General features: G+C 59.2%; 94 protein-coding genes, 1 tRNA gene, 2 pseudogenes and 1 riboswitch (1 of these 98 running past the window's edge). Of the genes and pseudogenes, 58 read left to right on the top strand and 39 right to left on the bottom strand.

All coding sequences use genetic code 11. The features are described 5' to 3' along the window. Positions 1-768: the 5' portion of a D-xylose ABC transporter substrate-binding protein gene (xylF, locus tag N438_RS18185; RefSeq protein WP_004210164.1), read on the bottom strand. Its footprint begins 228 nt before the window's first position; only the first 768 of its 996 coding nucleotides appear in the window; it begins with the start codon at positions 766-768; its stop codon lies beyond the left edge, outside the window. A gap of 506 nt (positions 769-1,274) precedes the next feature. On the opposite strand from xylF, the gene xylA reads away from it, so the two are divergent. From xylA to yiaA, 4 genes are all read left to right on the top strand, one after another. Continuing rightward, complete coding sequence (gene xylA, locus N438_RS18175) at positions 1,275-2,597, top strand: xylose isomerase (RefSeq protein WP_023298333.1); 1,323 nt, start codon at positions 1,275-1,277, stop codon at positions 2,595-2,597. Between the two features lie 92 nt (positions 2,598-2,689). After that, positions 2,690-4,144: a xylulokinase gene (xylB, locus tag N438_RS18170; RefSeq protein ID WP_048963939.1), complete on the top strand. Its 1,455-nt coding sequence runs from the start codon at positions 2,690-2,692 to the stop codon at positions 4,142-4,144. 168 nt (positions 4,145-4,312) lie between these two features. After that, entirely contained in the window at positions 4,313-4,684 is a 372-nt protein-coding gene (yiaB, locus tag N438_RS18165; RefSeq protein WP_008806878.1) for an inner membrane protein YiaB, read from the top strand. 31 nt (positions 4,685-4,715) lie between these two features. Continuing rightward, on the top strand, positions 4,716-5,162 hold the full coding sequence (gene yiaA / locus N438_RS18160; RefSeq protein WP_008806879.1) for an inner membrane protein YiaA: 447 nt from the start codon (positions 4,716-4,718) through the stop codon (positions 5,160-5,162). 26 nt (positions 5,163-5,188) lie between these two features. Here the strand turns inward: yiaA and N438_RS18155 are convergent, their stop codons facing one another. Beyond that, the gene (locus N438_RS18155; RefSeq protein ID WP_040969158.1) at positions 5,189-6,184 is read right to left on the bottom strand and encodes an acyltransferase; all 996 of its coding nucleotides are present in this window, start codon (positions 6,182-6,184) and stop codon (positions 5,189-5,191) included. 179 nt (positions 6,185-6,363) lie between these two features. Between N438_RS18155 and N438_RS18150 the strand changes: the two genes are divergently transcribed. From N438_RS18150 to N438_RS18125, 5 genes are all read left to right on the top strand, one after another. Continuing rightward, complete coding sequence (locus N438_RS18150) at positions 6,364-6,663, top strand: YsaB family lipoprotein (protein WP_077598891.1); 300 nt, start codon at positions 6,364-6,366, stop codon at positions 6,661-6,663. 127 nt (positions 6,664-6,790) lie between these two features. Next, positions 6,791-7,702: a glycine--tRNA ligase subunit alpha gene (gene glyQ / locus N438_RS18140; protein WP_064323952.1), complete on the top strand. Its 912-nt coding sequence runs from the start codon at positions 6,791-6,793 to the stop codon at positions 7,700-7,702. A gap of 9 nt (positions 7,703-7,711) precedes the next feature. Beyond that, the gene (glyS, locus tag N438_RS18135) at positions 7,712-9,781 is read left to right on the top strand and encodes a glycine--tRNA ligase subunit beta (protein ID WP_012967074.1); all 2,070 of its coding nucleotides are present in this window, start codon (positions 7,712-7,714) and stop codon (positions 9,779-9,781) included. A gap of 326 nt (positions 9,782-10,107) precedes the next feature. Next, positions 10,108-10,260 (top strand): type I toxin-antitoxin system toxin HokA, encoded by a 153-nt coding sequence (gene hokA, locus N438_RS18130; RefSeq protein WP_012967075.1) that lies wholly within the window; start codon positions 10,108-10,110, stop codon positions 10,258-10,260. Positions 10,261-10,561: 301 nt separating this feature from the next. Next, positions 10,562-12,181: an ATP-binding cassette domain-containing protein gene (locus N438_RS18125; protein ID WP_116696403.1), complete on the top strand. Its 1,620-nt coding sequence runs from the start codon at positions 10,562-10,564 to the stop codon at positions 12,179-12,181. A 98-nt stretch (positions 12,182-12,279) separates the two neighbouring features. Here the strand turns inward: N438_RS18125 and cspA are convergent, their stop codons facing one another. The 3 genes from cspA to N438_RS18110 form a co-directional block, all read right to left on the bottom strand. Next, the gene (gene cspA / locus N438_RS18120) at positions 12,280-12,492 is read right to left on the bottom strand and encodes an RNA chaperone/antiterminator CspA (protein WP_000014594.1); all 213 of its coding nucleotides are present in this window, start codon (positions 12,490-12,492) and stop codon (positions 12,280-12,282) included. A gap of 252 nt (positions 12,493-12,744) precedes the next feature. Then, positions 12,745-13,035, bottom strand: coding sequence for an HTH-type transcriptional regulator (locus N438_RS18115; RefSeq protein WP_002921931.1), 291 nt, complete (start codon positions 13,033-13,035; stop codon positions 12,745-12,747). Positions 13,036-13,280: 245 nt separating this feature from the next. Further along, complete coding sequence (locus N438_RS18110) at positions 13,281-14,636, bottom strand: aromatic acid/H+ symport family MFS transporter (RefSeq protein ID WP_008806885.1); 1,356 nt, start codon at positions 14,634-14,636, stop codon at positions 13,281-13,283. Between the two features lie 441 nt (positions 14,637-15,077). On the opposite strand from N438_RS18110, the gene N438_RS18100 reads away from it, so the two are divergent. Beyond that, positions 15,078-15,788: a DUF3053 domain-containing protein gene (locus tag N438_RS18100; protein ID WP_012540337.1), complete on the top strand. Its 711-nt coding sequence runs from the start codon at positions 15,078-15,080 to the stop codon at positions 15,786-15,788. Between the two features lie 108 nt (positions 15,789-15,896). On the opposite strand, the gene ghrB is transcribed toward N438_RS18100, so the two are convergent. From ghrB to N438_RS18070, 6 genes are all read right to left on the bottom strand, one after another. Continuing rightward, a complete protein-coding gene (ghrB, locus tag N438_RS18095) occupies positions 15,897-16,868 on the bottom strand; it encodes a glyoxylate/hydroxypyruvate reductase GhrB (protein WP_116696402.1) in 972 nt (323 codons plus the stop codon). 24 nt (positions 16,869-16,892) lie between these two features. After that, positions 16,893-18,173 (bottom strand): MFS transporter, encoded by a 1,281-nt coding sequence (locus N438_RS18090; protein WP_008806888.1) that lies wholly within the window; start codon positions 18,171-18,173, stop codon positions 16,893-16,895. 104 nt (positions 18,174-18,277) lie between these two features. Beyond that, positions 18,278-19,213 carry a sugar kinase gene (locus tag N438_RS18085; protein WP_008806889.1) on the bottom strand — a complete coding sequence of 312 codons (936 nt, stop codon included), beginning with the start codon at positions 19,211-19,213 and terminating at the stop codon, positions 18,278-18,280. Between the two features lie 3 nt (positions 19,214-19,216). After that, positions 19,217-19,966 (bottom strand): hypothetical protein, encoded by a 750-nt coding sequence (locus N438_RS18080; RefSeq protein ID WP_002921919.1) that lies wholly within the window; start codon positions 19,964-19,966, stop codon positions 19,217-19,219. Positions 19,967-20,077: 111 nt separating this feature from the next. Beyond that, complete coding sequence (locus tag N438_RS18075) at positions 20,078-21,094, bottom strand: LacI family DNA-binding transcriptional regulator (RefSeq protein WP_008806891.1); 1,017 nt, start codon at positions 21,092-21,094, stop codon at positions 20,078-20,080. 103 nt (positions 21,095-21,197) lie between these two features. Next, positions 21,198-21,860, bottom strand: coding sequence for an OmpA family lipoprotein (locus N438_RS18070; protein ID WP_002921917.1), 663 nt, complete (start codon positions 21,858-21,860; stop codon positions 21,198-21,200). 167 nt (positions 21,861-22,027) lie between these two features. On the opposite strand from N438_RS18070, the gene N438_RS18065 reads away from it, so the two are divergent. Continuing rightward, positions 22,028-24,358, top strand: a complete 2,331-nt coding sequence (locus N438_RS18065; RefSeq protein ID WP_008806892.1) for a molybdopterin guanine dinucleotide-containing S/N-oxide reductase — start codon at positions 22,028-22,030, stop codon at positions 24,356-24,358. On the opposite strand, the gene N438_RS18060 is transcribed toward N438_RS18065, so the two are convergent. Further along, positions 24,327-24,767 carry an N-acetyltransferase gene (locus N438_RS18060; protein ID WP_116696401.1) on the bottom strand — a complete coding sequence of 147 codons (441 nt, stop codon included), beginning with the start codon at positions 24,765-24,767 and terminating at the stop codon, positions 24,327-24,329. The genes N438_RS18065 and N438_RS18060 overlap by 32 nt on opposite strands. Beyond that, the gene (gene tag / locus N438_RS18055; RefSeq protein ID WP_008806894.1) at positions 24,745-25,326 is read right to left on the bottom strand and encodes a DNA-3-methyladenine glycosylase I; all 582 of its coding nucleotides are present in this window, start codon (positions 25,324-25,326) and stop codon (positions 24,745-24,747) included. The genes N438_RS18060 and tag overlap by 23 nt, the downstream gene beginning before the upstream one ends. Before the next feature lie 206 nt (positions 25,327-25,532). On the opposite strand from tag, the gene N438_RS18050 reads away from it, so the two are divergent. From N438_RS18050 to N438_RS17960, 18 genes and pseudogenes are all read left to right on the top strand, one after another. Continuing rightward, complete coding sequence (locus tag N438_RS18050; RefSeq protein WP_162493230.1) at positions 25,533-26,114, top strand: autotransporter outer membrane beta-barrel domain-containing protein; 582 nt, start codon at positions 25,533-25,535, stop codon at positions 26,112-26,114. A 239-nt stretch (positions 26,115-26,353) separates the two neighbouring features. Then, complete coding sequence (locus N438_RS18040; RefSeq protein ID WP_116696400.1) at positions 26,354-27,559, top strand: MFS transporter; 1,206 nt, start codon at positions 26,354-26,356, stop codon at positions 27,557-27,559. Between the two features lie 242 nt (positions 27,560-27,801). Then, positions 27,802-29,475: a kdo(2)-lipid A phosphoethanolamine 7''-transferase gene (eptB, locus tag N438_RS18035; protein WP_016161940.1), complete on the top strand. Its 1,674-nt coding sequence runs from the start codon at positions 27,802-27,804 to the stop codon at positions 29,473-29,475. A gap of 196 nt (positions 29,476-29,671) precedes the next feature. Continuing rightward, on the top strand, positions 29,672-31,066 hold the full coding sequence (locus N438_RS18030; protein WP_023340814.1) for an ankyrin repeat domain-containing protein: 1,395 nt from the start codon (positions 29,672-29,674) through the stop codon (positions 31,064-31,066). A 119-nt stretch (positions 31,067-31,185) separates the two neighbouring features. Continuing rightward, positions 31,186-31,262: transfer RNA gene (locus N438_RS18025), tRNA-Pro, on the top strand. A gap of 836 nt (positions 31,263-32,098) precedes the next feature. Then, positions 32,099-33,706, top strand: coding sequence for a dipeptide ABC transporter periplasmic-binding protein DppA (dppA, locus tag N438_RS18015; RefSeq protein WP_012540345.1), 1,608 nt, complete (start codon positions 32,099-32,101; stop codon positions 33,704-33,706). Positions 33,707-33,840: 134 nt separating this feature from the next. Beyond that, positions 33,841-34,860: a dipeptide ABC transporter permease DppB gene (dppB, locus tag N438_RS18010; RefSeq protein WP_008806900.1), complete on the top strand. Its 1,020-nt coding sequence runs from the start codon at positions 33,841-33,843 to the stop codon at positions 34,858-34,860. A 9-nt stretch (positions 34,861-34,869) separates the two neighbouring features. Next, positions 34,870-35,772 (top strand): dipeptide ABC transporter permease DppC, encoded by a 903-nt coding sequence (gene dppC, locus N438_RS18005; RefSeq protein ID WP_116696399.1) that lies wholly within the window; start codon positions 34,870-34,872, stop codon positions 35,770-35,772. Positions 35,773-35,782: 10 nt separating this feature from the next. After that, a complete protein-coding gene (dppD, locus tag N438_RS18000; protein ID WP_012540347.1) occupies positions 35,783-36,766 on the top strand; it encodes a dipeptide ABC transporter ATP-binding protein in 984 nt (327 codons plus the stop codon). Then, positions 36,763-37,776 (top strand): dipeptide ABC transporter ATP-binding subunit DppF, encoded by a 1,014-nt coding sequence (gene dppF, locus N438_RS17995; RefSeq protein ID WP_012540348.1) that lies wholly within the window; start codon positions 36,763-36,765, stop codon positions 37,774-37,776. Before dppD ends, dppF begins: the two co-directional genes overlap by 4 nt. Positions 37,777-37,800: 24 nt before the next feature. Then, positions 37,801-37,974: pseudogene (locus N438_RS28280) on the top strand (hypothetical protein); the annotation flags it as partial. A 316-nt stretch (positions 37,975-38,290) separates the two neighbouring features. Beyond that, a complete protein-coding gene (bcsO, locus tag N438_RS17990; RefSeq protein WP_016161937.1) occupies positions 38,291-38,827 on the top strand; it encodes a cellulose biosynthesis protein BcsO in 537 nt (178 codons plus the stop codon). 1 nt (position 38,828) lies between these two features. Next, positions 38,829-39,621 (top strand): annotated as a pseudogene (locus tag N438_RS17985) (cellulose synthase operon protein YhjQ/BcsQ). A gap of 19 nt (positions 39,622-39,640) precedes the next feature. Next, complete coding sequence (gene bcsA, locus N438_RS17980; protein WP_008806906.1) at positions 39,641-41,752, top strand: UDP-forming cellulose synthase catalytic subunit; 2,112 nt, start codon at positions 39,641-39,643, stop codon at positions 41,750-41,752. Continuing rightward, on the top strand, positions 41,749-44,181 hold the full coding sequence (bcsB, locus tag N438_RS17975) for a cellulose biosynthesis cyclic di-GMP-binding regulatory protein BcsB (protein ID WP_116696398.1): 2,433 nt from the start codon (positions 41,749-41,751) through the stop codon (positions 44,179-44,181). The genes bcsA (N438_RS17980) and bcsB (N438_RS17975) overlap by 4 nt, the downstream gene beginning before the upstream one ends. Beyond that, positions 44,181-48,233 carry a cellulose biosynthesis protein BcsC gene (locus N438_RS17970; RefSeq protein ID WP_077139466.1) on the top strand — a complete coding sequence of 1,351 codons (4,053 nt, stop codon included), beginning with the start codon at positions 44,181-44,183 and terminating at the stop codon, positions 48,231-48,233. The genes bcsB (N438_RS17975) and N438_RS17970 overlap by 1 nt, the downstream gene beginning before the upstream one ends. Further along, on the top strand, positions 48,233-48,709 hold the full coding sequence (gene bcsD / locus N438_RS17965) for a cellulose biosynthesis protein BcsD (protein WP_008806909.1): 477 nt from the start codon (positions 48,233-48,235) through the stop codon (positions 48,707-48,709). The genes N438_RS17970 and bcsD overlap by 1 nt, the downstream gene beginning before the upstream one ends. Positions 48,710-48,720: 11 nt before the next feature. Then, positions 48,721-49,722, top strand: a complete 1,002-nt coding sequence (locus N438_RS17960; protein ID WP_012967086.1) for a glycosyl hydrolase family 8 — start codon at positions 48,721-48,723, stop codon at positions 49,720-49,722. Positions 49,723-49,829: 107 nt separating this feature from the next. Here N438_RS17960 and bcsG read toward each other — a convergent pair whose 3' ends face one another. The 3 genes from bcsG to bcsE are packed head-to-tail and all read right to left on the bottom strand — an operon-like array spanning position 49,830 to position 53,256. Then, positions 49,830-51,509, bottom strand: coding sequence for a cellulose biosynthesis protein BcsG (gene bcsG / locus N438_RS17955; protein ID WP_012967087.1), 1,680 nt, complete (start codon positions 51,507-51,509; stop codon positions 49,830-49,832). Beyond that, positions 51,506-51,703, bottom strand: a complete 198-nt coding sequence (bcsF, locus tag N438_RS17950; protein ID WP_008806912.1) for a cellulose biosynthesis protein BcsF — start codon at positions 51,701-51,703, stop codon at positions 51,506-51,508. The genes bcsG and bcsF overlap by 4 nt, the downstream gene beginning before the upstream one ends. After that, complete coding sequence (bcsE, locus tag N438_RS17945; RefSeq protein WP_080782747.1) at positions 51,703-53,256, bottom strand: cellulose biosynthesis protein BcsE; 1,554 nt, start codon at positions 53,254-53,256, stop codon at positions 51,703-51,705. The genes bcsF and bcsE overlap by 1 nt, the downstream gene beginning before the upstream one ends. A 168-nt stretch (positions 53,257-53,424) precedes the next feature. Here bcsE and bcsR point away from each other — a divergent pair, with 168 nt between their 5' ends. From bcsR to N438_RS17895, 9 genes are all read left to right on the top strand, one after another. Then, positions 53,425-53,613 (top strand): cellulose biosynthesis protein BcsR, encoded by a 189-nt coding sequence (gene bcsR, locus N438_RS17940; RefSeq protein ID WP_002921513.1) that lies wholly within the window; start codon positions 53,425-53,427, stop codon positions 53,611-53,613. Positions 53,614-53,624: 11 nt separating this feature from the next. Next, entirely contained in the window at positions 53,625-54,356 is a 732-nt protein-coding gene (bcsQ, locus tag N438_RS17935; RefSeq protein WP_023323370.1) for a cellulose biosynthesis protein BcsQ, read from the top strand. Further along, positions 54,353-56,971 (top strand): UDP-forming cellulose synthase catalytic subunit, encoded by a 2,619-nt coding sequence (gene bcsA, locus N438_RS17930; protein WP_116696397.1) that lies wholly within the window; start codon positions 54,353-54,355, stop codon positions 56,969-56,971. Before bcsQ ends, bcsA (N438_RS17930) begins: the two co-directional genes overlap by 4 nt. Positions 56,972-56,981: 10 nt before the next feature. Next, complete coding sequence (gene bcsB, locus N438_RS17925) at positions 56,982-59,327, top strand: cellulose biosynthesis cyclic di-GMP-binding regulatory protein BcsB (protein WP_008806916.1); 2,346 nt, start codon at positions 56,982-56,984, stop codon at positions 59,325-59,327. 3 nt (positions 59,328-59,330) lie between these two features. Further along, the gene (gene bcsZ / locus N438_RS17920) at positions 59,331-60,440 is read left to right on the top strand and encodes a cellulose synthase complex periplasmic endoglucanase BcsZ (RefSeq protein WP_023298318.1); all 1,110 of its coding nucleotides are present in this window, start codon (positions 59,331-59,333) and stop codon (positions 60,438-60,440) included. Next, positions 60,422-63,901: a cellulose synthase complex outer membrane protein BcsC gene (gene bcsC / locus N438_RS17915; RefSeq protein WP_044650134.1), complete on the top strand. Its 3,480-nt coding sequence runs from the start codon at positions 60,422-60,424 to the stop codon at positions 63,899-63,901. The genes bcsZ and bcsC overlap by 19 nt, the downstream gene beginning before the upstream one ends. 243 nt (positions 63,902-64,144) lie before the next feature. Next, entirely contained in the window at positions 64,145-66,151 is a 2,007-nt protein-coding gene (gene hmsP, locus N438_RS17910) for a biofilm formation regulator HmsP (RefSeq protein ID WP_008806919.1), read from the top strand. Positions 66,152-66,307: 156 nt separating this feature from the next. Beyond that, positions 66,308-67,594: a dicarboxylate/amino acid:cation symporter gene (locus N438_RS17900; protein WP_008806920.1), complete on the top strand. Its 1,287-nt coding sequence runs from the start codon at positions 66,308-66,310 to the stop codon at positions 67,592-67,594. A 220-nt stretch (positions 67,595-67,814) separates the two neighbouring features. Next, positions 67,815-69,317 carry a pitrilysin family protein gene (locus N438_RS17895; protein ID WP_008806921.1) on the top strand — a complete coding sequence of 501 codons (1,503 nt, stop codon included), beginning with the start codon at positions 67,815-67,817 and terminating at the stop codon, positions 69,315-69,317. Positions 69,318-69,370: 53 nt separating this feature from the next. Here N438_RS17895 and N438_RS17890 read toward each other — a convergent pair whose 3' ends face one another. Beyond that, positions 69,371-70,300 (bottom strand): sugar kinase, encoded by a 930-nt coding sequence (locus N438_RS17890; protein ID WP_012967094.1) that lies wholly within the window; start codon positions 70,298-70,300, stop codon positions 69,371-69,373. Positions 70,301-70,494: 194 nt separating this feature from the next. Here N438_RS17890 and N438_RS17880 point away from each other — a divergent pair, with 194 nt between their 5' ends. Beyond that, positions 70,495-72,546, top strand: coding sequence for an AsmA family protein (locus tag N438_RS17880; protein ID WP_023340806.1), 2,052 nt, complete (start codon positions 70,495-70,497; stop codon positions 72,544-72,546). 37 nt (positions 72,547-72,583) lie between these two features. On the opposite strand, the gene N438_RS17875 is transcribed toward N438_RS17880, so the two are convergent. The 3 genes from N438_RS17875 to N438_RS17865 all read right to left on the bottom strand — a co-directional run bounded on the left by N438_RS17875 (position 72,584) and on the right by N438_RS17865 (position 76,215). After that, positions 72,584-73,906 carry an MFS transporter gene (locus N438_RS17875; RefSeq protein ID WP_116696396.1) on the bottom strand — a complete coding sequence of 441 codons (1,323 nt, stop codon included), beginning with the start codon at positions 73,904-73,906 and terminating at the stop codon, positions 72,584-72,586. Between the two features lie 271 nt (positions 73,907-74,177). Continuing rightward, a complete protein-coding gene (gene yhjD, locus N438_RS17870) occupies positions 74,178-75,209 on the bottom strand; it encodes an inner membrane protein YhjD (protein ID WP_008806925.1) in 1,032 nt (343 codons plus the stop codon). A gap of 106 nt (positions 75,210-75,315) precedes the next feature. Beyond that, positions 75,316-76,215 carry a LysR family transcriptional regulator gene (locus N438_RS17865; protein WP_022065187.1) on the bottom strand — a complete coding sequence of 300 codons (900 nt, stop codon included), beginning with the start codon at positions 76,213-76,215 and terminating at the stop codon, positions 75,316-75,318. Positions 76,216-76,334: 119 nt separating this feature from the next. Between N438_RS17865 and N438_RS17860 the strand changes: the two genes are divergently transcribed. Continuing rightward, positions 76,335-77,093 (top strand): SDR family oxidoreductase, encoded by a 759-nt coding sequence (locus tag N438_RS17860; protein ID WP_012967099.1) that lies wholly within the window; start codon positions 76,335-76,337, stop codon positions 77,091-77,093. Between the two features lie 24 nt (positions 77,094-77,117). Here the strand turns inward: N438_RS17860 and N438_RS17855 are convergent, their stop codons facing one another. The 3 genes from N438_RS17855 to N438_RS17845 all read right to left on the bottom strand — a co-directional run bounded on the left by N438_RS17855 (position 77,118) and on the right by N438_RS17845 (position 80,758). Then, entirely contained in the window at positions 77,118-77,651 is a 534-nt protein-coding gene (locus N438_RS17855; RefSeq protein ID WP_012967100.1) for a GNAT family protein, read from the bottom strand. A gap of 66 nt (positions 77,652-77,717) precedes the next feature. After that, on the bottom strand, positions 77,718-79,370 hold the full coding sequence (locus tag N438_RS17850; protein WP_008806929.1) for an alpha,alpha-trehalase: 1,653 nt from the start codon (positions 79,368-79,370) through the stop codon (positions 77,718-77,720). Positions 79,371-79,609: 239 nt separating this feature from the next. Then, on the bottom strand, positions 79,610-80,758 hold the full coding sequence (locus tag N438_RS17845) for an iron-containing alcohol dehydrogenase (RefSeq protein WP_116696395.1): 1,149 nt from the start codon (positions 80,756-80,758) through the stop codon (positions 79,610-79,612). 135 nt (positions 80,759-80,893) lie between these two features. On the opposite strand from N438_RS17845, the gene N438_RS17840 reads away from it, so the two are divergent. Beyond that, a complete protein-coding gene (locus N438_RS17840; protein WP_012540364.1) occupies positions 80,894-81,517 on the top strand; it encodes a glutathione S-transferase in 624 nt (207 codons plus the stop codon). Between the two features lie 52 nt (positions 81,518-81,569). On the opposite strand, the gene gorA is transcribed toward N438_RS17840, so the two are convergent. After that, on the bottom strand, positions 81,570-82,922 hold the full coding sequence (gene gorA, locus N438_RS17835) for a glutathione-disulfide reductase (RefSeq protein ID WP_012967102.1): 1,353 nt from the start codon (positions 82,920-82,922) through the stop codon (positions 81,570-81,572). Positions 82,923-82,994: 72 nt separating this feature from the next. Beyond that, a complete protein-coding gene (locus tag N438_RS17830; protein WP_012967103.1) occupies positions 82,995-83,837 on the bottom strand; it encodes a 23S rRNA (adenine(2030)-N(6))-methyltransferase RlmJ in 843 nt (280 codons plus the stop codon). Between the two features lie 193 nt (positions 83,838-84,030). On the opposite strand from N438_RS17830, the gene N438_RS17825 reads away from it, so the two are divergent. The 3 genes from N438_RS17825 (at position 84,031) to rsmJ (ending at position 88,287) form a co-directional block, all read left to right on the top strand. Beyond that, positions 84,031-85,302, top strand: coding sequence for a phosphatase PAP2 family protein (locus tag N438_RS17825; protein WP_072045376.1), 1,272 nt, complete (start codon positions 84,031-84,033; stop codon positions 85,300-85,302). A 182-nt stretch (positions 85,303-85,484) separates the two neighbouring features. After that, entirely contained in the window at positions 85,485-87,527 is a 2,043-nt protein-coding gene (gene prlC, locus N438_RS17820) for an oligopeptidase A (RefSeq protein WP_008806935.1), read from the top strand. Between the two features lie 7 nt (positions 87,528-87,534). Beyond that, positions 87,535-88,287 (top strand): 16S rRNA (guanine(1516)-N(2))-methyltransferase RsmJ, encoded by a 753-nt coding sequence (gene rsmJ / locus N438_RS17815; RefSeq protein WP_116696394.1) that lies wholly within the window; start codon positions 87,535-87,537, stop codon positions 88,285-88,287. 145 nt (positions 88,288-88,432) lie between these two features. Here the strand turns inward: rsmJ and dtpB are convergent, their stop codons facing one another. Both dtpB and uspA read right to left on the bottom strand, forming a co-directional pair. Then, a complete protein-coding gene (dtpB, locus tag N438_RS17810; RefSeq protein WP_008806937.1) occupies positions 88,433-89,905 on the bottom strand; it encodes a dipeptide/tripeptide permease DtpB in 1,473 nt (490 codons plus the stop codon). Between the two features lie 256 nt (positions 89,906-90,161). Continuing rightward, entirely contained in the window at positions 90,162-90,599 is a 438-nt protein-coding gene (uspA, locus tag N438_RS17805) for a universal stress protein UspA (protein WP_004145166.1), read from the bottom strand. Between the two features lie 382 nt (positions 90,600-90,981). Here uspA and uspB point away from each other — a divergent pair, with 382 nt between their 5' ends. Next, entirely contained in the window at positions 90,982-91,317 is a 336-nt protein-coding gene (gene uspB / locus N438_RS17800; protein ID WP_002921203.1) for a universal stress protein UspB, read from the top strand. Positions 91,318-91,376: 59 nt separating this feature from the next. Here the strand turns inward: uspB and pitA are convergent, their stop codons facing one another. After that, on the bottom strand, positions 91,377-92,873 hold the full coding sequence (gene pitA, locus N438_RS17795) for an inorganic phosphate transporter PitA (protein ID WP_008806938.1): 1,497 nt from the start codon (positions 92,871-92,873) through the stop codon (positions 91,377-91,379). Positions 92,874-93,102: 229 nt separating this feature from the next. Here pitA and N438_RS17790 point away from each other — a divergent pair, with 229 nt between their 5' ends. Continuing rightward, entirely contained in the window at positions 93,103-94,296 is a 1,194-nt protein-coding gene (locus tag N438_RS17790) for an NAD(P)/FAD-dependent oxidoreductase (protein WP_012967106.1), read from the top strand. 39 nt (positions 94,297-94,335) lie between these two features. Here N438_RS17790 and N438_RS17785 read toward each other — a convergent pair whose 3' ends face one another. Beyond that, complete coding sequence (locus N438_RS17785; protein ID WP_012540371.1) at positions 94,336-95,349, bottom strand: magnesium transporter; 1,014 nt, start codon at positions 95,347-95,349, stop codon at positions 94,336-94,338. A 56-nt stretch (positions 95,350-95,405) separates the two neighbouring features. Beyond that, positions 95,406-95,587: riboswitch (M-box (ykoK) riboswitch) on the bottom strand. Between the two features lie 158 nt (positions 95,588-95,745). Between N438_RS17785 and N438_RS17780 the strand changes: the two genes are divergently transcribed. After that, positions 95,746-96,021 carry a type II toxin-antitoxin system HicA family toxin gene (locus N438_RS17780; RefSeq protein ID WP_023323362.1) on the top strand — a complete coding sequence of 92 codons (276 nt, stop codon included), beginning with the start codon at positions 95,746-95,748 and terminating at the stop codon, positions 96,019-96,021. Then, positions 96,018-96,377: a type II toxin-antitoxin system HicB family antitoxin gene (locus N438_RS17775; protein WP_022066422.1), complete on the top strand. Its 360-nt coding sequence runs from the start codon at positions 96,018-96,020 to the stop codon at positions 96,375-96,377. The genes N438_RS17780 and N438_RS17775 overlap by 4 nt, the downstream gene beginning before the upstream one ends. A gap of 27 nt (positions 96,378-96,404) precedes the next feature. Here N438_RS17775 and nikR read toward each other — a convergent pair whose 3' ends face one another. The 7 genes from nikR to N438_RS17740 form a co-directional block, all read right to left on the bottom strand. Further along, positions 96,405-96,806: a nickel-responsive transcriptional regulator NikR gene (gene nikR, locus N438_RS17770; RefSeq protein ID WP_022066421.1), complete on the bottom strand. Its 402-nt coding sequence runs from the start codon at positions 96,804-96,806 to the stop codon at positions 96,405-96,407. Continuing rightward, positions 96,794-97,585 (bottom strand): nickel import ATP-binding protein NikE, encoded by a 792-nt coding sequence (nikE, locus tag N438_RS17765; RefSeq protein ID WP_012540373.1) that lies wholly within the window; start codon positions 97,583-97,585, stop codon positions 96,794-96,796. The genes nikR and nikE overlap by 13 nt, the downstream gene beginning before the upstream one ends. Continuing rightward, on the bottom strand, positions 97,582-98,346 hold the full coding sequence (locus N438_RS17760; RefSeq protein WP_008806946.1) for a nickel import ATP-binding protein NikD: 765 nt from the start codon (positions 98,344-98,346) through the stop codon (positions 97,582-97,584). Before N438_RS17760 ends, nikE begins: the two co-directional genes overlap by 4 nt. Further along, the gene (gene nikC, locus N438_RS17755) at positions 98,346-99,179 is read right to left on the bottom strand and encodes a nickel ABC transporter permease subunit NikC (RefSeq protein WP_012967107.1); all 834 of its coding nucleotides are present in this window, start codon (positions 99,177-99,179) and stop codon (positions 98,346-98,348) included. The genes N438_RS17760 and nikC overlap by 1 nt, the downstream gene beginning before the upstream one ends. Next, on the bottom strand, positions 99,176-100,120 hold the full coding sequence (gene nikB / locus N438_RS17750) for a nickel ABC transporter permease subunit NikB (RefSeq protein WP_008806948.1): 945 nt from the start codon (positions 100,118-100,120) through the stop codon (positions 99,176-99,178). Before nikB ends, nikC begins: the two co-directional genes overlap by 4 nt. Continuing rightward, positions 100,120-101,688 (bottom strand): nickel ABC transporter substrate-binding protein, encoded by a 1,569-nt coding sequence (gene nikA / locus N438_RS17745; RefSeq protein ID WP_110234104.1) that lies wholly within the window; start codon positions 101,686-101,688, stop codon positions 100,120-100,122. The genes nikB and nikA overlap by 1 nt, the downstream gene beginning before the upstream one ends. A 139-nt stretch (positions 101,689-101,827) precedes the next feature. Beyond that, entirely contained in the window at positions 101,828-102,688 is an 861-nt protein-coding gene (locus N438_RS17740; protein ID WP_008806950.1) for a LysR family transcriptional regulator, read from the bottom strand. Positions 102,689-102,785: 97 nt separating this feature from the next. Here N438_RS17740 and N438_RS17735 point away from each other — a divergent pair, with 97 nt between their 5' ends. The 8 genes from N438_RS17735 to arnF all read left to right on the top strand — a co-directional run bounded on the left by N438_RS17735 (position 102,786) and on the right by arnF (position 111,064). Then, positions 102,786-103,292, top strand: a complete 507-nt coding sequence (locus N438_RS17735; RefSeq protein ID WP_165818806.1) for a phenolic acid decarboxylase — start codon at positions 102,786-102,788, stop codon at positions 103,290-103,292. A gap of 396 nt (positions 103,293-103,688) precedes the next feature. Beyond that, positions 103,689-104,828, top strand: a complete 1,140-nt coding sequence (gene arnB / locus N438_RS17730) for a UDP-4-amino-4-deoxy-L-arabinose aminotransferase (protein ID WP_012540377.1) — start codon at positions 103,689-103,691, stop codon at positions 104,826-104,828. Between the two features lies 1 nt (position 104,829). Further along, positions 104,830-105,813: an undecaprenyl-phosphate 4-deoxy-4-formamido-L-arabinose transferase gene (gene arnC, locus N438_RS17725; RefSeq protein ID WP_008806952.1), complete on the top strand. Its 984-nt coding sequence runs from the start codon at positions 104,830-104,832 to the stop codon at positions 105,811-105,813. After that, positions 105,810-107,795, top strand: coding sequence for a bifunctional UDP-4-amino-4-deoxy-L-arabinose formyltransferase/UDP-glucuronic acid oxidase ArnA (gene arnA / locus N438_RS17720; RefSeq protein ID WP_008806953.1), 1,986 nt, complete (start codon positions 105,810-105,812; stop codon positions 107,793-107,795). The genes arnC and arnA overlap by 4 nt, the downstream gene beginning before the upstream one ends. Next, positions 107,792-108,694 (top strand): 4-deoxy-4-formamido-L-arabinose-phosphoundecaprenol deformylase, encoded by a 903-nt coding sequence (gene arnD, locus N438_RS17715; protein ID WP_008806954.1) that lies wholly within the window; start codon positions 107,792-107,794, stop codon positions 108,692-108,694. Before arnA ends, arnD begins: the two co-directional genes overlap by 4 nt. Beyond that, complete coding sequence (arnT, locus tag N438_RS17710; protein ID WP_008806955.1) at positions 108,694-110,349, top strand: lipid IV(A) 4-amino-4-deoxy-L-arabinosyltransferase; 1,656 nt, start codon at positions 108,694-108,696, stop codon at positions 110,347-110,349. The genes arnD and arnT overlap by 1 nt, the downstream gene beginning before the upstream one ends. Then, positions 110,346-110,684: a 4-amino-4-deoxy-L-arabinose-phosphoundecaprenol flippase subunit ArnE gene (gene arnE, locus N438_RS17705; protein WP_008806956.1), complete on the top strand. Its 339-nt coding sequence runs from the start codon at positions 110,346-110,348 to the stop codon at positions 110,682-110,684. The genes arnT and arnE overlap by 4 nt, the downstream gene beginning before the upstream one ends. Continuing rightward, positions 110,684-111,064 carry a 4-amino-4-deoxy-L-arabinose-phosphoundecaprenol flippase subunit ArnF gene (arnF, locus tag N438_RS17700; RefSeq protein WP_008806957.1) on the top strand — a complete coding sequence of 127 codons (381 nt, stop codon included), beginning with the start codon at positions 110,684-110,686 and terminating at the stop codon, positions 111,062-111,064. Before arnE ends, arnF begins: the two co-directional genes overlap by 1 nt. Here the strand turns inward: arnF and N438_RS17695 are convergent. Beyond that, positions 111,061-112,110: an AI-2E family transporter gene (locus N438_RS17695; RefSeq protein ID WP_008806958.1), complete on the bottom strand. Its 1,050-nt coding sequence runs from the start codon at positions 112,108-112,110 to the stop codon at positions 111,061-111,063. The genes arnF and N438_RS17695 overlap by 4 nt on opposite strands. Positions 112,111-112,244: 134 nt before the next feature. Between N438_RS17695 and N438_RS17690 the strand changes: the two genes are divergently transcribed. After that, positions 112,245-113,465 carry an MFS transporter gene (locus N438_RS17690; RefSeq protein ID WP_008806959.1) on the top strand — a complete coding sequence of 407 codons (1,221 nt, stop codon included), beginning with the start codon at positions 112,245-112,247 and terminating at the stop codon, positions 113,463-113,465. Here N438_RS17690 and N438_RS17685 read toward each other — a convergent pair whose 3' ends face one another. Together N438_RS17685 and N438_RS17680 are read right to left on the bottom strand one after the other, a co-directional pair. Next, a complete protein-coding gene (locus N438_RS17685; protein ID WP_012540380.1) occupies positions 113,466-114,023 on the bottom strand; it encodes a DcrB family lipoprotein in 558 nt (185 codons plus the stop codon). It lies immediately after the preceding gene. 73 nt (positions 114,024-114,096) lie between these two features. Then, positions 114,097-114,762, bottom strand: coding sequence for a 7-cyano-7-deazaguanine/7-aminomethyl-7-deazaguanine transporter (locus tag N438_RS17680; protein WP_116696393.1), 666 nt, complete (start codon positions 114,760-114,762; stop codon positions 114,097-114,099). 206 nt (positions 114,763-114,968) lie between these two features. Between N438_RS17680 and tusA the strand changes: the two genes are divergently transcribed. Then, the gene (gene tusA / locus N438_RS17675; RefSeq protein ID WP_002920858.1) at positions 114,969-115,214 is read left to right on the top strand and encodes a sulfurtransferase TusA; all 246 of its coding nucleotides are present in this window, start codon (positions 114,969-114,971) and stop codon (positions 115,212-115,214) included. Positions 115,215-115,343: the final 129 nt, after the last annotated feature.

The raw sequence follows: 115,343 nt of genomic DNA, 5'->3' as shown, positions 1-115,343 counted from the left end.
AATAATGCGCTTCACACCCGCCAGGTCAGCATCCTGACCGGAGATCGCCACTTTACCGGCCAGCCCCTGGGCGGTTAAGGCCTGGATGGCGCCGCCGGCGGTGGCGTCATTGGAGGCGACCACGGCATCGATCTTGTTATTATTCGCCGTCAGCGCGTTTTCCATTATTTTCAGCGCGTTCTCCGGCAGCCAGCCGTCAACCCACTGATCGCCGACAATCTTAATTTTGCCTTCATCCACATACGGTTTGAGGACCTTCATCTGCCCGGCGCGGAACAGTTTGGCGTTATTATCCACCGGCGAGCCGCCCATCAGGAAATAATTACCCTGCGGCACTTTGTCGACCAGACTTTGCGCCTGCATTTCACCAACTTTTTCATTGTCGAAAGAAATATAGAAATCAATATCAGCATTATTAATCATACGGTCATAGGCCAGGACTTTAATACCTTCCTGCTTGGCTTCTTTAATCACGTTGCTGAGTACCTGACCGTTATAAGGAATAATGACTAACACATCGACGCCGCGGTTGATCATATTTTCAATTTGCGACATCTGCGTTTCTTCATTGCCGTTGGCGGATTGGACAAAAACTTTGGCGCCTAAGGATTCCGCTTTATTGACGAAAATATCACGGTCTTTCTGCCAGCGCTCCAGACGCAGATCGTCGATGGCCATGCCAATCTTCACTTCTTTCGCCATCCCCGCCATGCTGGCGAGCAGGAGGGAGCTGGCGCAAAGTGTAAGGCAAAGGTTCTTTATCTTCATAATAATGATACCTTTTTTGTAAGGGTAGATAAGACGAACGGAAAAATAATGTTTGATACATGAGGTTGCGGATACGTTACAGATTCTTAACGCGGAAAGCAGGGCTGGCAATTACCGGTTCTTATTTTGCCGTTATGAAATTTCGTTTAATGTGCAAATTATGACGGCGATCGTATTTTATTCATGCACACTCTTATTATTGCACTGGACTTGTCCGACAAGGCACGGAGAAGGCGGAAGTATATTATTTTTTGCGAGCTGGCGCACGTTTGTGGATTCTCTCAATGGCGGTGTGAAATAACGTAATTGAGGAGATGGAAAGTGAAATTCTATATTGGCTTAAACCCGTCATACTTCAAGTTGTAGGTGGGTTGGTGACATTCGTTGCTCCGACCTCTTGCTGGTACCAGCGCCTGGAGGTTCACGCTCTTGCCGCCTTCCTGCAACTCGAATTATTTAGGGTATCTGATTGGTTATTCGCCGCATCTCTGAATATGGAGTTCTCTATGCAGACCTATTTCGATCAACTCGATCGCGTTCGTTACGAAGGCCCGAAATCCACTAACCCGCTGGCTTTCCGTCACTACAACCCGGATGAACTGGTGCTGGGCAAACGGATGGAAGATCATCTGCGTTTTGCGGCCTGTTACTGGCATACCTTCTGCTGGAATGGCGCCGATATGTTTGGCGTGGGCTCCTTCGACCGTCCATGGCAGCAGCCTGGCGACGCCCTGGAGATGGCCAAACGTAAAGCCGATGTGGCGTTTGAATTCTTCCACAAACTCAACGTGCCTTACTACTGCTTCCACGACGTTGACGTCTCGCCGGAAGGCGCTTCGCTCAAGGAGTACAGCAATAACTTCGCCCGCATGGTCGAGGTGCTGGCAGAGAAACAGCAGCAGAGCGGCGTGAAGCTTTTGTGGGGGACCGCAAACTGTTTTACCAACCCGCGCTACGGCGCTGGCGCGGCCACCAACCCGGATCCGGAAGTGTTTAGCTGGGCGGCCACCCAGGTGGTCACCGCCATGAATGCCACTCATCAGCTGGGAGGCGAAAACTATGTGCTGTGGGGCGGTCGCGAGGGCTATGAAACCCTGCTGAATACCGACCTGCGCCAGGAGCGTGAACAGATTGGCCGCTTCATGCAACTGGTGGTGGAGCATAAGCATAAAATTGGCTTTAAAGGCACGCTGCTGATTGAGCCCAAACCGCAGGAACCGACCAAGCATCAGTATGACTATGATGCCTCTACCGTTTACGGCTTCCTCAAACAGTTTGGTCTGGAAAAAGAGATTAAACTGAATATTGAAGCTAACCATGCCACGCTCGCCGGCCATTCGTTCCATCATGAAATCGCGACGGCCATCGCGCTGGGGCTGTTCGGCTCCGTCGACGCCAACCGCGGCGATCCGCAGCTGGGCTGGGATACCGACCAGTTCCCGAACAGCGTCGAAGAGAATGCGCTGGTGATGTATGAAATTCTTAAAGCGGGCGGCTTCACCACCGGTGGCCTCAACTTTGATGCGAAAGTGCGCCGGCAGAGTACCGACAAATACGACCTGTTCTATGGTCATATTGGCGCGATGGATACCATGGCGCTGTCGCTGAAAGTTGCGGCGCGGATGATTGAGGACGGTGAGCTGGATAAACGCGTGGCCAGACGCTACGCCGGCTGGAACGGTGAGCTGGGGCAGCAGATCCTTAACGGGCAGATGACCCTCAGCGACATAGCCCAGTATGCCACTCAGCATCAGCTGGCGCCGCAGCATCGCAGCGGCCAGCAGGAACAACTGGAAAACCTGGTCAACCATTATCTGTTTGATAAGTAATCATGCGGCGGCGCCCGGCGTGACCGGCGTCGCAACCAGGATGCTCTGTTCGCGCCACGCTTAGCCGTGGCGCGCGTTTAAGGAGAGGTAGTATGTATATCGGCATCGATCTGGGAACATCGGGCGTCAAAGCCATTCTGCTGAATGAGCAGGGTGAGGTAGTGGCATCGCATACCGAAAAACTCACCGTCTCGCGTCCTCATCCGCTGTGGTCGGAACAAGATCCCGAACAGTGGTGGCTGGCGACAGACACGGCGATGAAAGCCCTGGGCGCGCAGTATAGCCTGCGCGACGTGAAGGCGCTGGGCATCGCTGGTCAGATGCACGGCGCCACGTTGCTGGATAAATCGTTACAGGTGCTGCGTCCGGCCATTTTATGGAATGACGGCCGCTGCGCCGAAGAGTGCCAGCTGCTGGAGGAAAAAGTCAGCGCTTCCCGGCAGATCACCGGCAACCTGATGATGCCGGGCTTTACGGCGCCGAAGTTACTCTGGGTGCAGCGCCACGAGGCGGCGGTGTTCAACCAGGTCGATAAAGTGCTGCTGCCGAAGGACTATCTGCGCCTGCGCATGACCGGCGAGCTTGCCAGCGACATGTCTGACGCCGCCGGTACGATGTGGCTGGACGTCGCCCGGCGTGACTGGAGCGATGAGATGCTCGCCGCCTGCGATCTCAGTCGGGATGCGATGCCGGCGCTGTTTGAAGGCAGCGACGTCACCGGGCAACTGCGACCTGAGGTGGCGCAGGCGTGGAATATGCCGCAGGCGCTGGTGGTGGGCGGCGGCGGCGACAACGCCGCAGGCGCGGTCGGGGTCGGAATGGCCGACGCCGGCCAGGCAATGCTGTCGCTGGGCACCTCAGGCGTCTACTTCGCCGTCAGCGAAGGGTTCCTCAGCAAACCCGAAAGCGCGGTGCACAGCTTCTGCCATGCGCTGCCGGGCCGCTGGCATCTGATGTCGGTGATGCTCAGCGCGGCCTCCTGCCTGGACTGGGCGGCGAAATTAACCGGCCTGGCCAGCGTGCCGGCGCTGATCGCGGCGGCGCAGACGGCGGATGAAAGCGCCGGTCCGGTGTGGTTCCTGCCCTATCTGTCGGGCGAACGCACGCCGCACAACAACCCGCAGGCCAAGGGCGTCTTTTTTGGCCTGACGCATCAGCATGGGCCGGCAGAGCTGGCGCGGGCGGTGCTGGAGGGCGTGGGCTATGCGCTGGCGGATGGCATGGACGTGGTACACGCCTGCGGCATCAAGCCGCAGAGCATCACGCTTATCGGCGGCGGGGCGCGCAGCGCTTACTGGCGGCAAATGCTGGCGGATATTAGCGGCCTGCAGCTCGATTACCGTACCGGGGGCGATGTCGGCCCGGCGCTGGGGGCGGCCCGGCTGGCGCAGCTGGCGGTGCACGACGAGGCAGACCGCGCCGGGCTGCTGAAGCCGCTGCCGCTTGAACAAGCGCATCGCCCGGACGATCGCCGTGTGGCCCACTATGCGCCACAGCGGGAAACCTTCCGCCAGATTTATCAGCAGCTGAAACCGCTGATGTCTTAGCCTCAGTCCGTCCGGCAGCGCCGGGCGGATTCCCTCCCTGAATGTCCCGGCTACATCCATCCAAAAAAGCGTATTTGTTTATTCCGAAATCTCCGCTTTCCGGTGCGTAACCTGCGGCATCGCCGGGGGAGTCGGTCATAATCAGCCCCTGTCGACCAGGGAGGTGAGATGAACACAAAACGCAACATTGCCAGGGTGATGATGGCAGCAGGATCGCTGGTTTATCTGCTCGGTATCTGGCGAACCTGCCCGTTGTTTAGCGGTAAAGGTTATTTTCTCGGCGTACTGGTGATGGGGATGTTTGCCGTCCTCGCCCATCAGCGCGCCAGCCAGTGGCAGGAACAGGACGACGGCTTTATTGCCTTATGTCGGCTGGTGCTGCTGCTATCGGTCGGCCTGCTGCTGGTTGGCGCCTGGTATGTGCCGGCAGACTGGCATGAAAAAGCCGTCTATATCGCGGCGTGGTTTGTCTGCTTATATGGCGCATCGGCAACCCCCGAACGGACCCGCGTCGCCCGGGCGATGCAAAAAACGGAATAAGCGCCGCTCCGAGGCGCGTAAAAGGTAAAAAGTGATGGAAAACAAGCACGCGACGTATTCTCCGGCGTTTCATTTGATCTCCTGGATTGCCCTGATCGGCGGCATCGTCACCTATCTGGTGGGGCTGTGGAATGCCGATATGCAGTTGAATGAGAAAGGCTATTATTTTGCTGTCCTGGTACTGGGGCTGTTTGCCGCGGCATCTTATCAAAAGACGGTGCGCGATAAGTATGAAGCCATTCCGACCACCGCGCTGTACTACACCACCTGCCTGGTGGTCTTCGTTATCGCTGTAGGTCTGCTGGTTATCGGACTGTGGAATGCCACTCTGCTGCTCAGCGAGAAAGGGTTCTATGGGCTGGCGTACTTTTTGAGCCTGTTTGGCGCTGTTGCGGTGCAGAAAAACGTGCGTGATGCCTGGGACCCGACGCGCTTACGGGAACCTCTCAGCGTGACGGAAGAGGGGCCTGAGTCGTAAGTCGGGCCCCTCCGGGTGGCGGACCGTTAGCTGACCAGCCGGCGGCTATCAATCCGCTGCACCAGGCCTGACAGCAGCAGGCTGCCGAGCAGGGCGGCGCTAAATATCCACACAATGTCCAGCAGCGGCCAGCGGGACAGCTCCAGATGGCTGGCGCGCAGCGCATGCACTATCAGGGCATGGAAACCGTAGATCCCCAGTGAATGTCGCGCAATGCAGGCGATACCGGGCAGGGGACGTGCGTTAAGCCAGTTTTTGGCCAGCGTCAGCAGGGCGACCGCGCAAACGAACACCGCCGGCCCGCAGTAGAGATACCAGGTGTCGCCAAAGTCTCCGCGCCAGCGCAGCTCATGCAACGTGCCGCGGGAGATAACCCACACGGCGGCGATGAACAGCGCGGCGCAGAGCGGGGTCAGCCATTTTTTATCGGTGTCCAGGGTGCCAATGGCTCTGCCCAGCACGCCGTAGAGCACGTAGTAGAAGGTATCGCCGTTGATATAGAGGTTGACTGGCAGCCACTCAATCCCGGCGGCTTTGACGCTGACCATATTGGGGTTGGCCAGAATACCGAGGATCGCCATCAGCGCCAGCAGCATTTTGCCACTGACGGACTTAACCTGAATCAGCGGCGAGAGCAGGTAGATGACGGCGATAGCAAAGAAAAACCACAGGTGGTAGAAGACGGGCTTCTGCAGCAAATTCTTTAACGATAGCTCGACGTTGATATGGGTAAACAGCGCGATATACAGCAGAGACAGCGCGCTATAGAACGCAATGCACAAACCAATTCGCCAGAAATGGCGCGGCTGGGCGCTGCGCTCGCCAAAAAACAGGTATCCCGAGATCATAAAAAACAGCGGCACGCTGACGCGGGAGGCGGAATTGAGCAGATTGGCGATGTCCCATTCCATAAGGGTGATGGCATGCGGATGAGTGATATACCAACTGGTACTGTGGATCATCACCACCATCATGCAGGCGATACCGCGCAGGTTGGTGATCCAGTGTATCTTTTCTTGCATCAGTCCCTCAAAGTCTGCTGGCGAAATAAGGTCTGACCCGCCTTATGTCCCGGTGTCGCAATAGATTAGTCTGAGTTTTCGGTCACAGACTTGTCGCGGTTTTATGATATTCGCAAAATACCTGTAATACTGAATCTTTACGATAACAACTTGCTAACAAGGCGGTGGAGGAGTACGTGGTGAAAGGTGTTGTTTCCGTTATGCTGGTGCTGCTCCTCGCGGGCTGCAGCGAGACCATTTCTCCCCCGGCGCAAAAAGCGCAGCGCGCACGCATTACTCCGCAAACGACGCTCAATATGGCCCAGCTTTGCAAGGATCAGGCCGCTATTCGCTACAACACGCAAACGCAGCTCGTTGACGTGAACCATTTTGAACAATTCCAGGCGAGCTATGAGCTTTCGGGGCGGACCGGCAAGAATGAGCGTTTCATCTGTTCCTTTGACCCGGACGGCCAGTTTATGCATCTTTCGATGCGCTGAATCGACCCCGGCTGGCGTAAATTTCGTCCGTTTTCCTGAAACAACGCCGTTTCGTACTGTATATCTCGCAGCCAGCGGGTATACTGACTCCTTCCTTTAAATCCACACGTATCCAGCACGAAATCATATGCAAAAGTTTGATACCAGGACCTTCCAGGGCCTGATCCTGACCTTACAGGATTACTGGGCTCGTCAGGGCTGCACCATTGTTCAACCACTGGACATGGAAGTCGGCGCCGGCACCTCTCACCCGATGACCTGCCTGCGCGCGTTAGGGCCGGAGCCAATGGCGACCGCCTACGTGCAGCCTTCCCGTCGTCCAACCGATGGCCGCTATGGCGAAAACCCGAACCGTTTACAGCACTACTATCAGTTCCAGGTGGTGATTAAGCCCTCGCCGGACAACATTCAGGAGCTGTACCTCGGATCGCTGAAAGAGCTGGGTATGGACCCGACCATTCACGATATTCGTTTTGTCGAAGACAACTGGGAAAACCCGACGCTGGGCGCCTGGGGTCTGGGTTGGGAAGTGTGGCTCAACGGCATGGAAGTGACGCAGTTCACCTACTTCCAGCAGGTGGGCGGCCTCGAGTGTAAGCCGGTGACCGGCGAGATCACCTACGGTCTGGAGCGTCTGGCGATGTACATCCAGGGCGTGGACAGCGTTTATGACCTGGTCTGGAGCGATGGCCCGCTGGGTAAAACCACTTACGGCGACGTGTTCCACCAGAATGAAGTGGAGCAGTCCACCTATAACTTCGAACACGCCGACGTCGACTTCCTGTTCTCCTGCTTTGAGCAGTATGAGAAAGAGGCCCAGCAGCTGCTGGCGCTGGAGACTCCGCTGCCGCTGCCGGCCTATGAACGTATCCTGAAAGCGGCTCACAGCTTTAACCTGCTGGATGCGCGTAAAGCCATCTCCGTCACCGAGCGTCAGCGCTATATTCTGCGCATTCGCACCCTGACTAAAGCAGTGGCGGAAGCGTACTACGCTTCCCGTGAAGCGCTCGGCTTCCCGATGTGCAACAAGAATAAATAAGAGGCGGCCATGTCTGAGAATACTTTTCTGGTGGAAATCGGCACTGAAGAGCTGCCACCAAAAGCGCTGCGCAGCCTGGCGGAATCTTTTGCTGCGAACGTGACCGCGGAGCTGGATAATGCCGGCCTCGCACACGGTAAAGTGGAATGGTTTGCCGCCCCGCGTCGTCTGGCGCTGAAGGTAGCCAACCTGGCGGCGGCGCAAGCCGATCGCGAAGTGGAAAAACGCGGCCCGGCTATTGCCCAGGCGTTCGATGCCGAAGGCAAGCCAAGCAAAGCGGCCGAAGGCTGGGCGCGCGGCTGCGGTATCACCGTCGATCAGGCCGAACGTCTGACCACCGACAAAGGCGAGTGGCTGCTGTATCGCGCCCATGTAAAGGGCGAAAGCACTGAAGCGCTGCTGCCGAACATGATTGCCAGCTCGCTGGCGAAGCTGCCGATCCCGAAACTGATGCGCTGGGGCGCGTCTGACGTCCACTTCGTGCGTCCGGTTCACACGGTGACTTTGCTGCTGGGTGACAAAGTGATCCCGGCCACTATCCTCGGTATTCCGTCCGATCGCGTGATTCGCGGGCATCGCTTTATGGGTGAGCCGGAGTTCACTATCGATCATGCCGACCAGTACCCGCAGATCCTGCTGGAGCGCGGTAAAGTCATCGCCGATTACGAACAGCGTAAAGCCAAAATCAAAGCCGATGCGGAAGAAGCGGCGCGTAAGATTGGCGGTCAAGCCGATCTGAGCGAAAGCCTGCTGGAAGAAGTCACCTCGCTGGTGGAATGGCCGGTGGTGCTGACGGCGAAGTTCGAAGAAAAATTCCTCGCGGTGCCGTCCGAAGCGCTGGTTTACACCATGAAGGGCGACCAGAAGTACTTCCCGGTCTACGACAATGCCGGCAAACTGCTGCCGAACTTTATCTTCGTGGCGAACATCGAGTCCAAAGATCCGCAGCAGATTATCTCCGGTAACGAGAAGGTGGTTCGTCCGCGTCTGGCCGATGCTGAATTCTTCTTCAACACCGACCGTAAAAAACGTTTGGAAGATAACCTGCCGCGTCTGGAAACCGTGCTGTTCCAACAGCAACTTGGGACCCTGCGCGATAAGACCGATCGCATCCAGGCGCTGGCTGGCTGGATTGCCGGGCAGATTGGCGCTGATGTGAACCATGCGACCCGCGCGGGCCTGCTGTCCAAGTGCGACCTGATGACCAACATGGTCTTCGAGTTCACCGACACCCAGGGCGTGATGGGGATGCACTACGCGCGCCATGACGGCGAAGCGGAAGACGTGGCCGTAGCGCTGAACGAGCAGTATCAACCACGCTTTGCCGGCGACGCGCTGCCGTCTAACCCGGTTGCCTGCGCGGTGGCGATTGCCGATAAGATGGACACCCTGGCGGGTATCTTTGGTATCGGGCAGCATCCGAAAGGCGATAAAGACCCGTTTGCGCTGCGCCGCGCCGCGCTGGGCGTGCTGCGTATCATCGTTGAGAAGAACCTGAATCTCGATCTGCAAACGCTGACCGAAGAAGCGGTGCGTCTGTACGGTGAGAAGCTGACCAACGCCAACGTGGTTGATGATGTGATCGACTTTATGCTGGGCCGCTTCCGCGCCTGGTATCAGGACGAAGGTTATGGCGTCGACACGATCCAGGCGGTACTGGCGCGTCGTCCAACCCGCCCGGCGGATTTTGATGCGCGCATGAAAGCCGTATCGCACTTCCGTACCCTGGAAGAGTCCTCCGCGCTGGCGGCGGCAAACAAACGTGTCTCCAACATCCTCGCGAAATCCGACGAGACGCTGAACGACATCGTTCACGCTTCAGTGCTGAAAGAAGCGGCGGAAATCAAGCTGGCGGGCAATCTGGTGGTGCTGCGCGACAAACTGCAGCCGTATTTCGCCGCAGGCCGTTATCAGGATGCGCTGATTGAGCTGGCTGCGCTGCGCGAGCCGGTGGATGAATTCTTCGAGAACGTGATGGTTAACGCTGAAGACAAAGATGTTCGCATCAACCGTCTGACGCTGCTGTCCAAACTGCGTGAACTGTTCCTGCAGGTCGCGGATATTTCTCTGCTGCAGTAAGCGTATCGGTAATAATAAAAGACCTGCCTCAGGGCAGGTTTTTTTATACGGGAAATATAAATAGATGAACCGTTAATAATTCTGTCATTGATATCTCCATTATTTACATTCATCGATAAGAAATGTTTTAGGAATATATAAACATAATTCCGTGAGGTATTTACGCTAGAATGGCGGCGGGTGCTTGAGACTGTGTGTCTCAGGTATTCAGCGGGAGATAGACAGAGAAAAGCCCCACCTGATAGTAATCAAAGTGAGGCTCCCCTATGCATGAACACCATAAGAGTAGCCTCTTACTTGTTGAAAATCAACACTGGAGGCGAGGAATGCCGCAAAAGTATCTGTTGTTTGGCTTAGTAGTGATTTGCTTCACTATTTTATTATTGACCTGGATGGTTCGTGATTCGCTATGTGAATTACAGCTCAGACAGGGAAATATTGAGCTGGTGGCATTCTTAGCCTGTGATATTAAACAGTAAGAGCATCTGGTGGGGATCTATCCCCACCATGCTTGCAGTGTCAGGCATTCTCAATGCACCCTTTCATTGTTCACCAAATAAATCATTTGCCTCCTGATATCAGGAGGCCTTTTTATTTTTACACGATCGTTGAATAAAACAGGCTTGCAACGCATACCGGAGTGTGGCTATCCTATGTCCCGACGAATTCCTCGTCTCACCGGAGCGCGCCCCACAAATGAACAAACACGACTGATGAATTTCACGCCTTACCTCGCAGATGTTGCGGGTAGGGGAGTATTGATTTCATTCAGGAGTGCTTATGGCTCATTGCGCCCATATCCCCGCTTTTGTTTTACATCAGGTCACCTGTCAGTTTGCGACGGGAGATACGCTTTTTGGTCCGCTGAATTTATCGCTGGAATCGTCGCTTTGCGGCCTGGTCGGCCGTAACGGCGTCGGTAAGACGCGTCTGCTACGTCTGCTGGCCGGTCTGGATTCCCCCGCCGAAGGCTATATCGAGCGCGGGGCTTCTATTGCCTGGGTGGCGCAGCAGCCGACGCTTACGCCGGAGACCACCCTCGCTACGCTGCTGGGCTATGCGCCGATATTTGATGCCTTGTCTCGCCTTGAACAGGGTCAAGTGCTGGCTGCCGATTTCGATCTATTGGATGGCCACTGGGATCTCCCCGATCGCCTGAGTTTAGCTTTCCGTGAAGCCGATCTCCCGCCGTTCTCTGCCGATCGTCCCGCTTTTTCACTCAGCGGCGGCGAGCGGATGAAGGCTCTGCTGTGCGGCGCCTTTGTCTCCGGCGCCGATTATCTGCTGCTGGATGAGCCCACCAACCATCTGGACCGCCAGGGGCGGGAGTGGCTCTATCACCAACTGGAAAGCTGGCAGGGTGGGGCTCTGATCGCCAGCCACGACCGCGAGTTACTGACGCGGATGCCGAGGATTATTGAGCTGACGCCGACGGCGCTGCACAGCTACGGCGGCAACTATGATGAATATCAGCGCCAGCGTATGGCGGAGCAGCAGGCTGCGCGCGCGGCGCTGGAGCATGCTGTGACCGAGCGACGGCGCACCCGCGCGCGAATGCAAAAGGAGCATGACGCCGCGCAGCGGCGCTCGGCTCAGACGCTGCGGACCGTTGATACGCTAAATATTGCCTCGTTTGAACGTGTGAAGTACAAAGGTGCGGCAAAAGAGCGCCCGGGAACGCTGCGCCGTCAGCATCGTGAACAGAACAGCAGTCTGAATGCCGCCGTGCAGCAGGCACGGGAGCGGGTAGAAGACGACAATCCGGTGATGTTCACCCTGCCGGGTAGCGAAGTGGCCGCCGGCAAGCAGGTTCTGGTGGTGGAAGCATTGCAGCTCGCCCATTCACCCGCTGCGCCGCTGGACTGGCGTATAGATGGTCCGATGCGTATTGCGCTAAAGGGACCGAACGGCTGTGGCAAAACCACTTTGCTGAAAACGCTGCTGGGGCTGGAGCAGGCCGTCTCAGGCGATGTCCGGCTGTCGGTGAGCGCGGCTTATCTGGATCAACATCTGACGCAGCTGGATCTGTCGTTATCGGTCATGGCGCACCTGAGCCTGGACGATACCCCGCTGGATGAGGGCCTTCTGCGCACCCGACTGGCGCAGCTCCAGCTTGGCGCGGATAAGGTCACTCTGCCGCTGGCGACGCTCAGCGGCGGCGAGCGTCTGAAAGCGGCCCTGGCGTGCGTGCTCTGGCGACGCGATCCCGCTCAGCTGCTTTTGCTGGATGAGCCGACCAACCATCTCGATTTAGCATCGACACAGGCTATTGAAAGCGCGCTGGCGGCGTTTCCCGGCGCGATGCTGGTGGTGTCACATGACGAGGCATTTTTACACGGTCTGAAGCTGACCCATAGCCTGGCGTGGCGGGAGACGGGCTGGCACTTTTCCCTGCTCTGAATGCCCAACAGCCGCCATCGTATGCTGGCGGCTGTTGGCGACAGATAAAAAAAATCCCCGCCATCAGGCAGGGATTCTCGATTCTTAGCGGCTTGAACTTACAGAGAAGTTACGTTGCCAGCTGCCGGGCCTTTAGCGCCGCTTTCGATGGTGAAGGAAACTTTCTGACCTTCGTCCAGGGATTTGTAGCCATCGTTCTGGATAGCAGAGAAGTGTACGAACACGTCTTTAGAGCCATCGTCAGGAGTGATGAAGCCGAAGCCTTTGTCAGCGTTGAACCATTTTACGATACCAGTCATTTTACCGGACATAGTGAATTACCTTTAAAAAAATAAGTGAGCCTTGCGGCGTAGCGGTCTGGACTACAGATTTAAAGCGATAAAGGGAAAGTTCACTACGGGGGTATCTTTGGATAACCTTAGAAGGACTGCTCTATTCGACTGCTCTGTGGTCTGTACATCAAACCTGCGAGCATTAACGCACGTTCAGCACCTGATAGCAAACTTTTTTTTACGGTGCAGCGGCAAAAGCCCCCTTACTGACCCATGCCGCTGCGCGCTGGATTAATCGAGTAACTGTCGTGAAAGCTGTGGATTGGCCTGAATCAGGCGCATCAATTTCAGCTCGGTGGGAGACGGTCTAACCCGTCTCGACTCCCACTCTCTTACCATGGCGACGCTCACGCCCATGACGTTGGCAAAGTCGTCAATCTTAAGTCCAGTGCCTTTACGCAGTTGCTCAAATTCACTAAACACAGTGGACTTACGGTTTGAGGTAAGTTTCTGATTATCATCCTTAAATACGATGTGTTCCAGGCTGCTCAGCAGTTCAAACACGGGATCTTTATATTCCATTGAGAACTCCTTTTATCACACAGCGGAAGAGATTTTTTATAAAGCTCTTTAAGAATAGTCAGAAAATCGTGCAGCGGATGGTAACGTCCGTGATTATTTGCCAACAGGCTATCGAATCGGCCCCGGCAGCCAAACGGCAGTGGAGCCTAAGAGAATGATTACTAACGCGATGAGATGGCTTCGAAAATTTTTGTAAACGGATAAGAAAAAAGCGGCAAAGCCGGCGCGGGCCGCCGGCTTAACAATCAGGCTTTCTGCAGACCTCTCGCGTCGTCTTTCGTCGCCGGCGCGGATTTACTGACCCGGTATTTGATCAGCAGCGCGAGGGCTGACAGGAACGCCGGGATGGCCAGCAGAGTGAAGATGGTTTCAAAGGAGAGCTGCGCCTGCATCAGGAAGGCGCCGCTGAATGCGCCGAGGATCCCGCCGAAGCGGCCGATACCCAGCATCCAGGCGACGCCGGTGGCGCGCCCCTGCGTCGGGTAGAAGCCTGCCGCCAGCGCGGGCATCGACGACTGCGCGCCATTCATAATACTACCGGCGATAAACACCATCACCCCCATCAGCACCAGGCTGCTGGTGGAGAAACCCACCAGGCAGACGCAAACGCCGGTCAGCAACCAGCCGACGGCCACCACCTTGTTGGGATTGATCTTGTCCATCAGGGCGCCAAGGATCAGTACGCCAATCCCGCCGCCCAGCGGGAACAGGGCGGTGATGATGGAGGCCTGACTCATCGAGGCGCCGGTTTCGCGGATCAGCAGCGGCAGCCAGCTGGTCAGGAGGTAGAAAATCAGCAGGCCCATAAAGTAGGTCAGGCACAACATCACGGTACCCACCGCGTAGCGTGGGGAGAAAATGACGCCGATGGCCGATTTCTCTTTCACCTGGCCTGCTTCGCGCAGCTCAAATTCCACCGCCTCCGGCAGCGGCGCGATGCGTTTCAGGATGGCGGCAATGCGCTGCGCCGGCTGCTGCTTCACCACCAGATAGCGGGCAGACTCCGGCAGCAGAAAAATTAACGCTACGGCCAGCAGGAGGGGCATCACGCCGCCCAGCACCAGCACACTCTGCCAGCCATAGTGCGGGATCATCCAGGCGGATAAAAAGCCACCCAGCGATGATCCCATCGGAAAGCCGACGAACATCAGGTTCACCAGCAGCGCCCGACGGCGCTCCGGCGCATATTCGCTCATCAGGGTGGCCGCATTCGGCATCGCCGCGCCGAGCCCGAGACCGGTCAGGAAACGCAGCAGCGTCAGCTGATTAAGGCTGGTGGCGAAGGCGGTAAGCAGGCTGAATCCGCCGAACACCACGATCGACATAATCAGCACTTTTTTGCGGCCGATGCGGTCAGCCAGCGGCCCCGCGGTTAAGGCGCCGACCGCCAGGCCCACCAGCGCGGCGCTCATCACCGGGCCGAGCGCCGATTTTTCCACGCCCCATTCCTGTACCAGGTCGGAGGCGATAAATCCGATGATCGCGGTGTCGAATCCGTCCATCGCGACGGTGATAAAGCAGAGCGCAAGGATCATCCACTGGTAGCGGGTGAAGGGGTGCTCGTTGATAAAGGCCTGAATGTCGATGGTTGTCTTAGTCATACGGCTTTCCTGGCAGACTGAGCGAGGGACAGAGGTCTGTTTTTATCGTCGTCCTCGCGTCATTGAGTTTGATTTGTGCGATAATCGAACGTATCGCCGTTAATCGCTCATTCATCAAATCATTGAAGTGGGGGGCAGGCAATGCAGGCGCGCGCCAAAGCGTGCGATTATCGTCCGTTTTAGGACGCCACGTCGTACGGAAACTTTTTTATTGCCATAAAAATCAGATGGTTATATAAACTTCGCTCGCAGAATGTGATGACTATATTTGTGATGTGCATAACAGACGTTCTACACCGCGACGATGGCGTGCGAAATGGTGTTTTTCCTGCGTAAGATTAGCAGTAAAGGGTATCCTGCGAGGCCGAGCTGGACTATCCTTGTCAGCGTCTGGCACGTGTGTGTCGTTGTGCGCTTTTTTTGGCTGAAAGGAGTAAAAAAATGGCGACAGGAAAGTCCTGCTCTCGCTGGTTTGCGGCTATGGCGGCCTTATTGATGGTGGTTAGCCTGAGTGGGTGTTTTGATAAAGAAGGCGATCAGCGCAAAGCGTTTATCGACTTCCTGCAGAATACGGCGATGCGTAGCGGTGAACGTCTGCCGACGCTGACCGCCGATCAGAAAAAACAGTTTGGGCCTTTTGTCTCTGACTACGCGGTGATCTACGGTTACTCGCAGCAGGTGAGCCAGGCGATGGACGCTGGTCTGCGCCCGGTGGTGGACAGCGTCAATGCTATCCGCGTCCCGCAGGACTATATGACCCAGCGTGAGCCGCTGCGTCAGGCGAACGGCGCGCTGGGCGTGCTCAGCCAGCAGCTGCAGAATGCGAAAATGCAGGCCGATGCCGCGCATAGCGCTCTGAAGCAGGCTGACGATCTTAAGCCGGTCTTCGATCAGGTTTACGCCAAGGTCGTGACCGCGCCAGCTGACGCGCTGCAGCCGCTGATCCCGGCCGCGCAAATCTTTACCCAGCAGCTGGTTCAGGTGGGGGATTTTGTCGCTCAGCAGGGGACCCAGGTGAGCTTTGTGGCCAACGGCATTCAGTTCCCCACCTCGCAGCAGGCCAGCCAGTACAATGCGCTGATTGGGCCGCTGGCGGCGCAGCATCAGGCGTTTAATCAGGCATGGACGGCAGCGGTGAACGCCACCCGTTAATGTCTCATCTGGCTGACGTTGGCTGCGGCGAACGAGCAGGATGATGGATAAGATGCAAAAAGAACCCGGGGAGGGCGATTGCCGCCGCTACCCGGGTTTTTTTATGGCTTATTTGACCTGCGGGTTAACGCAGTTTTTCTCTACATTACCGTTCAGGGCATCGATCAGGTTGTCCACCGCGCAGGCCGCCATGTTGTAGCGCGTCTCATGGGTGGCAGAGCCGATATGCGGCAGCGCGACAACGTTTGGTAGGGTTAACAGCGGCGAGTCTTTTGCCAGCGGTTCGTGTTCGAAGACATCAAGGCCGGCAGCATGAATTTCACCCGCCTGCAGAGCAGCGATCAGCGCCTGCTCGTCCACCACCGAGCCACGTCCGGCGTTAATGAAGATGGCGGAAGATTTCATTTTGGCAAACTGCGCCTGACCGAACAGATGGTGGGTCTCTTCGCTCAGGGGCAGGATCAAGCAGACGAAATCGGCTTCCTGCAGCAGGGTATCGAGATCGCAATAGCGGGCGTTGAAGCGCTCTTCCGCCTGCGGATGCTGGCGGCGCGCGTTATACAGGATCGGCATGCCGAACCCGAAGTGGGCGCGCTGCGCCAGCGCCATACCGATGCGGCCCATGCCGACGATACCTAAGGTTTTATGGTGCACGTCGCTGCCGAACCAGTCCGGGCCAATGCTCTTCGTCCACTCGCCCGCTTTGACGCGCTCCGCCACTTCCACTACCCGGCGCGCGGTGCTCAGCACCAGCGCCATGACCGTATCGGCGACGGTCTCGGTCAGTACGGTCGGGGTATGCATCAGCAGCACCCGGCGAGCGTTCAGCGCCTCGACGTCAAAGTTGTCATAGCCAACGGAAACGGTAGAGGTCGCACGCAGCTTCGGCATCTTCTCCAGCAGCGCGGCGTCAACCTTTTCGCTGGAGCCCAGGAGGCCTTCAGCCTGGGCGAAGGCCTCTGCATGCTGCGAAACGGTCTCCGGCCGCAGGTTTTTTACCTGAGTGACGGAAAAGTGCTCCTCCAGGCGCTGTAGCAGGTCGTCGGGAAGCGTTTTATAGAGAATGACAGACGGCTTCATGCGAATCTCCGTAGTAGAAATAGTTCAGGCGTGGTGAGCGCCAAGCGGAATGTTTTGATTATTAGCAGGCTTAACAATCAAAGTCAGCAATACTGAGGCGAAAAGCGCCACCCCCATAAAAATATAGGAGGCTGCGGGGCTGCCGGTGGCACCGTTCAGGTAGCCGACAAACCACGAGCCGCAGAAGGAGCCCAGGGCGCCCATACTGTTGATCAGCGCCATGGCGCCCCCGGCGACGTTGCGCGGCAGCATTTCCGGAATAATGGCGAAGAAGGGGCCGTAAGGCGCATACATTGCCGCACCGGCCACCACCAGCAGGGTATAAGACACCCAGAAGTGGTTGGCGCCGACCGCCCAGGAGCCGATGAAGGCCAGTCCGCCAATCAGCAGCAGCGGCCAGACGAACAGCTTACGGTTCTGCATTTTATCGGAGGCCCAGGAGACTACGATCATGGCGATAGTCGCCGCCAGGTACGGAACCGAAGAGAGCCAGCCCACTTCCACCATCCCCATATTTTCGCCGCCGCTGCGGATAATCGACGGCAGCCACAGTACAAAACCGTACACGCCGATACTCCAGGCAAAGTACTGCGCGCAGAGCAGGATCACGTTGCGGGAGCGGAAGGCTTCGCCATAGTTACGTACCGCTTTGATGCCCTGCTGTTCACGATCCAGTTGTTCCTGCAGCGCGGCTTTTTCACTCTCCGCCAGCCAGTTAACCTGCGACGGTTTGTCTTTTACCAGCACCCACCAGCAGAAGGCCCAGATTACTGCCGGCACCCCTTCGATGATGAACATTTCCCGCCAGCCGAAGGCCTGAATCAGGTAGCCGGAGACCACCGACATCCACAGGACCGTCACCGGGTTACCGAGGATCAGGAAGGTGTTGGCGCGAGAGCGCTCTGATTTGGTGAACCAGTTGCTGATATAGATCAGCATCGCCGGCATCACCGCCGCTTCGACGACGCCGAGGATAAAGCGAATGGCCGCCAGCGCCGGGATATTATGCACAACACCGGTCAGCGAGGCGCAGCCGCCCCAGAGGATCAGGCAGATAAAGATCAGTTTGCGAACGCTGCGGCGCTCCGCATAGATAGCGCCGGGGATCTGGAAGAAGAAGTAGCCGAGGAAGAACAGGGCCCCCAGCAGGGAGGAGATCCCCTTGGTGATGCCCAGGTCTTCGGTAATGCCTGCCGCGGAGGCGAAGCTGAAGTTGGCACGGTCGAGGTACGCCAGGCTATACGTGATAAACACGATAGGCATGATGTACCACCAGCGTTTCGTTGCATTTGTTGAGCTATTCATAGGCTTGCCTCTGTCAATGAGGTGACATCCGTCCGTCGAAACGGACGCTGCTGTGCCGCGCTGCAGGTAGGGTACAGGACGGCTGTTATTTTTGCGTATAAATGTTATTCGCCCAGCGCATCGCGGGTGGGGAGCCCCTCGCTGTCGCCCTGGACCTGAATCGCCAGCGAACCGATTTTATTGCCGCGGTTCACCGCCTGAAGCAGGGTTTTGCCTTCCAGCAGGGCGCTAATCACCCCGACGGCAAAGCCGTCGCCGGCGCCGACGGTATCGACGACGTTTTCGACTTTAATGGCATCAACCGTTCCCTGTTCGCCGCTGGCGCTCTTGAACCAGGCGCCGTCGCAGCCGGTTTTAATGACTACCGCCTTGACGCCGCGGGAGAGATAAAAATCGGCGATCCCTTCCGGGGTCTGCTGGCCGGTGAGAATCACGCCCTCTTTTAAGCCTGGCAAAACCCAGTCAGCCTGGAAGGCGAGACGGTTGAGTTTCTCCACCATCTCGGCTTCGCTTTTCCACAGCACCGGGCGCAGATTAGGGTCGAAAGAGAGGGTTTTTCCCTCGGCTTTCATCACCTTCGCCGCATGCTCCAGCAGCGCATATGAGCTTTCAGAGAGCGCGGCGGCCACGCCGCTCAGGTGCAGATGGCGGGCGCTGGTGAAGTAGTCGGCGCGAAAATCGTCCGGCGACAGATGGCTGGCGGCAGAGCCTTTGCGGAAATACTCCACAATGGGATCGGTTCCATTTTCGACTTTCGATTTCATCTGGAAACCGGTAGCGAAGCGGTTGTCGATGGCGACAGCGTGGCTATCGATCCCCTCTTTCGCCAGCGATTGCAGTACGAAGCGGCCAAAGCTGTCGTTGCCGACGCGGCTGACCCAGCCGACCTTCAGACCCAGGCGCGCCAGGCCGGTGGCGACGTTCAGCTCGGCGCCGGCGACACGTTTCATGAAATGCTCCACCTCGGCCAGATCCCCGGTTTCGGTGGCGACAAACATGGCCATAGCTTCGCCGATGGTGATGACATCTAAATTTTCCACGACTTAATCCTCGCGTAACAGGTTGACGTAGCGGCGGGTCACGGCCGTCAGGTCATGGCCAGTCAGCGGAAACTCGATTCCACGCGGCGCGTCGGCGGGAAGATTATCGAGCAGGGCCAGCCAGCGTTCGGCGGCCTGATCCGGCGGTACAGCGCGGAATTTCTCATGATGAGGCTCCGCCGCTTTAACATGAATATAGCTGACCGCCGGCGCAAGATGACGTGCCGCCTCTTCCGGCGAATCGCCAACCCACAGCCAGTTGCCCATATCAAATGTTAAGGTGATCGGCAGCTGATGGACCCGGCAGGCGGCTTTGAAGCGCTGCATCGGCGCCAGCTGGCCGCAGTCGGTCTGGTCATTCTCTACCACCAACGCCATGCCGCTGTCGCTGAGGATATCGCGCAGCTCATCCAACTGCTGATTGTGGAGGAAATGGCCAAGGGAGAGCTTCAGCCACAGAGCGTTCAGAGTTTGCGCTTCCGCGAGCAGCGTCGGGAGATCCGGGTTAAGCTCGCCGTTGTCGGTGAACAGCGCCTGCGGCGCGGAGTAGCAGGCCAGCAGGCCGTGGCGCTCAATGGTGGCCGCCAGCGACGGCAGAGCGTTGAGCTCTTCCGCGCTGCACAGCTCGCGGCGGATTTCGACGCCGTCCGCGCCGGCGTTGGCGATAAACGGCAGGACGGCGGCCTGCCCGCCTAAGGATTTAACATGGTCATTACCATACGCAGCGGTAACGACAATAATTTTTCTGGCCATCGCGCTCTTACTCCCGGCGTTTGTTGCTTAATCTCCTTAATACGCTAGATGGTATCGGTTCCATAAGAAAGGGCGAGATGTTTAATTTATGATCGGCATCACGAAGGATCGTTAACGGGAGGTTGATCCGCGGACGATAAGCTCGCCGGAAAATACCCGTTCGCGGATGGGGTCGTTAGTGCCGGCAATGCGCCGAATAACCTGTTCGACCGCCGCGTAGCCGATCTGCCACGTCGGCTGTTTGAGGGTGGTAATACCGACGCCAGCCAGCTCCGCCCACTCCAGTTCGTCGAAGCCCAGCAGGCCGATATCGCTCCCCCAGATCAGGCCGACGCGCTTCAGAGCGCGGGCCACCTGCAGCGTCAGGGCGCCGTTGGCAGAGATGACCGCTTTGCGCATCCCGCGGTGACGGGCGTGGAACTGGCGCAGGACGTTGTCCATCATCGCGCCGTCGTTGAGCTGCACTTCGGCGTTTTCAGCCACCACGCCGTGGTGACGAGTGAGGGTAGCGCGAAAAGCGCTCAGACGCTCGCGGCGGGTATTCACCGAGCCCAGCGGTTCGCTGAGAAACAGGATGGCCTCAAACCCTTTCTCCACCAGGTGTTCGGTGGCGGTGGTGGCGGCCTGGGCGTTATCAAGCCCGACCACATCGCAGGCGAAGTCGGGGATTTTACGGTCAATCAGCACCATCGGCAGGGCCGACTGCTGCAGGCGGTTCAGGCCATCCTCCCGCATACCGACTGCGTTGACCACGATGCCTTCCACTTGGTAGCTGCGCAGCAGGTCCAGGTAGTGCAGTTCCTGATCCAGCTCGTTATTGGTATTACACACCAGCAGGGTGAAGCCTTTTTCCCGGCAGGCCGCTTCAATGCCGCTCATGACATTGACCGAGTAGGGGTTGGTGATATCGGCGATGATCAGGCCAATAAGGCGGGTTCGGCCGTGCTTGAGGCCGCGGGCCATCAGGCTGGGGCGGTAGTCGAGTTCGGCAATGGCTTTTTCAATACGTGATAACAGATCGTCGGAAAGCAGATGCTTCTCGCCGTTAAGATAACGTGAAATGCTGGTTTTGCCGGTCTTTGCGGCTTTCGCCACATCGCTGATAGTTGCACGCGCCGCTTTCGCCATGGTGGCTTCCTTTGCTGAAAATCTGCCAACACCTTAGCGCGAAAAATAGCGATATCAAGCATTTTGCCCGGCAGAGCGGCTGCCGGGCGACATGAGGATGCGCTTATTGCAGCGGGCTGAGGGTAATTTCCACGCGACGGTTCTGCGCTTTGCCTTCCGCCGTGCTGTTGCTGGCGATAGGATTCGCCGGCCCCATGCCGGTGGTGCGAATGCGATTGGCCGCCACGCCCTGAGTGATCAGCGCGCTGGCGACGCTGTCTGCACGCTGTTGCGACAGACGCATATTCAGATCCTTGCTGCCGGTGCTGTCGGTGTAGCCGACGACGTTAACAGCGGTTTTCTCGTACTCTTTCAGCACCATGGCCACGCCGGTCAGGGTGTTGGCGCCGGCCGGCTTCAGGTTGGCGCTATTGCTGTCGAAGGTGACGTTATTCGGCATGTTCAGCACGATATTGTCGCCATTTCGCGTCACGCTGACCCCGGTTCCCTGCATTTTGTCGCGCAGCTTCGCTTCCTGCACGTCCATATAGTAACCAATGCCGCCGCCGAGCGCCGCGCCGGCCGCTGCGCCAATCAGCGCGCCTTTGCCGCGGTCATGTTTGGAAGAGGAGAGCGCGCCGACGCCAGCGCCCACTAAGGAGCCAATACCTGCGCCAATACCGGATTTACCTGCTTCACGTTCACCGGTATAGGGGTTGGTGGTGCAGCCAGAAATGGCCAGAGTGCCGCTGACCAGCGCCGCAATCATAAGTACGCGTTTTTTCATTTAATGTCCTTAATCCTTTTTATTCTTTGTCACAGCGAACGTGACGGTTGATTATGACGCGTGATTACGTAGAAAATTCCCCGGATACCATCTCATTTTGTAAATAACATTGAACGGTTGCCCATCACGCCGTCATGACACCTGCATTCGCTGACCAGGAGCCGCCCTTGCCGACCTCATCTGCAACCAAAACCATCTTAACCGCCGCCCACTGGGGACCGATGCTGGTGGAAACGGACGGTGAAAACGTCCTCTCTTCCCGCGGCGCGCTGGCGACACCGTTTGCCAACTCGCTGCAAACGGCGGTGCGCGATCAGGTCCACAGCAAAACCCGCGTGCGCTATCCGATGGTGCGCAAAGGCTTCCTTGCTTCACCGGACAAGCCCCAGGGGGTCCGCGGTCAGGATGAATTCGTGCGGGTGAGCTGGGATCAGGCGCTGGATTTAATTGACGCCCAGCATCGGCGGATCCGCGAAAGCTACGGTCCGCAGTCGATTTTCGCCGGCTCCTACGGCTGGCGCTCTAACGGCGTCCTGCATAAGGCGGCCACCCTGCTGCAGCGCTACATGAGCCTGGCGGGCGGCTATACCGGCCATCTTGGCGATTACTCCACTGGCGCGGCGCAGGCGATCATGCCTTACGTCGTGGGCGGGAATGAGGTGTATCAGCAGCAGACCAGCTGGCCGCTGGTGCTCGAGCACAGCGAAGTGGTGGTGCTGTGGAGCGCCAACCCGCTGAACACCCTGAAAATTGCCTGGAACGCCTCCGACGAGCAGGGGATCCCGTGGTTCGACCGGCTGCGCCAGAGCGGTAAGCGCCTGATCTGCATCGATCCGATGCGATCGGAAACCGTCGATTTCTTTGGCGATTCGATGGAATGGATCGCGCCGCATATGGGCACCGATGTCGCGCTGATGCTGGGGATCGCCCATACGCTGGTGGAGAATAGCTGGCAGGATGATGCGTTTCTTACCCGCTGCACCAGCGGCTACGATATTTTTGCCCGCTATCTGACCGGCGAAAGCGACGGCGTAGCGAAAACCGCTGACTGGGCGGCGGCGATCTGCGGCGTGAAAGCGGATAAGATCCGTGAACTGGCGAAAATTTTCCATGAAAATACCACCATGCTGATGTCTGGCTGGGGCATGCAGCGCCAGCAGTATGGCGAGCAGAAGCACTGGATGCTGGTCACCCTGGCCGCCATGCTGGGGCAGATTGGCACCCCGGGAGGCGGGTTTGGTCTTTCCTATCATTTCGCCAACGGCGGCAACCCGACGCGCCGCGCGGCGGTACTGGGCTCGATGCAGGGAAGCGTCGCCGGGGGCGTGGACGCGGTGGAGAAGATCCCGGTCGCACGGATCGTCGAGGCGCTGGAGAATCCGGGGGCAGAGTATCAGCACAACGGCATGGCGCGTCGCTTCCCCGATATTCGCTTTATCTGGTGGGCCGGCGGGGCCAACTTTACTCATCATCAGGACACCAACCGCCTGATTCAGGCCTGGCAGAAGCCGGAGCTGATCGTCATCTCCGAATGCTTCTGGACCGCCGCCGCGCGCCATGCCGATATCGTCCTGCCGGCGACCACCTCGTTTGAGCGCAACGATCTGACCATGACTGGAGATTACAGCAATCAGCATCTGGTGCCGATGAAGCAGGTGGTCGCCCCGCGAGATGAAGCGCGCGACGATTTCGCGGTCTTTGCCGACCTCAGCGAACGCTGGGAGGTGGGCGGCCGCGAGCGCTTCACCGAAGGGAAGAGTGATTTGCAGTGGCTGGAGACCTTCTATCAGATCGCCGCCCAGCGCGGGGCTCACCAGCAGGTGACGCTGCCGCCGTTTGCCGAATTCTGGCAGGCTAACCAGCTGATTGAGATGCCAGAGGAGCCGGAGAATGCCCGTTTTGCGCGCTTCGCCGCCTTCCGCGCCGATCCGCAGGCTAATCCGCTGAAAACGGCGAGCGGTAAAATTGAGATCCACTCGCCAACCATCGCCGCCTTTGGCTACGCCGATTGCCCGCCGCACCCGATGTGGCTGGAGCCCGACGAGTGGCATGGCAACGCTGAGGCTGGGCAGCTGCAGCTGCTGTCGGCCCATCCGGCCCACCGTCTGCACAGTCAACTGAACCACACCACGCTGCGCGAACGCTATGCTGTCGCCGGACGCGAACCGGTGACTATTCATCCGCAGGATGCCCGGGCCCGGGGGATTGCCGATGGCGATCTGGTGCGGGTGTGGAACGCCCGTGGTCAGGTGCTGGCCGGCGCGGTGGTGACGGAGGGGATCCGCCCGGGGGTGATTTGCCTGCATGAAGGGGCATGGCCCGACCTGGATCCGCGGGTGGGTATCTGCAAAAACGGGGCGGTGAATGTCTTAACCAAAGATATCCCGACATCCCGGCTGGGCAACGGCTGTGCCGGGAACACCGCCCTGGCGTGGCTGGAGAAATATACCGGCCCGACGCTGCCGCTTACAGCATTTGATCCGCCGGCCAACGCATAATCCACGTCGGGTGCTGAGTGTCGTCCTGCCATGCGCAGTCTTCAATCCGGAAGCCCTGCGCATGGTAGAAACTGACCGCCGATTCGTTCTTCTGGTAAACCTCGAGACTAAGCCAGGCGTAGTGCTGTTTGACTTCATCCAGCAGCGCCCGGCCAATGCCCTGGCGGATGGCGTCCGGCGCGACAAACAGCGCGCCGACGAAGCGGGAGTCCAGCACGCTAATAAAGCCTTTTAATTCCCCATCGCGTTCCCAGACCCAGGTGCTGGCGGCGGGAAGATAGACATCCCGTACCACCGCGACGCTGTCGCGCCAGTAACTTTCGCCGATAAAAGGGTGGGCATGAATCGTGCTGTCCAGCCACAGGGCCAGCAGCGGCGCGGTATCTTTAGTGTCCCACTTGCGGATCATCCTGACCTCCAGGGTGACAGAAGCAGCCGGTGATATGGTCGTTGACCAGCCCACAGGCCTGCATAAAGGAATAACAGATTGTCGAGCCGACAAATTTAAAGCCGCGTTTTTTCAATGCCTTCGACAGCGCATCGGAGGCCGGCGTCGTGGTGGGGATCTCCGCCAGCGTCGCGGCGCAGGTCACCTGCGGCTCATTGTTGACGAAGGACCAGACAAAATCAGTGAACGACTCGCCATTTTCTTCCATCGCCAGATAGGCGCGGGCGTTGCCGATAATGGCCTGGATTTTTCCCCGATGGCGAATGATGCCGGCATTCTGCAGCAACTGCTCGACATCGTCTTCCCCCATCGCTGCCACGCGCACCGGGTCGAACTGGTGAAAAGCCTGACGGTAGTTCTGCCGTTTTTTTAACACCGTGATCCATGACAAACCGGCCTGCTGGCCCTCCAGGCAGATCATTTCAAACAGCTGGCGGCCCTCTTTTTGCGCCACACCCCATTCGGTATCGTGATATTCGATATATAACGGATCCTGACTCACCCATCCGCAACGTTGCATAGCTATTTCTCCCTCTGCGCTAAAAAAGTGGACGCCCCGGCTTGACGGCTGAAAGATAAAGATAATAGTTAATACAGGGAAATCGTATCCCCAAAAAAAACACAGCAATATTGCCGATTCGGCTCTTTTCTGGAGTCGCATTAATGATAATAAAGAAATGCAATGGCCTCCGGGGCTTCTTGTTCCCGGCGAGCGTATCCGTCTGGATGACGTGTGTCTCTGGAGCGAATGCCTGGCAACAGGAATATATCGCTATCGATACAAAAAGTAATACGCCGGAACGCTATACATGGGATAGCGATCACCAACCACGTTACGAAGATATTCTCGCTGAGCGGATGAAGTCCTCAGAGACGCCTGGCGGGCTGGCATTAAACCAGGCGCTGGCGCCACCGGACAGCAGCCGTGGTCAGAGCGTTGGCTGGAATTATCTGCTGGCAAATGGCATGACCTCCGGGCCGGTGGCCAGCCTGCGCAGTGACGTCACCGCGCCAGTGACGAGAAGCGCTGGCGAGACGGGGTATGTCAACACGCTCGGCTGGCGCATGGATTATCAGTCGCTGTGGGGCGTGCATCCCTGGGCTCAGGTGAGCTATAACCAGTCGCTTACCAGCGATGCCTGGTCGCCGACGACCCGCGCCAGAGAGGGCGGCTGGAGTGATGTCACCCTGGGCGCCGATATGCGGTTGGGATCCCATGTTGCGGCATGGGCGACGCTGTCGCAGGCGGACAATGTCCCATCCGGGGAAAATACGCTCTATCTGATGGGCGTCAGCGCCAACTTTTGACCGATATTGTTACGCGTTTGAAACGACGCGGTTATTGTTAAATCTCAGTAATGGCGCATTTCTGTGAGATAGCGCACACTAACTTTTTTCCTGAAATTCGCGGAATGAATGTTTTGCAATGTCATTCGTTCCGCCATTAATGCATTTCATTCCCTGCTGGTGGCAGTTCATGCCTTTTTCCCCACAGGATGAGGGGCCTTCGCTATTGTGGCGGCAGTTAATTTATCAGGACAACTGCTATGAACGCTGCAAACCGTCAATCGACCCGCTGGCTTACGCTAATCGGCACCATCATCACCCAATTTGCTCTCGGTTCGGTCTATACCTGGAGCCTGTTTAATAGTTCGCTGTCTGACAAACTGGGCGAGCCGGTCAGCCAGGTGGCTTTCTCCTTTGGCCTGCTGAGCCTCGGGCTGGCGCTCTCCTCGTCGGTCGCCGGGAAGTTGCAGGAACGCTTTGGCGTTAAGCGTGTGACCATGGCCTCCGGGATACTGCTCGGTTTGGGCTTCTTCCTGACCGCGCACTCCAACAGCCTGATGATGCTGTGGCTGAGCGCGGGCGTGCTGGTGGGGCTGGCGGACGGCGCCGGCTATCTGCTGACCCTGTCGAACTGCGTGAAGTGGTTCCCGGAGCGTAAAGGGCTGATCTCTGCTTTCTCCATTGGTTCCTATGGGCTCGGCAGCCTGGGGTTCAAATTCATTGATTCCCATCTGCTGGCCACCGTCGGCCTGGAAAAAACCTTCGTCATCTGGGGCGCTATCGTGCTGGTGATGATCGTCTTTGGCGCGACCCTGATGAAAGATGCGCCGAATCATACGGCGACCACCGCGGCCAACGGCGTCGTGGAAAATGACTTTACTCTCGCCGAATCGATGCGCAAACCGCAGTACTGGATGCTGGCGGTGATGTTCCTGACGGCCTGCATGAGCGGACTGTACGTGATTGGCGTGGCGAAAGATATTGCCCAGGGGATGGTCCACCTGGATGTCGCCACGGCGGCAAACGCGGTAACCGTTATCTCGATTGCTAACCTTAGCGGCCGCCTGGTGTTAGGCATCCTGTCCGACAAGATCTCCCGCATTCGTGTGATTACCCTCGGTCAGCTCGTGTCGCTGGTAGGGATGGCCGCGCTGCTGTTCGCCCCGCTGAATGCCATGACTTTCTTCGCCGCCATCGCCTGCGTCGCCTTTAACTTCGGCGGCACCATCACCGTCTTCCCGTCGCTGGTGAGTGAGTTCTTTGGCCTGAACAATCTGGCGAAAAACTACGGCGTGATTTATCTGGGCTTTGGTATCGGCAGCATCTGCGGCTCTCTCATCGCTTCGCTGTTCGGCGGCTTCTACGTGACCTTCTACGTGATCTTCGCCCTGCTGATTCTGTCGCTGGCGCTGTCCACCACCATCCGTCAGCCGAAAGGCAGTGTTTATAGCGAGGCGCACGCCTGAAACCTGCAGCGTGAAACGTGCCCCTGGTTAATCCCCTAAGCAAATAGTGCCAATCCAGCCAAATGTTTTGTAAATGTTTGGCTGGATCACATTCCCTCCTGATACTTTTCCCGTTCCCTGTGGTCTACTTATCGCGCTTTGTAGAGGTTTCTGATAACCAACCCTAACGCACCCTATTAGCCTACTGACTCGTGCCACAGCGTCAGGCGGTGTTTTATTCTTCTTTTTCCAGGTTTGCTTGCATGAAATATATTAGAACGATGACACAGCAGAAGCTTAGTTTTTGGCTGGCGCTGTACATCGGCTGGTTTATGAACATCGCCGTTTTTTTCCGGCGTTTCGATGGTTATGCTCAAGAGTTCACTTTCTGGAAAGGGCTTTCCGGTGTCGTTGAACTGGTCGCCACGGTCTTTGTCACCTTCTTCCTGTTACGTCTGCTGTCACTGTTTGGTCGCCGCATCTGGCGCATTCTGGCGACGCTGATTGTCCTGTTTTCCGCCGCCGCCAGTTACTACATGACGTTCCTCAATGTGGTGATTGGCTACGGAATTATCGCTTCGGTGATGACCACCGATATCGACCTGTCGAAAGAGGTCATTGGCTGGCACCTGATCCTCTGGCTGGTGGTGGTGAGCGCGCCGCCGCTGCTGTTCATCTGGAGCAACCGCTGCCGCCATACGCTGCTGCGCCAACTGCGCACCCCGGGTCAGCGGGTTAAAAACGTATTGATCGTCGTGCTGGCCGGACTCATTGTCTGGGGTCCCATCCGTCTGCTTGAGCTGCGTCAGCATGATGTGGAGCGCCATTCGGAAGTGGATATGCCGAGCTATGGCGGGGTGATCGCCAACTCCTATCTGCCATCTAACTGGCTGTCGGCGCTGGGGCTGTACGCCTGGGCGCAGGTGGATGAATCCTCGGATAATAAATCGCTGATTAACCCGGCGAAGAAGTTTACCTACGTCGCGCCGGAAGGCCTGGATGACACCTACGTGGTGTTTATCATTGGCGAAACGACCCGCTGGGACCATATGGGCATCCTTGGCTATAGCCGCAATACCACGCCAGAGCTGGAGAAAGAGAAGAATCTGGTCGCTTTCCGCGGCTACTCCTGCGATACCGCCACCAAGCTGTCGTTACGCTGTATGTTTGTGCGTCAGGGCGGGGCGGAGGATAACCCGCAGCGAACGCTCAAAGAGCAGAACGTCTTTGCCGTGCTTCATCAGTTGGGCTTCAACGGCAATCTCTATGCCATGCAGAGCGAGATGTGGTTCTACAGCAACACGATGGCCAACAATATCGCCTACCGCGAGCAAATTGGCGCCGAGCCGCGCAACCGCGGTAAGAGCGTTGACGATATGCTGCTGGTGGAGGAGATGAAACGCGGTATGGCGCAGGGCAACGCCTCCGGTAAGCATCTGATCATTCTCCACACCAAAGGCTCCCACTTTAACTACACCCAACGCTACCCGCGCAGCTTCGCCCAGTGGAAGCCGGAGTGCGTCGGCGTCGACAACAAGTGCTCGAAAGCGGAGCTGATTAACTCCTACGATAACAGCGTGACCTACGTCGATCACTTTATCGTCAGCGTCCTCGACCAGCTGCGGGATAAGAAAGCGATTGTGTTCTATGCCGCCGATCATGGGGAGTCGATTAATGAACGCGAACACCTGCACGGAACGCCGCGCAAGATGGCGCCGCCGGAGCAGTTCCGCGTGCCGATGATGGTGTGGATGTCGGATAAATACCTGGAGAACCCCGATCATGCCGCCGCGTTTGCCCATCTGCAGCAGCAGGCTGCGATGAAGGTGCCGCGCCGTCACGTCGAGCTGTATGACACCATTATGGGCTGTCTCGGCTATACCTCGCCGGATGGCGGGATCAATGAGAATAACAACTGGTGCCGGTGGAAAAAGTAAGGCTCGGGGTTTATTTTCAGATTCTCGGGTCTGTTCTCCCTTCCTGAGCCCAGGATAAGCTAATCCCTCGCCGGCAGACGCCGCGCGAGGGATTTTTTTCGCACAGTGGATGTGTCTGGCAGGTTGCCTCTTCTTCTTTGATTACCCTCCAGTTTTCTCGCTCCCCCTGTGCACGAACTTTTCATGGAGAGAAAGGATGAAGGTGATAAAGGGGTTGGCCTTACTGTGCCTGTTGATGCTCGCGGGCTGCCAGTCTGAGGAAGAGACCAGCCAGTTCCTGCTGGCCTGTAAATACGATGCGCCAGCGACGATCGAAGCCATGCTGAATAATGGCATCGATGTGGATGGTCAGGATAAAACCGGCTTAAGTGGCCTGATGGTCGCTGCCGCGGAAAATCGTCGTGATGTGGTAGCGTTACTGCTTAAGCGTCAGGCGAAGCCGAATCTCCAGACGCGCCAGGGCGTCACGGCGCTGATGCTGGCGGCGGCGCGCGGCAGCGATGCCGCGATTATCGGCGATCTTCTCCAGGCCGGCGCGTCGGTAAATCAGACCAGCGTCGAGAAGAGTACGGCATTGATGTCCGCCATTGCCGACGGCGGGGACGTCAGAAACGACTATCAGCATATTCTGGCGATGAAAAAGCCCGATGCGCCTGTCGAGAAGGAGAGCGCGCTGGATAAAATTGTCGGCGCAACGGCGGCGAAATCGCTGGCGACGGGTAACCGTGCGCTGATGACCGAAGACATGGCGTTACAACTGGCGCCCGGCGCGTTTAAGAAGAACGTCGACGAGATCGTGGCGCTGCTGATCAGGCACGGAGCGGACGTGAAGGCCGTCAATGCGTCAGGGGAATCGGCCTTTTTCCTCGCGGTCGATCACGCGCGTTCGGCGGAAACCATCACGACGCTGGCCAACGCCGGGGCGGACACCAGCCTGGCGGATAAATCCGGCACCACCCCGCTGATGCTGGCGGCGGCGGGGGATGATCCCAATCTGGTGCTGGCGCTGTCGGCCTCCGGTGTGGAGGTGGATAAGCCGAACCGTGAAGGACTCACGGCGCTGCAGGTGGCGGCGGGTCAGGGGTCGCCTGCGGTGATCGCGGCGCTGGTGCAGCGCGGCGCAAAGGTGGACCAGCTCTCCGCCAACGACCTTAGCCCGCTGATGCTGGCGGTCAAAATGAATAATAAAGCCAATGTCGAGGCGCTGCTTGAGGCTGGCGCCAGCGTCAACCTCAGCAATAAGGCCGGCTATACGGCGATCGGCTACAGCCGGGCCGGCGAGGTTCGCCAGCTGCTGCTGGCGCAGCATGCCGAGCTGAAGGGGCAGGCCGCGCATATGGCGCAAAGCGAACTGCAGTTTTGTGCTAATGCCTTTGCCGACAAGCTGGCATACAGCGACATCGCCCGCGCGGTGAATAACGATACCCGCCCGGATATTATGCGTCATCAGCAATCCTGCCCGGAGCTGGGGGAACTGACGATGCTGCTGGGGGAATTTAAATTCAACCCGGCGGGCTCGACCTATCTCGGTGAGCCGGTGACCTGTAAGGTATCCGAGTATCGCAAAGCGTTTGAGGTGACCTGCCGCTGAAAACGATAACCAACCGGCGATTCGCTGCTCAGGCTGCTGAGTTTCTCGCCGGTTGAGCGATTTTTTGAAAATAAGGCATTGACGGGTAGGCATCCCAGCAGTAAGATGCGCCCCGCATTCGGTGATTGGCGCAGCCTGGTAGCGCACTTCGTTCGGGACGAAGGGGTCGGAGGTTCGAATCCTCTATCACCGACCAAATTCGAAAAGCCTGCTCAATGAGCAGGCTTTTTTGCATCTGAGGCCTGTGAGGATGAGAACCTCCGGGGGCAGAGTTCGACTTGTGTTCCGTAGGCCCGCGCAAGCGCAGCGCCGCCGGGCATCATCAGTGCGCCACTGGCCAAAATTACCACCAAAATCACAATAAACGACTTTACCCACGTTTCCAGCCAGCTATTCGCTATTTTGTGACATCTTCCATTGCATTTTTTTATCGATGAACAGATCTTTTTTCGCGAAGCTTATGGCTAAATGTAGCATTTTCCGCTGTGCGCTTTAACGTTCGCGCTATTAATCGCTCACATATTGGTCACACGGCAAGAAATTTTTCTCATTTGTTGGAATTGTTTCCCTCTGCGTGTTGCAAATTATTAAGGCCATTATTCTGCTTATTGACCCGTAGCATAAATTTCTCTGCTGAAAATAGCGCCTTGAAGTTTTTTTAATCTTTGCCTGCCGTTTCTCACGCTGGATGTAAAACCCGGCTGGCTGTATTGACGTTTCCCCATTCTGTTGACAGATTGTAGGGCATGAGGGGCATTTCATGGAGAATCCGTACTGCAACTCAGTCGTTTTTGCGAAAGGAATCCCCATCTCTCTCTACGCCTTCGGGCACCACCGACTGGACCGGGTATATTCTAAATAGTTCGAGCTGCGGAAAGGCGGCAAGTGTACGAGCTCCCCTGAGCATAGATAACGATGTGACTGGGATGATCGAGCGCAGCCAACGCATCCATTGTTTGAAATAGGACGAATAAAAATAAATAAAGGTCCGGCGGATATATGCAAACAACATCACAGTTTTGGAGCAGAATAATGAGTATTTCCTTGAAGAAATCAGGGATGCTGAAGCTTGGTCTGAGCCTGGTCGCCATGACCGTTGCCGCCAGCGTGCAAGCGAAAACCCTGGTTTATTGTTCTGAAGGCTCGCCGGAAGGCTTTAACCCACAGCTCTTCACCTCTGGCACCACCTATGACGCCAGTTCCGTACCGATCTATAACCGCCTGGTCGAATTTAAAACCGGTACCACGGAAGTTATTCCAGGGCTTGCTGAGAAATGGGAAGTCAGTCCTGATGGCAAAACCTATACTTTCCATCTGCGCCAGGGCGTGAAGTGGCAAGATAATAAAGACTTCAAACCCACCCGTGACCTGAACGCCGATGACATCGTGTTCTCCTTCGATCGCCAGAAGAATACCAATAACCCGTACCATAAAGTTTCTGGCGGCAGCTATGAATACTTTGAAGGGATGGGGTTACCGGACCTGATTAGCGAAGTGAAGAAAGTGGACGATAAAACCGTCCAGTTCGTCCTGACTCGCCCGGAAGCGCCGTTCCTCGCTGACCTGGCCATGGACTTCGCCTCTATCCTGTCGAAAGAGTATGCCGATAACATGCTGAAAGCCGGCACGCCGGAAAAAGTGGACCTCAATCCTATCGGTACCGGCCCATTCCAGCTGCTGCAGTACCAGAAAGATTCCCGCATTCTGTATAAAGCCTTCCCGGGCTACTGGGGTACCAAGCCGAAGATCGATCGTCTGGTCTTCTCCATCACCCCGGACGCTTCCGTGCGCTATGCCAAGCTGCAGAAAAATGAGTGCCAGGTGATGCCGTACCCGAACCCGGCGGATATCGCGCGCATGAAGGAAGATAAGAACATTACCCTGCTGGAACAGCCGGGCCTGAACGTCGGTTATCTCTCCTTCAACACCGAGAAGAAACCGCTGGACGACGTCAAAGTTCGTCAGGCGCTGACCTACGCGGTGAACAAAGAAGCGATCATCAAAGCCGTTTACCAGGGCGCAGGCCAGGCGGCGAAGAACCTGATCCCGCCGACCATGTGGGGCTATAACGACGACGTTAAGGACTACACCTACGATCCGGAGAAGGCGAAACAGCTGCTGAAAGAAGCGGGCCTGGAAAAAGGCTTCACCATCGACCTGTGGGCAATGCCAGTACAGCGTCCGTACAACCCGAATGCCCGCCGTATGGCTGAAATGATCCAGGCCGACTGGGCGAAAGTCGGGGTCCAGGCCAAGATTGTTACCTATGAGTGGGGTGAATATCTGAAGCGGGCGAAAGCGGGCGAGCACCAGACCGTAATGATGGGCTGGACCGGCGACAACGGGGATCCGGATAACTTCTTCGCGACCCTGTTCAGCTGCGCCGCAGCGAAAGACGGCTCCAACTACTCGCGCTGGTGCTATAAGCCGTTTGAAGATTTGATTCAGCCGGCCCGCGCTACCGACGACCACAACAAGCGTATTGAACTGTACAAACAGGCTCAGGTAGTGATGCATGACCAGGCTCCAGCGCTGATCATCGCCCACTCCACCGTCTATGAGCCGGTGCGTAAAGAAGTCAAAGGCTATGTGGTGGATCCGCTGGGCAAACACCACTTCGATAACGTCTCCGTCGAATAATAAGCACGATGCCTGACCTCCTCTCCCCTTGCGGGAGAGGTAGGGGGCGTATTCCCGCTATTCCGGGGAATGCTTTTGTGAGCAATACAGACGCCCTGTCGCCAGGCGGGGCGTCACTAGAGAGAATCCGGGTTATGTTGCAGTTTATTCTCCGACGTCTGGGACTCGTCATCCCGACATTTATCGGTATCACCCTTCTCACCTTTGCCTTCGTCCATATGATCCCCGGCGATCCGGTGATGATTATGGCAGGTGAACGTGGTATTTCCCCCGAGCGTCACGCGCAGCTGCTGGCCGAAATGGGCCTTGATAAGCCGCTGTGGCAGCAATATGCCCATTACATTTGGGGCGTACTGCACGGTGATTTAGGCATCTCGCTGAAAAGCCGCATTCCTGTGTGGCAAGAGTTTGTCCCGCGCTTTAAAGCCACCCTTGAGCTGGGCGTTTGCGCGATGATTTTCGCTGTCGCCGTCGGTATTCCGGTGGGCGTGCTGGCTGCGGTAAAACGCGGATCCATCTTTGACCACACCGCCGTGGGTCTGGCGCTGACCGGCTACTCCATGCCTATCTTCTGGTGGGGCATGATGCTGATTATGCTGGTTTCGGTGCAGCTGAACCTGACGCCGGTCTCCGGGCGTATCAGCGATACGGTGTTCCTTGACGATACCCTGCCGCTGACCGGCTTCATGCTGATCGACACCGCCATCTGGGGCGAGCAGGGCGACTTTATTGACGCCTTAATGCATATGATCCTGCCGGCTATCGTGCTGGGCACCATCCCGCTGGCGGTGATTGTGCGTATGACCCGTTCGTCGATGCTGGAAGTGCTCGGCGAAGACTATATTCGTACCGCGCGCGCCAAAGGGCTGACCCGGATGCGAGTGATTGTGGTCCACGCGCTGCGCAACGCGATGCTGCCAGTGGTTACGGTCATTGGCCTGCAGGTGGGCACGCTGCTGGCGGGCGCCATCCTGACGGAAACCATTTTCTCATGGCCTGGTTTAGGCCGCTGGCTGATCGACGCGCTGCAGCGTCGTGATTACCCGGTGGTGCAGGGCGGGGTGCTGCTGGTGGCGACGATGATTATCCTCGTCAACCTGCTGGTCGACCTGCTGTATGGCGTGGTGAACCCGCGTATCCGGCATAAGAAGTAAGGGGCCATCATGTCACAAGTTACTGAGAATAAAGCGATTGCTGCACCGGTGCCAATGACCCCGCTGCAGGAGTTCTGGCACTATTTCAAACGCAACAAAGGCGCGGTCGTCGGTCTGGTGTACGTGGCGGTGATGATTATCATCGCGGTGTTCGCCAACTTCCTCGCCCCGTATAACCCGGCGGATCAGTTCCGTGATTCGCTGCTGGCGCCGCCGTTCTGGCAGGATGGCGGCAGCCTGGCGCATCTGCTCGGCACCGACGACGTGGGCCGCGATATTCTGTCGCGTCTGATGTACGGCGCCCGCCTGTCGCTGCTGGTGGGCTGCCTGGTGGTGGTCCTGTCGCTGATCCTTGGCGTGGTGCTCGGTCTGGTGGCGGGCTATTTCGGCGGGGCGGTGGATTCCATCATCATGCGCGTCGTCGATATTATGCTGGCGCTGCCGAGCCTGCTGCTGGCGCTGGTGCTGGTGGCTATCTTCGGGCCATCTATCGTCAACGCGTCGCTGGCGCTAACCTTCGTGGCGCTCCCGCACTATGTGCGTCTGACGCGCGCCGCGGTGCTGGTGGAGGTCAACCGCGACTACGTGACCGCTTCCCGCGTAGCGGGCGCCGGCGCGATGCGCCAGATGTTCGTCAATATTCTTCCCAACTGTCTCGCGCCGCTGATCGTTCAGGCGTCGCTGGGCTTTTCTAACGCCATTCTCGACATGGCAGCGCTGGGGTTCCTCGGCATGGGCGCGCAGCCGCCGACGCCTGAGTGGGGCACCATGCTCTCCGACGTATTGCAGTTCGCGCAAAGCGCCTGGTGGGTGGTGACCTTCCCGGGCGTGGCGATCCTGCTGACGGTGCTGGCATTTAACCTGATGGGTGACGGTCTGCGTGACGCGCTCGATCCCAAACTGAAGCAGTAAGAGGTTCGAGATGGCGTTATTAAATGTAGATAAATTATCGGTGCATTTCGGCGATGAGAACGCGCCGTTCCGCGCCGTAGACCGCATCAGCTATAGCGTGAATCAGGGTGAAGTGGTCGGTATTGTGGGGGAGTCCGGTTCCGGTAAATCCGTCAGTTCGCTGGCGATTATGGGCCTGATTGACTATCCCGGCCGGGTGATGGCGGACAAACTGGAGTTCAATGGCCGCGACCTGCAGCGCATCTCTGAAAAAGAGCGGCGTCAGCTGGTGGGGGCGGAAGTGGCGATGATCTTCCAGGATCCGATGACCAGCCTCAATCCGTGCTATACCGTCGGCTACCAGATTATGGAAGCGATCAAAGTTCATCAGGGCGGCAATAAGCAAACTCGCCGTCAGCGGGCCATCGACCTGCTGAACCTGGTGGGCATTCCCGATCCGGCGTCGCGGCTCGACGTTTACCCGCACCAGCTTTCCGGCGGGATGAGTCAGCGCGTGATGATCGCGATGGCGATTGCCTGTCGGCCAAAACTGCTGATTGCCGATGAACCGACCACCGCGCTGGACGTGACTATTCAGGCGCAGATCATCGAGCTGCTGCTGGAGTTGCAGCAGCAAGAGAATATGGCGCTGGTGCTGATCACCCACGACCTGGCGCTGGTGGCCGAGGCGGCGCATAAAATTATCGTCATGTATGCGGGTCAGGTGGTGGAGACCGGTGATGCGAAGGATATCTTCCGCGCGCCGCGTCATCCGTACACCCAGGCGCTGCTGCGCGCGCTGCCGGAGTTCGCCCAGGATAAGGCGCGTCTGGCGTCGCTGCCGGGCGTGGTGCCGGGGAAATATGACCGTCCTGTCGGCTGTCTGCTGAACCCGCGCTGCCCCTATGCCACGGATAAATGCCGGAGCGAAGAGCCCGCGCTCGCGGATCTTACCGGCGGCCGTCAGTCTAAATGTCACTACCCACTCGATGATGCCGGGAGGCCTGGATTATGAGTACGCAAAAGGCCGCCGCGCAACAACCGCTGTTGCAGGCCATTGATCTGAAAAAACACTACCCGGTGAAGAAGGGAATATTCGCCCCGGAACGACTGGTGAAAGCACTGGACGGCGTCTCCTTTACCCTTGAGCGTGGTAAAACGCTGGCGGTGGTGGGGGAGTCGGGCTGCGGCAAATCGACCCTCGGTCGTCTGCTGACAATGATTGAGATCCCCACCGGCGGTGAGCTGTATTATCAGGGGCAGGATCTGCTTAAGCACGACCCGCAGGCGCAGAAGCTGCGGCGGCAGAAAATCCAGATTGTGTTCCAGAACCCGTATGGTTCGCTAAACCCGCGTAAAAAAGTGGGGCAGATTCTGGAAGAGCCGCTGTTGATTAACAGCAGCCTGAGTAAAGAGCAGCGCCGTGAAAAAGCGCTGGCGATGATGGCGAAGGTCGGCCTGAAAACCGAGCATTACGATCGCTACCCGCATATGTTTTCCGGCGGTCAGCGCCAGCGTATCGCTATTGCCCGCGGGCTGATGCTGGATCCGGACGTGGTGATTGCCGATGAGCCGGTTTCCGCGCTGGACGTTTCGGTACGTGCCCAGGTGCTGAACCTGATGATGGATCTGCAGCAGGATTTAGGGCTGTCCTACGTGTTTATCTCCCACGACCTGTCGGTCGTCGAGCACATCGCTGATGAAGTGATGGTGATGTATCTCGGCCGCTGCGTGGAGAAGGGCACCAAGGACCAGATCTTCAACAATCCGCGTCATCCGTACACCCAGGCGCTGTTGTCGGCGACGCCGCGTCTGAATCCGGACGATCGGCGCGAGCGGATCAAGCTGACCGGCGAACTGCCGAGCCCGCTGAACCCACCGCCGGGCTGCGCCTTTAACGCGCGCTGCCGTCGACGCTTTGGTCCCTGCACCCAGCTTCAGCCGCAGCTTAAGGATTACGGCGGCCAGCTGGTAGCCTGCTTTGCCGTCGATCAGGATGAGAATCCGCAAAAACCCCACGCCTGATGGCACACTCCCGGTCCCAGGACCGGGAGTTTCTCTTCCGCCGGAGAGGAAACCTGGCAACACCGTTTATTACCGCAGTTTCTGCCATACTCTCGGAGCATTCTTCGTCGATTATCCGAAAAAATAAGCCTTTCAGTCCATTTTTATAGAATTAAAGAGAAATTAAAATGGTTCAGGTTTATTCTTTCGCTCAACTGACGCTATGATTTCATCATGGCGTAATACTTTTATATAAAAACGACTGGGAAGCGCGATGGTTGCGGGGGTTAAGGATGTACGCATACCTAAAAAATGGGGCTATCCTTCTGAAAGGGAAGTGTTAGTGTAGCGATACTTCTGCCGTGGAATCATCCCAAAAATCAAATTCTAAACTATTATAACCCTGTCAATCGTGTGTATTGGTACGTCACCACCGGCGCTTTATCTGCCATACCAGAAGCGTCACGATATTTTTAATATACCCAGAAAATAACAACAAACTTAATATGAAATTTTTAAAATCATGAGGTTATCAATGAACCATTATGATGATCTGCAGCGCTTTCAAGAAAAAACGCGGACGCAAAACCTCAAATTTCAGGATCTTTCTTCGCAAGCCGCCACGCGGGAACATGGGGATTGGGCGATCCTCAATCAGCTGAATCCCGACGCCGGGAAACCCGCTTCTCTGGCGCTGGGAGGGTCGGTCTCCGCGCCGCTGCCGCAGCCCGTGCCTGCGGATCTCTTCCAGCGTGTCGACCCTGTGGTCGCCGCGCCAGCATCACCTCCGGTTGCGCCAGTCCCCCCAGTTATTGCCGCGATCCCACTGCCGGTCGCAGAACCTGCAATGCCGGAACCTGTCGCTCCGGCGCCGGCGATGACGTCAGAGCCCTTGGCAGCGACGCCAGTACCTGAACCGGTGATGTCCCCGCCGCCGAGGATGGCCCCGCGGCCTGCGCCGGGCGCCGACAACTATGCCCACCTGTTCGCGGCAAAAACCGCGGAGCCGGTGGCGAAAAATAAAGACCAGCCTTTGAAATCTCTTCTGGAAAGGATCGCTACATGCCGTTGATTTGCGTCTGTTCACCGAAAGGTGGCGTGGGGAAAACGACCCTTGCGGCCAATTTAGCTTATTCGCTGGCGCGGACCGGCAGCAAAGTCCTGGCGCTGGATTTTGACGTCCAGAATGCGCTGCGTTTGCATTTTGGCGTGCCGTTGAGCGATGAGCGGGGCTACGTGGCGAAGGCGCTGGAACTGCATGACTGGAGCCAGTGTGTGCTGAGCGCCGGCAGCAATATTTTCGTCCTGCCTTACGGCGAAGTGAGCGAAGCGCAGCGTCAGGCGTTTGATGAGCAACTGACCCACAATGACCATTTTCTCCAGCGCGGTCTGTCGGCGCTGCTCAACTATCCCGGGCTTATCACCATCGCCGATATGCCGCCAGGGCCTTCACCGGCGCTGAAGGCCCTGACGGGGCTGGCGGATCTGCATCTGATCCCGCTGCTGGCGGATACCGCCTCAATGTCGACCCTGGCGCACGTGGAAAAGCAGCGCCTGACCGGCGGGGCGCTGAATCACAAGCACGGGCACTATTTCGTCATAAACCAAAGCGATAGCCGTCGCCAGGTCAGCCGGGACGTCACCAGCCTGATGGAAGAGAAACTGGGCGAGCGACTGCTTGGCGTGATCCATCGTGATGAAAGCGTGGTAGAGGCTAATGCCTCGCAGAAGTCGATCCTGGACTTCAACGCCTCCTCCGCAGCGGCCTTTGATATTGAAATCATGGCTAAAAAAATATCTTCGCTGTTGGGTATCCACATTGGCGATGGCACGGTGCACAGCCAGCCACGCATGTCAGGGCTTTAACTTATTGCAGGGCTGCTGAATGAAAAAATCTCTTTTTTGGTTGCTGGCGCTGGTGCTGTCTCCCGTCGCCGTGCTGGTGGTGATCACGCCGATGGACAGCCAAAAGCAGTATATTTTTGGTCTGCTAAGTATCGGTATTCTCTTTCTGATGGGCTTCAGCAAGCGCCGCAGCGTATCGGTCATTATGGTCGTCACGTCGCTGCTGATGTCCACGCGTTACATGTATTTTCGCCTCACGCAGACCCTGCACTTCAACTCGTCCATTGAAGCCATTCTCGGAATGGGACTCTTTCTGGCGGAGGTCTATATCTGGGTGATGCTGCTGCTTAACTACCTGCAGACGGTCTGGCCGCTGAAGCGCGGCATTGTTCCACTGCCGGATGATATGAGCAAGTGGCCGACGGTCGATATCTATATTCCGAGCTATAACGAACCGTTAGAGGTGGTGCGCGATACCGTCCTGGCGGCACAATGCATTGATTATCCAAAAGATAAAATGAAGATCTATCTTCTGGATGATGGCAAACGCAGTGAGTTTGCCGTGTTCGCCGCCGACGTCGGCGTGGGCTATATCACCCGTAACGACAACAAGCACGCCAAAGCGGGGAACCTTAACCATGCGCTGACCCTGACCCACGGGGAGCTTATCTGCGTTTTCGACTGCGACCACGTCGCCACGCGCGTCTTCCTGCAGGCCACCGTCGGCGGTTTCCTGAAAGATCCGATGCTGGCTCTGGTGCAGACGCCGCACTATTTCTATTCCCCGGACCCGTTTGAACGTAACCTCTCCGTCGGGCGCAACATCCCGAACGAAGGGATGTTGTTCTATGGCCCGATTCAGCAGGGGAACGACAACTGGAACGCCACCTTTTTCTGCGGCTCCTGCGCGGTGATCCGCCGCGAGGCGCTGGCGCAGATCGGCGGTTTCGCTGTCGAAACGGTGACCGAAGATGCCCATACGGCGCTGAAGTTTCAGCGTCTGGGATGGAAGTCGGCCTTTCTCGATATTCCGCTGGCGGCTGGTCTCGCCACCGAACGTCTGGTGGTGCACGTCATCCAGCGAACCCGCTGGGCGCGCGGGATGACGCAGATCTTTCGCGTCGATAATCCCCTGTTTGGTCGCGGCCTGACCTTCCAGCAGCGCTTGTGCTACCTGAGCGCCATGCTCTACTACCAGTTCGCGCTCCCGAGGGTGGTGTTTGTCACCGCCCCGCTGGCTTATCTGCTGTTTAACCTCAATATTATTTACTCTTCAGCGAGCCTGATTGTCTCCTATGCCCTGCCGCATCTGTTCCTCGCTATTTACGTTGGTTCGCGAATGAACGGCCGCTATCGCTACAGCTTCTGGGGGGAGATCTACGATATTGTGCTGGCCTTCCACCTGGTGCTGCCGACACTGGTGACGATGATTTTCCCCAAACGCGGCAAATTCAACGTTACCGATAAGGGTGGGCTGCTTGACGTCGGTTACTTCGATTTCACCGTGGTGCGGCCGCACCTGGTGGTGGCCTGCCTGCTGGCCCTGGGGGTGGTGGTCGGCATCGTCCGGGCGATTGGCCATGACTACTTTGGCTCGGATCCCAACGTTATCGCCCTCAACGTCGGGTGGGGGATCTACAGTCTGATCTTCCTGCTGGCGGCGATTGCCGTAGCGCGCGAAACGCGGCAGGTGCGAAAAACCATTCGTATCGATGTCGACATTCCGGTGGTGATCCATTACGCCAGCGGTATCGTTTCCCGCAGCCATACCGCGGACCTGTCGATGGGCGGCTGCCGCGTGGCCGCGCCGGATATGCGCCATCTGGAGGATGATATCGAAGAGATTGAGCTGATCCTGCAGTCCGGGGCTATCTCCATCCCGGCTCAGCTGGTCACCTCGGATGAGCGCTTCCTGCGCCTCAAGTTTGATGAAGATATTCCTCTCTCACGCCGCCGTGAACTGGTGCGGGTGGTGCTGGCCCGCGCGGATGCCTGGATTAATCCGCCGCGCCCGCAGGATAACCCGTTCCGCTCCTTCTTCACCATTTTGCGCTGCGTGTTCGAACTGTTCTGGTTGACGTGGAAAACCCGTCGCAGCCAGCGCAGCCGGACGGCTGTGGCGAAAACGGCGCAGGAGGATGGGACGTTATGAAGCGATTAACGACGCTGGCGCTGCTGGCAGGGATGTTCTCTGCGCCTGCGCTGCACAGTGAAGAGCCGGCTACTGGCGCTTCAGCCCCGCTGAGTTTTCCGCAGCTCAACGGCGCGGCGGACAATGAGCCCGGTGACGAACCTCCGGCGGCCGCTCCGGAAGAGGCCACGCCAGCGGTAGCGCCCGCCCCCGCAGGCGATGCGGCGTTGACAACGCCTGTGCCTGAGATGCCCGCAGTAACCCCGCCGGTGAGCGACACGGTTGCGCCCGATGTCATCCCCGTCGCCCCGGTTTGGGGAGGCGATCTGAATCTGGCGCAAATGGGGATGCCGGATGGCATTATCCTCAGCGGCGGCCAGCGGCAGGGGGGCGTTAGCTTTACGCTGCCTTCCGACCAGGTGGTGATCCATTCCCAGCTCAGCCTTGCCGTCCGCGTATCGCCGGAAATGGCGAGCCGCAACGCCACCCTGCAGCTGATGCTCAACGGTCAGCCCCTCGGCACTCTGCCGCTGGGTGCCGATGGCGAGGATGTCTCCCATTATCAGTTGGATATTCCGCCCGCGCTGATGGTCTCCAGCAATAACCTGAGCGTGAAGATCAACGATGGCGATATCCTGCAGTGCCAGCGTGACATCCATGATTCGTCGCGGGTGACGGTGCTGCCCACGTCGCATTTCAGCTGGGAAAGCCAGCAACTGAACATCAGCGACGACCTGAGCCACTTCCCACGCCCCTTCTTTGACAGTATGCAGATGACCCCGGCGGACATCGCGGTCGCCTATGGGGCGAAGCCGTCGGCTGACGTCTTCAGCGCCGCGGCGCTGGTCTCTTCATGGCTGGGTATCCAGGCGGACTATCGTGGCATCGCCTTCAGCGCCCTGCGCGATCGCCTGCCGGAACGCCATGGTATTGTGATTGGCCATCCGGGCGAGCAGGTGGGCGGCATGACGCTGCCGGAAACCGATAAACCGCTGCTGCGCATCATCGCCAACCCCGCCAATCCGGCCTACAAACTGCTGCTGATTGTCGGTAAAAACGATACCGCGCTGCGCATGGCCGCCTGGCGGTTGACCCGCGGCAACTTCGCCCCGCAAACCGCGACGCTGGATGTCGAATCGCAGACCATCCCGGTTGGTAAAGCGTACGATGCGCCGCGCTGGATCCCCACCGATCGTCCGGTCAGGCTCAGCGAACTGTTGCGTAAGGATCAAAGCCCGACCGTCAGCGGTGTCTGGCATGAGCCTTTACGTATCGCCTTTCGCGCCGCGCCCGACCTCTATCTCTGGGATGGCGAGACGATCCCGCTGCAGGTTGGCTACCGCTTCCCGTCGGAAAGCTGGATTAATGAGGACAAGTCCCTGCTGAGCGTCACGCTCAACGGCACTTTCCTCAATAACCTGGCGATGAACAAGCAGGGGCCGCTGGAGAAAGTCTGGCGCCACCTCGGGGGCGATGCGCGCCAGGAGCGCTTTACCATCCCGCTGGCACCTTACCTGATCTACGGCGATAACCAGCTGTCGATGTACTTCAATGTGGTGCCGAAGGACGATGTTCCGTGCTCGGTACTGCTGAATAACAATATCAAGAGCCGGATCACTGACGATTCCTGGATTGATTTGAGCAAAACGCGACACTTCTCGCTGCTGCCAAACCTCTCCTATTTCGTTGGCGCCTCATTCCCTTTCTCGCGACTGGCGGACTATTCGCAAACGACGCTCATGCTGCCGGCGGACCCGTCTGAGACCCAGGTGGCCACCCTGCTGAATCTGGCGGCGCGCTCCGGAAATGCGACCGGCACTGCGCTGGCGAATAACCGCGTCGTGCTCGGGATGCCGACCGGCGGCGCGGATCTGCAGTCGCTGCGCGAACGTGACGTGCTGGCAGTCACCGCTCTCGATCAGCAGGCCTTTAACCAGAGCCTGCTGGCTGATTCACCGTATCGTCCGGTGGATAACACACTGAGCGTCCGCGAGCCTGACCTGTGGCAAAAAGTGCAGCGTCGGCTAACCGGCGACTGGACCTCGGCCAGCCTCGATGCCGATCGCTACTTCTCGTCCAGCAGCGCCTGGCGCGGGTTCATCAGCTATCGTTCGCCGTGGAACGCGACTCGCCTGGTGGTGGTGGCGATGGCCAGCAATGATGACCAGCTGGCGCGATTGAAGACCGATCTGGACTCGCCGCGTATCAACGCCGGGATCCGTGGCGATACCGCGGTGATCACCAGTGATAACGGGGTGCGCAGCTTCCAGGTCAGCACGCCGTTCCCCAGCGGTCAGATGCCGTGGTACATGATGGCCGTCTGGTATGCCAGCCAGCATTCCGGTTTCCTGGCGGTGCTGGGGCTGATTGCCACCTCGATAATGGGACTGGCGCTGACCGCGATGTTTAAACGTCATGCCCGTAAGCGTCTGGGTTCGGGGGATAACTAATGAAAAGAAAGATAACAATAACGATGAAAACCTCCCGCCGGCTCACGACGTTCTGCCTCACCGGCGCGTTGACTCTCGGTGCTTCTGGCGGCGCGCTGGCGGCAGGCAACGACGCGGCGCTGCAGGCGCTGTTCGCCCAGGCCAACTACTGGCATGAGAAATCCCATGACGAACTGGCGATGGAGTCCCTGCAGAAGGTGCTTTCGGTCGATGCCAATAACACCCAGGCGCTGTATCTGATGGCGCTCTGGTCGCAGCAGGGTGGCGATATGCAGGCGGCGGCGCAGTGGCGCGCCCGGCTGGCGAAAGCGGCGCCGGACAGCCCGGGGCTGCAGGATTTAGACAACGCTAAAAAGATGTCGCAGGTGCCGCAGGGGCAGCTCAGTCTGGCCCGCCAGCAGGCGCGCGGCGGCAATATTCCCGGGGCGCTGGCGACCTGGCGCAGCATGTTTAATGGCAATACGCCGCCTGCCGGGCTGGCGGCGGAATATTACCTGACCATGGCCAGCGACAAATCGCTCTATCCGCAGGCCATCAGCGAACTGCGCCAGTACGTGGCCCAGCATCCGCAGGAAAATGCCCCGCGGGTGGCGCTGGGCAAAGCCTTAACCTGGCGGGAAGAGACCCGCCGGGAAGGGATCGCTCTGCTTGAGCCGATGGCCAGCGGCAACAAAGAGGCGGACAGCGGCTTGCGTCAGGCGCTGCTCTGGCTGGGCCCGCAGGCCGGCGATGAGCAGTATTATGATACCTGGATGCAGCGGCATCCGCAGGATAGCGAAGTTCAGAATTACTTTCGCGAACGGCGCAGTGGTCAGGCGCGTGGCCAGGGCTACGCCAATCTGAACAGCGGCAATACCGCCGCCGCGAAGCAGCAATTTGAAGAGGTGCTGCAGACCAACCCGCAGGATGCCGATGCGCTGGCGGGCATGGGTTATATCGCGCAGCGCAGCGGCGACTACCAGGCCGCGTCACAGTATTTGAGCCGGGCGGCGGATCTCGGCGGCGACGCCTCGGCGACCCGTCGTCAGCAGGCGGCCGATGCGCTGTTCTACGGCCAGCTGGCGCAGGCTCAGCAGGCTTATAAGCAGGGCAATATTAGCCAGGCGCTGGCGCTCTCCGCGCCGCTGGCGCAGCAGAGCGGGGCGCGGGGCGCCTCGGCGAAGCTGTTCCGCGCCGATGTGCTGCGGCATAACAAAGATTTGCCCCAGGCGGAGCAAACGCTACGTTCGCTGTTAAGCGACGATCCGCAGAACGCGGCGGGGCGGGAAAACCTCTATTACGTGCTGCGCGAGCAGAATAAATCCGCCGAGGCGCAGGCGATGCTGCAGACGCTCCCGCAGAGCCTGCAGCAAAAACTGCAGCCGCGGGTGGTGGCCGGTATGCCGGGCGATGCCGTGCGCCGCCAGGCCCAGGCGCAGGTCAGCAGCGGTAACCCAGGCGGCGCGATTGCCACTCTGCGCGAAGGCGTCGCCCGCTATCCGGACGATCCCTGGCTGCGCCTTGATCTGGCCCGGCTGTTGCAAAAATCGGGTAACGGCAGCGAGGCCTCTTCGCTGATGTCGGCGGCCTATCGCCCCGGCGCCAGCAACAATGCGCTGTATGCCGCCGCCCTGTTTGCCAGCGAAAACGGCGCCTGGCAGCAGGCGCAGACGCTGCTGGCGCGCATTCCCGGCGGCAGCCAGACCAGCGACATGCGCGATTTACGCCAGCGGGTGAACTACAACCTGCAGCTGGCGACCGCCGAAAACTATCTGGCGCAGGGCAACCGCACTGCCGCCAGCAATACCCTGCGGGCGATGGCCTCCACGCCGCCGAAAGCCCCGGCGGACGCCGGCAAGCTGGCGCGGCTGCTGGCCGAGAGCGGCGATCTGACTACCGCGGTCTCGCTGGTGCGCAACAATATCAGCAGCGGGGTGTCCGGCAACGCCGGTGATTACGCCGATCAGATTGCGGTGCTGAATCAGGCCGGGCTGACCGGCGAGGCGCAGAACCTGCTCAGCAATCCGCAGCTGCAGGCCAGCAGTACGCCGACGCAGCTGGCGAGTATTCGCAATGGCTATGTGATCAACGAAGCCGATCGCCTGCGCGAGCAGGGCAATTACGCTGCGGCGTATGACAAGCTGATCCGCGCCATGCAGAGCGATCCGCAGAATACCGATCTGATGTTCGCGATGGCGCGGTTGTACCAGAGCGGCAAAATGAACAAAGAGGCCGGGGTGGTCTATGACTACCTGATGACGCGCGATACGCCGAACCAGGACGCGCGCGCCGGGGCCATCGACGTGGCGCTGTCGGCGGGGAACAACGATCGTGCCGAACAGCTGGCCGGCGGTTTGCGCCAGGATAACTCCCCGGATCGCTTACTGCTGCTGGCGAGAGTCGCAGAGGCGCAGGGCCATCATCAGCAGGCGATGACCTACCTGCGTAGCGCCCGCGGCAAACTGCTGGGTATGCAAAGCACCAACAGCAGCGAAACGCCAACCGTCGGCGGGGTGCTGGCGGCAGACAACCCCTTTATCGGCGTGTCGCAAACGTCGGCGCCGACGCGGACCGCTTCCACCTACGGACAGTATATGCCGTGGCAGGTCGCCCAGTCGGCCGCCGCGCCCGGTTCCACGCTGCCGGGGATCCAGCGCCCCGATCTGCCAGTGGACACCGCCGAGACGCGGATGCTGCGCCAGGTTGACACCATGATGGAGTCTCTGCAGGAGAAAACCGGCAGCTGGCTGCAGGGCGGTATGGACGTGCGCGGGCGCGACGGCGAATCGGGTACCAGCAAGCTGACGGAGCTCCGGACGCCGCTGACCTGGTCTTCTTCGCCATTTGGCGATTCGCGCTTTGATTTTACCGTCACCCCGGTGTCGTTGAACGCCGGAACCGCCAGCGGCGACGCCTGGCGTCGCTACGGCGCCAACCCGCTGGCTAACGCGGTCTCCAATATGGTGAGTACCGCCACCAGCGAGCAGGCGGCGATCGCCTCGATGACCGAGGCGGAGCGGACGGCCTATTTTGCCAGCAATCCGGGGGCCGAAGCCTTAAGCGGCCTGGGCACCCTGAATGCGGCAGATTTCAATCCGACCACCAGCAGCGGGATGGAAAATCTGGCGAAGCTCGGGAGCTATGATTCGGGACAGGTCGCCAGCTATCTGGCCTCTTCCAGCCGTAAGCCGAACGTTGACCAGACCAGCGGCTCAACCGATTCGCAGAAGGCTAACGGCGTCGAGCTGGCGCTGGCGTTAAGCGGTGACGATTATCGCGTCGATATTGGCAGCACGCCGCTGGGCCAGGATCTCAATACCGTTGTCGGCGGGGTGAAATGGTCGCCTAAGCTGAGCAACTACCTGTCGCTGATCCTGACCGGCGAACGCCGCTCACTGACCGACAGCCTGCTTTCTTACGTTGGTCTGAAAGACGCCTATTCCGGTAAAACCTGGGGGCAGGTGACGAAAAACGGCGGCACCCTGCAGCTGAGCTATGACGACGGCGACGCGGGCTTCTATGTCGGCGGTGGCGGATACAGCTACCTGGGGCAGAACGTCGCCAGCAACACCAGCATTAACGCCAATGCCGGGGTCTATCTGCGGCCCTATCATGACGAATATCGCCAGTTACAGACCGGGTTGAGCATGAGCTATATGGATTATTCCAAGAACCTCAGCTACTTCACCTATGGTCAGGGGGGCTACTTTAGCCCGCAAAACTATGTCAGCGTGTCGCTGCCGGTCAGTCTGACGGAGAAATATGATAACTGGACCATGAAGCTTGGCGGCTCGGTGGGCTACCAGTCTTACAGTCAGGATAAGAGCGCCTATTTCCCGACCAATTCGGAGTGGCAGCAGACCCTGGAGACGGCGGTGAGCAATGGGTTTGCCAAGGAAGCCTACTATTCCGCGACCTCGAAGAGCGGCATCGGCTATACCCTGCGCGCCGGGGCGGACTACAAGGTTAACAAACAGATGACGCTGGGGGGCCAGATTGGCTATGACACCTTCGGGGATTATAACGAAAGCACCGCCGGGCTCTATATCCGCTATATGTTGGGAGATCATTGATGATGACGGAGAACAATAACCCGGTGGTCACGACCTGGTTCCAGCAACAGCAGACGCCTGCCGGATGGTTCGATCTGTTGGTTATTATGGTCGAAGGTATGTTAAATAATGCCGGCGAGCTGGAAAGCCAGCCCTTCCTGCGTCAGATGGGCGCCTCGCTGGCGGAGACCCATCCGCTGCCGGCGTCGGAGACGGTGGGAGAGCTGGAGGCGAATATCAACCGGCTGCTGACCCATTTCCACTGGGGCGTGGTGACGATTGATGTCGGTGAGGATGGCCTGCGCCTGCGCCATCAGGCGTTGCCGGTCAGCCGGGACGACGCGGGACGCGTGCGCTGGTGCAACGCGTTCTGTGCCATACTGGAGGGGTTATATTCTCGCTGGCTGCAGAGTCAGGGAGGCAGTGCTCATGTCGTTTTACAACGTGAGCGGGTGTTCTCTGTCTCTGACGTTCAGTTTCTTTACTACCATCCATAATGAGTGAATGTATGCCCCTGCGTGCTTTAGTGGCGGTGATAGTGACAACGGCAGTGATGCTGGTGCCCCGGGCGTGGGCGGATACGGCCTGGGAGCGCTATAAGGCCCGTTTTATGATGCCGGACGGCCGTATCATTGATACCGCCAATGGCAATGTGTCGCATACGGAAGGTCAGGGCTTTGCCATGCTCCTGGCGGTGGCGAATAACGATCGCCCGGCGTTCGACAAGCTGTGGCAGTGGACGGACAGCACCCTGCGCGATAAGTCTAACGGGCTGTTTTACTGGCGTTATAACCCGGTGGCGCCGGACCCTATCGCCGATAAAAACAACGCCTCTGATGGTGATACTCTCATCGCCTGGGCGCTGTTGCGTGCGCAAAAGCAGTGGCAGGACAAGCGCTACGCGATTGCCTCGGATGCCATCACCGCCTCCCTGCTGAAATATACGGTGGTGACCTTCGCCGGTCGTCAGGTGATGCTCCCGGGCGTGAAAGGGTTCAATCTCAACGACCATCTGAATCTTAATCCCTCCTATTTCATCTTCCCGGCCTGGCGCGCCTTCGCGGAGCGGACGCATCTGACCGCCTGGCGGACATTGCAGACCGACGGACAGGCGCTGCTGGGGCAGATGGGGTGGGGGAAATCACACCTGCCCAGCGACTGGGTGGCGCTGCGGGCGGATGGCAAGATGCTGCCAGCCAAAGAGTGGCCGCCGCGGATGAGTTTCGATGCGATTCGTATCCCGCTGTATCTCTCATGGGCCGATCCGCAAAGCGCTTTGCTCGCGCCGTGGAAGGCCTGGATGCAGAGTTACCCGCGCCTGCAAACCCCGGCGTGGATCAACGTCAGCACCAACGAGGTGGCACCCTGGTATATGGCCGGCGGCCTGCTGGCGGTGCGCGATCTGACGCTGGGTGAACCGCAGGAGGCGCCGCAGATTGACGACAAGGATGATTATTACTCTGCCAGCCTCAAGCAGTTGGTCTGGCTGGCGAAACAGGATCAGCGTTAGAGACGGTGATTGATTTGCCGCCTTCCCCGCCCGTAGGCATGAGGGTGGGGAAGGGAGAATGGGAACGTCTCACGATGTAAGGCCGCCAGTTTGGGCGGCCTTGTCGCTTATTGCGGATAAGGCACCCAGCTACCGCCATTCAGCTGGACATAAGGCTTGCCCTGATACTGGATGACGATGGCGTTGGCGTTTTCGGACACCGCTGCGCTCTGCGGCAGGTTTGCGACATACTGCTGCCAGTTGACGCTGTCCTCGCTGAACATTTTGCCGTCGAGGGCACGCACCACCAGCTCCGACACCGCCAGGTAACTGCTGGGCTGATCGATGATAATCGGCGCCCCTTCATGCGGCGCCTTCATGCCGAAGAATTTTACCGCCGTCGGGACGTTCGTGATCGACGGGCTCGGGATATCGCGCAGGCCAGAGACCTGCATCTTATCGCCCTTCAGCGCGCCGCCGTGTTCCGGCACCACCACCACCATCACTTTCCGCCCCGATTTCTCCAGCTCGGTGAAGAAGTTATCCAGGTCATCAAACAGCTTCTGCGCCCGCACTTTGTAGTCTGCGGTTTTGCTTTGTCCCGGGAAGTGGTTGCCGTCATGCAGCGGCAGGGTGTTATAGAAGGTGGCGCTCCGCGGATTGCTGCTGGCCTCTTCGGTCTTCAGCCAGCGGTTGAGGACCGCCAGATCCTCATACACCGGGGAGCCGTCAAACGCCTGCAGGCTGACCGGCAATCCGGTCTGGTCCATCAGCGGGCTCTGCATGCCGCCCAGCGAACGCAGTTCTTTCAGGAAGTCGCCGAACAGACCGTTATGGCCGAGCATCAGCTGCTGGTTGAAGCCGAGTTTCGCCAGGTTTTCAAACAGGTAGCAATCGGCGCCGGACGGCTGATACAGGTTGGTATGCGACAGCTGGCCGCAGCTGGCGCGCAGCAGGCGCACCGCCGCCGGGCCGCTGTAGGAGGTCGCGGAGTTAAAGTTTTTGAAGACAATATCGAAATGCTTCCACAGCGGATGGTCCATCAGACCGGCGGCTTCAATATCCGACCAGGAGAGCGAGCAGATATTGATCACCAGCAGGTCAAACGGCTGGGCATCCGCCGGCAGCTGGTCCGGGAACGGCGTTTTGCGCTTCTGCTCGGCGGCATAGAAACCGTTCAGCCAGTTGGTGAGATTGGCTGACGTCGGCGGCTCGGTCTGCGGTGGAATATCGCTGCTGGCGGGGCTGGTCGCGGTGCCAGCGGCGGCGTTGGCCCCGGTATTGGCCGGCGCGGTCGTGGCGGCGGCCGTGGTGGGCTGACCGGCGGGCCACAGGGTAAAGGCCGGCAGCAGCGGGCTGACCGCCAGCCAGACGACCATCGCGGAGACAAACACAGTGACGCGCAGCCACTGACTGATAAACAGCCACAGGACCAGTAAAACAAAGAAGGCGCCGACCATGCTCCAGTTAATAAACCGGACGATCAGATCCCAGATATAGCTGGCGCTGAAGCCGGCGATTTGCGAACCCTGGCTAAGAAGCGTCTCCGGACCGGGCAGCCAGGTATCGTGCCAGAACAGCGCGAAGCCGAGCGGAATAGCGATCCAGTGGCGGATACGGTGCAGCTTTTCGCGCGGGATCGGCACCAGCAGAAAGGCGAGAAACACCAGGTTCAGCATCGGGTGGAAATTGAGATACCCGGCCCACAGCAGGGCAAATTTGACCAGAAAATATAAATTCCAGCCGCCAAGGCCGCGCCAGTACTGCCAGAGCGGAAGCGGTGTCGCGGTCGGTTTAGTGTTTGTCATTTGTTCGCTTTGCCTTGCTTAACCGTGGCTCCCCGGCGTAATACGCCTGCCGGTTTCACGTAACGGGGTTTAAAGAACATCAATCTTAACGTCGTGCGAATACGGCGCTGGTAATGGCGCGTCAGGTAACCCAGCGGGAAAAACAGCAGGGCGCAGAGCACCACCAGTTGCAGAATATCGGCGATAGACATCATCAGGCTTGTTCCTCGCGGGTGGTTAACCGGTGCGGCTCGGGGTAGCGTCGCCAGTGGCGTCCATCGTGGGTGGCGTTGATGGTTTCGTTTTTATCTATCGACAAGGGCAGCGGCGTGTTCCAGTGCGCGGGCTCGACGCCGCGCATGATCACGATTTCCGAGAGGATCTGCTTGTCTTCAAACCACACCATGCGGTTAGAAAAAATATCGCCGGTCGGCAGCGGGAAAATGTGGTTTAGCGCGGTATCGAGGTCATTGATCCGGCAAAACGACAAAAACAGCACCAGCCGGTTATTGCCGATGGTCATGATATCGCCCATCCGGTTGGGTTTGCATAACGTCAGCGCCTGCTCAACGCGCAGCCCTGGCGCCGGGCGCAGGGCCACCATTACGCCTTTGCTGTCGGCGGGCAGCAGGGTATTGGCCATCACGTTCTGTACCGCCTCGCAGAAAGCATCCCACTTCTGGTAGCCGCGCAGCTTTAACGGCTGGCTCCAGGTCAACAGCGTGGCGAAATCCTCCGGAATATGGCGGGAGAATTTTTGGTTCTGCACGCTTTCGATCAACGTCAGACAGCGGGAGAGCGACGCGCTGCTGGGGATCACCAGACTGGCGCCGCTGCTAAGCAGTAGCCGCTCATCTGTCGCGCGCAGGCTGGGCGTTTGTTCACGGACAATAATTTTCAGCGCCGTACCGCGCTGGCGACGCAGGGTATGAATATAGCGGCCCAGCTGTTCAATTTGCGTATTCTGGGTGATGGAGAAAAGTACCGTGGCCGCTTGTGCGGTGCGCCCGGCGTTGAAGACCTCGTCGTTGGTATCGAACAGGGTCCAGTATTCCGACAGCGGTGGGGCGCCTTCCAGCACGCGCATATTGCTGAGGATCACCTTCTCATCACTACGTGGCTGAACGTTGGTTTCCGTCTCCTGCGCCAGCCGCCAGCCGGCATCATCGCGTTGCACCATCAGCTGCTGCTGAGCGCTGATGCCTTTGTCGCTTCCCCACCAGGCAATATCAAAGAGATGCCGGTCGCCCTGGTAACGAATACTTGCCAGGCCGGAAAGGGAACGGTACTCGCGTAATAATGGGGTGAGCTGTCGATCGATATCCTGGGCGGAATTGATCGCCAGGAAAGCGCAACGGTGATATTGCGCCCAGCGGCTGGTCTTTTCCACCCACGCGCATAGCTTATCTTTATTTATATTTTGCCAGGTATTTTCAGCGCATAGCAGAATAAACAAGTAATTGCCAGGTTCGAGGGAGCAGACTAAATCACGATGTATTTCTTCCAGGGCTTCCGGACGATTCGGCAGGGTGAACAGCGCGATATTATCCGGGCCACCTTCATTATCTAATGAAATGATATTATTAGGTTTGTCTCCCATTACCAGCGCGGCGATCTTGCTGTTTTTCGCCTGCGCGGCCAGCGTCTGATTAAACAGACTGACGGCATCGGTATAACGGTCAACGTTGAGCCACCATACCCCACCGACCGGCATATGGCACACTTCATCCCATAATGATGAAATACCCAAAGTAAATACACTATCCACGGCATCCCTCGTGCGCCCTGATTGACACTGGATAAGTTTACTAGCGAAACCGGCAGAGTAAACCTAACATTGAAATTAAAGGTCATCAGTTTTAGCATGTACACCTGCTTTTAAGGATGCGCTGTATTCGTCCTCTGGTTTAATAATAAATTTCAAACGGACAGAGATATGCCAGCAAAAGATCCTGCAGTACCCACGGACGCCACGCTGGGGTACACCTTTCAAAATGATTTTCTGGCGCTAAGCCGGGCATTTTCCCTGCCGGATATTGATTATCATGATATTTCCCGGCGCGAGCAGCTGAATGCGGCGCTGAAGCGCTGGCCGTTACTGGCAGAGTTTGCAGAGAAAAAATAAGGAAGCCGGAGATGGCTATTCTGGGATTACAGGGCGTGCGCGGGGGGACTGGCGTCACGTCCATTACGGCTGCACTCGCCTGGGCGCTGCAATTGCTCGGTGAAACGGTGCTGGCGATCGACGCCAGCCCGGATAATATGCTGCGCTTTTTTTTCAATACCGACGTCCATCATCAGGACGGCTGGGCGCGGGCGCTGCTCGACGGTCGGGACTGGCGCGACGCGGGTCTGCGCTATACGCAACATATCGATCTGCTGCCGTTTGGCCAGCTCAGCGCCGGCGAAAGAGAAAATGCTGACCAGCTGCAGCCCGCGCTGGGGGCGATGGCGGAGGCTGTGCAGCGGCTGCAGAGCCAGTACCGCTGGCTGCTGCTGGATCTGCCGAACGGTTATTCGCCATTAACCCGCGAGCTGCTGACGCTGTGCGATCGCACACTGGTGGTGGTTCATCCCGACGCCAATAGCCATATCCGTCTACACCAGCAGCCCCTCCCGGCCAACAGCGACATTCTGATTAACGATCTGCGGGTCGGCAGCCAGCTACAGGAAGATCTCTACCAGCTGTGGCTGGAGAGCCAGCCGCGCATCCTGCCGGTGACGATTCACCGCGACGAGGCGATGGCCGAGTGCCTGGCGGCGAAACAGCCTCTTGGGGAGTATCGTCAGGACTCCCTGGCGGCGGAAGAGGTGCTGACCCTGGCGAACTGGTGCCTGATCCACTATTCCGGCGGGAGGCCGGCATGATCCGCCTCAGCACGCTGCTGCTGGCTCCGCCGGTGGAGGAACGGCTGCGCGCGCGCTATGACGACTATCGGCAGCACGGGGCCTCCTGGCTTTCGGCGTCGCTTGGCTGTCTGTGGGCGTCGCTGGTCTGGGCGCTGATGCCGCTGGAGACGCCGCGCTGGCAGGCGATTCTGGCCCACCATGAAACCTATTTTCCCCATATTAATCCGCATCGCCCGCGTCCGCTGGATCCGCTGCGCTACCTGCTGCAATCCCTGTGGTTGCTGGCGACGCGCGTGCCGGAGCCGGAAAAAAAGGTCAACTGGCGCTCGCTGGCGGCCCTGGAAGGGGTGCACGGTCGCTATACGCAATGGCTGGAGAAACTGCCTGAACAGGTGAACGCCCGCACCGGCCATCTGGATAAACAGAAAGAGCTGGCGCACCTTAATCCGAAGCTGCGCCGGGCAATCCTTGGGGGGGTGACCTTCTGCTCGCTGGTGCTGGCGCTAATGTGTATTACGCAGCCCTTTAACCCGCTGTCGCAGTTTATCTTCCTGATGCTGCTGTGGGGCGTGGCGCTGCTGGTGCGGCGCATCCCGGGGCGTTTCTCGGCGCTGATGCTTATCGTGCTGTCGCTGACGGTGTCGTGCCGCTATATCTGGTGGCGCTACACCTCGACGCTGAACTGGAACGACCCGGTAAGCCTGGTGTGCGGGATCATTCTGCTGTTCGCAGAGACCTACGCCTGGGTGGTGCTGGTGCTGGGCTACTTCCAGGTGGTCTGGCCGCTGAACCGCCAGCCGGTGCCGCTGCCGGAGGATATGGATCTGTGGCCAACCGTGGACATCTTCGTCCCCACCTATAACGAAGATCTCAACGTGGTGAAAAACACTATTTACGCCTCGCAGGGCATCGACTGGCCGAAGGACAAGCTGAACATCTGGATCCTCGACGACGGCGGACGGGAAGCGTTTCGCCAGTTTGCCAAAGATGTCGGGGTGCACTATATCGCCCGTACCAGCCACGAGCACGCCAAGGCCGGTAACATCAACAATGCGCTGAAATACGCTAAAGGGGAGTTCGTCTCGATCTTTGACTGCGACCATGTGCCAACGCGCTCGTTTCTGCAGATGACCATGGGCTGGTTCCTGAAAGAGAAAGAGCTGGCGATGATGCAGACCCCGCACCACTTCTTCTCGCCCGATCCCTTTGAGCGCAACCTTGGCCGCTTTCGCAAAACGCCGAACGAAGGGACGTTGTTCTACGGCCTGGTGCAGGACGGGAACGACATGTGGGACGCCACCTTCTTCTGCGGCTCCTGCGCCGTTATCCGTCGCGGCCCGCTGGATGAGATTGGCGGGATAGCCGTCGAAACGGTAACCGAAGATGCCCATACCTCTCTGCGTCTGCACCGGCGGGGACACACCTCAGCCTATATGCGGATCCCGCAGGCGGCGGGGCTGGCGACGGAGAGTTTGTCCGCGCATATCGGCCAGCGCATCCGCTGGGCGCGCGGGATGGTGCAGATTTTCCGGCTCGATAACCCGCTGTTTGGCAAAGGCCTGAAGCTGGCGCAGCGCGTCTGCTACGCTAACGCCATGCTCCACTTCCTCTCCGGTATTCCGCGCCTCATCTTCCTCACGGCGCCGCTGGCCTTTTTGCTGCTCCATGCCTATATCATTTATGCGCCTGCGCTGATGATCGCGCTGTTCGTGCTGCCGCACATGATCCACGCCAGCCTGACCAACTCGAAGATTCAGGGCAAATACCGCCATTCGTTCTGGAGTGAAATCTACGAGACGGTGCTGGCCTGGTATATCGCGCCGCCCACCTTTGTGGCGCTGATTAACCCGCATAAAGGTAAGTTCAACGTCACCGCGAAGGGCGGGCTGGTGGAAGAAGAGTATGTCGACTGGGTGATCTCCCGGCCCTATATCTACCTTGTACTGCTCAATCTGGTCGGCGTCGCGGTGGGGATCTGGCGATTTATGTATGGCCCGGAAAACGAAATTCTCACCGTCTGGGTGAGTATTGTCTGGGTGTTCTACAACCTGATTATTCTTGGCGGCGCGGTGGCGGTCTCGGTCGAAAGCAAGCAGGTTCGCCGTTCGCATCGTGTCGAAATGAGCATGCCGGCGGCGATTGCCCGCGAAGATGGCCATCTGTTCTCCTGCACGGTTCACGACTATTCCGACGGCGGGCTGGGGATCAAAATTCACGGCGACGCGCAGGTGCTGGAAGGCCAGAACGCCAGGCTGTTGCTCAAACGGGGACAGCAGGAATATGCCTTCCCGGTTAGGGTCGCGCGGGTCAACGGCAGCGAGGTGGGGCTCCAGCTACTGCCGTTGACCAACCAACAGCATATCGATTTTGTGCAGTGTACGTTTGCCCGCGCTGATACGTGGGCGCTTTGGCAGGATAGCTTCCCGGAAGACAAGCCGATGGAAAGCCTGCTGGATATCCTCAAGCTGGGCTTCCGTGGCTATCGTCACCTGGCGGAGTTTTCGCCGCCGTCGGTGAAGGTAGTTTTCCGCGCGCTCACTTCGCTGGTGGCCTGGATAGTGTCGTTTGTACCCCGACGCCCTGAACGCGCCGCGCCGACGCTCTCCGCAGACCCGGCAATGGCTCAACAATGATGATAATGCGATGAAAAGAAAACTTTCCTGGATGTGTGCAGTAGCGGTGGGCATGTGCAGCTGGTATCCGCTGGCCTCTTATGCGGCGCCGGCCGTCGTGGCGAACGCCGCCCCTGGCGTTCAGCCGCAGGTAGCGACCCCGGGCGCGCCGATCGTGGTGGGCGAGCCAACGGCGGCCCTTGCCGAACCGACCGCCCCGGCGGCGGTGGCCGAGAACGTCCCGCAGCGGGAGGTGAAGCTGACTTTTGCCACCATCGCGCCGCCGCCCGGCAGCATCGTGCTGCGCGGCTCACGGCCTGACGCGTCGGTCGAATTCGGCATGCGCAGCGATGAGCTGGTCGCCAACGCGCTGCTCAACCTGGAATACACCCCATCGCCTTCGCTGCTGCCCGTGCAGTCGCAGCTGAAAGTCTATCTCAACGATGAGCTGATGGGCGTCCTGCCCGTGACCAAAGAGCAGCTGGGGAAAAAGATCCGCGCGCAGTTGCCGATTGACCCGCTGTACATCACCGACTTCAACCGCGTACGGCTGGAGTTTGTCGGTCACTACCGCGATGTCTGCGAAAACCCCGCCAGCAGCACGCTGTGGCTGGACGTCGGGCGCGAAAGCTATCTGGATCTCACCTACCAGTCGCTGAAGGTGCATAACGATCTGTCACACTTCCCGGTGCCGTTCTACGATCCGCGCGATAACCGCCCGCTGACGCTACCGATGATTTTCCCGGGCTCGCCAGCGGTGGCCCAGCAGCAGGCGGCGGCGATTGTCGCCTCCTGGTTCGGCAGCAAGGCCGGCTGGCGCGGCCAGCAGTTCCCGGTCTATTTCAACGAACTGCCGGATCGTAACGCCATTGTCTTCGCCACCAACGACAAGCGCCCGGACTTCCTGCGCGATCATCCGCCGGTCAAGGCGCCGACCATCGAAATGATCGACAACCCGAACGATCCTTACGTCAAGCTGCTGGTAATTTTCGGCCGCGATGATAACGACCTGCTGCTGGCGGCGAAGGGGATTGCCCAGGGCAATATTCTGTTCCGCGGCAGCAGTGTCACCGTGGACGGCATCAAAACCCTGCAGCCGCGTCAGCCTTACGACGCGCCGAACTGGGTGCGCACCGACCGCTCGGTCACCTTCGCTGAGCTGAAAACCTATGAGCAACAGCTGCAGTCCAGCGGGCTGGTGCCGGATGCCATCACCGTGGCGCTTAACCTGCCGCCGGATCTCTATCTGCTGCGGGCCAACGGCATCGATATGGATCTGAAATATCGCTACACCATGCCGCCGGTGAAGGACAGTTCGCGGATGGATATCAGCCTCAACGACCAGTTCCTGCAGTCGTTCAGCCTGAACAGCGCTCAGGACGTGAACAAACTGATCCTGCGCCTGCCGGTGCTGCAGGGGCTGCTGGACGGCAAATCAGAGGTCACCATCCCCGCGCTGCGTCTCGGGGCGGTCAACCAGCTGCGCTTTGACTTCCAGTACATGAACCCGATGCCGGGCGGCTCCATCGACAACTGTATTACCTTCCAGCCGGTGCAGAACCATGTGGTGATTGGCGACGATTCGACCATCGACTTCTCGAAGTATTATCACTTTATCGCCCTGCCGGACCTGCGCGTCTTTGCCAATGCGGGCTTCCCTTACAGCCGTATGGCCGACCTCTCCGACACGCTGGTGGTGGTGCCGAAAGCGCCGACCCAGGGCCAGGTGGCGACGCTGCTGCAGGCGCTGGGCGGTATCGGTTCGCAGACCGGTCTGGCGGCGATTAATCTGCAGATGACCGACGATGGCAACCAGATCAAGAACAAAGATGCGGATCTGCTGCTGATCGGCGCGATCCCGTCGTCCCTCAAGGACGACACCAAAATCAACCTGCTGGTCGAGGCGACCAAAAGCTGGGTGAAAATGCCGATGCGCCACTATGACCTGGCGAGCATTTATCCCGATGACGATGCCCGCACGCCCAATACCCGCACCGACATTACCTCTTCCGGGCCGATGGCGGCGGTGATTGGCTTCCAGTCGCCGTATAACGATCAGCGCAGCGTGGTGGCCCTGCTGGCCGACAGCCCGCGCGGTAATGAACTGCTGACCAACGCCCTCAACGACAGCGGTAAGCGGGCAGCAATGTTTGGGTCGGTAGCGGTGATCCGCGAGTCCGGCGTCAACAGTCTGCGGGTAGGGGATATCTACTACGTGGGTCATCTGCCCTGGTTCGAGCGCATCTGGTTCGCGCTCTCTAACCACCCGATACTGCTGGCGATCTTCGCCGCTATCAGTATTGTGCTGCTGGCGTGGGTGCTGTGGCGCATGCTGCGCATCATCAGTCGCCGCCGTCTTAGCCTGGATGATGAATAAACCATGATGAAAGTACTTTGTGGCGCGGTGCTCTCCGCGCTGCTGCTGGCGGCGGGCCCGGTGAGCGCCGCCTGCCAGTGGCCCGCCTGGGAGCAGTTTAAAAAAGCGTACGTCAGCCCTGAGGGACGGGTGATTGACCCCAGCGATGCGCGCAAAATCTCCACCTCGGAAGGACAGAGCTATGGCCTGTTTTTCGCCCTGGCCGCCAACGATCGCGCGGGGTTCGACAAACTGCTGACCTGGACGCAGAACAACCTGGCGGAAGGCGACCTGCGGCAACATCTGCCGGGCTGGCTGTGGGGCAAAAAGGACGATGAGCAGTGGACGTTGCTGGACAGCAACTCGGCCTCCGACTCGGATCTGTGGATAGCCTGGGCGCTGCTGGAGGCGGGCCGCCTGTGGCAGCAGCCGCAGTACACCGAGACCGGCAAAGCACTGCTGGCGCGGATTGTCGAGGAAGAGACGGTGGCGGTGCCCGGTCTTGGCACGATGCTGCTGCCGGGAAAAGTCGGTTTTGCCGATGACAGCGGCTGGCGGTTTAACCCCAGCTATCTTCCGCCGCAGCTGGCCACCTACTTTGTGCGTTTTGGCGCGCCGTGGCCTGCCCTGCGCGACAGTAACCTGCGCCTGCTGCTGGAAACCGCGCCGAAAGGCTTTACCCCGGACTGGGTGCGTTATGAGAAAGGGAAAGGCTGGCAGCTGAAAACCGAAAAGCCGCTGATCGGCAGCTATGACGCGATTCGCGTCTACCTGTGGGTGGGCATGCTCCATGATGGCGATAAGCAGAAAGCGCGCCTGCTGCAACGCTTCGCGCCGATGGCGGCGCAGACCACGGAGCAGGGGGTACCGCCGGAGAAAGTGAATATCGCCACCGGCAAAACCAGCGGCCAGGGGCCCGTGGGCTTCTCCGCGGTGATGCTACCGTTTTTACAGGACGACGAGGCCCGGTCGGTGCAACGCCAGCGCGTCGCCGATAACTATCCCGGCGCGGATGCCTACTACAGCGCAGTTCTGACGCTGTTCGGCCAGGGTTGGGATCAACACCGTTTTCGTTTCACTGCGGGTGGCGAATTACAACCTGACTGGAACCAGGAATGCGCAAGCTCTCACTAAGTTTACTCACGCTGTCCCTCGGCGTGGCGCTGCTGCCGTTAGCGCAGGCGGCGACGACGCCTGCCCAGGAGCATCTGCTGGAGCAGGTCCGCCTTGGCGAGGCCAGTAATCGTGAAGACCTGGTGCGCCAGTCGCTGTACCGCCTGGAGCTGATTGATCCCAACAACCCGGATCTGATTGCCGCGCGGATGCGCTACCTGCTGCGTCAGGGGGATGCCGCCGGGGCGCAAAAAGAGCTGGAACGACTGACAAAGCTGGCGCCGGACTCCCCGGAGCTGAAGGCGTCGCGCAATGAGATGAAAAGCAACACCGGCGAGGGCCGGCAGGCGCTGCAGCAGGCGCGACTGCTGGGTGTGGCCGGGAAGGTCGATGAAGCCATCGCCGCCTATGAAAAACTGTACGGCGGGGTGCCGGATGACGTTGACGTCGCCATTGAATACTGGACGCTGGTGGCGCGCCTGCCCGCTCGCCATAGCGAAGGCGTCAGCCAGTTGAAAAAGCTGAACGCCAGCGCGCCGGGCAACGTCAGCCTGCTGACTTCGCTGGCGAAGCAGATGTTTGCCGATAACAAACCGCAGGAAGGGTTTGCCTATCTGGCGGAGATGGCCCGCTCGGCCTCAGGACGCGGCATCGCCGCCGACATGTGGTTCAGTGAAGTGAAAAGCATGCCGGTGAGCAAGGCCAGCGTGCAGGCGTTGCAGCAATTTCTCCTGCAGTTTCCCACCGGCTCGGTGGCGGCGAACGCCCGCGTTCTGCTCGACCAGCAGCAGGCGCAGCTGCAGGATCCGACCTTCCGCGCCCGCTCGGAAGGGCTGGCGGCGGTCAAGTCCGGGAATGCCTCGCAGGCGGTCGCGGATCTTCAGAAAGCCGTTCAGGCCGACAGCCGCGACAGCGATGCGGTGGGCGCCCTCGGCCAGGCCTATTCCCAGCGCGGCGATCGCGCGCGGGCAGTGGCGCAGCTCAATAAAGCGATTGCCATGGACCCCGACAGCCCGAACCGCGGCAAATGGGACAGCCTGCTGCAAACCAACCGTTACTGGCTGCTGATCAAGCAGGGGGATAACGCCCTGAAAGCCGGCCAGCTTTCGCAGGCGCAGAACTATTATGCCCAGGCGCAGCGGGTCGATCGCACCGACAGTTATGCCGTGCTGGGATTGGGGGACGTCGCGGCGGCGCGCAAAGAGTCGGCAGCGGCGGAGCGCTATTACCAGCAGGCGTTGCGCCTGGATCGCGGTAATAATCTGGCGGTGCGCGGTCTGGCCAACCTCTATCGCGCCGAATCGCCGGAGAAAGCCAGCGCCTGGATCGCCGGCCTCCCTCCCGCTCAGCGGCGGAGCATCGATGATATTGAGCGCAGTCTGACCAACGACCGGCTGGAGAAACAGGCGCAGGCCCTGGAAAGTCAGGGCAACTGGGCGCAGGCGGCGGAAGTCCAGCGTCGGCGCCTGGCGCTGGATCCGGACAGCGTGTGGATAACCTACCGTCTGGCGCGCGATCTGGTTAGCGCCGGTGAACGCCAGGAGGCCGACGCGCTGATGCGGGCGATGGTCAACCGCCAGCCGCAGGATGCTGAACGGGTCTACGCCTCGGGGCTGTACCTGTCGGGGAACGACCAGGACGATCTGGCCCTGGCGCAAATCGCCGCTCTGCCGCGCAGCGCGTGGACGGATAATATTCGTGAGCTCGAAGCGCGTTTGCAAAGCGACCGGGTGCTGCGCCAGGCCAACCAGCTGCGCGACAGCGGTAACGAAGCGCAGGCGATCGCCCTTATCCAACAGCAGCCCGCCTCGGTGCGCTATGACCTGACGCTGGCCGACTGGGCGCAGCAGCGCGGCGACAGCCAGACGGCGATTGCCGACTATCAGCGGGTGCTGCGCCAGGAGGCCGACAATGGCGATGCGCGCCTCGGCCTTGCGGAAGTCTACCTGGCCGAGGGCGATAAACAGGCCGCCCGGGCGCAGGTCATGCAGTTGAAAGGCGCAGAGACCGAATCCATGAATATGCAGCGTCGGGTCGCGCTGGCGCGAGCCGGCCTTGGCGATACCGCTGATGCCCAACAGATTTTTAACCAGATTGTGCCGCAGGCGAAGGCGCAGCCGCCCTCGATGGAGAGCGCGTTGGTGCTGCGCGATGCCGCGCGCTTTGCCACCCAGACCGGGGCGCCGCAGCAGGCGCTGACGCACTACCGGGAGGCGATGGTGGCCTCCGGCATCACCCCCGCGCAGCCGCAGGATAACGATACCTTTACGCGGCTGACGCGCAACGACAGCCGGGATGACTGGCTGAAGCGCGGGATCCGTAGCGATGCCGCCGATCTTTATCGCCAGCAGGATCTGAACGTCACCCTGGAACACGACTTCTGGGGTTCCAGCGGCACCGGCGGCTATTCCGACCTGAAGGCGCATACCACCATGCTGCAGGTGGATGCTCCGCTGGCGGATGGCCGGATGTTCTTCCGCACCGATCTGGTCAATATGGATGCCGGCAGCTTTTCCACCCACAGCGACGGGAGCTACTCGCCCAGCTGGGGCACCTGCGGGGAGATCGCCTGTACCAGCGGCAGTAAAAACCAGACCGACAGCGGGGCCAGCGTGGCGGTCGGCTGGAAGAATGACACCTGGAGCGGCGATATCGGCACCACCCCGATGGGCTTCAATGTCGTCGATGTGGTGGGGGGGCTGAGCTACAGCAGCGACGTCGGGCCGGTGGGGTACACGGTCAACGTCCACCGGCGCCCCATCTCCAGCTCGCTGCTCTCCTTTGGCGGGCAGAAAGACAGCAGCAGCCATACCGGCACCACCTGGGGCGGCGTCCGCGCCGACGGCGGCGGCCTGAGCCTCAGCTATGACCGGGGCGAAGCGCACGGCATCTGGTCCTCGCTGGGGGCCGATTCGCTGACCGGTAAAAACGTGGCGGATAACTGGCGCGTGCGCTGGATGACCGGGTACTACTACAAGGTCATCAACGAGAATAATCGTCGCGTCACCGTCGGCCTCAACAATATGATCTGGCACTACGACAAAGATCTCAGCGGTTACACCCTCGGCCAGGGCGGCTATTACAGCCCGCAGGAGTATCTCTCATTCGCCGTGCCGGTGACCTGGCGTCAGCGTACCGAGAACTGGTCCTGGGAGCTCGGCGGGTCGGTGTCATGGTCCCATTCGCGCACCCAGACGCAAGCCCGTTATCCGCTGCTGAACCTGATCCCGTCCGACTACCGCCAGCGCGCCAGCGAGCTGACGGAGGAGGGGAGCAGCAGTCAGGGATTCGGTTACACCGCCAGAGCGCTGGTGGAGCGGCGGGTGACCAGCAACTGGTTCGTCGGCGCCGCGGTCGATATTCAGCAGGCGAAGGATTACACCCCGAGCCATGCGCTGCTTTACGTCCGCTACTCGGCGGCCGGCTGGCAGGGGGATCTGGATATGCCGCCCCAGCCGCTGGTGCCCTACGCCGACTGGTAGCAGAATAGGCTGAATTACGTCACAGAGCGCCACTCCACGACGCGCTTCGCGTATACTCGTGAGGCATTGCCCACCGTCGGCCGCCGGGGCGATTTCCCCGGCTTCTGCGCCACCGCGCGGAAATATCCCGTCACTTCATCCCTCGCGGGCGTGGGCGAAGGATTTGAGTATATAATCAGCCTGAAACGACCGGCATTGAAGGATTGATACCGGGTATGCATTCAGTATCAGTGGAGAACACCGTTGCGCGTCAGCCGTTCACTTACAATCAAACAGATGGCGATGGTCGCGAGCGTGTCCATGGCCTTTGTATTGGTTTTTTGCACTATTTTGCTGTTTCACTTTGTGCAACAGAGTCGCTTTACCACGGCCACGCAGTTAGAAAGTATCGCGCGATCCGTTCGCGAACCGCTGTCTGCGGCTATTCTGAAAGCCGATATTCCGGAAGCGGAAGCCATTTTAAGCCGTATCCAGCCTGCTGGCATCGTCAGCCGGGCGGATGTGGTGTTGCCGAACCAGTTCCAGGCGCTGCGGATGCGATTTATCCCCGAGCGGCCGGTGCCGGTGACCGTCACCCGGCTGTTTGAGCTGCCGGTGCAGATTTCGCTGCCTATTTATTCACTGGAACGGCCGGCTAACCCCCAGCCGCTGGCCTATCTCGTGCTGCAGGCGGATTCATACCGCATGTATAAATTCGTCATGAGCGCCCTTGCTACGTTAGTGACGGCTTACTTACTTTTGGTGCTGATGCTGACGGTGGCGCTTACCTGGTGCATCAACCGGCTGATGGTGCGCCCCCTGCGGCGTATCGCCCGCGAGCTGAACGATCTCTCCCAGCAGGATCGTCTCGGCCATCAGCTAACGCTCCCGCGCCTGCACCATGACGACGAGATCGGTATGCTGGTGCGCAGCTATAACCGCAACCAGCAGAGCCTGGTGCGCCAGCATGATGAACTGTCCATCCAGTCGACCCGCTTCCCGGTCTCAGAGCTGCCGAATAAAGCCTTTTTGCTGGCGATGCTGGAGCAGACGGTGGCCCGCCCCCAGAGCGCCGCGCTAATCGTCGTCGCCTGCGAAACCCTGCAGGATGCCGCCGGGGTCCTCAAGGAGAGCCAGCGCGAAATGCTGCTCCTGACGCTGGTGGAGAAGCTGCGAGCCGCCATTCCGCCGCAAATGGTGCTGGCTCAGGTGAGCGGGTATGACTTCGCGATTCTCGCCGATGGCCTTGCCGAACCGTGGCAGGCGGTGACGTTAAGTAAGCAAGTGCTCACTATTATTAATGAGCGTTTGCCGCTGCATGGGCTGCAGCTGCGGCCCTACGCCAGCGTCGGGATCGCCATGTTCCACGCCGGGCTCAGCGCCGAGCAGTTTTACCGGCGCGCGGTGTCGGCTGCCGTCACCGCACGACGTAAAGGCAAAAACCAGATTGAGTTCTTCGATCCCGAGCAGATGGAAAAGGCTCAGCGCCGTCTGATGGAAGAGCACGACATTATTACCGCCCTCGACAACCAGCAGTTCGCTATCTGGCTGCAGCCGCAGGTGGCCTGCGCCAGCGGCGAGATCTGCGGCGCCGAAGTGCTGCTGCGCCAGCGGCAGGCGGATGGCAGCTGGTCGCTACCGCCGTCGCTGATTGAGCGCATTGAGTCCTGCGGGCTGATTATCCCGGTCGGCTACTGGGTGATGGAAGAGGCCTGCCGCCAGCTGGCGGCCTGGCAAAGCCAGGGGATTATGCTGCCGCTGTCGGTCAATGTTTCCCTGCTCCAGCTGCTGGAACACGACCGTGGCGAGGAGATGCTAAAGCTGATCGCCCGCTACCGTATCGCCCCTGGCACCCTCATCCTCGAGGTGACGGAGAGCTGCCGGATGGACGATCCGCAGGATGTGATGGCGCGGTTGCGACCGCTGCGCGAGGCCGGGGTACAGATTGCGCTGGATGATTTTGGCATGGGTTATGCCGGGTTGCACCAGCTGCAGCAGATGAAAGCTCTGCCGGTGGATATTCTGAAAATCGATAAAGTATTCATCGATATGCTGCCGGAGGATGTCAGCATGGTGCCGGCGATGATCCAGCTCGCGCGCGGCCTGTCGCTGCGTATCGTGGCGGAAGGGGTGGAGAACGACGCCCAGTACCGCTGGTTGCAAGCCGCGGGCGTCGAGGTGCTCCAGGGCCATCTGTTCGGTTGCGCTTTGCCGCTGGAGGCATTCAGCGCGCGCTATCTCTCCCCGGTTCGTGAGGATGAAAATTTGTAAATGTTTTGTTGACTTGTGCGAGTCAGCTCAAAGATTTTAACAATTGCGTTGCACTTTCGGCGTTAGTTATTTCTGAAATGTTTCCAGGGTGTTATTTTTAAGCCACAGACGTCAAATATCCCTTCTTGCTCTGTGGTTATTCCCAAAGGACACCCTATGAAAACCTCTATCTTTAAAAGCCTCTATGTCCAGGTTCTGACGGCCATAGCGATCGGTATTCTGCTGGGCCATTTTTACCCGGAACTGGGCGCGCAAATGAAACCCTTCGGCGACGCCTTCGTTAAGCTGATTAAAATGGTGATTGCTCCGGTTATCTTCTGTACCGTCGTGACGGGGATCGCCGGGATGGAAAGCATGAAAGCCGTCGGCCGTACCGGGGCGGTGGCGCTGCTCTATTTCGAAGTGGTCAGCACCATCGCGCTGATTATCGGTCTGATTATCGTCAACGTGGTGCAGCCTGGCGCCGGGATGAACGTCGACCCGTCAACGCTCGATGCGAAAGCGGTGGCGGTGTACGCTGAGCAGGCGAAAGACCAGGGGGTGGTGGCCTTTTTACTGGATGTGATCCCGGGCAGCGTCATTGGCGCCTTCGCCAGCGGCAACATTCTGCAGGTGCTGCTGTTCGCCGTCCTGTTTGGTTTTGCCCTGCACCGTCTGGGCAGCAAGGGCCAGCTGATTTTCAACGTCATTGAAAGCTTCTCCCAGGTTATCTTCGGCATCATCAATATGATCATGCGCCTGGCGCCGATTGGCGCTTTCGGGGCCATGGCCTTTACCATCGGTAAATATGGCGTCGGCACCCTGGTGCAGTTGGGGCAGCTGATCATCTGCTTCTACATCACCTGTATTCTGTTCGTGGTGGTGGTGCTGGGGAGTATCGCCCGGGCTACCGGCTTCAGCATCTTCAAATTTATCCGCTATATCCGTGAGGAGCTGCTGATTGTGCTGGGAACCTCCTCGTCAGAATCAGCGCTGCCGAGAATGCTCGACAAGATGGAGAAGCTGGGCTGCCGCAAATCGGTGGTGGGCCTCGTGATCCCGACCGGCTATTCGTTCAACCTCGATGGCACCTCCATCTACCTGACGATGGCCGCGGTCTTTATCGCCCAGGCGACCAACAGCCATATGGATATTTTCCATCAGATCACCCTGCTGGTGGTGCTGCTGCTCTCCTCGAAAGGGGCGGCGGGGGTGACCGGCAGCGGCTTCATCGTGCTGGCGGCGACCATCTCCGCCGTCGGGCATTTGCCGGTGGCGGGCCTGGCGCTGATCCTCGGTATCGACCGCTTTATGTCCGAAGCCCGTGCGCTGACCAACCTGGTGGGTAACGGCGTCGCTACGGTGGTGGTGGCTAAATGGGTCAAAGAACTCGATGCCAAACAGATGGATGATGTTCTGAATAACCGTGTTCCAGCGAACAAATCGCACGAATTATCCTCTTAAATCCTCCTCTTAGGCCCGTACTCCCTTGCTGGAGTACGGGCTCCTGCGCATAATTAGAGGTCATTTCCGCTTGGCGGAAATGACACGAAATGATTATTTTGCGTTGTCATGCGACATTTTCGTCTCCGTGTGGTCTAACCGACGTATTTCACTCTCACTTTTTTTCGGCAGCCCGTCAGTGGGGTGCTGTTGTAACCAGGAATGTTCATCAGGGGTTCACATGCAGGGCACAACAATTAAACTCTTAACGGGCGGTTTGCTGATGGTAGCGGCGGCCGGTTATGTGCAGGCAGAAGCGCTCCAGCCTGATCCGGCCTGGCAACAAGGGACCTTAGCGAATGGTTTGACGTGGCAGGTGCTGGCCACGCCGCAGCGTCCCAGCGACCGTATTGAAGTCCGTCTGTCCGTGAATATTGGCTCGCTGAGCGAAAGCACTCAGCAGAGTGGTTTCAGCCGCTTTGTTCCTCGCCTGGCGTTGACGCAAAGCGGCAGCCTGCCGACGATGCAGGCGCGCTCTTTATGGCAGCAGAGTATTGACCCGAAGCGTCCTCTGCCGCCGGCCATCGTCTCCTACGATTACACAATGTTTAATCTCAGTCTGCCCAATAACCGCAACGATCTGCTGAAAGAGGCGCTGAGCTGGCTGGCGGACGCCAGCGGTAAGCTGACCATTACGCCTGAATCGATCAATCATGCGCTGCAGGGCAGCGACATGGTGGCGACGTGGCCGCTGGATACCAAAGAGGGCTGGTGGCGCTACCGCCTGAAAGGGTCCACCATGCTGGGCCATGATCCTGCCGCGCCGCTGAAGCAGCCGATAGACGTGGCGCAGCTGAAAGACTTTTATCATAAATGGTACACCCCCGACGCCATGACGCTGATTGTGGTCGGTAACGTCGACAGCCGCAGCGTCGCTGAGCAAATCAGCAAAACCTTCGGCGATCTGAAGGGCAAGCGGGAAACGCCCGCGGCGGTGCCGACCTTATCGCCACTGCCTACCGTGCCGGTCAGCATCATGACCAGCGCGGTGCGTCAGGACAAACTGTCCATCATGTGGGATGCGCCCTGGCAGCCAATCCGCGACTCCGCGGCGCTGCAGCGCTACTGGCGCGACGACCTCGCCCGCGAAGCGCTGTTCTGGCACGTGCAGCAGAGCCTGAGCAAAAATAACGTGAAGGATATTGGTCTTGGCTTTGACTGCCGGGTGCTCTATCAGCGCGCGCAGTGCGCGATCAACATCGAATCGCCGGGCGAGCGTCTGAACAACAACCTGAGCGTGGTCTCGCGCGAGCTGGCGAAAGTGCGGGACAACGGCCTGCCGCAGGAGGAGTTTGACGCGCTTATCGCCCAGAAAAGCCTCGAGCTGCAGAGGCTGTTTGCCACCTATGCGCGCACTGACACCGATATTCTGATGAGCCAGCGCATGCGCTCCCTGCAGAATCAGGTGGTGGATATCGCGCCGGAGCAGTATCAGAAGCTGCGCCAGGAGTTCCTCAACTCCCTGACGGTAGACATGCTGAATCAGTACCTGCGTCAGCAGCTGTCCCAGGATATGGCGCTGGTGCTACAGCAGCCGAAAGGCGAACCGGAATACAACATGAAGGAGCTGCAGGCCACGTGGGAAAAACTGATGGCGCCGAATCCGGCGGCCGCGGCGGTCAGCGGCAGCGCTGATACAGTTGATGCCCACAGCGAGGCCAGCGACATCCCGCCAGGGCAGTAACTAACGCCTCTCCGGCGCGCCAGCGGCGGCCGGAGAGCGCTTCCTGCGGAGAATTACTGCGGCATCGCTTCCCGCGGGATGATCGCCCCGCGATACTGGATCACCGTGCTGGCGGTCAGGTGTCCGCGTTTGGCGGCGGATTCTGCATCGCCGCCGGTCAGGCGAACGGCCAGGTAGCCGGCGCTGAAGGAGTCTCCGGCGGCGGTGGTATCCACCACCTTCTCTTTGGCCAGCCTGACAGCCGGCACTTCCTGTAGCGGTTGCCCGCTAACCGAGACCAGGCAGGCATCCGCCCCGCGCTTCACCACCACCTCTTCCACGCCGGCGGCATGCGTGCGGGCGATCACCTCAGCAACCGGTTTTTCCCCCCACAGCGCGTCTTCATCATCGAGCGTCAGAAACGCGATATCGGTGCAGGCAAGCATCTCCTGATAGACCTGCTGCGTCTCCGCCTGGCTGGCCCACAGGCGTGGACGATAGTTGTTGTCGAAGATCACCTTGCCGCCGTTGGCGCGGCACTCACGCAGCAGCGTGAACAGCTTGTCGCGGCTGGCTGGGCTGAGAATGGCGAGACTGATGCCGCTCAGATAGAGATAGTCGAAAGTGGCCAGCTCTTCGCAAATCGCCGCCGCGCGATCGCTCTCCAGCCAGAACTTTGCCGCCGCCTCGTTGCGCCAGTAGTAGAAGGTGCGCTCGCCGGTGTCATCGGTTTCAATGTAATACAGCCCCGGCAGGCGGTCGGCCATCCGCTGGATAAGATCGGTGTTGACGTTTTCCTGCTGCCAGCTGTCGAGCATCTGCTGGCTGAACGCATCGGTTCCCAGCGCGGTGACATAGTGGACGCTCAGTGCGCTGGCATCGGTCTGCCGCGCGATATAGACCGAGGTGTTTAAGGTATCGCCGCCAAAGCCGCGGTTAACGGCCCCGTTCTTCTCTGACAGCTCAATCATGCATTCGCCAATAACGGCAATTTTTTTAGACATAGCCAGAACCTGCAATGGAATCGATATAAGCGCTAGTGTGCGCTGCGCTGTTTTGCTGGTCAATCATATTAAAACATCGTTCCATTATTTTTTTGACCTGACGCGCGTAATGTGACGAAAAGCGCATTTCCAGGATAAACGCCGCGTTTTGACTATATTCAGGACTGACGTGATGCAAAAGGAGCGGAGTAGGGATGAGCAGAACCCGTAAAACGTTGGTTATCATCACAGGAACGATACTGTTGCTGATCGTTCTCTTCTTTATCGTGCTGGCCACCTTTGACTGGAACCGGCTGAAGCCGACGATCAATCAGAAAGTGTCCGCCGAACTTAACCGCCCGTTCGCCATCCGCGGCGATCTCGGCGTGGTCTGGGAGCGGCAGCCGGACGAGCGCGGCTGGCGCAGCTGGATCCCGTGGCCCCATGTGCACGCGGAAGATATCGTGCTGGGCAACCCGCCGGCCATCCCCCAGGTGACCATGATCCACCTGCCGCGGGTGGAGGCGACCCTCGCCCCGCTGGCGCTGCTGAGCAAAACGGTGTACCTGCCGTGGATCAAGCTGGAACAGCCCGACGTGCGGCTGATCCGCCTGGCGGAAGACAATAATAACTGGACCTTTCAGCTGGCTGGCGATCAGCGTACGTCGGGCGACAGCGCGCCCTCCAGCTGGTCCTTTCGCCTCGATAATATTCTCTTTGACCGCGGGACTATCGCCATTGATGACAAGATCACCCGCAGCGATATCACCATCCTTGTCGATCCCCTCGGCAAACCGCTGCCGTTCAGCGAAGTGACCGGCACGAAGGATCAGCATAGCGCGGCGAAAGTGGGCGATTACGTCTTTGGCCTGTCGCTGAAGGGCCGCTACAAGGACCAGCCGGTCACCGGTAACGGTAAAATCGGCGGCATGCTGGCCCTGCGCAGCGCAAGCACGCCTTTCCCGCTGCAGGGCGACTTCCACTCCGGCAACACCCGGGTGGCATTCAGCGGCACGGTCAGCGACCCGCTCAACGTCGGCGGTATTGACCTGCGGCTGAAATTCGCCGGCGACTCGCTGCGCGATCTCTACGACCTGACCGGTGTGCTGCTGCCGGAGACGCCATCGTTCTCTACCGATGGCCGCCTGCGCGCCGACTTTAAGCAGAAAAACCGCATGCGTTTTGACTACCAGGATTTTAATGGTCGGATCGGCGATAGCGACATTCATGGCTCCCTCACCTATACCACCGGCAAACCGCGGCCGAAACTCAGCGGCGATATGGAGTCGAAGCAGCTGCGGCTGGCGGATCTCGGGCCGTTAATCGGCGTCGATTCCGGCAAAGGGACGAAGAAAGGCGCTGCGCGCCAGGCGGGCGACCGACCGCAGCCGGCGGGTAAAGTGCTGCCGGCAGACCGTTTTGAAACCGATAAATGGCAGGTGATGGATGCCGATGTACGCTTTAAGGGCCGGAGAATTGAGCACGGCGGCACCCTGCCGATCAGCGATCTGTCGACCCATGTGATCCTGGAAGATGGCGACCTGCGCCTGCAGCCGGTGCGCTTTGGCCTGGCCAACGGGTCGATTGCCGGCAGCGTACACTTGCAGGGCGATAAAAAGCCGCTACAGGGTGAGGCCAATCTGCAGGCGCGACGCCTGAAGCTGAAGGCGCTGATGCCGAACGTCGAGATGATGCAGAAAACCCTCGGCGAGATGAATGGCGATGTTCAGCTGCGCGGCAGCGGCAACTCGGTGGCGGCCCTGCTCGGCAACAGTAATGGCAACCTGAAACTGCTGATGAACGACGGCCTGATCAGTCGTAACCTGATGGAAATTCTCGGTCTTAACGTCGGCAACTACCTGATCGGCCAGATTTTTGGTGATGAGGAAGTTCGGGTGAACTGTGCGGCGGCCAATATCGACGTGACCAACGGCGTCGCCCGGCCGCAGATTTTTGCCTTCGATACGGAAAACGCGCTGATCAATGTGACCGGAACCGCCAGCTTCGCCTCCGAGCAGCTGGACCTGACCATCGATCCGGAAAGCAAAGGCTTCCGGGTGATCACCCTGCGTTCACCGCTGTATGTACGGGGCACCTTTAAATCGCCGCAGGCGGGAGTGAAGGCCGGGCCGCTAATTGTCCGCGGCGCGGTAGCGGCGGCGCTGGCGACCCTGGTGACGCCGGCTGCCGCGCTGCTGGCGCTGATCTCCCCGGCGGAGGGCGATAGCAACCAGTGCCGGACCATTTTGTCGCAGATGAAAAAGTAGGGGAGAGCCCTGACGCCAGCGGCGTCAGGGCGAAGGATCACAACGACTGGTGGCGGGTCTCGTGGGTCAGCAGCAGGGCGATCAGCGTCAGCGCCGCCATCGCCGCCAGATAGGTGCCGACCGCCGCCAGGCCGTAGTTGCCCTGCAGCCAGGCGGCAATGTACGGCGCGACCGAGGCGCCGAGAATCGACGACACGTTATAGGAGAACGACGCGCCGGTGTAGCGCACCTCCGTCGGGAACAGCTCCGGGAGCAGCGCGCCCATCGGGCCAAAAGTCAGTCCCATCAGGCTTAAGCCCAGCAGCAGGAAGGCGAAGACCAGCAGCGGGTTACCGGAACCCAGCAGCGGTTTAAAAGCGAACAGGGCGAAAAAAATAATCATCGTGGTGATGACAATCATGCTCTTGCGACGGCCAAAGGCGTCCGCCAGCAGGCCGGCGACAGGCACCATCACGCCGAAGCCAATCACCGCCATCATCAGCATCCACAGCACTTCGTTACGCGGCAGGCCCAGGCCATTCGGCGCGGCGCCGGTGCTGAAGGTCATCGAGTAGACGGTCATGATGTAGAACAGGGTATAGGTTGCCAGCATGATGAAGGTGCCCAGCACCGTCACGCGGACGTGTTTGGTCAACAGGGTACCCAGTGGGATTTTGACCTGTTTTTTCGCCGCTGCCACTTTGGCGAAGACCGGCGTTTCGTGCAGCGAGACGCGCACGTACAGACCGATGATCACCAGCACCGCGGAGAAGATAAACGGCACGCGCCAGCCCCACTCCATAAACTGCTGATCGGTTAACAGCCAGGAGAGCAGCAGGAAGGTGCCGTTGGCGAAGAAGAAGCCGATCGGCGCGCCCAGCTGCGGGAAGGAGCCGTACAGGGCGCGCTTGCGCGCCGGGGCGTTTTCCGTTGCCAGCAGCGCTGCGCCGCCCCATTCCCCTCCGAGGCCAAGCCCCTGACCGAAGCGCGCCAGCGCCAGCAGCATCGGCGCGACAATGCCAATGCTTTCATAGCCGGGCAGCAGGCCGATCACCACGGTGGAGATCCCCATGGTTAACAGCGAGGCCACGAGAGTGACCTTGCGGCCGACGCGATCGCCAAAGTGGCCAAACAGCGCGGAGCCGATCGGCCGGGCGACGAAGGCGATGGCGAAGGTGGCCAGCGACTGCAGGGTGGCCGCGGCGGCATCGCCCTGCGGGAAAAAGATATGCGGGAAGACGATGACCGCGGCAGTGGCATAGATGTAGAAGTCGAAAAACTCAATGGCGGTGCCAATGAGCGAGGCGACAACGACTTTGTTGCGTGAATTGACCGGGGCGGTTTCCTGCGAGTTTTCGAGTGTGGTGGCTGTGGCTTGCATAGATCTTTCTTATTTTTGCGCGAACGAAAAGCCATATAGCCACAGCCACAGGGACATTTCAATCTGTAACAAACGTGGAAAGTGGGCAAAAAACAGGCAAAAAGCGGATAATTTTTACACCAGTAAAAATGGTTCTATGAAATGCTTCACACAATTAAAAAGATAGAGGATAAAACCAGTTTTTGGTTAAATAAAAGTTAATGGGTGGATTTATCTACTGAAATAAAGCGCGAGGATGAATTTTGCCTCTTCAATTCATCCTCGCAATGCGTTAACGGTGGGTTTTGCCAGGCATCCGCCGGTCGTCTTTATACTCCGCGGTGGCGATCCATGCGGCGCAGAATAGCGTCAGGCGGGCAAAGAAATAGAAAAAAGCCATCAGCCCCAGCACCGAACCGAACGCCGCCCCGGAGGGGGATTTCACCAGCGCCGGCAGCGTCCAGGTCATGACGATTTTGATGATTTCAAAGCCAATCGCCGCGATAAGCGTGCCGCGAAACAGGGCTTTGCGCCGCGGACGATGGCGCGGCAGCCGCCAGAAGATCCAGAAAAAGAGCAGATAGTTGGCAAAAATCGAGATGGCGAGGCCGATCAGCCGCCAGGCGGGCTTCAGCCATTCAATGTTGTCGAGATACAGCGCGGAGATAATCAACTGCTGGGCGGAACCCGCGACAGAAGTGATGGACAGCGTAATAATCAGCGCCACCAGCAGACCGATCAGCGAGATAAGATCGCGGAAGTATTTTATCCAGATTTTCTCTTCGTCCTGCGGCCGGCGCTCCCAGACGTCGCGCGACTGGGCGCGGATCGCTTCGCGCAAATTGCCCATCCAGTTAATACCGGAATAGAGGGCGACCAGCAGGCCGACCAGACCGACGGCGGTGCGCTGCTGCACCGCGGTGTTGATGGTGTTTTTCAACGTCGCCGCCAGCGTCGGGTCGCTGACGTTTTGCAGAATCTTGTCGAAAATGTCCTGCAGCAGGGTCGGGTGCCAGGCCAGCACGAAACCGGCGGCGGCAAAAGAGACCATCAGGATTGGGATCATCGACAGGAACGAGAAGTAGGTGATGGCCGCGCCGAACTGATTGCCCAGCCGGTCATTGAAACGTTCTGCGGCGCGCAGTAAGTGGGCGATCACCGGATTGCGCTGCACTTTGGCCGCCGTTCCGGTGACGGTCTTCAGCGCCTGGCTGGCTTTTTGCCCGACGGCCGTGTCATTGAGAGCGTCGAGGGGGCTTTTGTTTTTCTCCGGCTGCGTGTCCGGTTCCTGTGGTGGGCGTCGATCGTCGTTTTCCGGCGTCATACGTGATTTCTTCCTTTTTTACCGCGAGATTCAGCAAAAAGTATACCTTAAAAGGCGTATCCTGCAGGAACGCATCTACCCGCCACCCGTTCACCATCCGCGGGGATCAATCGACATAATCTTTCATCAACCCGCCCAGCCACTCCATAAACAGATGTACGCGACGGGAGAGATTGCGCCGATGGGGGTAGATAAGCGAGACCGGCAGCGGCTCGGCGCGGTACTGGGGCAGGATCTCCGTCAGGTCGCCGGCGCGTAACGCCTCGCGCACGCCGGTACGCGGCACCTGAATGATCCCCAGCCCGGCGATACAGGCTGCCTGATAGGTTTCCGTACTGTTGACTGTCAATATGCCGCCGGTTTTTACCCAGCGCACCGCGCCATCGATCACCACCTCAAAGCCGGGGGGACGGACCCCGAGGGTGCTGGCGTAGTGGATCAGGGCATGATCCGCCAGATCCTCAAGGGATTGCGGATAGCCAAATCGCGCAAGGTAGTCCGGGCTGGCGCAGTTAATTTGCGTCAGCTTGCCCAGTGGGCGGGCGATAAGCCCTGAGTCTTTGAGCGCGCCGACGCGTACCACGCAGTCAAACCCCTCGCGGATCACGTCCACCAGCCGGTCGCTGCTGCTCAGCTCCAGTTCGATGCCCGGATACTGCTGTAAAAAAGTCGGCAGATGAGGGATCACCAGTTTTTTAGCAAAACCGACCGGCATATCCACCCGCAGCCGGCCGCTGATGCTCGCCGGATCGTGCTGGAACATGCCGTCCAGTTCATCGAGGTTGCTCAGCAGATCCTTTGCCCGTTCATAGTAGACCATCCCATCCTGGGTGAGCTGAACCCGGCGGGTAGTGCGGTGCAGGAGCCGCACGCCAAGATGGCTTTCCAGGGCCTGAATCTGCCGCGAGACGCTGCCTTTCGGCAGCGCCAGGGTCTCGGCGGCGCGGGAAAAACTCTCCAGATCCGCTACGCGAATGAATAACTGCATTGCATGAATTTTATCCATGCCGATCGCCTATTGTTGTTATGAATGAAACAGTAAAACGTAATGTAGCGTATTTATTGTTTCACTGGCAGTTAATAAGCTAGAACACAATCACAACGCAACCTGAAAGGGGTTTTCTGATGACACAACGTATCGCTTTAGTGACCGGCGGCAGCCGCGGTCTGGGTAAAAACGCCGCGTTGAAGCTGGCGGCGAAGGGAACCGATATTCTTCTGACTTACCACAGCAACCGCCAGGCGGCCCTCGACGTGGTAGCGGAGATTGAGCAAAAAGGGGTCAAAGCGGCAGCATTAGCGCTGAACGTCGGGGATATCTCAAGTTTTGACGCTTTCGCCAGCGAGGTGGCGCAGGTGCTGGCGCAGAAGTGGGGGCGAACCACCTTTGATTATTTACTGAACAACGCCGGGATCGGCCTTAACGTCCCCTTCGCCGAGACCAGCGAAGCGCAGTTTGACGAGCTGATGAACATCCAGTTCAAAGGGCCATTTTTCCTGACCCAGCGGCTGCTGCCCCTCCTGCAGGACGGGGGACGGATCCTCAACGTTTCCAGCGGCCTGGCGCGCTTTGCCCTGCCGGGCTATGCGGCCTACGCCGCGATGAAGGGGGCGATGGAGGTCCTGACCCGCTATCAGGCGAAAGAGCTGGGCGGGCGCGGTATTTCGGTGAATATCATTGCGCCGGGAGCCATCGAGACCGACTTTGGCGGCGGCGTGGTGCGCGATAACGCCGAGGTGAATCGGCATATCGCCGCCCAGACCGCGCTGGGGCGCGTCGGGCTGCCGGATGATATCGGCGACGCCATCGCCGCCCTGCTCAGCGATGAGCTGGCGTGGATGAACGCGCAGCGCGTGGAAGTCTCGGGCGGGATGTTCCTCTGAGCCAGACTGACGCCGGGCGGTGCGCTACGGCGCATCGCCCTCCCCACGCAGCCGACCGAACAGCCAGTCATTGTGCCAGCGCCCGTTCAGCCAGTAGTTCTCCCGCAGCTCCCCCTCCAGCCGGAAGCCGGCTTTGAGCAACAACTGCTTAGACGCCTCGTTGCCGGCGGTGACGCTGGCGGTCAGGCGGCGGACGCCGCCGGTGGTAAAGGCGTAGTCGCACAGCGCGCGCAGCGATTCGTAGCCGTAGCCCCGGCCCTGCGCCGCCGGAGCGAAGAGAAAGCCGACCTCGGCAATCTCGCGCTGATGATGCTGGTAACCGGTCAGGCCGAGCGGGGTATGGGTGAGCCTGTCGCGCACCACCAGGCACAGCCAGTGTTCATCCCCCGGCGCCCACGGCGGCAGCCGCGAATCGAACGCCTCGCGGATGGCCGCCTGCGGCCGGGGATCGGCGACGTAAAGCATGACCTGCGGATCCTGCTGCAGGGAAAGAAAAAACGACCAGTCGTCAAGCTGCAGCGGTGAGCAGCGCAGGCGCGGCGTCAGGAGTTCAGGCATAAGCGTCATTCCGGGCAGGGCGAATCCTCTGAACATAGCAGGAGAAAGCCGCCGGGAACAGCCCGACTAGGTTGGCTCACCGTACAGGCCAATCAGTCGGCGCACCACGCCGTTGGTCCAGCCAAAGCCATCCTGCAGGGGATACTCCCCGCCGCCACCCTCATGCGGGACGCCGGTGGCAATATGGTATTTCTCAATCAGCTTGTGATGCTGCTTGTAAAAGTGATTGACCGTCTGCAGCCAGCTCCAGGCAATCTCATCCCCCAGCGGATCCTGGCCGTAACGTTTAAATCCCTGGATCGCCATCCACTGCAGCGGCGCCCAGCCGTTAGGTTTATCCCACTGCTCACCGCTTTCATATTCGGTGGCCATGATCCCCCCGGGGGTGAGCAGGCGGGCCCGCACCGCATCGGCAAGGCGTTCTGCCTGCTCGTGAGTCGCCAGGCCGACGTAAAGAGTGACGATGCTGGCCGCGGAAAACAGCGCCAGCTGTTCACGGCGCCAGTCATAATCGCGGAAACAGCCGTTCTCATCATCCCACAGATAGCGGTTGACCGCCGCCCGCCGATCCTGAGCCTTCTGGCGGAAGGCCGCCTCTGTCTCGCGATCGCCCTTCAGGCCGGAGAGATTGGCGATGGTCGTCTCCAGCTTGAACAGGAAGGCGTTCAGGTCGATGGGGATAAACTGCGTCGTGCGGATGCTGGCCAGCCGCGTGATATCCCGCAGCCAGCGGCTGGAGTAGTCCCAGCCGGACGCGGCGCCCGCCCGCAGGTCGCGGTACACTTCATTGGCGGGCCGCCCGGAGTGTCGGGCGGTCTCCACGTCCTCGCGCCAGGACTCATCCCGCGGCGTGTCCCGGTCGTCCCAGTAGCGATTGAGCAGGGAGCCATCCGGCATACGCACCACGTGGCGATACGCCTGGTGCGGGATCAACGACTCGGCGCCGTCCATCCAGAAGGCGTGCTCCATCTTCAGATGGTCCAGATAGCGCTTCGCGCCGCGCACGCCATCCTCTTCAAAGAGTTCGACCATCAGGGCAAACACCGGCGGCTGCGATCGGCTGAGGTAGTAGGTGCGGTTGCCGTTCGGAATGTGACCGTAGGTTTCAATCAGCCAGGCAAAGTTATCGGCCATGCATTTCAGCAGATCTTCCCGGCCGCTCTCCGCCAGCCCCAGCATGGTGAAATAAGAGTCCCAGTAATAGGTTTCGCTAAAGCGACCGCCAGGCACAATATAGGCCTGCGGCAGCGCCAGTAGCGACGACCAGGGGATATGATCCTGAGGCTCGCGGGTCAGCACCGGCCACAGCTTATCGATGTGCTCTTTCAGCGTCAGGCTGGGGTCCGAGGTGTAGACGTCGGTCTGGTTCTCCGGCAGCCAGAAGTTGTCTTCCACGAACTGTCGCAGGTCGAAGTCGGGCTGACGTTTGACCTTGCGGTAGTTGCGCAGGATGTCCAGCGGATCGTGTTTCGGCGCGCAGTCGGGGAAGGTTTTGCTGTCGGCAAAGATGCGTGATTTCTGCACGTTGGTAAACAGCTCAAGATAGCGATCCGCCGGGGTAAGGGCATCGGACGCCGGAAGCCCCTCGATCACCTCAGGCTCCGGTTCAGCGTCTATCATCTCATCCAGCTTTAATTCGTACGGATCGGCTTCGTAGCAGGGATCGATGTCGATCCTTAACTCGTCGTCTTCAACGTGGCGTAATTTCTGGCTGAACATAGCGATACGGACCTCCGGATAGCGTGAGTTCGGGGCCGGGCATACCCGGCCTTGTCTATTAAGCGTAGACAGTCGCTTCGGTGAGTGTGAAGCAAACTGTGCGTGAGATCACGCTTTTCCGCCGAGAAGAAAAGCTGTCATTTTAAAGTATGCTGTTGATAAGTAATTAAAAATTGTACATCCTGGCACAGATGAAATTCGGAGCATTCATTATGCAACAAAATTTTATCCCGGGGCGCTCACTCCCACGCCGCCTCCAGCATCTCCAGCAGCTGTTCGCCGCTCAGGCTGACCGGATTGGCCTTCATTGATGAGGAGGTGCTGGCGGCCAGCGCCGCCGGTTCCAGCGCATCGCGCGCTACGCCGAGGTCGCGCAGGGTGCCAAGGCCGGCGCGATGGCTCCATTCCCGCAGACTGTCCCAGACACGATCCACAGGGACGTCCAGCCCGTCGGCCAGCCAGCGGCGAACGTCGTTGAAGCGCTGGCGCAGGGCAGGGTCGCTTATCTGCGACTCATTGAGCGCCAGGCCAAACGGCAGCAGGCTGCCGCATAAAGCACCGTGCGAGGCGCGGCTCAGGCCGCCCAGCGGGCCGGCGAGGCCGTGGATCACTCCCAGCCCGGCGTTCGCCAGCGCCAGTCCGCCGCACAGGCTGACCCAGGCCATCTCGTCGCGGCTGGTCGGACACTCTTGTTCCATCAGAATTTTCAGCGCGCGGATGCCCCGCGGGATCGCCTGCTGGCAGAGGGCATCGGTGAAGGGAGTGGCCCGGCTGCAGAGCCAGGGCTCGATCACCTGGGTCAGGGCATCGAGGCCGGAGCTCAGGGTGATGCTCCGCGGCGCGTTGTCGGTCAGCGCCGGGTCGACAATCGCCAGGTCAGGCAGCATTCGGTCGTCGCGCAGGCTCACTTTCCGCTGTTGTTCCGGGACGTTGATCACCGCATTTTTGGTGACCTCCGCGCCCGTCCCGGCGGTGGTCGGGATCGCCACGAACGGCAGCGGACTGGCTTCCAGCTGACGACCCGTTCCCACCACCTCCAGATAGTCGACCAGCGGGCCGGCGGCGGGGACCAGCGCCGCAATCGCCTTACCGGCGTCAATCACCGCGCCGCCGCCGAGGCTGACCACTGCCCGGACGCCTTTCTCGCGCGCCAGCTGGACGCCCTGCTCGATATCGATAAGCCAGGGTTCGCGGCTTATCGCCAGCATCGTGACCTCCAGCTGCAGCGCCTCCAGCTGATGGCGCAGAAACGCCGCCCGCTGCGGGCTGGCGCCATGCACCAGCAGAATGGGGCCGCCCTGCTGCGCCAGCCAGGGGGCAGCGCTCAGGGCCTGACCACGGCCAAAACGAATATTTGCGGGCATCAAAACGGAAAAAGGGGTCAACATGTCGGGTTCCTTTTCGGCAAACAGGCTGGAATCAACTATACACATTATCCACTACTCTGCCTTGTTGCTGGCTGGCAAGGCTGACAATAGAGTAGAGTGAAAGATCTCTCTTTTATGGCTGAGGAATCGCTGACAATGCTAACAATTCTGGGCAAACGCTCTTCAATCAATGTACGGAAAGTGTTGTGGACCTGCGAGGAAGCCGGGCTGGCGTACCAGCAGGAGGATTACGGTAGCGGATTTAAGCCTCTGGATACGCCTGAGTTTCAGCGCCTGAATCCTAACAGCCTGGTGCCGGTGCTGCTGGACGGTGACTTCGTGCTCTGGGAGTCGAACAGTATCTGCCGCTATCTGGCGCGGAAAGCGGAGCGCTGGGATCTGCTGCCCGCCGAGCCACAGCCCGCCGCCGAGGTGGAGCACTGGATGGACTGGCAGGCGACCGAGTTTAACACTGCCTGGCGCCATGCCTTTATGGGGCTGGTGCGTAAAGATCCGCGCTTTCAGGATCCGGCGGCGATTAAAGAGAGTATTGCCACCTGGACCCACTGCGTGCGCATTGTCGAAGCGCAACTGCAGCGAACCGGGGCGTGGATAGCCGGCGAGCGCTTCACCCTCGCCGATATCGTGCTGGGGCTGTCGGTGCATCGCTGGAAGATGACCCCTTTTGCCCATCCGGAGATGCCGGCCGTGGAACGCTGGTATATGGCGCTCAACCAGCGCCCGGCGTTTATGCGCCACGGCAATAACGGCGTGGCCTGAACATAAAAAAAGAAGCCCCTGGGGCTTCTTTTTATCATCCGGCGATCGCGTCTTAGCGCATGGTGACGAACTCTTCTGCCGCCGTCGGGTGAATGGCAACCGTGTTGTCGAAGTCTTTTTTGGTGGCGCCCATCTTCAGGGCCACCGCAAAGCCTTGCAGCATCTCATCCATCCCGAAGCCAATGCCGTGGATCCCGACAATCTTCTCTTCCGGGCCGACGCACACCAGCTTCATGCGGCACGGCTGGCGGTGCGAGGTGACGGCGGTGTACATCGCGGTGAAAGAGGATTTGTAGACCTTCACGGCGTCGTCGCCGTACTGCTCGCGCGCCTGCGGCTCGGTTAAGCCGACGGTGCCGATAGGCGGGTGGCTGAAGACCACGGTCGGGATGTTGCTGTAGTCCAGATGCTCTTCCGGCTTGTTGTTAAACAGGCGTTCGGAGAGGCGACGGCCTGCGGCCACGGCCACCGGGGTCAGCTCGACGGCGCCAGTGTTATCGCCCACCGCGTAGATGCCCGGCACGTTGGTGTTCTGGAACTTATCAACGACGATGTAGCCTTTTTCGTTGGTTTTGACGCCAGTAGCCGCCAGGTTGAAGTTATCGGTCGCCGGTTCGCGGCCAATCGCCCAAATCAGGCAATCTACGGTCTGGCTGCGGCCATCTTCCAGCTCCAGCGTCAGGCTGCCGTCGGCATTCTTGACTACCGCTTTCGGGATCGCGTTGGTGTGGAGCTGCGGGCCTTCGGCGTTCATCACTTCCACCAGGGTCTCCACGATCAGCGGATCGAAGCTGCGCAGCGGCGCGTGTTTACGCACGAACAGGTGCGTTTCGGCGCCGAGGCCGTTAATCACCCCCGCCAGCTCAACGGCGATATAGCCCGCGCCGACCACCGCCACGCGCTTCGGCAGCGCCGGCAGTTCAAAGAAACCGTCGGAATCAATACCGTATTCCACACCCGGAATATTCGGGTGGCTCGGCCGGCCGCCGGTGGCGATCAGGATATGGTCAGCGGTGATCGTCTCGCCGTTCACTTCCACGGTATGGGCATCGACAAAGCGCGCGAAGCCTTTGATCACGTCGACGTTGTTCTTACCCAGTACGTTGTCGTAGGAGGTATGGATGCGGTCGATGTAGGCGCTACGGCTGGCGACCAGCTTCTCCCAGTCGAAATGGTTGATGGTGGTATCGAAACCGTAGTCCGGGCCGTAAAGATGAATCGCTTCGCGGATCTGCGCCGCATGCCACATTACTTTTTTCGGCACGCAGCCGACGTTGACGCAGGTGCCGCCCAGTTCTTTGGCTTCAATCAGCGCGCACTTCTGGCCGTACATGGCCGCGCGGTTAATCGAGGCGATACCGCCGCTACCGCCGCCGATGGCGAGGTAATCATAATGTTTGCTCATGCCTATATGTCCTTAATCGTTGATTGCCGCGATTGTAGCGCGAGGCTTAAAAGGTTCCACCGATGGTTGCGATTACTCCGGTACGATCCAACTGACGGTGGCGTGGCCGGTGCCGGCCGGAACCAGCTTGCTGTGCAGCCACGGCAGCACATTGTTCATCTGCTGCTCCAGCTTCCACGGCGGGTTGATGACGATCATCCCGGAGGCGGTCATGCCGCGCTGGTCGCTGTCCGGACGCACCGCCAGCTCGATTTGCAGAATTTTGCGAATGCCGGTGGCTTCTAACTCTTTGATCATGCGTTTGATCTGTGCGCGCAGCACGACCGGATACCACAGGGCGTAGGTGCCGGTGGCGAAGCGTTTGTAGCCTTCGTGGATCCCGGTCACCACCGCCTGATAGTCGGTTTTAATTTCGTACGGCGGGTCGATCAGAATCAAACCGCGGCGCGATACCGGCGGCAGCTTGGCTTTCAGCTGCTGGTAGCCATCGGCTTTATCGACGCGCGCGCGGCGGTCTTTCTGGAATTCAGCGCGCAGCAGCGGGAAGTCGCTCGGGTGCAGCTCGGTCATCTGCAGGCTGTCCTGCTCGCGCAGCAGCTGGCGGGCAATCAGCGGCGAGCCCGGGTAGTAGCGCAGCTGGCCGTTACGGTTGAAGTGTTCGACCACGGAAATATACGGCTCCAGCTCTGCCGGCAGGTCGTCCTGCTGCCAGATGCGGGCGATGCCTTCGAGATACTCGCCCGTACGCTCGGCGTGCTCGCCGCTCAGCTGATAGCGGCCCGCGCCAGCGTGGGTGTCCAGGTAGAGAAACGGTTTTTCTTTCTCTTTCAGCGCTTCGATGATCAGGCTCTGAACGGTGTGTTTGAGGACGTCGGCGTGGTTGCCTGCGTGAAAGCTGTGGCGATAACTGAGCATGGATACAGAGATTCCGGGAAGTAAACAAGTTAACCGATAGTTTACCGCAGATCGGCCGAGATTACCGCTGCGCCGCCGCGCTGTTTCATTTCTGCCAAAAGCGTTGCAAAACATAACGCTGTCATAAAAACGTCAAACGGCCGCGCTAGCGTCGGGTGCAGGCAAGGTAATTATCTGAATAAAAGGAAAAATAATGAAAAGGCAACTCTCACTGCTGGCCGTCGCGCTGCTGCTGGCGCAACCGGTTCTGGCCAAAGACATCCCGCTGGACAGGGCGGCGGCCCTCGCCAATAGCGTGACGCCGGCTGCCTCCAGCCAGGCGTATGACGATCTTGAGCAACAGGGGCTGACGCAGCTACGTCGCGCTCTGCAGGGGGATGCCGCCACGCTGACCCGCGATCGGCTGGCGCACACGAAACAAAACAAAACTCAGGCCGATACCGCCTGGCTGAAGGCCAGCGGCTATGACTTCCAGACCCGGGCCAACCAGCAGGCGGGTATTGCGCTGTTGTCGGCGTTCAGCACCCTGCCGGAGACCGTCGTGAAGCAGAATCTGGCGACGGTGACTAGCATCAATCGCGATGCCGTGCAGACGACACGCCGTCAGGCGCTGGTAGATGCGGAAGGGATTAGCTACCTCTACTTCCTCAGCGATGCGCTGGGGCCGCGGCTGGGCAAAGCGTTTCTGACCGCCTATGACCAGGGCGCGCTGGGGAAAGCGGCAGCATTGATCAAAGCCTCGGAAGTCAGCACCGGCGAGGCGAAAAAGCACTTCAACAATCCGCGGCCGTTTCTGGTTCAGGGCAACACCATTCACCTGGTGCCTGACGACGTGGTGGTGAAGGATAACCAGCCCTATACCGCCGACGGCGGCTCGTTCCCCAGCGGCCACACCAACACCGGCTATACCGATGCGCTGCTGCTGGCGGCGATGATCCCGGAGCGCTACGACGCGCTGGTGGCGCGCGGCGCCCGCTATGGCTACTCGCGCATCGTGCTGGGCGTCCACTATCCGCTGGACGTGATCGGCTCGCGGATGGTGGCTGAGCGCAACGTGGCCCATTATCTTAACGATCCGCACTACCGGGTATTATTTAACGAAGCTCGCGATCAGCTGCGCGCCGCGCTGGCGAAAGCCTGCGGCACATCGCTTGCTGAGTGCGCGAAGAGCAGCGTGAAAGACGATCCCTGGCGCGATCCGGCGATGCGTGATTTCTCTCGTTTCACCATGACCTACGATCTGCCGCAGCAGAAGGGGCCGCAGCCACGTCTGCAGGTGCCTGAGGGGGCGGAAGTGCTGCTGGAGGCTGCCCTGCCGCAGCTGTCAGCGGTCCAGCGTCGGGCGTTGATGGTCAACACCGCGCTGCCGGCGGGTTACCCCCTTTCCGGCACCACCCCCGAACAGCAGTTCTGGCAGCGGTTGAATCTGTCGGCGGCCTGGGAGATGGCGCAAAAAAGGCATTAATGCGGTTTCCGGCACGCTGCACCGCGTGTCGGCCTTTTCCCGCAACGGGCGGACTTATCGCAGCAATACCCAGGATGACGCACCGCCCGTCATTGAAATTCCCCCAACTATCCCCCATTCTAGATCTCATGCATAAGCGCCGGACGCGCGCTTCATTCACCCTTTTCAACAGGACAGCGCATATGACCAATCCATTACTGACGCCTTTTTCCCTGCCGCCTTTTTCTGCGATCAAACCGGAACACGTGGTCCCTGCGGTCACCAAAGCGCTGGATGATTGCCGGGCCGCGGTGGAAAGCGCGGTGGCGCACGGCGCGCCGTATAGCTGGGAAAATCTTTGCCAGCCGCTGGCGGAAGTGGACGATGTGCTGGGACGCATCTTCTCGCCAGTCAGCCATCTGAATTCGGTAAAAAACAGCCCGGAACTGCGCGAAGCTTACGAACAGACCCTGCCGCTGCTCTCCGAGTACAGTACCTGGGTTGGCCAGCATGAAGGGCTGTATAAAGCCTACCGCGACCTGCGCGATGGCGATAACTACGCCACGCTGAATACTGCGCAGAAAAAAGCGGTTGATAATGCGCTGCGCGATTTTGAATTATCCGGTATTGGCCTGCCGCCGGAGGCGCAGAAACGCTACGGTGAAATCGCCGCGCGCCTCTCTGAGCTGGGCAACCAGTACAGCAACAACGTCCTCGACGCCACCATGGGCTGGAACAAGCTGGTGACCGACGTCGCCGATCTGGCCGGTATGCCGGAAAGCGCGCTGGCCGCCGCTCAGGCTCAGGCCCAGGCGAAAGAGCAGGAAGGGTATCTGCTGACCCTGGATATCCCGAGCTACCTGCCGGTGATGACCTACTGCGACAACCAGGCGCTGCGCGAAGAGATGTACCGCGCCTACTCCACGCGTGCCTCCGATCAGGGGCCGAACGCCGGTAAATGGGATAACAGCCCGGTGATGGCGGAGATCCTCGCCCTGCGCCATGAGCTGGCGCAGCTGCTGGGCTTTGACAGCTATGCCTTTAAATCCCTCGCCACCAAAATGGCGGAGGATCCGCAGCAGGTGCTCGACTTCCTCACCGACCTGGCCAAACGCGCCCGTCCGCAGGGCGAAAAAGAGCTGGCCCAGCTGCGCGCCTTCGCCAAAGCCGAGTTTGGCGTCGATGAACTGCAGCCGTGGGATATCGCCTACTACAGCGAAAAACAGAAGCAGCACCTCTACAGCATCAGCGATGAGCAGCTCCGCCCTTATTTCCCGGAAAACAAAGCCGTTAACGGCCTGTTCGAAGTGGTTAAGCGCATTTACGGCATTACCGCTAAAGAGCGTACCGATGTCGATGTGTGGCATCCGGAAGTGCGCTTCTTCGAGCTGTATGACGAACACAACGAGCTGCGCGGCAGCTTCTATCTTGACCTGTATGCCCGCGAACATAAACGCGGCGGGGCGTGGATGGACGACTGCGTCGGCCAAATGCGTAAACTGGATGGTTCCCTGCAGAAGCCGGTCGCCTACCTGACCTGTAACTTCAACCGCCCGGTCAACGGCAAACCGGCGCTGTTCACCCACGACGAAGTGATTACCTTGTTCCACGAGTTCGGCCACGGTCTGCACCACATGCTGACCCGCATTGATACCGCCGGCGTTTCCGGCATCAGCGGGGTGCCGTGGGATGCAGTCGAACTGCCGAGCCAGTTTATGGAAAACTGGTGCTGGGAGCCGGAAGCGCTGGCGTTTATCTCCGGTCATTATGAAACCGGTGAACCGCTGCCGCAGGAGCTGCTGGAGAAAATGCTGGCGGCGAAAAACTACCAGGCGGCGATGTTTATTCTGCGCCAGCTGGAGTTCGGCCTGTTCGATTTCCGCCTGCACGCGGAGTACAAGCCGGAGCAGGGGGCGAAAATTCTTGAGACCCTGGCCGAGATTAAAAAGCAGGTCGCTGTGGTGCCGGGCCCGACCTGGGGCCGTTTCCCGCATGCGTTCAGCCACATCTTCGCCGGCGGCTATGCGGCAGGTTACTACAGCTACCTGTGGGCCGACGTGCTGGCGGCAGACGCCTTCTCACGCTTCGAAGAAGAGGGGATTTTCAACCGCGAAACCGGTCAGTCGTTCCTCGACAATATCCTGAGCCGCGGCGGTTCCGAAGAGCCGATGGTGCTGTTCAAACGCTTCCGCGGCCGTGAGCCGCAGCTGGACGCGATGCTGGAGCACTACGGGATCAAGGGTTAAGTCTGCGGTGAAGATCTGCTTAATTGATGAAACAGGCGCCGGAGACGGCGCCTTATCTGTTTTAGCCGCCCGCTGGGGGCTGGAGCAGGATGAAGATAACCCGATGGCGCTGGTGCTGACGACGGAGCATCTGGAGCTGCGTAAGCGCGATGAGCCCAAACTTGGCGGCATCTTCGTCGACTTTGTCGGCGGCGCGATGGCCCACCGGCGCAAGTTTGGCGGCGGCCGCGGTGAAGCGGTCGCCAAAGCGGTGGGTATTAAAGGTGATTACCTGCCGGATGTCGTCGACGCCACCGCCGGGCTGGGACGCGATGCCTTCGTGCTGGCGTCGGTCGGTTGTCGCGTGCGAATGCTGGAGCGTAATCCGGTGGTCGCCGCGCTGCTCGACGATGGCCTGGCGCGCGGCTATGCCGATGCGGAAATTGGCGGCTGGCTGCAGGAGCGGCTGCAGCTGATCCACGCCTCCAGCCTGACGGCGCTGACCGATATCACCCCGCGTCCGCAGGTGGTGTACCTCGATCCGATGTTCCCGCATAAGCAGAAAAGCGCGCTGGTGAAGAAAGAGATGCGCGTCTTTCAGTCGCTGGTGGGGCCCGATTTAGACGCCGATGGCCTGCTGGCCCCGGCGCGCCAGCTGGCGACCAAACGGGTGGTGGTGAAGCGCCCGGATTACTCGCCGCCGCTGGCGGAGGTCGCCACGCCGAACGCGGTGGTGACCAAAGGGCATCGGTTTGATATTTACGCCGGTACGCCGGAGTAATATTACGCCGTGGTGGTATCTCCCGGATAGCGGCGCAACGCGCCTTATCCGGGCTACCGAATTGTCGCCCGGCTGAGTGTAGCGTAAGCCGGGAACCGCAATATCTGAACAAACGGCGCCAGCGCGGATCGGCCGTCTTAAACGGTTACTCGGCGCTGGCCGGGGTATTAATCATCCGGTTCAGCCACGGCACCATCAGCGCCATCACCACCGTGACGCCCAGCGTCACCAGGCCAATTTTACTGAACACATTGGTATAGACCGGCAAGGTCTGCAGCGGATCGGTGATGTTTTCCGGCACCGCGGTGAAGGTCGCTACGTAGCCGCCCAGAAGGAACGCGGCGGCCTGGGTCAGAAACCACATCCCCAGAATAAAGCCCATCAGATGCTGCGGCACCAGCGCGGCAACCATCGCCAGCCCCAGGGCGCTGATCAGCAGTTCGCCCAGGCTCTGGAACAGATAGACCAGCACAATAAACCACGGCGAGGTTAATCCCTGGGCGTCGGCAAACCACATCCCGGCGGCTGCGGCGGTCAGGAAGCCCAGCGCGCAGAGCAACATCCCGAGGGTAAACTTCACCGGCATGGTCAGGTCTTTCCCTTTGTGACCGAGATGGGTGTAGATCGCCGCCAGCACCGGGCTGGCGACAACCACCCAGAAGGGATTGAGCGCCTGGAAGCTGACCGGGTTGATGGTAAAGCCCAGGATCTCATGATGGACGTTGTTGATAGCGAAGAAGTTCAGCGAGGTCGGCATCTGGGCATACAGAATGTAGAACAGTACCGCCTCGATCATCAGGATAAAGGCGACGAACATTTTGTTGCGTCCGGTTTTATCGAGGCGAAACGCTTCGCGGAAAAAGAACGCAATGACCACGATCGACAGGACAATCAGCACCAGGTTGGCGACCATCACGTTATGCATCAGCCAGGCGCAGAGAAAAATCATTACCACCGTCCCGGCCAGCACCAGCGCCAGATTGCGCAGGCTGAGGGGGCGATGATCCGGCTCGGAGCCAATATCTTTCACCATCCCGCGGCAGGCGAAGTAGACCAGCAGCGCGATAATCAGCCCCGCGCCGCACAGGTTATAGGTCACGGCATAGCCAAACTTTTCGGCGATCACCGGCGCCAGCGAGAGCGACAGCAGTGAACCGATGTTTATCGACATATAAAACAGGGTAAACGCCCCGTCGAGACGGGCGTCTTTAGGCGGATAGCATTTTGACAACAGGCTCGCCGGGTTGGCTTTAAACAAACCGTTGCCGACGGCGATGGTGCCGAGAGCGATAAAGATCAGCTGCGGTTTCAGCAGCGACATCCCGGTCATAAAGTAGCCGATAGCCAGCACAATGGCGCCGAGCACCAGCGTGCGTTTAGTCCCCAGCAAATGGTCGCCCACGTAGCCGCCGATGGAGATCAGCCCGTAAACCAGCGCCGCGAAGGCGCCGAAGGTGATAAAGGCCTGTTCCTGAGAGAAGCCCAGCTGTTTGACAAAGAAGACCGCCAGGATCCCCTGAACGCCGTAATAGCCAAAACGTTCCCAGAGCTCCACAAAGAAGATCATGAAGAACGGACGAGGTTGCTGCAGCAAGCCCGTAGGTGCAGTTGTATTCATATTCCTTCGCCTTGTTTTACTTTCCCAAAAAGTATGAACGCGTATGCCAGAACGCGCCGAAAATGTCTGATAACTCGCCATGCTGCGGTTATTGGCTTAATGAATAGATTATTATATAGATTTTTTGGCTAATAACTGGTTGATCGCACTAATTGAATGGCGATTTTATGGCTTTAATCTCTGCCATGCGGTGAGGGGAAAGCGAAAATAAAGACGCCCGCATCGGCGGGCGTCTTACGCGGATAAAACGGGACGGTTATTCGTCTTCTTCGTCGCGCAGCGGGACGATCAGCATGTCGACATGGACGGTGTTGATCAGCTGGCGGGCAGAGGACATCAGCTTGCTCCAGAAGTCCTGATGGTGGCCGCAGACCACCAGATCCATATCATATTTTTTAATCGCATCGACCAGCACCTGGCCGAGGTCGCCGCTGCCGCTCAGGGTCTCGGTGATCGGGTAGCCCGCGTTGGTGGAGAGCTCGGTCAGCGCGTGATGGGTCTCTTCGGAGATGCGTTTTTGCATGTCGCCGAGGTTAACGTCAATCAGCCCGGTGTAGAGGTCGGAGTAATTCACATCCACGTGGATCAGGGACACTTTTGCGTTATACGGGCGGGCCATAGAAACGGCTTTTTCAACCAGTACTTTACTCTCCGGGGACAGGTCTACTGCAATAAGAATATGTTTGTAAGCCATAGTGTTACTCCTTCCATAAGTTTGTCGATGACCATTGGACCTGACAGCTGGCGCTGCCGTTTCGCCCGCGTCCTGCGTGCTACATTCGCGGGAGGGTAGCCTTTAAGGACTTCATTGTAGAAGATATTTCCTACCTTATAGCGCCCCCCGCACTCCGTCAATGCACTGGGTTCACCTAAAAGTTAAACAAATTTATCCGTCTTACGTATTGATAACGAATAACCTTGTGGTAAAAAAATTAATGGATCTCCTACACTATTTAATGAGCCGGTCGGAAAAATAAATGTGATCGGAATCGCACTCTTTACGGTATCGTCGTGGGTTATTTGGGGAGCGGTAGCCGCGGAGGATTTCTCCGTGGGCGGGTCGCCGGGGAGGAGGTATGATCAGCACTATTGCGCTGTTTTGGGCCCTGTGTGTCGTTTGTGTGGTGAATATGGCACGCTACTTCTCATCGTTGCGTGCATTATTGGTGGTGCTACGTGGTTGCGATCCCTTGCTCTATCAGTATGTTGATGGCGGCGGCTTTTTTACCTCGCATGGGCAGCCCAGCAAACAGATGCGGCTGGTGTGGTATATCTACGCCCAGCGTTACCGTGACCATCACGATGATGAATTTATTCGTCGCTGCGAACGTGTCCGTCGTCAGTTTATCCTGACCAGCGCGCTGTGCGGTCTGGTGGTGGTGAGCCTGATTGCGCTGATGATCTGGCACTAACGACATCTTCGGGATAAAAAAACGGGCCAGCAAGCTGACCCGTTTTGATCGAATGACGTTTAAATCAGTTTCAGGGAGAGCCAGTAAAGGACGCCTGAAAGGATAATCGCTGCCGGAAGGGTCAACACCCAGGCCATCAGGATGCTGGTCACGGTCTTTTTCTGCAGACCACCGCCATCCACCAGCATTGTCCCCGCTACCGAGGAGGAGAGCACGTGGGTGGTGGAAACCGGCATTCCGGTGTAGCTCGCCAGACCGATAGAAACCGCTGCGGTCATCTGTGCCGACATCCCCTGAGCGTAGGTCATGCCCTTCTTACCAATCTTCTCGCCGATGGTGGTCGCCACGCGGCGCCAGCCGATCATGGTGCCGATACCTAACGCCAGCGCGACCGCCATAATAATCCAGATTGGCGCGTACTCGATGGTGCTCAGCATATCGGTTTTCAGTTTCTTCAGGAGACGCTGGTCGTCAGCGCTGACGTCCGGCAGCTTCGCCACTTTATCAGTGGTGTCGGAGATGCAGAGCATAATGCGACGCAGCTGACCGCGCTGATCCGGTGACAGTGAATCGTAGGTTTCAACGCCGGTCAGCATAGTCTTCACGCGGTCAAGCGCGTTGATAGTATTTGCTGGATGGCAATGAAACTCACCGTTGGCCGCGGTATTGGTATCCGGAGACGGAACCAGTTGGTCAACACCGGTGGCTTTCTTCAGCAGGTCAGGGCGCTGCTGGAAGAAGGTTTCCACGTTGTTGACCGCATCGCGGGTACGAGTGATTTCGTAACCGGAGGCGTTCATATTCACCACGAAGCCTGCCGGGGCGACGCCAATCAGCACCAGCATCACCAGACCAATGCCTTTCTGCCCATCGTTGGCGCCGTGGGAGAACGACACGCCGATAGCGGACAGGATCAGGGCAATACGGGTCCAGAACGGCGGTTTTTTCTTACCGTCTTTCTTTTCACGCTCTGCGGGGGTCAGGTGGATACGCGCGCGTTTTTTGGTACCGCTCCAGTAGCGACGGAGAATGAAAATCAGGCCGCCCGCAATCACCAGACCGACGATCGGCGAGATGATAAGCGAAGCAAAAATGCCGATGACTTTCGGGATATTCAGCGCATCAACCACTGAAGTACCGGTCATCAGCGCATTGGTTAAACCAATACCGATGATGGCGCCAATCAGGGTGTGAGAACTGGAGGCCGGGAGGCCGAAATACCAGGTGCCGAGGTTCCAGATGATCGCCGCCAGCAGCATAGAGAACACCATGGCGAGGCCATGTGCGGAACCCATGTTAAGCAGCAGATCGGTGGGCAGCATATGCACAATGGCATAGGCTACGCTGAGACCGCCCAGCAGAACGCCGAAGAAGTTGAAGAGCGCCGCCATCGCCACAGCAAGCTGCGACCGCATTGCGCGAGTGTAGATAACCGTAGCCACCGCGTTTGCGGTATCATGGAAACCGTTAATCGCTTCGTAAAACAGTACAAAAGCTAAAGCAAGCAATAATAATAGTCCGGTATGTAAATCCAGACCGGCAAATAAATGTAGCATAGGACGTTACGCCATTTTGAGGACATGAACGCGGCGCATTATCAGTGACTTTAGCGGCGCGGGCAAAGTGAAATATAGACTTTTTTTGATTTTCTTCCTGTTTAGGTTTTACCCTGTTGGGAGTAATCCTATATCTTTCAATGATGTATCTAATGCGGGATTTTTCCCGCTGGTGTGACCAGAGTGAAATATTTACAAAACCCGACAATTGGGGAACGAGGAACGCGGTGTGGAAAGGTTTGATGCCATTGTCGTTGGCGCCGGAGCGGCGGGAATGTTTTGCGCAGCGCAGGCGGGCCAGCTCGGCTGCCGCGTCCTGCTGCTCGATAACGGCAAAAAGCCGGGACGAAAAATTCTGATGTCCGGCGGCGGCCGCTGCAACTTTACCAACATGTATGTTGAGCCGGCGGCCTATTTGAGCCAAAACCCGCATTTTTGCAAATCTGCCCTGGCGCGCTACACCCAGTGGGACTTTATCGAGCTGGTCGGCAAATATGGCATCGCCTGGCATGAGAAGACGCTCGGCCAGCTGTTTTGTGATGATTCGGCGGAGCAGATCGTCAATCTGCTGCTCGCGGAATGCGAAAAGGGCGACGTGCAGATCCGCCTGCGCAGCGAAATCCTCAGCGTCGAGCGAGATGAACAAGGCTACCGGCTACAGGTGAACGGCGAAACGCTGATGACCAAAAAGCTGGTGATTGCCTCCGGCGGTCTGTCGATGCCGGGGCTCGGCGCCTCGCCGTTTGGCTACAAGGTGGCCGAGCAGTTCGGCCTGAAGGTGCTGCCGACCCGCGCCGGGCTGGTGCCGTTTACCCTGCATAAGCCGCTGCTCGAGCAGCTTCAGGTGCTCTCCGGTGTTTCGGTGCCTTCTACCATTACCGCCGAGAACGGCACCCTGTTCCGCGAAAATCTGCTGTTTACCCATCGTGGCCTTTCCGGGCCGGCGGTGCTGCAGATATCCAGCTACTGGCAGCCCGGCGAGTTCGTCACTGTTAACTTGTTGCCGGACTGCAATCTTGAGGACTTCCTTAACGAGCAGCGCAGCGCGCATCCCAACCAGAGCCTGAAAAATACCCTGGCGATGCAGCTGCCGAAGCGGCTGGTGGAGTGTTTGCAGCAGCTGGGACAGATACCTGATGTGACACTGAAGCAACTGAACGTTCGCGATCAGCAGACGCTGGTGGAGACACTGACCGCCTGGCGCGTGCAGCCGAACGGCACCGAAGGCTACCGGACGGCGGAGGTGACCCTCGGCGGCGTGGATACCAACGAACTTTCGTCACGTACCATGGAGGCGCGTAAGGCGTCGGGTCTCTACTTTATCGGCGAAGTGATGGACGTCACCGGCTGGCTCGGCGGCTATAACTTCCAGTGGGCGTGGTCAAGCGCCTGGGCCTGCGCGCAGGCGCTGGTGGAAGGGTAATCCAAGGGCCCGGGTACTGTGGCACCCGGGCTTACTTGATCAGTTCAACCCAAGAAAATACTGGGCGATTTTGAAATAGATAATCAGCCCGGTGCCATCAATCAGCGTAGCGATAAACGGCGCGGAAACTACCGCCGGGTCGATGCCGATCCGCTTAAGCACCATCGGAATGATCGACGAGACAATCGCGCTCCACAGGGTAATACATACCAGCGTCAGGCTGACGATCAGCGTGATTTCCATGCCAATCCCCATCATCCAGGCGCGCAGGCAGCCCGCCAGACCCAGGGTCAGGGCAATCAGAAACGAGGTCGACACCTCTTTGCGGATCACCCGCCCCATATCGCGCAGCCGCACTTCCCCCAGCGCCATCGAGCGCACCAGCGTCGAGGTGATCTGCGTTCCGCTATTGCCGCCGGTGCCGATGAGCAGCGGAATAAAGAAGGCGAGGGCGATGGCCGATTCCAGCGCCTCTTCGAAATGCTGCAGCACGCTGCTGGTATAGGCTTCGGCCACGAACAGCAGCAGCAGCCACACCGAGCGCTTCTTCCACAGCGTCCACGGGCTGATCTCGAGGTACGGTTTTTCCAGCGGCAGCGTCGCCCCCTGCAGCTGGGCGTCTTCGGTGACGTCATCCTCCAGCAGATGGGCGATCTCCTTTTCCATCAGGCAGCCGACCAGCTCGCCTTTATCGACAACCGGTACCAGATCGAGGCCGCGCTCGGTGAGTTCGGCAATCACCTGCGGGCGCTCGTCGTCAGGTTTGACGCGAAACAGGCAGCTGTCCATCAGGTAGCGGATAGACTGCCCGACATCCCCTTCCTGCAGGAGCTTTTTGACCGACAGGCTGCCGCGCAGTTTCCTGCCGGCGACGACAAACACCTGGCCGGGAATATCATCGCTGTCCAGCTGGGAGATAAAGTGTTCGCGCGCCTCATGGACGCTGAGATGTTCCTGCAGCGTAATAAAATCGGTACGCATGTACTGGGCGATCGCATCGCCGTCGAAGCCAGAGGTCGCCTGATGGGCGGCGCAGAGTTGAATGGAAGACATGATTAAAATCCCTATAAAAAATCACTCATAGGGGCGAACAAGACAGGGTTAGCGCAGGCAGATCCCTACGTCCTGGTTTTAGCACTGCATAACGTATCTGAACGGTCATGACCGCCAGAAGTTACCTTGGCAACACCTTGATTCGATGGAAGCCTGTATTTCCCTGAGTGGTCTCTCTCGATACCAACAGGGCGGTAACTTGTATTTATGCAGGAGCCTCGCCATAACGAGATCGTTAAATGAGGCGCCATTATTGGTGAAGCGGGATAATTCACAAAGCGTATAGTTTATGTGGTTTATCAACTGTTGATAAACAAACTTCATCAGAATTTGGCTTGACTTCATCTTGTGCTATCATTGGCTTGACTTCAATGGATGAAGTCATGGGGCAGGGCGATGGAGCAGCAGGTTTTATCTTTACGTAATAAACAGCACCACACGCTGGAGCAACTGTTTAAAATCCCTGTGCCACAGGGCATTAAATGGGCCGACATTGAATCGCTAATTAAAGCGTTAGGCGGGGAGATTAAAGAAGGACGCGGCTCGCGCTGTAAATTTTTGTTGAACCACAGCATTGCCAGCTTTCACAGGCCTCATCCTTCGCCGGATACTGACAAAGGCGCCGTGGAGAGCGTGCGCGATTGGTTAATCACTATAGGGGTAAAACCATGATCAAACCTAAAACGCCAAACTCAATGGAGATTGCCGGGCAACCCGCCGTTATCAACTACGTGCCTGAGCTCAATGCATTCCGTGGTAAGTTCCTGGGATTATCAGGATATTGCGATTTTGTTTCCGATAGCATTCAAGGGTTACAACAGGAGGGCGAGATATCATTACAGGAATATCTCGCAGATTGTCATGAAGCGGGGATTGAGCCTTATGCTCACCCGGAAAAGCTGAAAACCTTCACGCTGCGCTATCCTGAGTCATTTGGTGAGCGTCTTAGCTCCGCCGCTGCGGAGGAACAGGTTTCCGTAAACACCTGGATCCTCGAGACGCTCAATGAACGTCTCAAACAGGCTTAAAACAGTCTGCAGCAGATCGCCATCGTTTTAATTTTCATCCGCTAAACACTGCAAATGCCCATGGCGCACGCCGCGCTGGGCAATCACCTCGTCGGCAAAATGCTGTACTTCGGCCATGTCTCCTTTCAGCACCGCAATCTCCAGGCAGTCGTCATGACTGATATGTACATGCAGCGTGGCGACGGAGAGATCGTGATGATGATGCTGGGTGGCCACCAGCCGGCTCGCCAGTTCGCGTTTCTCATGTTCATACACGTACGACAGGACGGCATACCCGCGCTGTGATTCCGGCGACGGAGGATCCTGGTTGAGGGCGTCGCGCAGAATATCGCGTACCGCCTCCGAGCGATTGTGGTAGCCACGGCGGGCGCTGAGCGCATCGAGGGCGGCCAGCAGGTCATCATCAAGGGTCAGGGTTACGCGCTGCATGGCATGGCCTCGTTTAGCAGAGTGGCAGGAAAAGGGGGGAGCACCGCTTGCTGGAGCGCCTGTCCGGCAGGGGAGTGCAGGCGCAGCGGTAAGCTGACCGTCGCGGTTTCGACGATGCGCCCGTGCTCCATCACCAGCACTCGCTGGCAAAAGCGCTCCACCAGCCGCAGGTCGTGGGTGATGAACAGGCAGGCGGTGTCAAACTGCGCCTGCAGACGCTTCAGCAGGGCGATAATCTCCGCCTGCAGCAGCAGATCGAGATTTGAAACCGCTTCATCCAGGATCAACAGCTGCGGCCGTACCGCCAGGGCGCGTGCCAGGCAGACGCGCTGCAGCTGTCCGCCGCTGAGCTGCGCCGGGCGCTTATCGAGCAGCGACGGCGCGAGGTCGACGGCCAGCAGCATCTCTTCCACCCGCCGCGAACGCGCCTCACGCGACAAGCGTAACAGATGGCGTAGCGGCTCGCTGACGATCTCGCGCACCGTTTTGCGCGGATTCACCGCGCTGAAGGCATCCTGAAATACCAGCTGAATATCACGGCGGAAGGCGCCGATGGCCTCGCCCTTGAGGGCAGTCAGCGGCGTGCCGCGCCAGGCAATATCACCGTGCTGCGGCGTTTCCAGACCCACCAGCATCCGCGCCAGGGTGCTTTTCCCACAGCCGCTGCGTCCGAGCAGGGCCACCGTTTCGCCGGGGGCGATGGCGAGATGGATCGCATGTAGGACCCTGCCGTGGTGAGGATAATCGTGACTCACTCCGGTGACGCTGAGTAAATTCATGGTGTTTTCTCCAGGCCGTACAGCGCCAGATGCGCGGCCAGCAGGCGCTGGCTGAGCGGGTGCCGCGGGGCGCTAAATAGCGTATTCACATCGCAGTGTTCAACGAGGCGACCGTTCTCCATGACCGTCACGTGATGCGCCAGCCGCGCCACGACGCCCATATCATGCGTCACCAGCAGCAGCCCCAGACCGCGCCTGGCGACGATATCCGCCAGCAGATCGAGAATGCGCGCCTGGGCGATGGCATCGAGATCGGTCGTCGGCTCGTCGGCGATGATAAAGGGCGCGCGGCTGAGCAGGGCGAGAGCGACCATCATCCGCTGCAGCATGCCGCCGCTCATCTCAAAGGGGTAGCGCTTCAGCAACGCCCGCGGATTGTCCAGACCGACCTCCTCCATCGCTGCCAGCAGCACGGCGTCATTTGTTTCACGACCCGCTGCCCGGCAGGTTTCCCGGGCGTGCGCGGCCATGGTCTGCAGTGGATTAAAGGCGCTGCGTGGGTTTTGCATGATGGTGGCAATAGTCGTGCCGCGCAGTTGTTCGCCGTGCACCGGAATGCCGTCGAGCAGCACCCGGCCGGCGGTTTGCCTGACGCCAGGCGGCAACATGCCCAGCGCGGCGGCGCAGGTCAGCGATTTTCCGCAGCCACTGCTGCCGAGCAGCGCCAGCACCTGCCCGCGGCGCAGGGTGAAGGAAACGTCGCTGACCAGCGGTCGGTCAGCGGCAAGCGAGATCTGTTCCAGTTGGATCTTCTGCGGCATCAGTGGCTATGCTCCGCGATCAGGTGGGGATCGAGACGATCGCGCAGCGCGTCGCCCAGCAGGTTAAAAGCCATCACGCTGATGAACAGCGCCAGCCCCGGCCAGACCATTTGCAGCGGCTGGGTCCAGATATACTGTCGGGCGTCGTTGATCATTACCCCCCATTCCGCCGTCGGCGCGCTGACGCCGAGACCGAGGAACGACATGCCGGCCACGTGAAGCATCATATGGCCGATATCCAGCGAGGCGAGCACCAGCAGCGAGGGGATCACCGCCCCGGCCAGATGGTCGCTGAACAGCCGCCACTGGCTGGCGCCGCTCAGTCGGGCGGCGAGGATAAATTCGCGCTGGCGCAGGGAAACCACCAGGTTACGCACCATTCTGGCATACCAGGCCCAGTGCGACAGCGCAATGGCGAGGATCACGTTGGTCAACCCGGTACCCAGCACCCCCACCATAAAAAAAGACAGGATCGAGGTCGGAAAGGTCATAAACAGTTCGGCGAGGCGCATCAGGCCGCGGTCGGCGCGGCCGCCCAGCAGCCCGGCGCTGCCGCCGACCGCCAGACCGATCAGCAGCACCAGCAGCAGACAAGCCATCACCGCCCCCAGCGAAACGCGGGTGGCGGCCAGCAGGCGTGAGAAAATATCCCGGCCGAGATGATCGGTGCCGAGCCAGTGCGCTGCGCCCGGCGGTAGCAGCCGCTGCTGAAGGTCAATCGCCGCTGGATCCCAGGGCAGCCACCAGCCGCTGCCGATGGCGATGACTGCCAACAGCGCGATAACCAGCATGGCCAGTTTTACCGGCCAGCGAAAGCTTTGTAGCCATCTCATGCGCTCACCTCCTCGTGGCGGCGCAGGCGCGGGTCGAGCGCCGCGTTAAGCACATCCACCGCCAGATTAGCCAGCACGAACACCGTCACCATCATCAGGGTAAAGCACTGGATCACCGGGTAATCGCGATTGAAAATGGCGGAAACCGCGTAGCGGCCGACCCCGGGCCAGGCAAAGATATTTTCGATAATCATGGTGCCGCCGATCAGCTCGCCAATGTGCATGCCCAGGGCGGTCACCACCGGCAGGGTGGCATTGCGCAGGATATGTCGGCGCTCCACCTGGCGCGCGCTCAATCCGCGTAGCCGCGCCCATATCACGTGACGCTGGCTGGCGGCGTCCAGCATGCTGGCGCGCAGCAGGCGGGCGTTGATCGCCAGCGACATAAAGGCGATGGAGACGGCGGGCAAAATCAGGTGCTGCCAGTCGCCATACCCCATCGCCGGGAGCCACTGCAGATGCACGGAAAAGAGCATCACCAGCAGAAAGGCCAGCCAGAAGTTCGGCATTGAGACGCCAAGAAAGGCAATCAGCCGTACCACATAGTCCGGCAGGCGATCGCGATGGCGCGCCGCCCAGATGCCCAGCGGCAGGGAGGTGACGAGGATCAGCGCCAGCGCCGCGCCGGTGAGCAGCAGGGTGGCTGGCAGGAAGTGCAGCAGGTCATCCAGCACCGGGCGCTGGGTGGCATAGGAGAGACCGAAATCCAGGTGCAGCGCCCGCCACAGCCAGTGCAGATACTGCATCGCCAGCGGCTGGTTGAGCCCCAGCAGCTCGCGGGTCGAGGCAACCATCTCTTCAGTGGGCGGCAGGTTCGACAGGCGTAAATAATCCAGCGCCGGGTCGCCGGTGCCGAGCCGCAGCAGCAGAAAGATGATGGCGGAGGCGGCGAGCAGCAGCGGGATCAGCAGCAGCAGGCGGCGTAAAATATAGCGTAGCATTATGGCGTTACCGGGTTAATCTGATCGAAAGGGATCTCGGTGGTCACCGGGGCGAACGGGATCTCCCCGACCTCCTGGTGCGCAACCGACATCAGCGAGACATAGCTGATGGGCAGGTACACCGCGTCCTGATGCAGGCGGGTCAGCACATCGTGGTACCGTTTTCTCCGCAGCGCCTCGTCCCCCGTGGTCAGTACTTCGTTAATCTCTTTATCAATCAGCGCTTTGTCCGGCAGGCCTCGCTGGGCCTGGTAATCCGCATGCGACGGGACGCGCATCGAGCTTAAAAAGGCATGCGGATCGTAGGGCGCGCCCCAGGTGCGATTGAAGATCATACCGAAGCGGCCTTCGCGCTGGCGGGCGTAAATGCTGCTCTCCTCCTCACCCACCAGGGTGACCTGGACGCCGACCTGCCGCAGATTGGCCTGAATAATTTCGGCCATTGATTTAGCCAGCGCGTCGGTGCCGATAAACGCCAGCTCAATCGCCAGCGGTTGCCCGGCTTTTTGTCGCCAGGGCTGGCCCTCTGGCTGCTGCCAGCCAGCCTGCTCCAGCAGGGCGCGGGCTTTTGCCGGATCGTAACGGCGCGGCGTCAGATCCTGCGGCGCGTAGGGGACCGAGGGGGCAAACAGGGTGTCGGCAACCTGCTGGGTGCCATACAACACGCTATCGACAAGGGTCTGTTTATCGACGGCGTAGTTGAGCGCCTCACGAACCGCCTGCTCGCGGGTCGGGCCCTGGCTGGCGTTCAGCGCCAGCATCACCGTTTCCACCGGGGCGGACAGGCGCGCCACGTAGCCGGGGTGATGGCGAAAACGTTCGAAGGTGTCCAGCGGCAGCAGCCCTTCGTCACCGTAGAGCATATCGATTTCCCCGGTTTCGAACGCCACCGCCCGGCTGGTGGCGTCGGGGATCACCTTGATGGTGATTTGCTGCAGTGCCGGTTTACGACCCCAGTAGCGCTCATTGCGTACCAGCACATCGCGCTGATTGAGCTGCGAGCTCGCCAGTCGCCACGGACCGGTGCCGATCGGGGCTTTAATGCCCCTGGCGGTGCCGCCATCGATAAACTGCGAGGGCGCGATGAAGCGGAACGGGCGGGGCAGGGCCAGCTCTTGGAGTAAGGGCGCGTAGGCGCTTTTCAGAGTGATCTGCAACTCAGTGGCGCTGAGCGCCCGCACGTCGGTGATCTGGTTGGCGAGCTCAAGCCAGGCATGGCGTTGGCGGTTGGCCAGCACCGCCTGGAAATTGGCCGCCGCGGCCTGGGCGTTAAACGGTTCGCCATTGGAGAAGGTCACATCGTCGCGCAGGGTGAACCACCAGGTTTTACCATCGGCGGCGTGACGCCAGCGGGTCGCCAGCCAGGGCTGTACGCTGCCGTCAGCCTGATACTTCACCAGCGGTTCATAGACCATGCTTTGGGCAAACATCTGGTTGGGTGTATAGAGATGGGGATTCAGCGGGCCGACGTTAACCGGCCAGGCGGTGGTGAGCTGGTGCGGCGCGGCCTGAGCCAGCAGAGGGACGCAGGCAACCAGCGCCAGCAGGGTGAGGCGGATAATAGACAAGACGGCGATCTCAGCGACAGGAAAGTATGACGATTTTAGTGATTCATCATACTTTGGGAGTAACCTGGATCAATATTGCGCCGGAAAGTATAAGAAAATCGTATCATTACACGCGGGCGGTAAACACCGCCTGCGCTTCTCAGGGCGCCCGGAATAAGCCCAGCAGCGTGGCTACCTGCTCGTCGATCGGCGCCAGGTCCCGCTTAACGATCAGGTGCAGCGGCGTCGCGCGGCGCGCGCCGTGGCTGAGGGGCAGCCGCTTCAGCACGCCCTGGTCGAGATGGGGGCGAATGCGCTCTTCCGGCAGCCAGCCGAACCCGACCTGATACATCACCGCATCAATGGCGGCGTCAATGGTGGAGAAGGTCCAGGCGTCACGCGTCGCCTGGCCATCGCCGGTCTGATCGGCAATGCGCACCAGCGGCCACGGCGCCAGCGTGCTGTCCTCCAGCGGCCCGTCGAGCGTGGCGAGAGGGTGGTCGCGGTGGGCGACGGCGATAAAATCAATATTCATCAGCCACTCTCCGCGGCCGGTAATATCCTGGCGGCGGGTCAGCACCATCACATCAGCTTCTGTCCGCGCCGCGCTCTCGTCATCAACGTTTTCCAGCACTTCGGTGAGTCTGACCTGGGTCTGGGGATAGCGCTGCTGAAACTGGCGTAAAATCGCGAACAGCCGCTGGCGCGGGAAAATGCTGTCGACCACCAGATCCAGGCGGGTACGCGCCCCGTTGCGTAAGGTGGCGGCGTGGGTCTCGACGTAGGCAAAGGCCTGCAGCAGCGGTTTGACCTGATTTAGCAGTAGTTCACCCGCGGGGGTGAGTACCGCCCGCCGGCCGGACGGCGCCAGCAGCGCCACGCCTAAGCGCTCCTGCAGCAGCGCGAGATTATAGCTCACCGAAGACTGACTGCGGTTGGTCTCCTCCGCCGCTCTGGCAAAGCTCCCCAATTCCACTACCTTTTCGAGTAACGCCCATTGCTCCAGGGTTGTCTTGTGCATAATCAATCTAAAATTTGGATGTATTTAATCCAAACATAGCGTTATTCATTCATTTTTTAAAGACGTATGCTGTCCTCAACAAAACAGAGGAGAATAAATGATGAGCACTTTCGACAAACATGACCTCAGCGGCTTTATCGGTAAACATCTGGTCTATACCTACGACAACGGCTGGAACTACGAGATTTACGTCAAAAATGGCCACACCCTCGACTACCGTATTCACAGCGGCATCGTCGGCAATCGCTGGGCGAAAGATCAGGAAGCGTACATCGTGCGGGTGGGGGAAAGTATCTACAAAATCTCCTGGACCGAACCGACCGGCACCGACGTCAGCCTGATCGTCAACCTGGGCGACAAACTGTTCCACGGCACCATTTTCTTCCCGCGCTGGATCATGAATAACCCGGAAAAAACCGTCTGCTTCCAGAACGACCATATTCCGCTGATGAATTCGTACCGTGATGCCGGCCCGGCCTATCCAACGGAAGTGATTGACGAGTTCGCCACTATCACCTTCATTCGCGACTGTGGCGCCGATAATGACGAGGTCATTAATTGCCCGGCGAGCGAATTACCTGCGGATTTTCCTGCAAACTTGTAATTCAGCAGAAATAACTTTGTGATCTGCGCTAACATTTTGTCATTAAGCGTGACGATCGCTAATTAAAGTATTGTGTATTGGTTTAATTCCCGTTTACTTTTTGCTATTGCGTTCCTGTTTCTTGCCGCTTAACAGGAACGCTTTCCTGTCATGCCCCTGCCATAAAAAATTCCTATCATACTGTTTAGTAATGAGTTATTACTTATTCTGAGAAAATATTAATTTCTTAATATTATCCTAAGCAAGGTCGACTACATTAATAGTGGTCGAAATACCCTGAAATGGAATGCCGCGCTGAACTCACTTCATTTTAATTTCGTTTAAGTCCGCAGGCGCAGGATATTTTATTCTAACGACCCTGATTTGTGCGTGGGTCAACTACAGAACAGGATGATGATGAGCGATTTTTTGCCGTTTTCGCGCCCGTCGATGGGCGACGCAGAGCTGGCTGCGCTGCGTGAAGTTTTAGCGTCGGGCTGGATCACCACCGGACCGAAGAATCAGGCACTCGAAGCGGCATTCTGCCAGCTGACCGGCAATCGCCACGCGATTGCCGTCAGTTCAGCGACCGGCGGGATGCATGTGACCCTGATGGCGCTGGGTATTGGCCCCGGCGATGAAGTCATTACGCCGTCCCAGACCTGGGTCTCCACTCTCAATATGATCTGCCTGCTGGGCGCTACGCCGGTGATGATCGATGTCGATAACGACAATCTGATGATTACCCCTGACGCGGTGGAAGCGGCGATCACTTCGCGTACCAAAGCGATAATTCCCGTGCACTACGCGGGCGCGCCAGCCGACATCGACGCCATTCGCGCGGTGGGCGAGCGCCACGGCATTCCGGTGATTGAAGATGCCGCCCATGCGGCGGGTACCCATTATAAAGGCCGCCACATTGGCTGGCAGGGGACCGCCATTTTCTCGTTCCACGCGATCAAGAACATGACCTGCGCCGAAGGCGGGCTGATTGTCACCGACGACGACGAGCTGGCCTCCCGTATCCGCAGTCTGAAATTCCATGGTCTGGGCGTGGACGCTTATGATCGTCAGACCCACGGCCGCGCGCCGCAGGCGGAGGTGATCACCCCGGGCTTTAAGTACAACCTTGCCGATATCAACGCCGCTCTGGCGCTGGTCCAACTGGAAAAACTGAGCCACGCCAATCAGCGCCGGACCGAGATTGCCCAGCGCTACCTGCGCGAGCTGGCGGACACGCCGTTTAAACCGCTGACCGTCCCGGCATGGGATCACCAGCACGCCTGGCACTTGTTTATCATCCGCGTCGATGAGGCCGCATGCGGCATCAGCCGCGACGCGCTGATGGAAAAGCTGAAGGCGATGGGTATCGGCACGGGTCTGCATTTCCGTGCGGCTCATACGCAAAAATATTACCGCGAGCGCTTCCCTGAGGTTTCCCTGCCAAATACCGAATGGAACAGCGCCCGCATCTGTTCTCTCCCGTTGTTCCCGGACATGACCGATGACGATGTCACTCGCGTCATTTCCGCACTGCGCCAGCTGTCAGGACGTTGATATGCTTACTTACCCTCCCGTGAAGAAGGTCTCGGTGGTTATCCCGGTTTATAACGAACAGGATAGTCTGCCGGAACTGCTTCGTCGTACGGATACCGCCTGCGCCACGCTGGGGCGGCAATATGAAATTCTGCTGATCGACGATGGCAGCAGCGACGATTCCGCGCGCATGCTGACCGAAGCCGCCGAGGCGGAAGGCAGTCACGTCGTCGCCGTGCTGTTAAACCGTAACTACGGCCAGCACTCGGCGATCATGGCCGGCTTTAGCCATGTGACGGGCGATCTGATTATTACCCTTGATGCCGATCTGCAAAACCCACCGGAGGAAATTCCGCGGTTAGTAGAGAAGGCTGATGAAGGCTACGACGTGGTGGGCACCGTCCGCCAGAACCGTCAGGACAGCATCTTCCGCAAAAGCGCCTCGAAGATGATCAACCGCCTGATCCAGCGCACCACCGGCAAAGCGATGGGCGACTACGGCTGCATGCTGCGCGCTTACCGCCGCCATATTATCGACGCGATGCTCAACTGCCACGAGCGCAGCACCTTTATCCCGATCCTGGCGAATACCTTCGCCCGTCGCGCGGTCGAGATCCCGGTGATGCATGCCGAGCGCGAATTCGGCGACTCCAAATACAGCTTCATGCGCCTGATCAACCTGATGTACGACCTGGTGACCTGTCTGACCACCACGCCGCTGCGTCTGCTCAGCATTTTCGGCAGCGTGATTGCCCTCCTGGGCTTCGCCTTCGGCCTGCTGCTGGTGGTGCTGCGCCTGGCCTTTGGCCCGCAGTGGGCGGCGGAAGGGGTGTTCATGCTCTTCGCCGTGCTGTTTATGTTCATCGGCGCCCAGTTTATCGGTATGGGCCTGCTCGGCGAGTATATCGGACGCATCTATAACGACGTTCGCGCTCGTCCCCGCTACTTTATTCAACGTGTTGTTCGCCAGCCGGAAACGGCATCTAAAGAGGAAGATCGTTCATGAAAGCCGTAGTCTTCGCTTATCACGATATGGGCTGCACCGGTATCCAGTCCCTGCTGGACGCCGGGTATGATATCGCTGCTATTTTCACCCACCCGGATAACCCTGGCGAAAACCATTTCTTTGGCTCCGTGGCGCGCCTTGCCGCCGAGCAGGGCATTCCAGTGTGGGCGCCGGAAGACGTGAACCATCCGCTGTGGATTGAGCGTATCCGCGAGATGAAGCCGGACGTGCTGTTCTCCTTCTACTACCGCAACCTGCTGGGCGATGAGATCCTCAATCTGGCGCCGAAAGGGGCGTTCAACCTGCACGGTTCGCTGCTGCCGAAATATCGTGGCCGTGCGCCGCTGAACTGGGTGCTGGTCAATGGCGAAAGCGAAACCGGCGTCACCCTGCACCGCATGGTGAACCGCGCGGATGCCGGCGATATCGTCGCCCAGCAAACCGTGGCGATTGGCCCGGATGACGCGGCCCTGACGCTGCATCGTAAGCTGTGCGCCGCCGCCACTGAGCTGCTGGGCCAGGCGTTGCCGGCGATCCTTGAAGGAAAAACCGCAGAGCGCCCGCAGGATCACAGCCAGGCGACCTACGTGGGGCGTCGTACCCCTGAGGATGGCCGCCTCGACTGGGAGCAGCCGGCGCAGACCCTGCACAATCTGGTGCGTGCCGTCTCGGATCCGTGGCCGGGCGCCTTCGGCTACGCTGGCGCGAACAAGTTTATCGTCTGGAAATCCCGCGTCCGCCACGATCTGCCGGCAGCCAAACCGGGTACCGTTATCTCCGTTGCGCCGCTGATCGTGGCGTGCCAGGACGGGGCGCTGGAAATTGTCACCGGCCAGACCGAACGCGGTGTGTACATGCAGGGCGCTCAGCTGGCGCAGGCGCTGGGCCTGGTGTCCGGGGCGGTGATCAGCAGCAAACCGGTGGTGGCGATTAAGCGTCGCACCCGCGTGCTGATCCTTGGCGTCAATGGCTTTATCGGTAACCATTTGACCGAGCGCCTGCTGCAGGACGACAACTATGAAATTTACGGCCTGGATATCGGCTCCGACGCCATCAGCCGTTTCCTTGAGAGCCCGCGTTTCCACTTCGTGGAAGGCGATATCAGCATTCACTCCGAGTGGATCGAGTATCACATTAAGAAATGCGACGTGGTGTTGCCGCTGGTGGCCATCGCCACCCCTATCGAATACACCCGCAACCCGCTGCGCGTGTTCGAGCTGGATTTCGAAGAGAACCTGAAGATCATCCGCGATTGCGTGAAATACAATAAGCGCATCATCTTCCCGTCGACCTCTGAAGTGTACGGCATGTGCACCGACAAAAACTTCGACGAAGATACCTCCAATCTGGTGGTCGGGCCGATCAACAAACAGCGTTGGATCTACTCGGTTTCTAAACAGCTGCTGGACCGCGTGATTTGGGCCTACGGCGATAAGTACGATCTTAAGTTCACCCTGTTCCGTCCGTTCAACTGGATGGGACCGCGCCTGGATAACCTCAACGCCGCGCGTATCGGTAGTTCCCGCGCCATCACCCAGCTGATCCTCAACCTGGTGGAAGGGTCGCCGATCAAGCTCATCGAGGGCGGCAAGCAGAAGCGCTGCTTCACCGATATCAGCGACGGTATCGAAGCGCTGTTCCGCATCATCGAGAACAAAGACGGCCGCTGCGACGGGCAGATCATCAACATCGGCAACCCGGAAAACGAAGCGAGCATCAAAGAGCTGGCCGAAATGCTGCTCGCCTGCTTCGAACGCCATCCGCTGCGCGATCGCTTCCCGCCGTTTGCCGGCTTCCGTGAAGTGGAAAGCAGCGATTACTACGGGAAGGGCTACCAGGACGTTGAGCATCGTAAGCCGAGCATTCGCAACGCCAAACGCTGCCTGAACTGGGAACCGAAGGTGGAGATGGAAGAAACGGTCGAACACACGCTGGACTTCTTCCTGCGTACAGTTGAACTGGTGGACGATAAAAATCCATGAAACAGGTCGGCTTACGCATAGATGTCGATACCTTTCGCGGAACGCGGGACGGCGTTCCGCGGCTGCTGGACCTGCTGGGCCAGCACGGGATCCAGGCAAGCTTCTTCTTCAGCGTCGGGCCGGACAATATGGGGCGCCATCTGTGGCGCCTGGTAAAACCGAAGTTTCTGTGGAAGATGCTGCGTTCCAGAGCGGCTTCGCTGTACGGCTGGGATATTCTGCTGGCTGGCACCGCGTGGCCGGGACGCCGCATCGGCGCGGGGAACGAAGCGGTGATCCGCGCGGCCGCCGAGTCTCATGAAGTCGGGCTGCACGCCTGGGATCACTACAGCTGGCAGGCGTGGAGCGGCGTCTGGCCGCAGGAACGGCTGGCGCTGGAGGTTGAGCGCGGCCTGCTCGAACTGGAACGCATCATCGGCCGGCCGGTCACCTGTTCGGCTGTCGCCGGCTGGCGCGCCGATCAGCGGGTGGTCAAAGCCAAAGAATCCTTCGATTTTCTCTACAACAGCGACTGTCGCGGCACGCGGCCGTTCCTGCCCCAGCTCGGTAGCGGCACGTTTGGTACGGTGCAGATCCCGGTCACGCTGCCGACCTGGGATGAGGCGGTGGGCACGGCGGTCGATATCGCCGGCTTTAACCGCTACCTGCTCGACTGCATCCATCGCGACCCGGGCGTGCCGGTCTATACCATTCACGCCGAAGTGGAAGGTATTGCTTACGCCGATCAGTTCAATGAACTGCTGACCATGGCGGCGGAAGAGGAAATTCAGTTTTGCCCACTGAGCCAGCTGCTGCCCGCTGACTTTAGCGAGCTGCCGTCTGGCAAAGTGGTTCGGGGTGAACTGGCTGGCCGGGAAGGCTGGCTCGGACGTGAACAATTACTGACTTCGGGTGTTTGATGAAAAGCATTCGCTATGGCGTCTCTCTGATTGCGCTGTTTGCGCTGTATTACCTGCTGCCGCTTAATTTTCGTTTGCTCTGGCAACCCGATGAAACCCGCTATGCGGAGATCAGCCGTGAAATGCTGGCCACCGGTGACTGGGTGGTGCCGCATTTTCTCGGATTGCGCTATTTCGAAAAGCCGATTGCCGGTTACTGGATCAACAGTATCGGTCAGTGGCTGTTTGGCCATAATAACTTCGGCGTACGCTTTGGGTCGGTCTTCGCTATCACCATGACTGCCCTGCTGGTGGCCTGGCTGGCGTGGCGCGTCTTTCGCGACAAAAAGGTGGCTGTCCTGTCGCCGGTGATTTTCCTTACCGCGATGCTGGTGTATGCGATTGGCACCTATGCGGTGCTGGACCCGATGATCACCCTGTGGCTGGCGCTGGCGATGTGCAGCTTCTGGGGCGCGGCGCAGGCGCAGAGCCGCAGCGGCAAAATACTGGGCTACGCGCTGCTGGGCGTCGCCTGCGGTATGGGGGTGATGACCAAGGGCTTCCTGGCGCTGGCGGTGCCGGTGGTGGGCGTGCTGCCGTGGGTGATCGCCCGTAAACGCTGGCGTGAAGTGCTGACCTACGGCTGGCTGGCGGTGATCGTCTGTACGCTGGTGGTGCTGCCCTGGGGGCTGGCTATCGCCCAGCGCGAGCCGGACTTCTGGCGCTACTTCTTCTGGGTCGAGCATATTCAGCGTTTTGCCGAAAAAGATGCCCAGCACAAAGCGCCGTTCTGGTACTACATTCCGTTCCTGATCGCCGGCAGCCTGCCGTGGCTGGCCCTGCTGCCGGGGGCGCTGAAGCGCGGCTGGCTTGAGCGCGATGAGGCTCGCGGCGCGCTGTATCTGCTGGGTTGGGTGGCGATGCCGTTCCTGTTCTTCAGTATCGCCAAAGGCAAACTGCCGACCTATATCCTGCCGTGCTTTGCGCCGCTGTCGATTCTGATGGCCCGCTACGCGCTGGAGGCCGCAAAGACCGGCGCAAAAGCGCTGCGCATCAACGGGATGATCAACCTGGGCGTTGGCCTGCTGGGGCTGATCGCCGTGCTGGTGGTCTCACCCTGGGGCGTGATGCACAAGCCGGTGTGGACCAAGATTGAGCTGTATAAATGTCTGCTGGCGGCGATCGCCTTCGCCGTCTGGGCGCTGATGGGCTGGCTGGCGATGAAAAACCCTGGCCGCCGCTGGAGCCTCGCCGCGCTCTGTCCGCTCGGCCTGGCGCTGCTGGTGGGCTTCGCCATCCCGGACCGGGTTATCGACAGCAAACAGCCGCAGTTCCTCGTGGATATCGTCAGTGAATCCCTGCAGCCCAGCCGTTACGTCCTGACCAACAACGTTGGGATCGCCGGCGGCCTGGCCTGGGAGCTGAAGCGCAGCGATATTATTATGTTCGACAAACAGGGTGAGCTGAAGTACGGTCTCGACTGGCCGGATGCTCAGGGAAGCTTTGTCAGCCAGGCCGGTTTTGCCGACTGGCTGGCCACGCACCGTCAGCAGGGGCCGGTCTCGCTGGTGCTGTTGATGGATAAAGGAGAGAGTATGGTTGACTTACCGTTACCGAAGCCAGATAACGCCTACGAGCTGGGTCGGGTGGTCTTCCTTCAGTATCTGCCGCAATGAGCGTCTGGATCTGTCTGGTGTTCGCCAGCCTGCTGAGCTGCGCCGGGCAACTCTGCCAGAAACAGGCGACCCGCCCGTCCCGTCGCGGACGGCGGAGTCGCCATATACTCTTCTGGCTGGGGATGGCGCTGTTATGCCTGGGCTGCGGCATGCTGCTGTGGCTGAGCGTGCTGCAGTCTATTCCGGTCAGCATCGCCTATCCGATGCTGAGCCTGAATTTCGTCTGGGTTACCCTCGCGGGCTGGGGCATCTGGCATGAGCCGGTCGCTCGCCGTCACTGGCTTGGCGTCGGGTTGATCGTCGTGGGCATTGTCATTCTGGGGACCAGCGTCTGATGGGCTTTCTCTGGGCATTATTCAGCGTCGGCCTCGTCAGCGCCGCGCAGTTGCTGCTGCGCAGCGCCATGGTGGCCTTGCCGCCGCTGACCGATATTGTGGCATTTCTCCAGCATCTGCTGCATTTCCAGCCCGGGACCTTCGGCCTGTTTTTCGGCCTGCTGGGCTACCTGCTGTCGATGGTCTGCTGGTACTTTGCCCTGCATCGCCTGCCGCTGTCGAAAGCGTATGCCCTGCTGAGCCTGAGCTATATCCTCGTGTGGGCCGCCGCCATCTGGTTGCCCGGCTGGCATGAGCCGTTCTACTGGCAATCGCTGCTGGGCGTGACGATCATTGTCGCCGGCGTGTTGACCATCTTCTGGCCGGTCAAACGCCGCTAGCCGGGGAGCCGGCTTTTGGGACGGCCCGGGCCGAGCAGGATCGCCAGCTTGCTGCCTCCGACGGTGGTCTCCATCCAGATTTTACAGACGCTGGTTAACGGTACCGAGAGCAGCATCCCCACCGGCCCCAGCAGCCAGCCCCAGACCAGCAACGACAGGAACACCACCAGGGTCGACATTCCCAGCCGATGGCCCATCATGCGCGGCTCCACCATGTTGCCCAGTACCATATGCACCACCAGAAACAGCGCCCCGACCAACAGGCACTCATAAATGCCGCTAAACAGCAGCGCCTGCAGCATCGGGGGGATAGCGGAGATAGCGGAGCCAATGTTCGGCACATAGTTCAGCAGAAACGCCAGCACCCCCCACATCAGGGCGAACTGTACCCCCATCGCCAGCAGCCCCAGCCAGACAATCAGCCCGGTCCACAGGCTAATCAGCGTCTTCAGCGCCAGATAATGGGTGACGCCTTTCAGCGCCCGGTGCAAGCCGGCGATATGCAGGCGAGGGTTATTGAGGGCAAAACGCAGTTTGTAGGGCAGGTGGCGAACCTCAAACAGCATAAAGATCACCGTCATCACCAGCAGCACGATGCTGGCCATCGCCCCGGAAAGCTGGGTCATTAGCGTCGTGGCCCAGGTCATCAGCCGTTCTGAATCCATGCGCCGCAGCATGCGCTCCGGATTGATATGCAGGTTAAGGAAGGGGAGATACTCCTGGAGCTGGAGGATCTTGCGCGTCAGCGCGCGGTTGAAATCGGGCAGCATGGCGACAAAGTCATTGAGCGACGCCGCCAGTACGCCAAGCAGCGCGGTGAGCATCACCAGCATCGCCGTTACCACCAGGGTAATGGCGAACGGACGCCGCACCCCGCGGCGAATGAACCAGGTGACCAGCGGGTTGAGGACAATAGCGAAAAACAGCGCCAGCAGCAGCTGCACCAGAATATCGGCGGCGGCGTGGATCCCGGCGAGGATAATCACCAGCGCTGCCAGCTTAAGTAAAATATGGAGCCCGGCTTTATCAGCCTGCGGAGAGGACATAGGTATTCCTTTTTATGAGTCGCGCCAGATAAGTGTAGCGGTTCGCCGACTGCCAATATTCTGAAAGGAGGGCTGCTTTTCCGCCGACAGCGTGGTAATAGTGAAAGCTGATTGTCGAAATCTGGTGGAACCTGATGCCCGAACCCGTCGCCGAGCCGGCGCTCAATGGACTGCGCCTCAATCTGCGGATTGTCTCTGTCGTTATCTTTAACTTTGCCAGCTATCTCACCATCGGCCTGCCGCTGGCGGTGCTGCCCGGCTATGTGCATGATGTCATGGGCTTTAGCGCTTTCTGGGCCGGGCTGGTGATTAGTCTGCAATATTTCGCCACGCTGCTCAGCCGCCCGCATGCCGGGCGCTACGCCGACCTGCTGGGGCCTAAAAAGATTGTCGTCTTCGGTCTCTGCGGCTGTTTTTTGAGCGGTTTGAGCTATCTGTTGGCGGCCTGGAGCAGCGGCTGGCCTCTGGTTAGCCTGCTGCTGTTATGCCTCGGACGGGTGATCCTTGGTATCGGCCAGAGCTTCGCCGGCACCGGCTCGACGCTGTGGGGCGTCGGCGTGGTCGGTTCGCTGCATATTGGGCGGGTGATCTCGTGGAACGGGATTGTGACCTACGGGGCGATGGCGATGGGCGCGCCGCTCGGCGTGCTGTGCTATTCACACATTGGCCTCAGCGGCCTGGCGGTAGTCATTATGGCGGTGGCGCTGGTGGCGATCCTCTGTGCGCTGCCCCGCGCGGCGGTGAAGGCTACCAAAGGGAAAGCGATGTCGTTTCGCGCGGTGCTTGGCCGGGTCTGGCCTTACGGTATGGCGCTGGCGCTGGCCTCCGCCGGCTTCGGGGTGATCGCCACCTTTATCACGCTGTTTTATGACGCCAAAGGCTGGGACGGCGCGGCTTTCGCTCTGACGTTATTCAGCTGCGCGTTCGTTGGCACGCGGCTGCTGTTTCCTAACGGCATTAATCGCCTCGGTGGACTGAACGTGGCGATGCTCTGCTTTAGCGTGGAGATTATCGGACTACTGCTGGTCGGCTTTGCCGATACGCCGTTGCTGGCGAAAATCGGTACCTTCCTTACCGGGGCGGGGTTCTCGCTGGTCTTCCCGGCGCTGGGGGTGGTGGCGGTCAAAGCGGTGCCGCAGCACAATCAGGGGTCGGCGCTGGCGACCTATACCGTGTTTATGGATTTGTCGTTGGGGGTCACCGGGCCGCTGGCCGGATTGTTGATGGCGTGGACCGGGATCTCGATGATTTATCTCGCCGCGGCTGGGCTGGTGATGGCGGCGCTGCTGTTGGGCTGGCGGCTAAAAAAACGGCCCCCGGTTAGCGAACCGGAGGCCATCGCACCAGGCCAGTAATTACTGGATGGTGAGGGTGTTGATGATGCTTTCTGCTTCGGTCTGCGCCTGCTGCTGGTTGTCCGCCGGCAGGGTCACCTGCAGGGTCAGCAGTTTGTCATCCACTTTGCCGAGGATCACTGAAGACCAGGCGGTCTGCCCCTTGGCAGAGATGATGCTGTCCAGCTGCTGCAGGGTATGGCCTTTCATCTCCAGCGATTTATTGCTCACCACCTGCAGCTGCGGGTCGCGGCTACGCTGCTGATCTTCCAGTCGTTTCGCCAGTACCGCCAGATCTTCATTGGTGCTGTCGCCGACGATGACGATGACCGCTTTCTGGCCGGTAGCGTCAGAGTAGACGTGCATGTTGTTCGCCTGGGTACCCAGTTTGCCGCTCTGGTCGGCCATGCCCGCAGGCAGGGTGAAGCTCAGTTTGCCATCCAGCAGGCTGATTGCCTGGCCGCTGGCATTGCTCTCCGCTGCTGCGCCAACGGTTGGCGCTTTTGAATCGCTGTTATCGCAGGCAGCAAGCCCCATTACCAGCAGGCCAATACCGACATATTTAACCAAATTGCGCATTGACATCTTCCTTTCGATAAACGGCCACTAATGGCTCATCCGGCTATCTTAACACATCGGCCCGCGAGTACCTTTAACTCGGCTGTAATGCCGACAAATCAGATTTATCCGCCAGTCTTTTCAACAGCATATTTAACAGCACGCCGTACATCGGCAGGAAGAAAATAATGCTGATAAGCACTTTAAAGCTGTAGTCGACGAGGGCGATTTCCCCCCAGTGGGCGGCCATAAACGGGTCCGGGCTGCGCCAGAAAGCGATAAAGAAGAACGCGACGGTATCGCTGATGTTGCCGAACAGCGTCGAGGCGGTGGGGGCCAGCCACCAGCGGCGACTCTGCCGCAGGCGGTTGAAGACGTGGACGTCGAGGATCTGCCCCAGTGCATAGGCCATAAAGCTGGCGATGGCGATGCGCGCGACGAAGAGATTAAAGGTGCCCAGCGCGGCAAAGCCCTGCCACTCGCCCATGTAGAACAGCGCAGAGATGCCGTAAGAGATAACCAGCGCCGGGACCATCACCGCGAAAATGATGCGTCGCGCCAGCGGTGCGCCAAAAATGCGTACCGTCAGATCGGTGGCGAGAAAGATAAACGGAAAACTAAACGCACCCCAGGTGGTATGGAAACCAAAAATGGAGATCGGCAGCTGAACCAGATAGTTGCTGGAGGTGATGACCAGCAGATGAAATAGCGAAAGCCAGACGAGCGCTTTTTTGCGCTGTACGGTAGTAAACGGATTCATATTGTGACCTTTTTATGCCCGTCATGCTTCAGGTGAATGAGCAATCGGCAGCGGAACGTTGGGGTGAGGGAACCCAATAAAAAACGGCTGCATGATACTGCGTTGTCGGCGTAATGCAATGGTTGTTTTTCGCGCAAACGTTAACCTGGCTTGCGTACTGGCGAACTGGGGGTAAACTAGGGCCGTTTTGTTAACGTGAGACTAAAATGAGCGAACTTTTCTCCACTCCTGACCATACCCTGGATGCCCTGGGGCTCCGCTGCCCGGAGCCGGTCATGATGGTGCGTAAAACCGTGCGGACGATGCCGGTCGGCGAGACGCTGCTGATTATTGCTGACGATCCGGCCACCACCCGCGATATCCCGGGATTCTGCCGCTTTATGGAGCATGAGCTGGTGGCCCAGGAAACCGAAGCCCTGCCGTACCGCTATCTGATCCGCAAAAGCCACTGAGCTTTTCCCGGATAGCGGCGCGTAGCGCCTTATTCGGGCTACCCGACGGTCCGGAATCGTAGCCCTGCTAAGCGCAGCGCGAGCAGGGAATACTCCGGATGGCGGCGCGTAGCGCCTTATCCGGGCTAC

This window comes from Klebsiella sp. GL120222-02 (genome assembly GCF_003097195.1).
GTDB classification, from domain to species: Bacteria; Pseudomonadota; Gammaproteobacteria; order Enterobacterales; family Enterobacteriaceae; genus Klebsiella; species Klebsiella variicola.
This window is presented reverse-complemented; position numbering and strand designations above follow the sequence as displayed.

What these genes read in the sequence shown, in the direction of transcription:
- xylA (WP_023298333.1), top strand. Translation starts at nt 1,275, where the DNA reads ATGCAGACCTATTTCGATCAACTCGATCGCGTTCGTTACGAAGGCCCG.
- xylB (WP_048963939.1), top strand. Translation starts at nt 2,690, where the DNA reads ATGTATATCGGCATCGATCTGGGAACATCGGGCGTCAAAGCCATTCTG.
- yiaB (WP_008806878.1), top strand. Translation starts at nt 4,313, where the DNA reads ATGAACACAAAACGCAACATTGCCAGGGTGATGATGGCAGCAGGATCG.
- N438_RS18155 (WP_040969158.1), bottom strand. Translation starts at nt 6,184, where the DNA reads ATGCAAGAAAAGATACACTGGATCACCAACCTGCGCGGTATCGCCTGC.
- glyQ (WP_064323952.1), top strand. Translation starts at nt 6,791, where the DNA reads ATGCAAAAGTTTGATACCAGGACCTTCCAGGGCCTGATCCTGACCTTA.
- glyS (WP_012967074.1), top strand. Translation starts at nt 7,712, where the DNA reads ATGTCTGAGAATACTTTTCTGGTGGAAATCGGCACTGAAGAGCTGCCA.
- hokA (WP_012967075.1), top strand. Translation starts at nt 10,108, where the DNA reads ATGCCGCAAAAGTATCTGTTGTTTGGCTTAGTAGTGATTTGCTTCACT.
- N438_RS18125 (WP_116696403.1), top strand. Translation starts at nt 10,562, where the DNA reads ATGGCTCATTGCGCCCATATCCCCGCTTTTGTTTTACATCAGGTCACC.
- cspA (WP_000014594.1), bottom strand. Translation starts at nt 12,492, where the DNA reads ATGTCCGGTAAAATGACTGGTATCGTAAAATGGTTCAACGCTGACAAA.
- N438_RS18115 (WP_002921931.1), bottom strand. Translation starts at nt 13,035, where the DNA reads ATGGAATATAAAGATCCCGTGTTTGAACTGCTGAGCAGCCTGGAACAC.
- N438_RS18110 (WP_008806885.1), bottom strand. Translation starts at nt 14,636, where the DNA reads ATGACTAAGACAACCATCGACATTCAGGCCTTTATCAACGAGCACCCC.
- N438_RS18100 (WP_012540337.1), top strand. Translation starts at nt 15,078, where the DNA reads ATGGCGACAGGAAAGTCCTGCTCTCGCTGGTTTGCGGCTATGGCGGCC.
- ghrB (WP_116696402.1), bottom strand. Translation starts at nt 16,868, where the DNA reads ATGAAGCCGTCTGTCATTCTCTATAAAACGCTTCCCGACGACCTGCTA.
- N438_RS18090 (WP_008806888.1), bottom strand. Translation starts at nt 18,173, where the DNA reads ATGAATAGCTCAACAAATGCAACGAAACGCTGGTGGTACATCATGCCT.
- N438_RS18080 (WP_002921919.1), bottom strand. Translation starts at nt 19,966, where the DNA reads ATGGCCAGAAAAATTATTGTCGTTACCGCTGCGTATGGTAATGACCAT.
- N438_RS18075 (WP_008806891.1), bottom strand. Translation starts at nt 21,094, where the DNA reads ATGGCGAAAGCGGCGCGTGCAACTATCAGCGATGTGGCGAAAGCCGCA.
- N438_RS18070 (WP_002921917.1), bottom strand. Translation starts at nt 21,860, where the DNA reads ATGAAAAAACGCGTACTTATGATTGCGGCGCTGGTCAGCGGCACTCTG.
- N438_RS18060 (WP_116696401.1), bottom strand. Translation starts at nt 24,767, where the DNA reads ATGATCCGCAAGTGGGACACTAAAGATACCGCGCCGCTGCTGGCCCTG.
- tag (WP_008806894.1), bottom strand. Translation starts at nt 25,326, where the DNA reads ATGCAACGTTGCGGATGGGTGAGTCAGGATCCGTTATATATCGAATAT.
- N438_RS18050 (WP_162493230.1), top strand. Translation starts at nt 25,533, where the DNA reads ATGACGTGTGTCTCTGGAGCGAATGCCTGGCAACAGGAATATATCGCT.
- N438_RS18040 (WP_116696400.1), top strand. Translation starts at nt 26,354, where the DNA reads ATGAACGCTGCAAACCGTCAATCGACCCGCTGGCTTACGCTAATCGGC.
- eptB (WP_016161940.1), top strand. Translation starts at nt 27,802, where the DNA reads ATGAAATATATTAGAACGATGACACAGCAGAAGCTTAGTTTTTGGCTG.
- N438_RS18030 (WP_023340814.1), top strand. Translation starts at nt 29,672, where the DNA reads ATGAAGGTGATAAAGGGGTTGGCCTTACTGTGCCTGTTGATGCTCGCG.
- dppA (WP_012540345.1), top strand. Translation starts at nt 32,099, where the DNA reads ATGAGTATTTCCTTGAAGAAATCAGGGATGCTGAAGCTTGGTCTGAGC.
- dppB (WP_008806900.1), top strand. Translation starts at nt 33,841, where the DNA reads ATGTTGCAGTTTATTCTCCGACGTCTGGGACTCGTCATCCCGACATTT.
- dppC (WP_116696399.1), top strand. Translation starts at nt 34,870, where the DNA reads ATGTCACAAGTTACTGAGAATAAAGCGATTGCTGCACCGGTGCCAATG.
- dppD (WP_012540347.1), top strand. Translation starts at nt 35,783, where the DNA reads ATGGCGTTATTAAATGTAGATAAATTATCGGTGCATTTCGGCGATGAG.
- dppF (WP_012540348.1), top strand. Translation starts at nt 36,763, where the DNA reads ATGAGTACGCAAAAGGCCGCCGCGCAACAACCGCTGTTGCAGGCCATT.
- bcsO (WP_016161937.1), top strand. Translation starts at nt 38,291, where the DNA reads ATGAACCATTATGATGATCTGCAGCGCTTTCAAGAAAAAACGCGGACG.
- bcsA (WP_008806906.1), top strand. Translation starts at nt 39,641, where the DNA reads ATGAAAAAATCTCTTTTTTGGTTGCTGGCGCTGGTGCTGTCTCCCGTC.
- bcsB (WP_116696398.1), top strand. Translation starts at nt 41,749, where the DNA reads ATGAAGCGATTAACGACGCTGGCGCTGCTGGCAGGGATGTTCTCTGCG.
- N438_RS17970 (WP_077139466.1), top strand. Translation starts at nt 44,181, where the DNA reads ATGAAAAGAAAGATAACAATAACGATGAAAACCTCCCGCCGGCTCACG.
- bcsD (WP_008806909.1), top strand. Translation starts at nt 48,233, where the DNA reads ATGATGACGGAGAACAATAACCCGGTGGTCACGACCTGGTTCCAGCAA.
- N438_RS17960 (WP_012967086.1), top strand. Translation starts at nt 48,721, where the DNA reads ATGCCCCTGCGTGCTTTAGTGGCGGTGATAGTGACAACGGCAGTGATG.
- bcsG (WP_012967087.1), bottom strand. Translation starts at nt 51,509, where the DNA reads ATGACAAACACTAAACCGACCGCGACACCGCTTCCGCTCTGGCAGTAC.
- bcsF (WP_008806912.1), bottom strand. Translation starts at nt 51,703, where the DNA reads ATGATGTCTATCGCCGATATTCTGCAACTGGTGGTGCTCTGCGCCCTG.
- bcsR (WP_002921513.1), top strand. Translation starts at nt 53,425, where the DNA reads ATGCCAGCAAAAGATCCTGCAGTACCCACGGACGCCACGCTGGGGTAC.
- bcsQ (WP_023323370.1), top strand. Translation starts at nt 53,625, where the DNA reads ATGGCTATTCTGGGATTACAGGGCGTGCGCGGGGGGACTGGCGTCACG.
- bcsA (WP_116696397.1), top strand. Translation starts at nt 54,353, where the DNA reads ATGATCCGCCTCAGCACGCTGCTGCTGGCTCCGCCGGTGGAGGAACGG.
- bcsB (WP_008806916.1), top strand. Translation starts at nt 56,982, where the DNA reads ATGAAAAGAAAACTTTCCTGGATGTGTGCAGTAGCGGTGGGCATGTGC.
- bcsZ (WP_023298318.1), top strand. Translation starts at nt 59,331, where the DNA reads ATGATGAAAGTACTTTGTGGCGCGGTGCTCTCCGCGCTGCTGCTGGCG.
- bcsC (WP_044650134.1), top strand. Translation starts at nt 60,422, where the DNA reads ATGCGCAAGCTCTCACTAAGTTTACTCACGCTGTCCCTCGGCGTGGCG.
- N438_RS17900 (WP_008806920.1), top strand. Translation starts at nt 66,308, where the DNA reads ATGAAAACCTCTATCTTTAAAAGCCTCTATGTCCAGGTTCTGACGGCC.
- N438_RS17895 (WP_008806921.1), top strand. Translation starts at nt 67,815, where the DNA reads ATGCAGGGCACAACAATTAAACTCTTAACGGGCGGTTTGCTGATGGTA.
- N438_RS17890 (WP_012967094.1), bottom strand. Translation starts at nt 70,300, where the DNA reads ATGTCTAAAAAAATTGCCGTTATTGGCGAATGCATGATTGAGCTGTCA.
- N438_RS17880 (WP_023340806.1), top strand. Translation starts at nt 70,495, where the DNA reads ATGAGCAGAACCCGTAAAACGTTGGTTATCATCACAGGAACGATACTG.
- N438_RS17875 (WP_116696396.1), bottom strand. Translation starts at nt 73,906, where the DNA reads ATGCAAGCCACAGCCACCACACTCGAAAACTCGCAGGAAACCGCCCCG.
- yhjD (WP_008806925.1), bottom strand. Translation starts at nt 75,209, where the DNA reads ATGACGCCGGAAAACGACGATCGACGCCCACCACAGGAACCGGACACG.
- N438_RS17865 (WP_022065187.1), bottom strand. Translation starts at nt 76,215, where the DNA reads ATGGATAAAATTCATGCAATGCAGTTATTCATTCGCGTAGCGGATCTG.
- N438_RS17860 (WP_012967099.1), top strand. Translation starts at nt 76,335, where the DNA reads ATGACACAACGTATCGCTTTAGTGACCGGCGGCAGCCGCGGTCTGGGT.
- N438_RS17855 (WP_012967100.1), bottom strand. Translation starts at nt 77,651, where the DNA reads ATGCCTGAACTCCTGACGCCGCGCCTGCGCTGCTCACCGCTGCAGCTT.
- N438_RS17850 (WP_008806929.1), bottom strand. Translation starts at nt 79,370, where the DNA reads ATGTTCAGCCAGAAATTACGCCACGTTGAAGACGACGAGTTAAGGATC.
- N438_RS17845 (WP_116696395.1), bottom strand. Translation starts at nt 80,758, where the DNA reads ATGTTGACCCCTTTTTCCGTTTTGATGCCCGCAAATATTCGTTTTGGC.
- N438_RS17840 (WP_012540364.1), top strand. Translation starts at nt 80,894, where the DNA reads ATGCTAACAATTCTGGGCAAACGCTCTTCAATCAATGTACGGAAAGTG.
- gorA (WP_012967102.1), bottom strand. Translation starts at nt 82,922, where the DNA reads ATGAGCAAACATTATGATTACCTCGCCATCGGCGGCGGTAGCGGCGGT.
- N438_RS17830 (WP_012967103.1), bottom strand. Translation starts at nt 83,837, where the DNA reads ATGCTCAGTTATCGCCACAGCTTTCACGCAGGCAACCACGCCGACGTC.
- N438_RS17825 (WP_072045376.1), top strand. Translation starts at nt 84,031, where the DNA reads ATGAAAAGGCAACTCTCACTGCTGGCCGTCGCGCTGCTGCTGGCGCAA.
- prlC (WP_008806935.1), top strand. Translation starts at nt 85,485, where the DNA reads ATGACCAATCCATTACTGACGCCTTTTTCCCTGCCGCCTTTTTCTGCG.
- dtpB (WP_008806937.1), bottom strand. Translation starts at nt 89,905, where the DNA reads ATGAATACAACTGCACCTACGGGCTTGCTGCAGCAACCTCGTCCGTTC.
- uspA (WP_004145166.1), bottom strand. Translation starts at nt 90,599, where the DNA reads ATGGCTTACAAACATATTCTTATTGCAGTAGACCTGTCCCCGGAGAGT.
- uspB (WP_002921203.1), top strand. Translation starts at nt 90,982, where the DNA reads ATGATCAGCACTATTGCGCTGTTTTGGGCCCTGTGTGTCGTTTGTGTG.
- pitA (WP_008806938.1), bottom strand. Translation starts at nt 92,873, where the DNA reads ATGCTACATTTATTTGCCGGTCTGGATTTACATACCGGACTATTATTA.
- N438_RS17785 (WP_012540371.1), bottom strand. Translation starts at nt 95,349, where the DNA reads ATGTCTTCCATTCAACTCTGCGCCGCCCATCAGGCGACCTCTGGCTTC.
- N438_RS17780 (WP_023323362.1), top strand. Translation starts at nt 95,746, where the DNA reads ATGGAGCAGCAGGTTTTATCTTTACGTAATAAACAGCACCACACGCTG.
- N438_RS17775 (WP_022066422.1), top strand. Translation starts at nt 96,018, where the DNA reads ATGATCAAACCTAAAACGCCAAACTCAATGGAGATTGCCGGGCAACCC.
- nikR (WP_022066421.1), bottom strand. Translation starts at nt 96,806, where the DNA reads ATGCAGCGCGTAACCCTGACCCTTGATGATGACCTGCTGGCCGCCCTC.
- nikE (WP_012540373.1), bottom strand. Translation starts at nt 97,585, where the DNA reads ATGAATTTACTCAGCGTCACCGGAGTGAGTCACGATTATCCTCACCAC.
- N438_RS17760 (WP_008806946.1), bottom strand. Translation starts at nt 98,346, where the DNA reads ATGCCGCAGAAGATCCAACTGGAACAGATCTCGCTTGCCGCTGACCGA.
- nikC (WP_012967107.1), bottom strand. Translation starts at nt 99,179, where the DNA reads ATGAGATGGCTACAAAGCTTTCGCTGGCCGGTAAAACTGGCCATGCTG.
- nikB (WP_008806948.1), bottom strand. Translation starts at nt 100,120, where the DNA reads ATGCTACGCTATATTTTACGCCGCCTGCTGCTGCTGATCCCGCTGCTG.
- N438_RS17740 (WP_008806950.1), bottom strand. Translation starts at nt 102,688, where the DNA reads ATGCACAAGACAACCCTGGAGCAATGGGCGTTACTCGAAAAGGTAGTG.
- N438_RS17735 (WP_165818806.1), top strand. Translation starts at nt 102,786, where the DNA reads ATGATGAGCACTTTCGACAAACATGACCTCAGCGGCTTTATCGGTAAA.
- arnB (WP_012540377.1), top strand. Translation starts at nt 103,689, where the DNA reads ATGAGCGATTTTTTGCCGTTTTCGCGCCCGTCGATGGGCGACGCAGAG.
- arnC (WP_008806952.1), top strand. Translation starts at nt 104,830, where the DNA reads ATGCTTACTTACCCTCCCGTGAAGAAGGTCTCGGTGGTTATCCCGGTT.
- arnA (WP_008806953.1), top strand. Translation starts at nt 105,810, where the DNA reads ATGAAAGCCGTAGTCTTCGCTTATCACGATATGGGCTGCACCGGTATC.
- arnD (WP_008806954.1), top strand. Translation starts at nt 107,792, where the DNA reads ATGAAACAGGTCGGCTTACGCATAGATGTCGATACCTTTCGCGGAACG.
- arnT (WP_008806955.1), top strand. Translation starts at nt 108,694, where the DNA reads ATGAAAAGCATTCGCTATGGCGTCTCTCTGATTGCGCTGTTTGCGCTG.
- arnE (WP_008806956.1), top strand. Translation starts at nt 110,346, where the DNA reads ATGAGCGTCTGGATCTGTCTGGTGTTCGCCAGCCTGCTGAGCTGCGCC.
- arnF (WP_008806957.1), top strand. Translation starts at nt 110,684, where the DNA reads ATGGGCTTTCTCTGGGCATTATTCAGCGTCGGCCTCGTCAGCGCCGCG.
- N438_RS17695 (WP_008806958.1), bottom strand. Translation starts at nt 112,110, where the DNA reads ATGTCCTCTCCGCAGGCTGATAAAGCCGGGCTCCATATTTTACTTAAG.
- N438_RS17690 (WP_008806959.1), top strand. Translation starts at nt 112,245, where the DNA reads ATGCCCGAACCCGTCGCCGAGCCGGCGCTCAATGGACTGCGCCTCAAT.
- N438_RS17685 (WP_012540380.1), bottom strand. Translation starts at nt 114,023, where the DNA reads ATGCGCAATTTGGTTAAATATGTCGGTATTGGCCTGCTGGTAATGGGG.
- N438_RS17680 (WP_116696393.1), bottom strand. Translation starts at nt 114,762, where the DNA reads ATGAATCCGTTTACTACCGTACAGCGCAAAAAAGCGCTCGTCTGGCTT.
- tusA (WP_002920858.1), top strand. Translation starts at nt 114,969, where the DNA reads ATGAGCGAACTTTTCTCCACTCCTGACCATACCCTGGATGCCCTGGGG.